This window comes from Arthrobacter sp. UYCu512 (assembly GCF_040547075.1).
Lineage (GTDB): Bacteria > Actinomycetota > Actinomycetes > Actinomycetales > Micrococcaceae > Arthrobacter.
Genome location: NZ_JBEPPA010000003.1, coordinates 1 through 111,330 on the forward strand (window position 1 = coordinate 1; position 111,330 = coordinate 111,330).

General features: G+C 66.6%; 109 protein-coding genes and 1 pseudogene (1 of these 110 only partly in view). 24 read left to right on the top strand and 86 right to left on the bottom strand.

The features are described from left to right. Positions 1-125 precede the first annotated feature (125 nt). The 3 genes and pseudogenes from ABIB49_RS03955 to ABIB49_RS03965 form a co-directional block, all read left to right on the top strand. Positions 126-545: pseudogene (locus ABIB49_RS03955) on the top strand (hypothetical protein); the annotation flags it as partial. Positions 546-558: 13 nt separating this feature from the next. Continuing rightward, positions 559-1,197, top strand: a complete 639-nt coding sequence (locus tag ABIB49_RS03960; protein ID WP_226774728.1) for an SIMPL domain-containing protein — start codon at positions 559-561, stop codon at positions 1,195-1,197. A 115-nt stretch (positions 1,198-1,312) separates the two neighbouring features. Beyond that, the gene (locus ABIB49_RS03965; protein WP_226774735.1) at positions 1,313-2,467 is read left to right on the top strand and encodes an Rv2578c family radical SAM protein; all 1,155 of its coding nucleotides are present in this window, start codon (positions 1,313-1,315) and stop codon (positions 2,465-2,467) included. Here ABIB49_RS03965 and ABIB49_RS03970 read toward each other — a convergent pair. From ABIB49_RS03970 to ABIB49_RS03985, 4 genes are all read right to left on the bottom strand, one after another. Beyond that, the gene (locus ABIB49_RS03970) at positions 2,464-3,837 is read right to left on the bottom strand and encodes an NAD(P)(+) transhydrogenase (Re/Si-specific) subunit beta (protein WP_226774729.1); all 1,374 of its coding nucleotides are present in this window, start codon (positions 3,835-3,837) and stop codon (positions 2,464-2,466) included. The genes ABIB49_RS03965 and ABIB49_RS03970 overlap by 4 nt on opposite strands. Next, complete coding sequence (locus ABIB49_RS03975) at positions 3,834-4,151, bottom strand: NAD(P) transhydrogenase subunit alpha part 2 (protein ID WP_354156793.1); 318 nt, start codon at positions 4,149-4,151, stop codon at positions 3,834-3,836. Before ABIB49_RS03975 ends, ABIB49_RS03970 begins: the two co-directional genes overlap by 4 nt. Then, the gene (locus ABIB49_RS03980; RefSeq protein WP_226774730.1) at positions 4,151-5,290 is read right to left on the bottom strand and encodes a Re/Si-specific NAD(P)(+) transhydrogenase subunit alpha; all 1,140 of its coding nucleotides are present in this window, start codon (positions 5,288-5,290) and stop codon (positions 4,151-4,153) included. The genes ABIB49_RS03975 and ABIB49_RS03980 overlap by 1 nt, the downstream gene beginning before the upstream one ends. A 170-nt stretch (positions 5,291-5,460) precedes the next feature. Then, complete coding sequence (locus ABIB49_RS03985) at positions 5,461-5,916, bottom strand: (deoxy)nucleoside triphosphate pyrophosphohydrolase (protein ID WP_226774731.1); 456 nt, start codon at positions 5,914-5,916, stop codon at positions 5,461-5,463. 170 nt (positions 5,917-6,086) lie between these two features. Between ABIB49_RS03985 and ABIB49_RS03990 the strand changes: the two genes are divergently transcribed. Next, complete coding sequence (locus ABIB49_RS03990) at positions 6,087-7,295, top strand: MFS transporter (protein ID WP_226774196.1); 1,209 nt, start codon at positions 6,087-6,089, stop codon at positions 7,293-7,295. Between the two features lie 46 nt (positions 7,296-7,341). On the opposite strand, the gene ABIB49_RS03995 is transcribed toward ABIB49_RS03990, so the two are convergent. Beyond that, positions 7,342-8,262 (bottom strand): cation diffusion facilitator family transporter, encoded by a 921-nt coding sequence (locus ABIB49_RS03995; RefSeq protein ID WP_226774195.1) that lies wholly within the window; start codon positions 8,260-8,262, stop codon positions 7,342-7,344. Between the two features lie 228 nt (positions 8,263-8,490). Here ABIB49_RS03995 and ABIB49_RS04000 point away from each other — a divergent pair, with 228 nt between their 5' ends. Next, a complete protein-coding gene (locus ABIB49_RS04000; protein ID WP_253033207.1) occupies positions 8,491-8,757 on the top strand; it encodes a GlsB/YeaQ/YmgE family stress response membrane protein in 267 nt (88 codons plus the stop codon). A gap of 203 nt (positions 8,758-8,960) precedes the next feature. On the opposite strand, the gene ABIB49_RS04005 is transcribed toward ABIB49_RS04000, so the two are convergent. From ABIB49_RS04005 to infC, 4 genes are all read right to left on the bottom strand, one after another. Next, positions 8,961-9,872: a TrmH family RNA methyltransferase gene (locus ABIB49_RS04005; protein ID WP_283481207.1), complete on the bottom strand. Its 912-nt coding sequence runs from the start codon at positions 9,870-9,872 to the stop codon at positions 8,961-8,963. A 65-nt stretch (positions 9,873-9,937) separates the two neighbouring features. Further along, positions 9,938-10,414 carry a 50S ribosomal protein L20 gene (gene rplT / locus ABIB49_RS04010; protein ID WP_226774192.1) on the bottom strand — a complete coding sequence of 159 codons (477 nt, stop codon included), beginning with the start codon at positions 10,412-10,414 and terminating at the stop codon, positions 9,938-9,940. A 118-nt stretch (positions 10,415-10,532) separates the two neighbouring features. Next, a complete protein-coding gene (rpmI, locus tag ABIB49_RS04015) occupies positions 10,533-10,727 on the bottom strand; it encodes a 50S ribosomal protein L35 (protein WP_009358635.1) in 195 nt (64 codons plus the stop codon). Positions 10,728-10,842: 115 nt separating this feature from the next. Further along, positions 10,843-11,925, bottom strand: coding sequence for a translation initiation factor IF-3 (gene infC, locus ABIB49_RS04020; RefSeq protein WP_502913753.1), 1,083 nt, complete (start codon positions 11,923-11,925; stop codon positions 10,843-10,845). 434 nt (positions 11,926-12,359) lie between these two features. On the opposite strand from infC, the gene ABIB49_RS04025 reads away from it, so the two are divergent. Then, positions 12,360-12,746 (top strand): DUF1844 domain-containing protein, encoded by a 387-nt coding sequence (locus ABIB49_RS04025; RefSeq protein WP_226774191.1) that lies wholly within the window; start codon positions 12,360-12,362, stop codon positions 12,744-12,746. A 125-nt stretch (positions 12,747-12,871) separates the two neighbouring features. Here the strand turns inward: ABIB49_RS04025 and ABIB49_RS04030 are convergent, their stop codons facing one another. The 8 genes from ABIB49_RS04030 to ABIB49_RS04065 form a co-directional block, all read right to left on the bottom strand. After that, positions 12,872-14,194 (bottom strand): MFS transporter, encoded by a 1,323-nt coding sequence (locus ABIB49_RS04030; protein WP_226774190.1) that lies wholly within the window; start codon positions 14,192-14,194, stop codon positions 12,872-12,874. 58 nt (positions 14,195-14,252) lie between these two features. Beyond that, positions 14,253-15,152 carry an SseB family protein gene (locus ABIB49_RS04035; protein ID WP_282359390.1) on the bottom strand — a complete coding sequence of 300 codons (900 nt, stop codon included), beginning with the start codon at positions 15,150-15,152 and terminating at the stop codon, positions 14,253-14,255. A 12-nt stretch (positions 15,153-15,164) separates the two neighbouring features. After that, on the bottom strand, positions 15,165-15,911 hold the full coding sequence (priA, locus tag ABIB49_RS04040) for a bifunctional 1-(5-phosphoribosyl)-5-((5-phosphoribosylamino)methylideneamino)imidazole-4-carboxamide isomerase/phosphoribosylanthranilate isomerase PriA (protein WP_226774188.1): 747 nt from the start codon (positions 15,909-15,911) through the stop codon (positions 15,165-15,167). Positions 15,912-16,058: 147 nt separating this feature from the next. Further along, positions 16,059-16,217 carry a CG2302 family histidine operon protein gene (locus tag ABIB49_RS04045; protein ID WP_253033213.1) on the bottom strand — a complete coding sequence of 53 codons (159 nt, stop codon included), beginning with the start codon at positions 16,215-16,217 and terminating at the stop codon, positions 16,059-16,061. Next, on the bottom strand, positions 16,218-17,000 hold the full coding sequence (gene hisH / locus ABIB49_RS04050; protein ID WP_226773803.1) for an imidazole glycerol phosphate synthase subunit HisH: 783 nt from the start codon (positions 16,998-17,000) through the stop codon (positions 16,218-16,220). Further along, a complete protein-coding gene (gene hisB, locus ABIB49_RS04055) occupies positions 16,997-17,623 on the bottom strand; it encodes an imidazoleglycerol-phosphate dehydratase HisB (protein WP_226773804.1) in 627 nt (208 codons plus the stop codon). Before hisB ends, hisH begins: the two co-directional genes overlap by 4 nt. A gap of 64 nt (positions 17,624-17,687) precedes the next feature. Next, positions 17,688-18,806: a histidinol-phosphate transaminase gene (locus tag ABIB49_RS04060; RefSeq protein ID WP_226773805.1), complete on the bottom strand. Its 1,119-nt coding sequence runs from the start codon at positions 18,804-18,806 to the stop codon at positions 17,688-17,690. A 67-nt stretch (positions 18,807-18,873) separates the two neighbouring features. Next, complete coding sequence (locus tag ABIB49_RS04065; RefSeq protein WP_309485673.1) at positions 18,874-19,347, bottom strand: LysM peptidoglycan-binding domain-containing protein; 474 nt, start codon at positions 19,345-19,347, stop codon at positions 18,874-18,876. Positions 19,348-19,689: 342 nt separating this feature from the next. Between ABIB49_RS04065 and lexA the strand changes: the two genes are divergently transcribed. Then, a complete protein-coding gene (lexA, locus tag ABIB49_RS04070) occupies positions 19,690-20,436 on the top strand; it encodes a transcriptional repressor LexA (protein ID WP_226773806.1) in 747 nt (248 codons plus the stop codon). 261 nt (positions 20,437-20,697) lie between these two features. On the opposite strand, the gene ABIB49_RS04075 is transcribed toward lexA, so the two are convergent. Then, on the bottom strand, positions 20,698-22,884 hold the full coding sequence (locus ABIB49_RS04075; protein ID WP_226774363.1) for an ATP-dependent DNA helicase: 2,187 nt from the start codon (positions 22,882-22,884) through the stop codon (positions 20,698-20,700). Further along, positions 22,877-24,445: a GTPase HflX gene (gene hflX, locus ABIB49_RS04080; protein WP_354156731.1), complete on the bottom strand. Its 1,569-nt coding sequence runs from the start codon at positions 24,443-24,445 to the stop codon at positions 22,877-22,879. Before hflX ends, ABIB49_RS04075 begins: the two co-directional genes overlap by 8 nt. A 544-nt stretch (positions 24,446-24,989) precedes the next feature. On the opposite strand from hflX, the gene ABIB49_RS04085 reads away from it, so the two are divergent. Next, positions 24,990-25,604, top strand: coding sequence for a class I SAM-dependent methyltransferase (locus tag ABIB49_RS04085; protein ID WP_226774365.1), 615 nt, complete (start codon positions 24,990-24,992; stop codon positions 25,602-25,604). Here the strand turns inward: ABIB49_RS04085 and dapF are convergent. The 6 genes from dapF to ABIB49_RS04115 form a co-directional block, all read right to left on the bottom strand. Beyond that, entirely contained in the window at positions 25,585-26,541 is a 957-nt protein-coding gene (gene dapF / locus ABIB49_RS04090) for a diaminopimelate epimerase (protein ID WP_226774366.1), read from the bottom strand. The genes ABIB49_RS04085 and dapF overlap by 20 nt on opposite strands. 60 nt (positions 26,542-26,601) lie before the next feature. After that, positions 26,602-27,498 carry a tRNA (adenosine(37)-N6)-dimethylallyltransferase MiaA gene (gene miaA / locus ABIB49_RS04095; protein ID WP_282359427.1) on the bottom strand — a complete coding sequence of 299 codons (897 nt, stop codon included), beginning with the start codon at positions 27,496-27,498 and terminating at the stop codon, positions 26,602-26,604. A 69-nt stretch (positions 27,499-27,567) separates the two neighbouring features. Further along, entirely contained in the window at positions 27,568-29,136 is a 1,569-nt protein-coding gene (gene miaB, locus ABIB49_RS04100) for a tRNA (N6-isopentenyl adenosine(37)-C2)-methylthiotransferase MiaB (RefSeq protein WP_282359386.1), read from the bottom strand. Then, positions 29,133-29,648 carry a regulatory protein RecX gene (locus ABIB49_RS04105; protein WP_226774386.1) on the bottom strand — a complete coding sequence of 172 codons (516 nt, stop codon included), beginning with the start codon at positions 29,646-29,648 and terminating at the stop codon, positions 29,133-29,135. Before ABIB49_RS04105 ends, miaB begins: the two co-directional genes overlap by 4 nt. Positions 29,649-29,751: 103 nt before the next feature. Then, entirely contained in the window at positions 29,752-30,804 is a 1,053-nt protein-coding gene (gene recA / locus ABIB49_RS04110; RefSeq protein ID WP_226774368.1) for a recombinase RecA, read from the bottom strand. A 276-nt stretch (positions 30,805-31,080) separates the two neighbouring features. After that, on the bottom strand, positions 31,081-31,299 hold the full coding sequence (locus ABIB49_RS04115; protein ID WP_226774369.1) for a DUF3046 domain-containing protein: 219 nt from the start codon (positions 31,297-31,299) through the stop codon (positions 31,081-31,083). A gap of 45 nt (positions 31,300-31,344) precedes the next feature. On the opposite strand from ABIB49_RS04115, the gene ABIB49_RS04120 reads away from it, so the two are divergent. Further along, the gene (locus ABIB49_RS04120; protein WP_226774370.1) at positions 31,345-31,854 is read left to right on the top strand and encodes a MarR family winged helix-turn-helix transcriptional regulator; all 510 of its coding nucleotides are present in this window, start codon (positions 31,345-31,347) and stop codon (positions 31,852-31,854) included. 80 nt (positions 31,855-31,934) lie between these two features. Here the strand turns inward: ABIB49_RS04120 and ABIB49_RS04125 are convergent, their stop codons facing one another. The 7 genes from ABIB49_RS04125 to ABIB49_RS04155 form a co-directional block, all read right to left on the bottom strand. After that, positions 31,935-32,387 carry a helix-turn-helix domain-containing protein gene (locus tag ABIB49_RS04125; protein WP_226774371.1) on the bottom strand — a complete coding sequence of 151 codons (453 nt, stop codon included), beginning with the start codon at positions 32,385-32,387 and terminating at the stop codon, positions 31,935-31,937. Positions 32,388-32,527: 140 nt separating this feature from the next. Continuing rightward, positions 32,528-33,040, bottom strand: coding sequence for a CinA family protein (locus ABIB49_RS04130; RefSeq protein WP_226774372.1), 513 nt, complete (start codon positions 33,038-33,040; stop codon positions 32,528-32,530). Continuing rightward, the gene (pgsA, locus tag ABIB49_RS04135; protein ID WP_282359384.1) at positions 33,037-33,678 is read right to left on the bottom strand and encodes a CDP-diacylglycerol--glycerol-3-phosphate 3-phosphatidyltransferase; all 642 of its coding nucleotides are present in this window, start codon (positions 33,676-33,678) and stop codon (positions 33,037-33,039) included. The genes ABIB49_RS04130 and pgsA overlap by 4 nt, the downstream gene beginning before the upstream one ends. A 9-nt stretch (positions 33,679-33,687) precedes the next feature. Continuing rightward, complete coding sequence (locus ABIB49_RS04140) at positions 33,688-36,669, bottom strand: FtsK/SpoIIIE family DNA translocase (RefSeq protein ID WP_282359383.1); 2,982 nt, start codon at positions 36,667-36,669, stop codon at positions 33,688-33,690. Between the two features lie 157 nt (positions 36,670-36,826). After that, complete coding sequence (locus tag ABIB49_RS04145) at positions 36,827-38,518, bottom strand: ribonuclease J (RefSeq protein WP_226774375.1); 1,692 nt, start codon at positions 38,516-38,518, stop codon at positions 36,827-36,829. Between the two features lie 61 nt (positions 38,519-38,579). Continuing rightward, positions 38,580-39,488: a 4-hydroxy-tetrahydrodipicolinate synthase gene (gene dapA / locus ABIB49_RS04150; RefSeq protein WP_253033224.1), complete on the bottom strand. Its 909-nt coding sequence runs from the start codon at positions 39,486-39,488 to the stop codon at positions 38,580-38,582. Between the two features lie 126 nt (positions 39,489-39,614). Beyond that, positions 39,615-39,986 (bottom strand): hypothetical protein, encoded by a 372-nt coding sequence (locus tag ABIB49_RS04155; RefSeq protein WP_354156732.1) that lies wholly within the window; start codon positions 39,984-39,986, stop codon positions 39,615-39,617. Between the two features lie 111 nt (positions 39,987-40,097). Here ABIB49_RS04155 and ABIB49_RS04160 point away from each other — a divergent pair, with 111 nt between their 5' ends. Then, positions 40,098-41,348, top strand: coding sequence for a heparan-alpha-glucosaminide N-acetyltransferase domain-containing protein (locus ABIB49_RS04160; RefSeq protein WP_354156733.1), 1,251 nt, complete (start codon positions 40,098-40,100; stop codon positions 41,346-41,348). 7 nt (positions 41,349-41,355) lie between these two features. Here the strand turns inward: ABIB49_RS04160 and ABIB49_RS04165 are convergent, their stop codons facing one another. The 7 genes from ABIB49_RS04165 to ABIB49_RS04195 form a co-directional block, all read right to left on the bottom strand. Further along, positions 41,356-41,856 carry a hypothetical protein gene (locus ABIB49_RS04165; RefSeq protein ID WP_354156734.1) on the bottom strand — a complete coding sequence of 167 codons (501 nt, stop codon included), beginning with the start codon at positions 41,854-41,856 and terminating at the stop codon, positions 41,356-41,358. A gap of 5 nt (positions 41,857-41,861) precedes the next feature. Continuing rightward, a complete protein-coding gene (gene dapB / locus ABIB49_RS04170; RefSeq protein ID WP_226774380.1) occupies positions 41,862-42,620 on the bottom strand; it encodes a 4-hydroxy-tetrahydrodipicolinate reductase in 759 nt (252 codons plus the stop codon). A gap of 29 nt (positions 42,621-42,649) precedes the next feature. Further along, positions 42,650-43,132: a molybdenum cofactor biosynthesis protein MoaE gene (locus tag ABIB49_RS04175; protein ID WP_226774381.1), complete on the bottom strand. Its 483-nt coding sequence runs from the start codon at positions 43,130-43,132 to the stop codon at positions 42,650-42,652. Then, a complete protein-coding gene (locus tag ABIB49_RS04180) occupies positions 43,122-43,628 on the bottom strand; it encodes a MogA/MoaB family molybdenum cofactor biosynthesis protein (RefSeq protein ID WP_226774382.1) in 507 nt (168 codons plus the stop codon). The genes ABIB49_RS04175 and ABIB49_RS04180 overlap by 11 nt, the downstream gene beginning before the upstream one ends. A gap of 2 nt (positions 43,629-43,630) precedes the next feature. Next, positions 43,631-44,164, bottom strand: a complete 534-nt coding sequence (moaC, locus tag ABIB49_RS04185) for a cyclic pyranopterin monophosphate synthase MoaC (protein WP_396021253.1) — start codon at positions 44,162-44,164, stop codon at positions 43,631-43,633. Continuing rightward, complete coding sequence (locus ABIB49_RS04190; RefSeq protein WP_226774383.1) at positions 44,152-45,375, bottom strand: molybdopterin molybdotransferase MoeA; 1,224 nt, start codon at positions 45,373-45,375, stop codon at positions 44,152-44,154. Before ABIB49_RS04190 ends, moaC begins: the two co-directional genes overlap by 13 nt. Positions 45,376-45,456: 81 nt before the next feature. Further along, on the bottom strand, positions 45,457-46,896 hold the full coding sequence (locus ABIB49_RS04195; protein WP_502913757.1) for a molybdopterin-dependent oxidoreductase: 1,440 nt from the start codon (positions 46,894-46,896) through the stop codon (positions 45,457-45,459). Positions 46,897-47,348: 452 nt separating this feature from the next. On the opposite strand from ABIB49_RS04195, the gene moaA reads away from it, so the two are divergent. Both moaA and ABIB49_RS04205 read left to right on the top strand, forming a co-directional pair. Next, positions 47,349-48,485, top strand: a complete 1,137-nt coding sequence (gene moaA / locus ABIB49_RS04200) for a GTP 3',8-cyclase MoaA (RefSeq protein ID WP_226774198.1) — start codon at positions 47,349-47,351, stop codon at positions 48,483-48,485. 7 nt (positions 48,486-48,492) lie between these two features. Further along, a complete protein-coding gene (locus tag ABIB49_RS04205; RefSeq protein WP_226774199.1) occupies positions 48,493-48,759 on the top strand; it encodes a MoaD/ThiS family protein in 267 nt (88 codons plus the stop codon). Here the strand turns inward: ABIB49_RS04205 and ABIB49_RS04210 are convergent. The 14 genes from ABIB49_RS04210 to ABIB49_RS04275 form a co-directional block, all read right to left on the bottom strand. After that, positions 48,756-49,661: an alpha/beta hydrolase gene (locus ABIB49_RS04210; protein ID WP_226774200.1), complete on the bottom strand. Its 906-nt coding sequence runs from the start codon at positions 49,659-49,661 to the stop codon at positions 48,756-48,758. The genes ABIB49_RS04205 and ABIB49_RS04210 overlap by 4 nt on opposite strands. Beyond that, positions 49,658-50,335 carry a TetR/AcrR family transcriptional regulator gene (locus ABIB49_RS04215; protein WP_226774201.1) on the bottom strand — a complete coding sequence of 226 codons (678 nt, stop codon included), beginning with the start codon at positions 50,333-50,335 and terminating at the stop codon, positions 49,658-49,660. The genes ABIB49_RS04210 and ABIB49_RS04215 overlap by 4 nt, the downstream gene beginning before the upstream one ends. Next, positions 50,332-51,948 (bottom strand): class I adenylate-forming enzyme family protein, encoded by a 1,617-nt coding sequence (locus ABIB49_RS04220; protein ID WP_354156735.1) that lies wholly within the window; start codon positions 51,946-51,948, stop codon positions 50,332-50,334. Before ABIB49_RS04220 ends, ABIB49_RS04215 begins: the two co-directional genes overlap by 4 nt. Further along, positions 51,945-53,195, bottom strand: coding sequence for a branched-chain amino acid ABC transporter permease (locus tag ABIB49_RS04225; protein WP_226774203.1), 1,251 nt, complete (start codon positions 53,193-53,195; stop codon positions 51,945-51,947). Before ABIB49_RS04225 ends, ABIB49_RS04220 begins: the two co-directional genes overlap by 4 nt. Continuing rightward, complete coding sequence (locus tag ABIB49_RS04230; protein ID WP_226774204.1) at positions 53,192-54,067, bottom strand: branched-chain amino acid ABC transporter permease; 876 nt, start codon at positions 54,065-54,067, stop codon at positions 53,192-53,194. Before ABIB49_RS04230 ends, ABIB49_RS04225 begins: the two co-directional genes overlap by 4 nt. Next, complete coding sequence (locus ABIB49_RS04235) at positions 54,064-54,819, bottom strand: ABC transporter ATP-binding protein (protein WP_354156736.1); 756 nt, start codon at positions 54,817-54,819, stop codon at positions 54,064-54,066. The genes ABIB49_RS04230 and ABIB49_RS04235 overlap by 4 nt, the downstream gene beginning before the upstream one ends. Then, positions 54,816-55,580 carry an ABC transporter ATP-binding protein gene (locus tag ABIB49_RS04240; protein ID WP_354156737.1) on the bottom strand — a complete coding sequence of 255 codons (765 nt, stop codon included), beginning with the start codon at positions 55,578-55,580 and terminating at the stop codon, positions 54,816-54,818. The genes ABIB49_RS04235 and ABIB49_RS04240 overlap by 4 nt, the downstream gene beginning before the upstream one ends. A 91-nt stretch (positions 55,581-55,671) precedes the next feature. Beyond that, entirely contained in the window at positions 55,672-56,868 is a 1,197-nt protein-coding gene (locus ABIB49_RS04245) for a substrate-binding domain-containing protein (protein WP_502913754.1), read from the bottom strand. Between the two features lie 486 nt (positions 56,869-57,354). Further along, positions 57,355-58,698 (bottom strand): M16 family metallopeptidase, encoded by a 1,344-nt coding sequence (locus ABIB49_RS04250; protein ID WP_226774207.1) that lies wholly within the window; start codon positions 58,696-58,698, stop codon positions 57,355-57,357. Positions 58,699-58,855: 157 nt separating this feature from the next. Next, positions 58,856-61,105: a polyribonucleotide nucleotidyltransferase gene (locus ABIB49_RS04255; RefSeq protein ID WP_253033235.1), complete on the bottom strand. Its 2,250-nt coding sequence runs from the start codon at positions 61,103-61,105 to the stop codon at positions 58,856-58,858. A gap of 243 nt (positions 61,106-61,348) precedes the next feature. Continuing rightward, the gene (rpsO, locus tag ABIB49_RS04260; RefSeq protein WP_226774209.1) at positions 61,349-61,618 is read right to left on the bottom strand and encodes a 30S ribosomal protein S15; all 270 of its coding nucleotides are present in this window, start codon (positions 61,616-61,618) and stop codon (positions 61,349-61,351) included. A gap of 159 nt (positions 61,619-61,777) precedes the next feature. Next, positions 61,778-63,079, bottom strand: a complete 1,302-nt coding sequence (kynU, locus tag ABIB49_RS04265) for a kynureninase (RefSeq protein ID WP_396021245.1) — start codon at positions 63,077-63,079, stop codon at positions 61,778-61,780. Beyond that, entirely contained in the window at positions 63,076-63,930 is an 855-nt protein-coding gene (gene kynA / locus ABIB49_RS04270) for a tryptophan 2,3-dioxygenase (RefSeq protein WP_226774210.1), read from the bottom strand. Before kynA ends, kynU begins: the two co-directional genes overlap by 4 nt. 135 nt (positions 63,931-64,065) lie before the next feature. After that, on the bottom strand, positions 64,066-65,082 hold the full coding sequence (locus tag ABIB49_RS04275) for a bifunctional riboflavin kinase/FAD synthetase (RefSeq protein ID WP_354156796.1): 1,017 nt from the start codon (positions 65,080-65,082) through the stop codon (positions 64,066-64,068). Between the two features lie 217 nt (positions 65,083-65,299). Here ABIB49_RS04275 and ABIB49_RS04280 point away from each other — a divergent pair, with 217 nt between their 5' ends. Beyond that, positions 65,300-65,734: a DUF937 domain-containing protein gene (locus ABIB49_RS04280; protein WP_354156739.1), complete on the top strand. Its 435-nt coding sequence runs from the start codon at positions 65,300-65,302 to the stop codon at positions 65,732-65,734. A gap of 178 nt (positions 65,735-65,912) precedes the next feature. Here ABIB49_RS04280 and ABIB49_RS04285 read toward each other — a convergent pair whose 3' ends face one another. Together ABIB49_RS04285 and ABIB49_RS04290 are read right to left on the bottom strand one after the other, a co-directional pair. Beyond that, positions 65,913-66,167 carry a hypothetical protein gene (locus ABIB49_RS04285; RefSeq protein ID WP_226774212.1) on the bottom strand — a complete coding sequence of 85 codons (255 nt, stop codon included), beginning with the start codon at positions 66,165-66,167 and terminating at the stop codon, positions 65,913-65,915. Between the two features lie 27 nt (positions 66,168-66,194). Continuing rightward, complete coding sequence (locus tag ABIB49_RS04290) at positions 66,195-67,262, bottom strand: GNAT family N-acetyltransferase (protein WP_354156740.1); 1,068 nt, start codon at positions 67,260-67,262, stop codon at positions 66,195-66,197. A gap of 157 nt (positions 67,263-67,419) precedes the next feature. On the opposite strand from ABIB49_RS04290, the gene ABIB49_RS04295 reads away from it, so the two are divergent. Next, complete coding sequence (locus tag ABIB49_RS04295) at positions 67,420-67,548, top strand: hypothetical protein (protein WP_354156741.1); 129 nt, start codon at positions 67,420-67,422, stop codon at positions 67,546-67,548. Between the two features lie 109 nt (positions 67,549-67,657). On the opposite strand, the gene ABIB49_RS04300 is transcribed toward ABIB49_RS04295, so the two are convergent. Further along, complete coding sequence (locus tag ABIB49_RS04300; protein ID WP_354156742.1) at positions 67,658-69,184, bottom strand: HNH endonuclease signature motif containing protein; 1,527 nt, start codon at positions 69,182-69,184, stop codon at positions 67,658-67,660. Positions 69,185-69,915: 731 nt separating this feature from the next. Between ABIB49_RS04300 and ABIB49_RS04305 the strand changes: the two genes are divergently transcribed. Next, the gene (locus ABIB49_RS04305; protein ID WP_354156743.1) at positions 69,916-70,500 is read left to right on the top strand and encodes an NUDIX domain-containing protein; all 585 of its coding nucleotides are present in this window, start codon (positions 69,916-69,918) and stop codon (positions 70,498-70,500) included. Here the strand turns inward: ABIB49_RS04305 and ABIB49_RS04310 are convergent. The 3 genes from ABIB49_RS04310 to truB are packed head-to-tail and all read right to left on the bottom strand — an operon-like array spanning position 70,497 to position 72,323. Then, complete coding sequence (locus tag ABIB49_RS04310; protein WP_226774277.1) at positions 70,497-70,946, bottom strand: hypothetical protein; 450 nt, start codon at positions 70,944-70,946, stop codon at positions 70,497-70,499. The genes ABIB49_RS04305 and ABIB49_RS04310 overlap by 4 nt on opposite strands. Before the next feature lie 46 nt (positions 70,947-70,992). Next, positions 70,993-71,346, bottom strand: coding sequence for a hypothetical protein (locus tag ABIB49_RS04315; RefSeq protein ID WP_226774216.1), 354 nt, complete (start codon positions 71,344-71,346; stop codon positions 70,993-70,995). Continuing rightward, the gene (gene truB / locus ABIB49_RS04320) at positions 71,346-72,323 is read right to left on the bottom strand and encodes a tRNA pseudouridine(55) synthase TruB (RefSeq protein ID WP_354156744.1); all 978 of its coding nucleotides are present in this window, start codon (positions 72,321-72,323) and stop codon (positions 71,346-71,348) included. The genes ABIB49_RS04315 and truB overlap by 1 nt, the downstream gene beginning before the upstream one ends. Before the next feature lie 67 nt (positions 72,324-72,390). Here truB and ABIB49_RS04325 point away from each other — a divergent pair, with 67 nt between their 5' ends. Further along, on the top strand, positions 72,391-73,548 hold the full coding sequence (locus tag ABIB49_RS04325) for a pyridoxal phosphate-dependent aminotransferase (RefSeq protein WP_354156745.1): 1,158 nt from the start codon (positions 72,391-72,393) through the stop codon (positions 73,546-73,548). A gap of 158 nt (positions 73,549-73,706) precedes the next feature. Next, positions 73,707-73,907: a hypothetical protein gene (locus tag ABIB49_RS04330; RefSeq protein WP_226774219.1), complete on the top strand. Its 201-nt coding sequence runs from the start codon at positions 73,707-73,709 to the stop codon at positions 73,905-73,907. An 83-nt stretch (positions 73,908-73,990) separates the two neighbouring features. Here ABIB49_RS04330 and trxA read toward each other — a convergent pair whose 3' ends face one another. From trxA to rimP, 6 genes are all read right to left on the bottom strand, one after another. Next, a complete protein-coding gene (trxA, locus tag ABIB49_RS04335) occupies positions 73,991-74,428 on the bottom strand; it encodes a thioredoxin (protein WP_354156746.1) in 438 nt (145 codons plus the stop codon). Between the two features lie 163 nt (positions 74,429-74,591). Beyond that, positions 74,592-75,101 (bottom strand): 30S ribosome-binding factor RbfA, encoded by a 510-nt coding sequence (gene rbfA, locus ABIB49_RS04340; RefSeq protein WP_226774221.1) that lies wholly within the window; start codon positions 75,099-75,101, stop codon positions 74,592-74,594. Between the two features lie 306 nt (positions 75,102-75,407). Continuing rightward, on the bottom strand, positions 75,408-78,323 hold the full coding sequence (gene infB / locus ABIB49_RS04345) for a translation initiation factor IF-2 (protein ID WP_282359354.1): 2,916 nt from the start codon (positions 78,321-78,323) through the stop codon (positions 75,408-75,410). Between the two features lie 152 nt (positions 78,324-78,475). After that, positions 78,476-78,817 (bottom strand): YlxR family protein, encoded by a 342-nt coding sequence (locus tag ABIB49_RS04350; RefSeq protein WP_226774223.1) that lies wholly within the window; start codon positions 78,815-78,817, stop codon positions 78,476-78,478. Between the two features lie 257 nt (positions 78,818-79,074). Further along, positions 79,075-80,055 carry a transcription termination factor NusA gene (gene nusA / locus ABIB49_RS04355; RefSeq protein ID WP_226774224.1) on the bottom strand — a complete coding sequence of 327 codons (981 nt, stop codon included), beginning with the start codon at positions 80,053-80,055 and terminating at the stop codon, positions 79,075-79,077. Then, positions 80,055-80,672, bottom strand: coding sequence for a ribosome maturation factor RimP (gene rimP / locus ABIB49_RS04360; protein ID WP_226774225.1), 618 nt, complete (start codon positions 80,670-80,672; stop codon positions 80,055-80,057). Before rimP ends, nusA begins: the two co-directional genes overlap by 1 nt. Before the next feature lie 88 nt (positions 80,673-80,760). On the opposite strand from rimP, the gene ABIB49_RS04365 reads away from it, so the two are divergent. From ABIB49_RS04365 to ABIB49_RS04375, 3 genes are all read left to right on the top strand, one after another. Next, on the top strand, positions 80,761-81,891 hold the full coding sequence (locus tag ABIB49_RS04365) for a DUF4439 domain-containing protein (protein WP_354156747.1): 1,131 nt from the start codon (positions 80,761-80,763) through the stop codon (positions 81,889-81,891). Between the two features lie 78 nt (positions 81,892-81,969). Next, entirely contained in the window at positions 81,970-82,701 is a 732-nt protein-coding gene (locus ABIB49_RS04370) for a VIT1/CCC1 transporter family protein (RefSeq protein WP_226774227.1), read from the top strand. A 22-nt stretch (positions 82,702-82,723) separates the two neighbouring features. Further along, the gene (locus ABIB49_RS04375; protein WP_226774228.1) at positions 82,724-83,788 is read left to right on the top strand and encodes an aminoglycoside phosphotransferase family protein; all 1,065 of its coding nucleotides are present in this window, start codon (positions 82,724-82,726) and stop codon (positions 83,786-83,788) included. Here the strand turns inward: ABIB49_RS04375 and ABIB49_RS04380 are convergent. The 17 genes from ABIB49_RS04380 to ABIB49_RS04460 form a co-directional block, all read right to left on the bottom strand. Beyond that, positions 83,785-85,206 carry a pyridoxal phosphate-dependent decarboxylase family protein gene (locus tag ABIB49_RS04380; protein ID WP_226774229.1) on the bottom strand — a complete coding sequence of 474 codons (1,422 nt, stop codon included), beginning with the start codon at positions 85,204-85,206 and terminating at the stop codon, positions 83,785-83,787. The genes ABIB49_RS04375 and ABIB49_RS04380 overlap by 4 nt on opposite strands. Positions 85,207-85,285: 79 nt before the next feature. After that, a complete protein-coding gene (locus ABIB49_RS04385) occupies positions 85,286-86,080 on the bottom strand; it encodes a sulfite exporter TauE/SafE family protein (RefSeq protein ID WP_226774230.1) in 795 nt (264 codons plus the stop codon). A gap of 18 nt (positions 86,081-86,098) precedes the next feature. Continuing rightward, positions 86,099-87,910, bottom strand: coding sequence for a proline--tRNA ligase (locus ABIB49_RS04390; RefSeq protein WP_226774231.1), 1,812 nt, complete (start codon positions 87,908-87,910; stop codon positions 86,099-86,101). A gap of 342 nt (positions 87,911-88,252) precedes the next feature. Next, positions 88,253-89,140: a GNAT family N-acetyltransferase gene (locus ABIB49_RS04395; RefSeq protein WP_282359423.1), complete on the bottom strand. Its 888-nt coding sequence runs from the start codon at positions 89,138-89,140 to the stop codon at positions 88,253-88,255. Beyond that, positions 89,103-90,269, bottom strand: coding sequence for a flavodoxin-dependent (E)-4-hydroxy-3-methylbut-2-enyl-diphosphate synthase (gene ispG / locus ABIB49_RS04400; RefSeq protein WP_226774232.1), 1,167 nt, complete (start codon positions 90,267-90,269; stop codon positions 89,103-89,105). The genes ABIB49_RS04395 and ispG overlap by 38 nt, the downstream gene beginning before the upstream one ends. A 35-nt stretch (positions 90,270-90,304) precedes the next feature. Then, positions 90,305-90,598 carry a YciI family protein gene (locus ABIB49_RS04405; protein WP_226774233.1) on the bottom strand — a complete coding sequence of 98 codons (294 nt, stop codon included), beginning with the start codon at positions 90,596-90,598 and terminating at the stop codon, positions 90,305-90,307. Between the two features lie 47 nt (positions 90,599-90,645). After that, the gene (locus ABIB49_RS04410) at positions 90,646-91,128 is read right to left on the bottom strand and encodes a hypothetical protein (protein WP_226774234.1); all 483 of its coding nucleotides are present in this window, start codon (positions 91,126-91,128) and stop codon (positions 90,646-90,648) included. Beyond that, on the bottom strand, positions 91,125-91,886 hold the full coding sequence (locus tag ABIB49_RS04415) for a MarR family transcriptional regulator (RefSeq protein WP_354156748.1): 762 nt from the start codon (positions 91,884-91,886) through the stop codon (positions 91,125-91,127). Before ABIB49_RS04415 ends, ABIB49_RS04410 begins: the two co-directional genes overlap by 4 nt. Before the next feature lie 413 nt (positions 91,887-92,299). Further along, positions 92,300-93,631 carry a M50 family metallopeptidase gene (locus tag ABIB49_RS04420; protein WP_226774236.1) on the bottom strand — a complete coding sequence of 444 codons (1,332 nt, stop codon included), beginning with the start codon at positions 93,629-93,631 and terminating at the stop codon, positions 92,300-92,302. Between the two features lie 19 nt (positions 93,632-93,650). Then, positions 93,651-94,835 (bottom strand): 1-deoxy-D-xylulose-5-phosphate reductoisomerase, encoded by a 1,185-nt coding sequence (gene dxr, locus ABIB49_RS04425; protein ID WP_226774237.1) that lies wholly within the window; start codon positions 94,833-94,835, stop codon positions 93,651-93,653. A gap of 207 nt (positions 94,836-95,042) precedes the next feature. Next, positions 95,043-95,876, bottom strand: a complete 834-nt coding sequence (locus ABIB49_RS04430; protein ID WP_226774238.1) for an HpcH/HpaI aldolase/citrate lyase family protein — start codon at positions 95,874-95,876, stop codon at positions 95,043-95,045. A 4-nt stretch (positions 95,877-95,880) separates the two neighbouring features. Next, positions 95,881-96,414, bottom strand: a complete 534-nt coding sequence (locus tag ABIB49_RS04435; RefSeq protein WP_354156749.1) for a MaoC family dehydratase — start codon at positions 96,412-96,414, stop codon at positions 95,881-95,883. Continuing rightward, the gene (locus tag ABIB49_RS04440) at positions 96,411-97,178 is read right to left on the bottom strand and encodes a CoA transferase subunit B (RefSeq protein WP_396021246.1); all 768 of its coding nucleotides are present in this window, start codon (positions 97,176-97,178) and stop codon (positions 96,411-96,413) included. The genes ABIB49_RS04435 and ABIB49_RS04440 overlap by 4 nt, the downstream gene beginning before the upstream one ends. Positions 97,179-97,180: 2 nt before the next feature. Continuing rightward, positions 97,181-97,975, bottom strand: a complete 795-nt coding sequence (locus ABIB49_RS04445) for a CoA transferase subunit A (protein ID WP_226774241.1) — start codon at positions 97,973-97,975, stop codon at positions 97,181-97,183. A 38-nt stretch (positions 97,976-98,013) separates the two neighbouring features. Then, entirely contained in the window at positions 98,014-99,189 is a 1,176-nt protein-coding gene (locus ABIB49_RS04450) for an acyl-CoA dehydrogenase family protein (RefSeq protein WP_282359327.1), read from the bottom strand. 66 nt (positions 99,190-99,255) lie between these two features. Further along, entirely contained in the window at positions 99,256-101,433 is a 2,178-nt protein-coding gene (locus tag ABIB49_RS04455; protein WP_354156750.1) for an acetyl/propionyl/methylcrotonyl-CoA carboxylase subunit alpha, read from the bottom strand. Positions 101,434-101,440: 7 nt separating this feature from the next. After that, positions 101,441-103,048 (bottom strand): carboxyl transferase domain-containing protein, encoded by a 1,608-nt coding sequence (locus tag ABIB49_RS04460; protein WP_226774244.1) that lies wholly within the window; start codon positions 103,046-103,048, stop codon positions 101,441-101,443. A 155-nt stretch (positions 103,049-103,203) separates the two neighbouring features. Between ABIB49_RS04460 and ABIB49_RS04465 the strand changes: the two genes are divergently transcribed. From ABIB49_RS04465 to ABIB49_RS04475, 3 genes are all read left to right on the top strand, one after another. Beyond that, entirely contained in the window at positions 103,204-103,854 is a 651-nt protein-coding gene (locus ABIB49_RS04465; protein WP_226774245.1) for an SACE_7040 family transcriptional regulator, read from the top strand. Between the two features lie 448 nt (positions 103,855-104,302). After that, positions 104,303-104,698, top strand: coding sequence for a hypothetical protein (locus ABIB49_RS04470; RefSeq protein ID WP_226774246.1), 396 nt, complete (start codon positions 104,303-104,305; stop codon positions 104,696-104,698). 76 nt (positions 104,699-104,774) lie between these two features. Continuing rightward, a complete protein-coding gene (locus ABIB49_RS04475; protein ID WP_226774247.1) occupies positions 104,775-105,350 on the top strand; it encodes a hypothetical protein in 576 nt (191 codons plus the stop codon). Here ABIB49_RS04475 and ABIB49_RS04480 read toward each other — a convergent pair. From ABIB49_RS04480 to pdhA, 3 genes are read right to left on the bottom strand one after another with little or no spacing between them, the layout of a single operon-like run. Further along, a complete protein-coding gene (locus ABIB49_RS04480) occupies positions 105,347-106,747 on the bottom strand; it encodes a dihydrolipoamide acetyltransferase family protein (RefSeq protein WP_354156751.1) in 1,401 nt (466 codons plus the stop codon). The two genes, ABIB49_RS04475 and ABIB49_RS04480, sit on opposite strands and share 4 nt — an antisense overlap. Next, on the bottom strand, positions 106,744-107,754 hold the full coding sequence (locus ABIB49_RS04485; RefSeq protein WP_226774249.1) for an alpha-ketoacid dehydrogenase subunit beta: 1,011 nt from the start codon (positions 107,752-107,754) through the stop codon (positions 106,744-106,746). The genes ABIB49_RS04480 and ABIB49_RS04485 overlap by 4 nt, the downstream gene beginning before the upstream one ends. Continuing rightward, positions 107,754-108,932 carry a pyruvate dehydrogenase (acetyl-transferring) E1 component subunit alpha gene (pdhA, locus tag ABIB49_RS04490; protein ID WP_354156752.1) on the bottom strand — a complete coding sequence of 393 codons (1,179 nt, stop codon included), beginning with the start codon at positions 108,930-108,932 and terminating at the stop codon, positions 107,754-107,756. Before pdhA ends, ABIB49_RS04485 begins: the two co-directional genes overlap by 1 nt. A gap of 195 nt (positions 108,933-109,127) precedes the next feature. Between pdhA and ABIB49_RS04495 the strand changes: the two genes are divergently transcribed. Continuing rightward, a complete protein-coding gene (locus ABIB49_RS04495; protein WP_253033265.1) occupies positions 109,128-109,601 on the top strand; it encodes an Lrp/AsnC family transcriptional regulator in 474 nt (157 codons plus the stop codon). Positions 109,602-109,730: 129 nt separating this feature from the next. Here ABIB49_RS04495 and ABIB49_RS04500 read toward each other — a convergent pair whose 3' ends face one another. After that, positions 109,731-111,330, bottom strand: the 3' portion of a protein-coding gene (locus ABIB49_RS04500; protein ID WP_282359317.1) for a monocarboxylic acid transporter. Its footprint extends 17 nt past the window's final position; only the last 1,600 of its 1,617 coding nucleotides appear in the window; the start codon falls outside the window, past its right edge — the gene reads right to left on this strand; the stop codon is at positions 109,731-109,733.

Genomic DNA, 111,330 nt, shown 5'->3' on the forward strand with positions numbered 1-111,330 from the left:
ATGAAGACCTCCGTTTGTGGAACTGGACTCTAGACAAGCCCCACTCCACCCGGAGGTCTTCTTTTTGTCACCTATCCACGCCGCCTGTCACCAACGTCCGTGGTTATTACAGCTAGCATGGCCTTATGACGCCCGGACAACGGCTGCGGCAGCTGGCCAATGTATTGAATGCAACAACCCCGTTGGGCTTGTTGCTCGCCGGCTGCGCCCGCGCCCCGGTCCGCCGTGGACCCCGCGGGCTGCTGCTTGCCACCGGCTACCACTGGCGGCTGCCAATGGCCGGAGCCTTTACGGTCGGCAATGTGGTGCTCTTCCGCGCCGGACCCGGCAACGCCCTCGCCAATCCGGAACTGCTCGGGCACGAGGAGCGCCACAGCACCCAGTACGCGTGCTGCCTGGGCCTGCCTTTCCTGCCGTTGTATTTCCTGGCAGCAGCCTGGTCCCAGCTCCGGACCGGCAACCCCGGCTCGGGTAATGTCTTCGAACGGCACGCCGGGCTGCTGGCCGGCGGCTACCCGGAGCCAACCCAGGCGGCCCCCGAACAGAACGAGGCAGAACATGACCGACAGTCCCAGGACCATCTCCGTAACCGGATCCGGCAGCGCGGAAGCCGAACCCGACATGCTTACCCTTTCGATAGGGGTCGAGTGCCGCCGGGAGGGCGTCGGCGCCGCGTACGGCGACGCCGGCCGGGTCCTGGCAGCGATCACGGAGGCACTGCGCTCGTACGGCGTGGCGGACCCGGACATCACCACGTCGGGGCTCAATGTCCGTGCCGAGGTGAACTGGCAGGAGGGCCGGGGCCAGGTCGTGGCCGGCTACCTGGCGTCCAGCGTCCTGAGTGTCCGGCTCAGGGAGCTGGGAACGTCGTCGGCGGTCATCGCCGCGGCCGTATCGGCCGGCGGCAACGATGTCCGGCTCAACGGCCTGGAGCTCGGCTTCGCCGATCCCGCCGGCGTCTACGCCCGCGCCCGTGAGGCCGCCTGGCTGGACGCCCGCACAACGGCCGGGCACTTCGCCTCGCTCGCCGGGACGTCGCTGGGACAGGTCATCTCGCTCACCCAGCAGTCCGGACATGCGGCCCCACTCCCCGGGGCGGCGATGCAGCGGGCCGCCGCGGTGGAATCGCTTACTGTCGAGGCCGGAGAATCGTCCGTCACCGCAACGGTCGGCGTTGTGTGGGAGCTGCACGGCTAAGCCTGCCACGGGCGCAGCGGTGCGGGCCGGCGGCGGTGGACTGCAACGGCGCGCTGGCGTCCGGATACAGCGGGGCTCCTTGACTTAAACTCGAACATACCTTCGAATGGAAACCATGAGATGGGACGCGCAAGCACTTAATCCGGCGTCGGAAGACTGGGCGGCCGCCGGGCAGGGCACAGTTGCCGCCGGCGGGTCCCCGGCCGCCGCCGATGCCCTGCTGCCCCTGCTCGGGCTGGTGCGTTCCGTGACCACCCCCGAATTCGCCGGCGTCACGTTCCATGAGGTCACCGCTAAATCGGTGCTCAACAAAGTGGCCGCCGGTTCCCGAATGCCGTTCGAATGGACCATCAACCCGTACCGTGGCTGCAGCCACGCGTGTGTCTACTGTTTCGCCCGGAAAAGCCACACCTACCTCGATTTCGACGCCGGACTGGACTTTGACAGCCAGGTGGTAGTGAAAATCAACGCCGCGGAGGTCCTGCGCCGGGAATTGGCCAAGCCCTCCTGGGCCCGGCAGCACGTGGCCCTCGGTACCAACACCGATCCCTACCAACGGGCCGAAGGCCGGTACCGGCTGATGCCCGGGATCATAGGTGCCCTCGCCGATTCCGGGACTCCGCTGTCAATCCTGACGAAGGGCACCTTGCTGGCCCGGGACATCCCGCTGCTGAAGCATGCGGCTGCGCAGGTCCCGGTCGGCGTGGGCATCTCACTGGCGATGACGGACGAGCGCCTCGCCGAAGCAGTCGAGCCCGGTACGCCCGGGCCCCGGGCCCGCCTGAAGCTGATTACCCGGCTCCGGGAGGCCGGACTGCCCTGCGGCGTGATGGCTATGCCCATCCTGCCGTGGCTCTCGGACAGCGACGAGGCCCTCGATTCCCTGTTCGCTTCGCTGGCCTCGGCGGGCGCCACCGGAGTCACGGCCGGGGCGCTATACCTCAAGCCCGGCACCCGGGAATGGTTTATGCAGTGGGTCGCCAAGGAACACCCCCAGCTTGCCGGCAGGTACCGCCGGCTCTACGGCACCGGTTCCTACGCCGCCAAGGAGTACCGCGACTGGCTCTCCGGCCGCATTCGGTATTTCAAGGCCAGGCATGGGTTCTCCGGCTCGCAGGGCTTCAGCCACCGGGACCTCAACGACGATCCCGGCAGCCGTGACCCCAGGGACGAGGAAGCGCAGTATCCCGAGGGGAGCCTCCCCGAACCGGCAGCCGTCGCCGCCGGCCAGCGGTCAGCAACGCCGGCTGCACAGGCTACCTTGTTCTAGAGTTCCTTCACGGCGCCCAGGATCCGGGTGAGTGAGTCCTTGGCGTCTCCAAAGAGCAGCGTCGTTTTGGCATCAAAGAGCAGCTCGTTCTCAATCCCGGCGAAACCCGGCCGCATCGAGCGTTTGAGGAACACCACCTGCCCGGCCAGCGAAACCTCCAGGATGGGCATCCCGTAGATCGGCGCCCCGGGCGTGGATTTGGCGGCAGGGTTAACAACGTCGTTAGCGCCCACAACCAGGGCGACGTCGGTGTTCGGGAACTCCGGGTTGGCTTCTGCCAGCTCTTTTAACGCCTCGTATGGAACGTTTGCTTCCGCGAGCAACACATTCATGTGGCCCGGCATCCGCCCGGCCACCGGGTGGATGGCAAAAACCACTTCAACGCCGCGGGCCGCCAGGGCCGTGGCAAGCTCGGCGATCGTGTGTTGGCCCTGGGCGACGGCGAGTCCGTAGCCGGGCACGATCACGACCCGCTGGGCGTAGCCAAGCTGGACCGCGACGTCTTCGGGCGAGGACGAGCGCACCGGGCGGTCGCTCTGCACTGTGGATCCCGCCGTCGACCCGCCCCGGAAGGCCCCGAATATAATGCCGGCGACGCCCCGGCCCATCGCGGCGGCCATCGCCTTGGTCAGCAGGGTCCCGCTGGCCCCCACCAGGGTGCCGGCCACCACCAGCAGGACGTTGCCAAGCACAATGCCGGATGCTGCAACCGCGAGGCCGGTAAAGGCGTTCAGCAACGAAATGACTATTGGCACGTCGGCCCCGCCGACGGGCAGCACCAGCAGGAGTCCCCCGGCCAGGCCCACTGCCAGCAGCGCGGCCGCCCAGCCGGTTGAACCCGAACCGACCACAAGGGTGCCGGCGGTGACGGCGCCCAGCACCACGGCGCCCATCACCACCGGCATACCCGGGAACAGCAGCGGACGGGTGCTGATCAGCTCCTGGAGCTTGCCCACAGTCACGGCTGAGCCGGCAAAAGACACAGCGCCGATCAACATGGTGAAGACCACGGCCACCCGCACCCAGTAATCGCCGCTGTGGCCCAGTTCCAGCACTGCCACCAGCGCAGCAGCTCCGCCGCCGACGCCGTTGAACAAGGCCACCAGTTGCGGCATGTGGGTCATCTGCACCCGCCGGGCCACCGGAACGGCGATGGCAGACCCGACGGCGATGGCGGCGAGGATCAGCGGGATGTTTGCCAGTTTCGCGGAAAGAAAGACCGTGGCGACGGCCACGAAGGCGCCGGCCGCTCCAATCGTGTTGCCTCGACGCGCGGTCCGCGGTGAGCTGAGGCCCTTCAGCGCAAGAATGAAACACACCGCGGCCGCCAGGTAAAACAGGGAGGTCCACATCGGGCTGAGGACGCTCATGGGCCGTCCCGCCGCGGACGGTCGCTGCGCCGGACAGGTTTCCGGCTGCCGAACATTTCGAGCATCCGGTCCGTTACCACAAATCCGCCGACCAAATTGGCCGTTGCCAGCACCACAGCGAGGAGTGCAACCATAAGCAGCCAGGGGTCGTCCGCCTGGCCGGCCACGATGATGGCGCCAACCAGGATGATGCCATGGATGGCGTTGGCGCCGGACATCAGCGGAGTATGCAGCTTGCTGGTGACCTTCGACACAACTTCGAACCCAACAAAGACGGCGAGCACCACTACCGTCAGCAGGGTGACCGGATCCATCATCTGAGTGCCTCCAGCGCGCCGGCGGTGGCGGCGTGCCGGACGGCCCCGCCGTGGGTGAGGCAGGCGCCGGCGACAACTTCGTCGTCGAAATCCGGAACAACTTTTCCCTCTGTGGTCATCAGGGCCAGCAGGTTCGCGACGTTTTGGGCGAAAAGCCGGGAAGCATCGGAGGGCATCGAGGAAGCCGCGTCCTGCAGGCCCACCAGCGTAACGGAACCGCCGTCCACCGGGATCTGGAGGTCCTGCCCGGCGATGACTCCTTCGACGTTCCCGCCGGATTCCGCCGCAAGGTCAACAACGACCGAACCGGCCCGCATGGCTCCCACCATTTCTGTAGTTACCAGCAAAGGAGCTGCGCGGCCGGGGATGGCGGCGGTAGTGATGAGGATATCCGCCGCCCCGACGTGCGGGGCCAGCAGGGCGCGCTGGCGTATGGCCCGGTCCTCGCCCAGCTCACGGGCGTAGCCGCCACCGCCGTCCGCGGCGTCAAGATCGAGCTGGATGAAGGTGCCACCCATCGAGGCGACTTCTTCCGCTGAGGCGGCCCGGATGTCGTTGGCCGAAACCCTGGCCCCAAGGCGTTTAGCCGTACCAATGGCCTGCAGCCCGGCGACTCCGGCCCCCAGAACCAGGACCCTGGCGGGCGGGATCGTCCCCGCCGCGGTCATGTACAACGGAAAGAAGCGGGGATAGCGCACCGCGGCCTCGAGCACCGCCCGGTAGCCGGAGACCAGCGCCTGGGAACTGAGCGCGTCCATCGACTGGGCCCGGGAGATGCGCGGCACCAGTTCCAGCGCAAACGAGGTCACCCCGGCGCCCGCGAGGGCGTCCACTCCGGGCAGTTCCGACCCCGGAGAGGCGAAGCCAATAGTCACCGTGCCCGGGCGGAGTTCCCGGGCTGTCTCCGGTTCAAGCGGCCGGACGTGCAGCAAGACATCCAGTGATGCTGCCGTCAGCTCCGGAACAATTGACGCTCCCGCCGCGGCGTAGGCGGCATTGCCGTACCCGGCCGCGGTACCGGCCTGGCTCTCCACCACCAGATCGAGGCCAAGATCCATTAGCTGGCGCACGGTCTCCGGCGTCGCGGCAACCCGTCGCTCCCCCGTGCGTTGTTCCCGCCTGACACCCACCAGCACTGGCAACTCCTCTCGAATGGCTTCAGAGTAGGCACACGCTTCACCCTTTGGCGAGGGGCGGGCTCCGCAGGCGGGGATCGGCGGCGCGTCACCCGCAGCTCACCTGGACGGTTTTCAGGGCCTCCATGTCACGTCCGGGGCGCCCGAAGCGAAGCACAACACCGGCGGTCTCAGGGCCCCGGCGCCGCTGCGTCTTTCCGGCCCTCCACGGCTGTCAGCAGCGCCTCCACAATGGGCAAATCGGCCGGGATCCAGTCCAGGGCCAGCACGGCGCCGCGGTCCTGCAGATCGACCCAGCGCAGCTCGTCGTGGTCTTGGAGCGGACGCGGATCGCCGCCGAGAAGCTCTGCGAACCAGACCCGCATCACGGCACGTTCGTTAAGCGGCCAGCCCTCCGCCGCGCCCGCAGCGAGTTCTGCTCCCAGCCTGACCCGGACTCCAAGTTCCTCCCGCAATTCCCGGTGCAGGGCCTGTTCGGGCGTCTCGCCGGACTCGACCTTGCCGCCGGGAAACTCCCACATGCCGGCGAACTGCGGGGGCGCCGTCCGCCGGGCCACAAGCAGCCGGCCAGGTTCGGCGAGGGAGTCCAGTACTGCGCCGCCGACAACGTTGATGAGTCCAGTCACGCGACCAAGTCTAGGGGCAGGGCACACGTGGGAGAGAATGGAACCGGCCGGTGGCTGCGGACCTGGAATACCCGGCCCGCCCGCCCCGTTCAACTCATCAGACCGCAGATCATATTTAACTTGCCGCACCCTCCTGGTTCCACCCGGGAACGTCCCCGAAAAGCAGACGAATGACAATCACCGCACGAACACCGGCGACGCCCAAGACCGGCACCCGCACTGTTTCCCTAGCCATCGTTTCCCTCGCCATGGGCGGATTCGGCATCGGCACCACGGAATTCACGATGATGGGCCTGCTGAAGGAAATCGAGCAGGGCCTGAACATCAGCACGCCGGAGGCCGGCCATTTGATCTCCGCGTATGCCCTCGGTGTGGTGGTTGGCGCCCCTGTGCTGGCCGCCGTCGGCGCCAAGCTCCCGCGGAAGTATCTGGCCCTGGGGCTTATGCTCTTTTTCAGCGTCGCCAACCTCAGCTCCTTCATCGCCCCCGATTACGGCACTATGCTGCTTTCCCGCTTCGCGGCGGGGTTGCCGCACGGCGCCTTCTTTGGTGTTGCTGCGGTGATTGCGGCGTCACTGGTCGCCCCGACCCGGCGCGGCTGGGCTATTTCGATGGTGATGGCCGGCCTGACCGTCGCCAATGTCATCGGCGTACCGTTCGGCACCTGGCTGGGCCAGACGTATGGCTGGCGGCTGCTGTTCCTGCTGGTCGGCGGGATCGGCGTGCTGACCCTGGTGATGCTTTCAAAGTTTGTGCCGTTCCAGAAGCCGCACGCCGATGCGAGCTTCCGCCGTGAGCTGGGCGCCCTTAAACGGCTCCAGGTCTGGCTGGCGATCCTGATTGGCGTCGTCGGCTTTGGCGGTTTCTTCGCCACCTATACCTACATTGCGCACACCATGACCTCCGTGGCGGGCATTCCCTCGGCCTGGCTCCCGGCCGTTGTCGCGCTGTACGGGGTGGGCATGGTGGTCGGGAACATCGTTGGCGGCCGGATCGCGGACAAGTCAGTGATGGGAACGATCTACTGGGTGCTGCCGGGCATTGCCGCGGCACTTGTGGCCTACGCGGTGGCCGTGCATTGGCCGTGGTCCGCGTACCTGATGGTCTTCGTGGTCGGCGCGGCCGGCGCCATGCTTGTCCCGGCCCTGCAGACGCGGCTGCTGGACGCTTCTCCCGACGCCCCGTCGCTGGCTTCCTCGCTCAACCATGCGGCCCTTAATGTGGCCAACGCCTTGGGCGCATTCCTGGGTGGGCTTGTCATCGCCTGGGGCTGGGGGTACGTCGCTCCCGCGCTGGTCGGAGCCGTGCTGGCGCTGCTGGGCCTTGGAATCGCCCTCATCAGCGGACGGGTGGAACGCAAGAGGCCGCTGGTCCGGTAGCCGCACTGCGGTTCCCGGATCAGCGGCCCCTCAGCATCATGACCGGTCAGGTGGCGTTGACGCGCTGGAGGTCCGGTTCAAGGTAGATAACCCGCGCGATCGGAACAGCTTGCCGGATCCGGGTCTCGGCACTGTCGATAGCCGCAGCGATTTCCCGGCCGGTGTCGGAGCTGCCGATGCTGATCTTCGCCGCGACGAGCAGTTCCTCCGGACCCAAGTGCAGGGTCTTGAGGTGGATGATCGAGGTGCCGTCGGATTCGATGGCCACCCGGATCCTGGTGACGTCGTCCTTCGTGGCCGATTCACCGAGCAGCAGTGACTTGGTTTCGATGGCAAGCACAGCGGCGATGGCAACCAGCAGGAAGCCGATCATCGCAGTACCCAGGGCATCCCAGATGCCGTTTCCGGTGAGCAGGGTCAGGCTGACGCCCAAGAGCGCGAAGAACAGGCCCACAAGCGCGCCGAAGTCCTCGAGCAGGATAACGGGCAACTCCGGCTGCTTGGCGCTGCGGATGAACTTGACCCAGCCCTGCTTGCCGCGGAGGGGATTGGATTCGATGACGGCTGTCCGGAACGAAAACGACTCCGCGATGACGGCACCGATCAGGACGGCGAGCGGGACCCACCAGAACGCACCTTCGATGGCGTGTGGGTGCTGGAGCTTTCCCCACGCTTCATACAAAGCAAAGAGGCCGCCCACGCTGAACAGCACGATTGAGACGATAAAGGCGTAGATGTAGCGCTCCCGGCCGTATCCAAACGGATGCTCCGGACTTGCCGCCCGTTTGGCACGCTTGCCGCCCACCAGCAGCAGGAGCTGGTTGCCGGAGTCCGCGAGCGAGTGGATCGCTTCGGCCAGCATTGATGAGGAAAAAGTCAGGAAGTACGCGACGAATTTCAGGACGGCGATAGTCAGGTTGGCGGCAAGCGCCGCAACAATCGCCTTGGTACCGCCATTTGCAGCCAAGAGAGCCTCTTCTAAGGGGTTTGGGAAGGTGGTGGACTCCGGCCGATGCGCGCGCCCACAAGGAATACCGTACCTGCTCTTGCCCCGCCGCCAGCACCCGGGGCGACCGGTCCGGCGGGGCAAATAACAATTGGGTGTGCGGCTACTGACAAGCAAACCGGCCTATGTTAGCTTGAAGTCATAATCGGGATTCACCCTTTGGATGCCGACGAATATGTAGGAGGAGTAATGGGCTTTCTTGGCTGGATCATTCTCGGACTCATAGTAGGTGCAATCGTCAAGGCAGTTATGCCTGGCAGTGTCGGCGGCGGCTGGGTTACCAGTCTTGTACTCGGCGTTGTCGGCGCTATTGTCGGCGGATGGATCGGCGACCTGCTCTTCGGCGGCGGCAAGATGGAATTCTGGAACCTCGGTTCCTGGGTCCTGGCCATTGTCGGCGGCCTGGTGGTTGCCGGCGTCTACGGCGCCATCACGGGGCGCAACAAGACCACATAACTACACAGGCACAACGGCGGGAGCCCACCTTGCGGTGGACCCCCGCCGTACTTTTGTGCCCTGCTCGTTGTAGCCACGGGACCCGGAGCGGCCCCGCGGTCCCTGACTCTGCGGGCCTAACTATGCGGGCCTAACTATGCGGGCCTTTAGCTCTGTGGGGCTAGCTCTGTGAGGCTAGCTCTGTGAGCCTGACTCTGCGGGGCTTAGCTCTGCGGGGCTCCGACGTCTTGCTGCGAGCGGGCACTGGCGTAGAGGCAGACGGTTGCCGCGGTCCCCAGATTGAGGCTTTCAGCCGCGCCGTAGACCGGCACGGCCACCCGGTGGTCGGCCAGGGCGAGCTCTTCATCGGAGAGCCCTTGGGCTTCGTTGCCGAAGAGCCATGCCGTCGGGCTTTCCAGCGCGTACCCGGCGTCAGGTGCCGGTGCGCCCAGCCGGCGGGCAGCGTTCTGGTCCTGGAGCCGGTCCAGATTAAGTTCCCCTCCGCCGTCTGCGGCGAGAACTCCGATGCCACGTTCCTTGCAGCGGGCCGCCAGCTCCCCGGGCTCGGCACCAAGCACCACTGGCAGATGAAAGAGTGACCCGGCCGTCGATCGGACCGCCTTGGGATTGTAGATGTCCACACTGGAAGCGGTGAGGACAACAGCATCCGCGCCGGCCGCGTCCGCTGCCCGCAGAACGGTGCCGGCGTTACCCGGGTCGCGGACCTCACACAACACCGCCACCAGCCGCGGGCCGGCGTCAAGTACCGTCTCCAGGCTCACATCGAGGAAGCCGCAGACCGCGAGCACACCCTGCGGGGTCACCGTATCCGCCATCGCGGCGAGGACTTCGTCGGTGGCTAAAAAGGCTGTGGTGCCCTCGGCGAGTGTCTCCAGGTCAGGGTGCCGATCCAGGCAGGACTCGCTCGCGTAAACCTCATAGACAATGCCCGGCTCCCCCGCGGCCAGCCTCTTCCGGTGCAGCACCAAGGCCTCCCGGACCGCCTGCGGCCCCTCGGCCAGGAACTCGCGGCGCTTTAAACGGGCCGGGCGCCCGGCAAGTTGTGCCACCTTCCTCACTCGATCAGCTCGAGGGTTGGAAAGTACATCATCTTGCGGGCGCCCGGTTTCGTTCATATAAGAACCTTAGTAGCTTTTCGAGCCGGTTCTTGAACGCGGTAGTCCGTGAACGAGCTCAGGTACTACTTGGCAGCCGTGTCGGCGGCCGGCTTGGCAGCGGCCTTCTTGGCGGGGGCCTTCTTCGCAGCCGGCTTCGAAGCGGCCGGTGCAGCTTCGGCCTGCACGGCCGGAGCTGACGTGTCGGCGGGCAGCGAGTCCTTGGCGATCTTGACAAGAGCGGCGAAGGCGTTGGCGTCGGAGACGGCAAGTTCGGCCAGCATCCGGCGGTCAACCTCGACCTCAGCGGCCTTCAGGCCCTGGATCAGACGGTTGTAGGTCAGGCCATTGGCGCGGGAGGCAGCATTGATGCGCTGGATCCAGAGGCGGCGGAAGTCGCCCTTCTTCTTTTTGCGGTCACCGTAGCTGTACACAAACGAGTGCAGCAGCTGCTCTTTGGCCTTGCGGTACAGGCGTGAACGCTGTCCACGGTAGCCCTTGGCGCGCTCAAGAATAACCCGGCGCTTCTTGTGGGCGTTGACCGCCCTCTTCACACGTGCCACGTGCGTACTCCTTAGAAAATCTGATCCCAAGCATCTACTGCCGGAGAAACCGGCTGGCCTGAGAAGCCTTTTTGGTAGTTGACTACTGCCAGGTGGCAATAGTCAGAGAACTTGGAACTTAGATGCCGAGCATCTTCCGGATGACCTTGGCGTCGCCCTTGAAGACGATCTTGTCGCCGGCGAGGCGGCGGGTCAGCCTGGAGGACTTGTGCTCGAGGTAGTGGCGGCGGTTAGCCTGCTGGCGGCGCAGCTTGCCGCTGCCGGTCAGCTTGAAGCGCTTCTTAGCACCACTGTGGGTCTTCATCTTCGGCATGGGAACCGATCTCCTTACGTATCCGCAGACAGGGTCTGCAGTCTTTCGTGCAGCCGCCCCTGCGGGCGGCGTGCTGGTTGCTTGCTGCCGGACGTTGCTGTCCGGCAGCCCTGAACTAGTTGGTCTTCTTGGCGGCCGGCTTGACGGCGGCCTTTGGAGCGGCCGGCCGGGCGGCCGGCTTCGGTGCCGAGGGCCGCGGGATCGGCTTCGGGGCAGCAACCGGCTTCGGTGCTGCCGCCGGAGCGGCCGCGGGAGCCTCCGGAGCCGTGGCTGCGGACTTGGGCGCTGCCGGGGCCTTGCTAACTGCCGGCTTGGCGGCGGCCTTGGGCGCCTCACGCTTCGGAGCGGCCTTGGCGGCCTCCTGCTTCGGCTTTTCCTGGACGGCAGCCTTAGCAGCCGGGGCCTTCTCTGCCGCGGCGGCCGGAGCCTCGGCGGTTTTGGCAGCGTCGGCCGCGACGGCGTCAGCCTTGACCGTTTCCGCCGGCTCTTCGACGACGTCGGGGACGGTTTCCGCTGCCAAGGCTTCCGTGGCCGGAGCCGCTGGCACGGCCTCCTCAGCTGCTGGCGCCTCGGTCCGGACCTGGTAGCCCTCGGGAAGAAGATCCGCGAGCGACTGGGTCAAGGGTGCATCAGGTGCCGAGGTTTCGACGCGGCCTGAAGCTTTGGCTTCGTTCTCGGCTTTGGCGTCCGCCCGCTGCGACGCCCGGCGGGCTTCTGCCTTGGCTTCTGCCTTGTTCTTGAGCGGGCCAACGACCATAACCATGTTGCGGCCGTCGATCCGGGGACTGGACTCCACGACGCCAACCTCGGCGACGTCGTCCGCGAAGCGCTGGAGCAAACGGATGCCCATCTCGGGACGCTGCTGCTCACGGCCTCGGAACTGGATCATGGCCTTGACCTTGTCTCCGGCGCCGAGGAAGCGGAGCGCGTGGCCGCGCTTCGTCTCGTAGTCGTGGGTGTCAATCTTCAGGCGAAAGCGAATTTCCTTCAGGACCGTGTTGGTCTGGTTCTTCCGGGCTTCACGTGCCTTGACCGCGGCTTCGTACTTGTACTTGCCGAAGTCCATCAGCTTGCACACCGGAGGCTTGGCCTGCGGTGCAACTTCAACGAGATCAAGATCGGACTCGGCAGCCAAACGCAGGGCATCCTCAATACGGACAACGCCTACTTGTTCGCCTGCAGGGCCGACCAGCCGCACCTCGGGGACGCGGATACGCTCATTGATTCTTGGCTCGCTAATGTTAAGGCTCCTGTGTTCGTAAGGGGGTATTCCACCGGCAAAAAGAGAAGGCCCCCAATTGCCGGAGCAATCGAAGGCCTCGAAGATCGGCGCTGCCGGCCTCGAATGAGGCGGCATACATCCTGCCGGGCTGACGCCCGGGAAGAATGCCCGACCAGGTACCCGGCAACCTTACTTCTTGCGAAGCTTCCCGAAGGAGAGCGGCTGACGCGGGTGGGAGAGAACTCCGCTTGCAAACTGAAAATCGATTCTACAGAACAAATTCCGTCCGACGCACCTCCATGACGGGCATGGCGGGTTCGGACTTGTCCCGACGCTGGGCCGCAGCGGTGAACTAACGGCGCAAACAGTGGAATAACGACAATCAGTCGGTCTGTGACAAGCTTACCAGCATGAGCACATCAGAGCGTAATTCACACGTTTACGAGCCCGCCGACGCCCAAGGCGACGTTTCACAGCAGATCCGCGACATCTCCGAGGTGCCCGCAATCGAAGTCATCACCACCGCCGCAGTGCACCTGATGAGTGCCGCAGCAGTGAAGCTTGGGCTGGCCGCCGAAGAGAACGCCGACGAACTCAAGGACCTTGACGAGGCACGCAAACTGATCACGGCGCTGGCCGGACTCGTCACCGCGGCGGCGCCTGAAATCGGTTCCCAGCACGCCGGACCGTTGCGCGACGGGCTGCGGTCCCTGCAGCTGGCCTTCCGAGAAGAGTCCGTCATCCCGGACGCCCCGGGCAAGGGTCCGGGCGAAAAATACACCGGCGCAGTCAACTAGGCACCACCGGCAAACCAGCGAGTACGCGGGGACGGCGGGCAGACCATTGTGGTCCGCCCGCCGTCCCCGTTAAAGCCGTCGTCCATGCAACTGCCGGGCCAGCGGCGGTCCGTCCGGGCCGGGGCTCAGGCTGAAGCGAGGCGCCGGCGGCGGCGTTGCTGCAGCACCAGGCCCACGAGGCACAGGAGCACCCCGCCCGCCCCGACCGCCAGGAATCCGGTGGTGGGCCCGACGCCGTCGATAAAGACCCCGGCAAGCGGTGCGCCGAACGCGACGCCGCCGGTCAGCGCCGAGCCGTACCAGCCCATCGCCTCGCCGCGGCGCCGCTCGTCGACGAGCTCGGCAACCTTCTCAGAGGCGGCCGACAGCACCGGCGCGCACAACAGTCCCGGCAGCAGCGAAAGGATGCTGAGTGTCCAGGTGTCCTGCGCCAAGGACATCGGGATGGTCAGTGCGGACATACCAAGGAGCAGCAGGATCGGCGAGATCGGCCGGTGCATGGCGCCATACAGCAAACCACCGATCACCGACGCGGCGCACCAGAAAAAGAAGACCAGTCCGATCTCACCCTGGTGGCCACCGGTTTCGAGGGCGGCCACGATCCCGACGTCGGTGCCGCTCAGGACCATCCCGGCACCGCCGGCAACTGCGAAGACCGCGGCGACCGCGGTGGTGAACCAGCTGAAATTGTGGATGACCCTGCGCCGGAGCCCGGCCGGCGCCAGCCGCCTGTCCTCCGCGGCGGCAAGCGGGACGAATTCGGCCGCGGCTTCCTGCAGGTGCGCCGGGGCGGCTGCCACGACGGCGGCTTCGGCGGCGTCCTGCTGGCTGGCGCCAAAGACGGCATCGGACTCACCGTCAGACTCGGCACTGCGGGTCGGCGGGTTGAACCACATCAGGAAGAGCCCGGAAACCGAGGTGGCAATGCCGACAATTGTCAGCCCCAACACCGACTGTCCGGCGGTCGCGACCAGGGCACCCGCTGCGGGTCCGATCATAAAGACCAACTCGGTGGAGATGGCGTCCAGGGCGAAGGCCGTCCGGCGCTGTTCGCCGGAGGCCAGCACGCCGAGGGACTGGCGCACCACACTGAAGATCGGCAGCGTCAGCAGGCCACCAACAAAGACCAGCGGCAAAAGCACTTCGTAGGACACGTGCGGCACCACTGACCAGATGACCGCCTCAGAGACGACGGAGGGAATAAGCGCGCGGCGCAGCCCGACAGTATCTACCCGCCGTCCTCGCCAGGGTGCACCGACGGCAATGCCAATTGTCATCACCGCGGCCGCTGCCCCGGCAGCCGCATAGCCTTGGCCGAGGGTCAGCACAATGTGCAGGGTCAGTAAGACGCCGGCAGCGGAGTGCGGGATGCGGGCCACCATTCCGATCAGCAGGAGCCGCCTGATCGGCTGAACGGCCAGCAACTCCCGGTATATCGCGAAGTTCACGGATCACATCCTTACTGGTCGTGCCCGGGCCGGCGGAGTCTCCCCCGCCGGCCGGGGCCTATTCCGCCGCGCGCTGCAGTTTGACTTCGATCGAGTCAACCCGCTCGGCAAAAACTTCATTCCGCGCCCAGGCGTCATTAAGACCGGACACGATGGCCTGGACGCCGGCGGCGTCGAGTCCGTCTTCAAGGTACAGCAGCACCCGGAGTTCCGGGCCGGAGCCGCCGCCGGGAAGCTGCCTTCCATCGGCCGCAAGCGAGGCGACTCCGCCGCCACAATGAATTTCCACCCGCCGAACGGCAGGAAAGCCAACGGCGGCCGCCCCAAGGCTCCGGGCCAGCTCCGGATCAGCATAGGACGGTGTCCAGCCCCGCTGCTGCGCGAGGGCCCACACTGCCGGCCGCCGAACCACAAAGGTGATCGGAGAACCCGGGTCCAGCACCAGCAGTTCCGCGCCCTCAGCGACCGCGGAGAGTGCCGCGCGGGCGGCATGGACCGCCACCGGGCGAGCATGCGGGTGCCAGGCGGCGAGCGAAGCGGCGGACGTGAACACCGGCATCGCCGTCCGGCCGTCGGGCGCCTTGAGGGTCACGAGGGCCATATCGGCCTGCTTGTCTGAATGCAGGTCCGCAACGCCAACGCCTTCTTCGGCGAGCGTGGCGAGAATCGGCACAAACACCCGCGCGGTCGACAGCGCGGCCACCACCGCCGCTTCGTCGCCGGCGCCGGCGGCCAGTGCGGTCAGCGCCGCGAGGTAACCGGCGTCGGCTGCGCCGTCGTCGTTCTCGAAGTTGTGCACGCTGGCAGCTTCGCCGGCCAAGGTGCGGCCGGACCAGGGCTGGCCTGCCGAGTCTGTCGGACCGCCGGCGCCGGCCAGGGCCGCCGCGATATGACCGGGCAGCGGCCGTGCCGGGGCCCGGTCACCAGGCGTGCGCTCTTCCCCGGAGAGGTGCTCCATGCTGCGCGCGCGCTAGCGGCGGCCGGCGGCGTCGAGGGCTTCAGGCAGGGTGAAATTGCCGTTGTAGAGGGCCTTGCCGACGATCGCGCCTTCGACGCCGAGCGGCACGAGGGAGCGCAGGACCTTGAGGTCCTCGAGGCTGGAAATCCCGCCCGAGGCTACAACGGGTTTGCCGGTCTTCTCCACCATCTGGCGCAGCAGTTCCACGTTGGGCCCCTGCAGGGTGCCGTCCTTGGTGACGTCGGTGACGACGTAGCGGGAGCAACCGGCTTCCTCGAGGCGTCCGAGGACGTCCCAGAGGTCCCCGCCTTCCTTGGTCCAGCCGCGGCCGGCCAGTGTGGTGCCGCGGACGTCCAGGCCGACGGCGATCTTGTCACCAAAGCGCTCGATCACCCGGGCGGTCCACTCCGGGTTCTCCAGGGCGGCGGTGCCCAGGTTCACGCGGGCTACGCCGAGGTCAAGAGCCTTCTCAAGCGATTCATCGTCGCGCAGGCCGCCGGAGAGTTCGACTTTGATGTCGAGCCGGCCAACCACTTCGCGGAGCAGTTCGGCATTGGAACCGCGGCCGAAGGCCGCGTCGAGGTCAACGAGGTGGACCCATTCCGCGCCCTGCTGCTGCCAGTTCAGCGCCGCATCCAACGGGGTGCCGTAGCTCGTTTCGCTGCCGGCTTCGCCCTGGACGAGACGGACTGCCTGGCCGTTGACAACGTCGACGGCGGGCAGCAACTCCAGCACGGGCAGCGGGGTTTCGGTGGTCATCGTGGATCCTCAGCTCTTCAGGGACGTCGGGTGGTCAGGGTGCGGCGTGGAGTCGGTTCAGCGGGAGTCGGTTCAGCGGGAGTCGGTCCAGCGGGGGGGCAGGGTGCGGCGGGGGGGGTCAGGCGGCGGGGGGCAGGCGGCGGGGGGTCAGGCGGCGGGAAGCGTCAGGAGGTACGCGGCGAGCAGCGCCATCCCGGCCAGGACATAAAAGACCGCCTGAACCCAGCGCGGACTCTTCTGCTGGCGGAAGGACAGCGCACCGCCGACGAGCAGCCCGGCGAGCCCCATCAGGACCAAGGACCACATCTAGGCGGTCCCGGCTTCCGGGGCTGCGTCGGCCGGGGCGGCCTTCGGGCTTGTGGCTACCGCCGTCCCGGCTCGTCCCCGCAAACCCCCGACCCAGTTCCGGAGCAGGCGGGCACCGGCGTCGCCGGACTTTTCGGGGTGGAATTGGGTGGCGCACAGCGGGCCGTTTTCCACGGCCGCAATGAACGGCGCCCCGTGCTCCGACCACGTAACGAGCGGCGCGCTCATCCGAGGCTGGACCACCTCGAAGTCCCACTCCTGAACACCGTAGGAGTGCACGAAGTAAAAGCGTTCGCTTTCGACACCTGCGAAGAGCCGGGAGCCAGCCGGAACGGAAACCGTGTTCCAGCCCATGTGCGGTACCACGTCGGCGGGGAGGAGCTCGACCTTCCCCGGCCACTCCCCCATGCCTTCGACTTCGGTGCCGTGCTCGACGCCGGCTTCGAAGAGGACCTGGAGGCCAACGCAGATGGCAAGCACCGGGCGGCCCCCGGCGACGCGCCGGCCGATCATCCGGATGGCGTCCACGGCTTTGAGTTCGCGCATCACCGTTTCAAACGCGCCCACGCCGGGGACCACGAGGCCATCGGCGTTGAGCACATCGTCCGGCTTGGAACTGAGGATAACCTCGGCGCCGGCCCGTTCGAGCGCGCGGACGGCAGAACGGATGTTTCCCGAGCCGTAGTCGAGCACCGTGACTGTTGGCTTGCCCTCGGGCGACGCTGGCTTCCTGCCGGCATCCGGGTTGGTGATGGCGCCGTCCTTCAGCACTTTGCCGGTCACAGGGCACCCTTGGTCGACGGGATGCCTTCGACGCGCGGATCAGGCTCAATGGCCGCACGCAGGGCCCGGGCAAAGGCTTTGAACTGGGCTTCAACGATGTGGTGCGGATCCCGGCCTGCGGTGACGTTCATGTGCAGGCAGATCCCTGCGTGCAGGGTGATCGCTTCGAACACATGGCGGGTCAGGGAACCGGTGAAGTGTCCACCGATCAGGTGGTACTCCTGGCCGGCAGGCTCGCCGCCGTGGACGAGGTACGGGCGGCCGGAAACATCCACCACGGCGTGCGCAAGCGCCTCGTCGAGGGGGACGGTTGCTTCGCCGAAGCGCCGGATCCCGGCTTTGTTGCCGAGGGCGGTGCGCAGGACCTCGCCGAAGGTGATGGCGACGTCCTCGACCGTGTGGTGGACGTCGATGTGTGTGTCCCCGGTGGCCTTGACTGTTATGTCGATCAGGGAGTGCTTGCTCAACGCCGTCAGCATGTGGTCATAAAACGGGACCGAGGTGCTGATGTCCGAGACGCCGGTTCCGTCCAGGTTGATCTCGACAAGGACGGAAGATTCGCTGGTGGTCCGTTCCATGCGTGCGGTCCGGCCCTCGGTAGCGGTTGATCCGGGGATGCTCATGTGGGTGTCCTTTGGATGACGACGGTGCCCGGCGTGCAGGCAGTGTGGATGTCCGGTGTTAAGTCTAGGCGGGCGGCGCTGCGCGGCCGGCCAGGAGTCGCTCGAGGGCTCCGAGGAATGCTGTGGTTTCCGTCTCAGTGCCCGCAGTGACCCGCAGATGCCCGGGGATGCCAACGTCCCGAATGAGCACACCCGCGTCCAGCAGCCCCTGCCAGACCTCGTGCGGACTGTCGAGACCGCCAAAAAAGACGTAGTTCGAATCAGAGGCAGCAGGCTTGAGGCCCATACGCTGCAGCTCGGCAACTATCCTGTCCCGTTGTCGCTTGATGTCCTCAACATCCGCCATCAGGGCGACCCGGTGCCGCAGGGCGGCCAGGGCTGTTGCCTGGGTGATCGCCGAAAGGTGGTACGGAAGCCGCACCAGCCGCAGCGCATCGGTGACCTCGGGCGCTGCCGCCATGTAGCCAACGCGGGCACCGGCAAGGGCAAAAGCCTTGCTCATGGTGCGCGAGACGATCAGGCGCTCCCGCCCGGGCAGGAGGGTGAGGGCGCTCGGCGTGCCGTCGTGGGCGAACTCGTGGTACGCCTCGTCGACGATCACTATCGTCTGGCTGGCTTCGCCGGCTTCGTACACGGCCTTCACCACGTCCAGGCCCAGACCCGTACCGGTGGGGTTGTTCGGGGAACACAGGAAGACGATATTCGGCTGCAGTTCCCGGACCTGGCGGGCGGCCGAGCCGGCGCTCAGGCCGTAGTCCTCGGCACGGATGCCCGTGATGTATCCGGTGTCCGTTCCGGCGGCCAGCAGCGGATACATAGAGTACGTGGGAGGGAAACCAAGGGCAGTGCGCCCCGGACCGCCGAAGGCCTGGAGGATCTGCTGCAGCACCTCGTTGGAACCGTTTGCCGCCCAGATGTTCTCCGCGCCCAGCCCGTGGCCCAGGTATTCCGCAAGGGCTTCGCGCAGCTCCGTAAACTCGCGGTCCGGATAGCGGTTCAGGCCGGCGGCGGCAAGGGTAACCGCCTCCGAGATCGCGGCGAGCACATCGGCCGGGACACCGTGGGTGTTTTCATTGACGTTCAGCAGGATGGGAACGTCAAGCTGCGGCGCACCGTAGGGCGTCAGTCCGCGAAGATTGGTCCGGAGGGGAAGTCGGTTCAGGCGCTCTAACTGGTCAGTCACCTCACTAGTTTAAGTGAGATCGCCGCGGGCCCGGAAACTGTGACACCTGACCCATCGCTCAATGGCCCTACGTGGACGGAATGAAAAGGGCCTGGCCCGGCACCACGCGTGCCGCCTCGAGGTTGTTCAGCTCGATGATGTCGGCAACGACGTCGCGGGGGTCACGGCTGGGCACCACGGCGGCGGCAATGGCCCAGAGCGACTCCCCCGGCTGCACCGTCACGGTGACAGTTGGTGTGGGTGACAACTCAGCGGTGGACTCTGCCGCTTTGGCGGGCGCGTTGAGGAAGCCGCTCAGGGTCAAAATCAGTGCAGCCAGCAGCATCAGCGGCACGCCGATAAAAACAAGGCGCCCCCGGCGGGTGAGCTTCAGCGGCGCCTGCCGGGCACGCGGCCCGCGGACGGCGTTGAGCTGCCGGCTGCCGGGGCTGTCCTGCACGGCAGGGGCGGACCCGCCGCCGGGTGCGCCGGCGTCGTGCCGGCCGTAGTTGCCGAATGCGTCGCGGCCGAAAGTGTCGTGAAACGCGCTTGATGCTGACATGAACTGAGCCCTTCCTGGACCATACTGTGCCGCCCGGCGCACTCCACATACGTGCCGCCAACCGGCCTAACTTTCGAACAAACAACCGAACGCCATGCCCTGCACGGGCAACTAAGTAATAGAACACATGTTCGAATCTTGTTAGTTCTGTTTTAGCACTTATTAACGAACATTGTCGAGACTCGCTAGAACAAATGTTTGAAAAAGCGGTGTGGCTGGCCTAGGTTTGACTCAAAGAACAACCACTTCTGCAGTTGATCAGCAGGGTCTGACATTTCAGGCCGGAAGTTCCCGGCGGCCGCAGCCACGGCAGCCGGGCGGAACGGAAAGGCGTTGGCGAACATGGCAGCACAAGCCACTGGCGGCAGGGCCACCCAGCGGGGCCCGCAGGCTGCCCGGCCACCGAAGAGCCTTACCGTTCGGCAAAAGAAGATTCTGGAAACTATCCAGCGCTCCGTGACGGACAACGGCTACCCGCCGTCCATGCGCGAGATCGGCGACACGGTAGGACTGGCCAGCCTCTCCAGCGTCACCCACCAGCTCGCACAACTGGAAAAGCTGGGTTACCTGCGGCGCGACCCGAAGCGCCCGCGTGCCATGGAAGTGCTGATGCCGCTGACCCTCGATGAGGGAAGCACAAAGATCCCAGCCGCCAAGGCCGGCGGGCTGCGGACCGTGGGCGGGCTGTCCGTGTCCGAGTTGAGCAGTGCCACCGACACCGCCATGGTGCCGCTGGTGGGCCGGATCGCGGCCGGCGGTCCGATCCTGGCCGATCAGGTCGTTGAGGACGTGATGCCGTTGCCCCGCCAGCTGGTGGGCCACGGCGAGCTGTTTATGCTCAAGGTCGCCGGGGATTCCATGATCGATGCAGCCATCTGCGACGGCGACTGGGTGGTGGTGCGCCAGCAGGGCGACGCCGTCAACGGAGATATCGTGGCCGCGCTGCTGGACGACGAGGCCACCGTTAAGACCTTCCGGCAGCGCGACGGCCACACCTGGCTGCTGCCGCAGAACACGCAGTACGAGCCCATACTCGGCGACCACGCCGTCATTATGGGCAAAGTCGTCTCGGTACTGCGCTCGCTGTAGCCCGCGTTGGTGCCGGCTTGATCCGGCCACGACCCGGCGCGCCGGTAGCCCGGCCGCGGCCTTATGACCCCCGGCACGTTCGGCCCGGTTCCCCGCCCCCTTATGTTCCCTGCCCCTTAGGTTCGCTGCCCCCTGAGTTTCCCTGGCCCCTGATGGAGAGCCGGCGGAGGGAATGCCGAGGGCCCGGTGCTGCAGCCCTGGCCCGGTTCAAGGAACCGGGTGGGAGCACCAAAACACTGCAAACCGTCCCGTCAGCGGCCGCTAGTTGGGCTGCCCGGATTCCTTCCCAAGCCGTTCCAGGGCAGCCATGGCGACCACGGGATCGTTGGTGGGCCAAAATGGCGGCAACGCCGCCCGGAGGAATCCGCCATAGCGTTCGGTGGACAGCCGTGAATCCAGCACAGCCACCACTCCCCTGTCCGTGGTGGTCCGGATCAGCCGGCCTGCGCCCTGGGCCAGGCGGATGGCGGCGTGGGTCGCGGAAACGCTCATAAAGCCGTTGCCTCCGGCCTGTGCCACGGCGCGGGACCGGGCAGTCATCAGCGGGTCATCGGGACGCGGAAACGGAATCCGGTCGATCACCACGAGGCGGCAGGAGGCGCCGGGCACGTCAACGCCCTGCCACAGGGACATGGTGCCAAAGAGGCAGGTGTCCGGTTCATCGGCGAACTGTTTTACAAGCGCGGTCATGGTCGAGTCGCCCTGGCATAGGATGCTGACGTCCAGCCGCGGCCGCATCGCCTCGGCTGCGTCCTCGGCGGCGCGGCGGGACGAAAACAGGCACAGCGCCCCGCCGCCGGAGGCGCGGATGAGCTTCTCGAGTTCGTCGAGGGCTTCCGGGGACGTGCCGCGGCCGGGCTTGGGCAGGTGCTTGGCGACGTAGAGAATGCCTTGTTTGGGGTATTCGAAGGGTGAACCGACGTCGACGCCGGTCCAGCTGGGGGCCCCGGGGCCGACCAGGCCCAAGCCGCCGGCGGCGGGTTCGAACGCGGAGCCGATCGCCAGGGTCGCGGAGGTCAGAATTACAGTGTGGTCCGCGAAGAGGCCCTCACGGAGCCGGCCGGCGACACTGAGCGGAGCGATGTTGACCAGGGCGGGCGCGGACTCGTCGGGCTGGGAGTAGCCCTGCTGCGGGTCAAAGGTGCTGTTGCGGGAAAACCAGACCACTTCACGGTTTTCCCGCGCCGCCAGCAGCCGTTCGCATAGCTCCAGGATCACCATCAGGCGCGAGCGCGCCAGCTGGCGGCCGCCGTCGGCCGTGTTGGCGCTGTCCCCCTTGGAATCCGAGAGGGCCGCGCGGCACGCGTCCCGCAACTGGTCGACACAGTCCAGCTGTTCACTGTTTAACCCGTTCGGCATCAGCCCGCCGGGGACGCCCTCAATGGCAAGTTCCAGGTTGGCGGCGGCGTTGTTCAGCGCGTCCACCGTAATGCCGGTGTGCTTCCGGGCCCCGGACGCGGCGGCGTGCACCATCGCGACGGAGAGCTGGCCGGAGACCGCGCCGGTCACGCGGTCCTGGAGTTCATGGGCCTCATCGACCACCACAACATCGTATTCCGGCAGCACTGCGAGGCCCTCGAAGGCGCTGACCGCCAGCATGGCGTGGTTGGTGACAACAACGTCGGCGTCCGCGGCGTTCTGGCGGGCGAGTTCGCTGAAGCACTCTGCCGCCAGCGGGCATTTTTGCGCGCCAAGGCACTCCATCGAGGTAACTGAGACCTGCCGCCACGCACGGTCGGTGACCCCTGGCAAAAGCTCATCCCGGTCTCCCGTCGAGGTGTCCTCGGCCCAGTCGCGGAGCCGGACGACCTCCTTGCCGAGCTGGGAGGACGGGCCGCCCATCGCGGCGGCAAAATGCGGCACGGAGGTATCCTCCCCGAGCGAGAAGAGCTGGCCTTCGGACGGCTCTTCCGAAGGGAAGCCGCCGTCGAGCTTATGCCGGCACACGTAGTTGGACCGTCCCTTGACGAGGGCAATTTTGACCGGCCGGTCCAGCGCCGGGGTGATGGTCTTCAGCAGCCGGGGCAGGTCCCTGCCAACGATCTGGGTCTGCAGGGCGAGGGTGGCGGTGGAGACCAGTGTGGGCTTGTCGCTGACCAGCGAGTGGGCGATCAGCGGGATCAGGTACGCGAGGGATTTGCCGGTGCCCGTGCCGGCCTGGACCAGCAGGTGGTCGCCGCTGTCAATCGCGTGCGCCACCTGCCGGGCCATCTCGTGCTGGCCGTCCCGGCTCTGGCCGCCCATTCCCGCCACGGCGCGGTCGAGCAGTTCGACGACGAATTCCGCACCGGCCCGGGCACCTGTTCGAGCCGGCGGCTTTGCGTCCGGTTCAGTCCCGGCAGGGTCCACCGCCGCCGGGACCGCCGTGGCCGCGTCCTCCGCTGCCCGGGCGGTTCCCGCCGGGTGGTCCGTGTCGGCTTCCGCCCCGGTCACCGCTGCCTCAGTCATTGCTGATGAACGAATCCAGTTCAGCGGCGAAGCCTTCACGCACCATCACCACGGCACGGGTGCCTGCTTCCTCGTGGTCCAGGCTAAGGATTTCGGCGTCGGTCTCGTGCAGCTTGCTGAGCAGGTCCCCGCGGTTGTAGGGAATCATGAGTTCCAGCTTCACGCTGGGCCGCGGGATGCCTTCGCTGATGGCTTTGAGAAGTTCCGGGATACCCTCCCCGGTGCGTGCCGACACCACAATGTGGCGAGGTTCGCGCTGCTTAAGCCGTTCGATCACAAAGGGGTCGGCGGCGTCGGCCTTGTTCAGGACGATGATTTCCGGCACCTTGCGGGCATCGACTTCGCTGAAGACGGCCCGGACGGCCGCGATCTGGCCTTCCGGATCCGGGTGCGAGACATCCACGATATGCAGGATCAGATCCGCGTCCGCGACTTCCTCCAGGGTGGAGCGGAATGCCTCCACGAGCTGGGTGGGCAGCGAACGGACGAAGCCGACGGTATCTGCCAGCGTGTAGCCCAGGCCGTCCGAGGTTTCGGCTTTGCGCACCGTCGGATCCAGCGTGGCGAACAGGGCGTTCTCCACCAGGACTCCGGCGTCGGTCAGGCGGTTCAGCAACGAGGACTTGCCGGCATTGGTGTACCCGGCGATCGCTACCGACGGCACGGAATTGCGACGGCGGTTGGCCCGTTTGGTTTCCCGCGCCGGCTTCATTGCTGCGATTTCACGGCGCAGCTTGGCCATCCGGGTGCGGATCCGGCGGCGGTCCAGTTCAATCTTGGTTTCACCGGGACCACGCGAACCCATGCCGGCGCCGGCGCCGCCTACCTGGCCACCGGCCTGGCGTGACATCGAGTCGCCCCAGCCGCGCAGCCGTGGAAGCAGGTATTCGAGCTGCGCGAGTTCCACCTGGGCTTTACCCTCGCGGCTCTTGGCATGCTGGGCAAAGATGTCCAGGATCAGGGCCGTCCGGTCGATGACCTTGACCTTGACGATGTCCTCCAGGCTGCGGCGCTGCGAGGGTGCCAGTTCGGCGTCGACGACGACGGTATCCGCGCCGGTGGACATCACAATGTCCTTGAGCTCCTGGGCCTTACCGGAGCCGAGAAAGGTACCGGGATCGGGTTTGGGGCGGCGCTGGACGATCCCGTCGAGGACCTCCGAACCCGCGGTCTCGGCCAGTGCGGCGAGTTCGCGGAGCGAATTCTCGGCATCCGCGAGGGTCCCTTCGGTCCAGAGCCCGGCCAGGACGACGCGCTCAAGTCGAAGTTGGCGGTATTCGACTTCGGTGACGTCTTCAAGCTCGGTGGAAAGCCCGGCGGTCCGGCGCAGTGCGTGCCGTTCCTCGAGGTCCTGTTGGTCGCCGTCGTAGCTGCTGTGCTCTTCGCCCCGCCGGGAAATGGCCTGCGCCTTGCCGAGCACCGAGGCGGGCGCACCGGCAGTCTGGGCTGGCTCCCGGGCAGGGTTGTCCTTGGCGAGGATCCGGTCGATGACAGCCTGGATTTCCGCAGGACTCATGTCCTGGGCTGCTGAATCGGGTCCGGTGTTGGGCTGACTGGTCATGGTCTCCTTTAGAGGTTTGGCAGTTTCAGAATAGTGCCGATCGGTGCTGCGTGGGGCGGTATTCGCGCTGGGCTGACGACTATTGGTCAAACGGGACTCCTGGGTTGCCTGAGGCAACGGCGCTTCGGGCATAAAGGGCTCCTCATCGGAGCGGCGGGAAAGGGAACAGGCACGGTTGGCGCCTTGAGAAGGACGAGAAGCTTCGCAGGCCGCGCCGCAATAAGCACTGCCAATCTCCAAGTGGGACGGGCGCCAGCGGTGGGTCCATGTCGGGAGCATCGTGGGTGGCGCGCTGAGCGGAAGGTGACTACCTGCGTCGCTGCGGGGACGGGATTTAACCCGGGCCATTTAATCCGAGCCTTTAACCCGGGCCTCTAACCCGCGCCTTTTAACCCGCGCCGGCTACTTGAAGTTCAAGAACATGCTTTTAAGCCTAGCAGACGGCGAAGTTCCCCCGGACCGGACGCACTGGCCTCCGCCCGGCGGCGCACCTGGCTCCTGCCGGTTTCCCATCCGCGCAGGCAGGCAACTAATCTGGCAGGTTATGGAGTCTGTACACTATTTCACCGCCCAGCCGGCCGGGCCGTTCACCCGCAAGCCACTCACAGTGGAACTGGCCGGGGCAACCCGGCAATTGCAGACGTCCTCGGGCATCTTCAGCCCGGACGGTGTCGACAAAGGCACTGCCGTGCTGCTGGCCGAGGCCCCGGCGCCGGCGCCGCAGGGGACATTGCTGGACATCGGTTGCGGCTGGGGCGCGATCGCGCTGACTATGGCCCTGCGGGCACCCCACTCACACGTCTACGCCGTCGACGTCAACGAACGCTGTGTGACCCTGAGCAACGAAAACGCGGCGCTGCTGGGACTGAAGAATGTCACGGCCAGCACGCCCGACGCCGTCGACCCTGAGCTTCGCTTTGACACCATCTGGTCCAACCCGCCGATCCGGATCGGCAAGGACGAGCTGCACGCACTCCTGCTCCGGTGGCTGCCGCGGTTGGTTCCGGGCGGCTCAGCTTGGCTGGTAGTGCAAAAGAACCTCGGTGCCGATTCCCTTCAGCGCTGGCTCGCAGCGGAGCTGGACAGCGGCTTCACCGTGACCCGGGAGAGCACGTCGAAGTCGTTTCGAATCCTTCGGGTCAGGAAAGCGTCCCACTAGCGACGATCACGGCGGGGCCGCTGAGTTCGACATGCTCGTGCCCCTCCGCGCCGAGGAAGAACTTCACGCCGACCACACCACCGGGGACGTGGACGTTCCAGGCGTCCGGGGCGCCCTGGCCGGCCCAGTGGCGGATCGCGACGGCCGCGGCGCAGGCGCCGGTGCCGCACGACTGGGTTTCCCCGACTCCGCGCTCATATACGCGCATCGTGATGGTACCGACGCCCTCGTGGACCAGCGGCTCGGCGGGAACCACGAATTCGACGTTGGTGCCGTGCGGCGGTGCAGGGTCAACGTGGGGTGCGGTAAAGAGCTGCGTGCCATCCAGTTCAGCGGCTTCTGCCAACGCCACAACGGTATGCGGGTTGCCCATGCTGACGGAGAGCGCCGGCCGTGCCACTTCCAACCCTGCGGCGCTGACCAGCGAATCCATGGACCGGGCGGTGGCCTCACCCGGGAAAATGAATTCCCAGGGGCCCATGTCCACCGCGTAGCCGGACGCGGTGCGAACGACTGTCTTGGCGCCGCCCCGGGTGCCGATGGTCGTTGCTTCGCCGGCCGGAAGCTCAATCAGGCCTTCACTGACCAGGAAGTGGACAAAGACGCGGACACCGTTGCCGCACATCTCCGACAGTGAGCCGTCGCCGTTGCGGTAGTCCATAAACCACTCGGCCTGGGGGTTTTGCGTCAACAGTTCGCGGCCCTCGGCGAGCAGCCGGGACGGGACGGCGCGAATCAGTCCGTCCCCGCCGATTCCCAGATGACGGTCACACAGTGCGACAACCTGCTCCGGGGTGACCGCCAGGGTGCCGTGGGGGTCTGCGAGCAGAACAAAGTCGTTGCCCGTCCCGTGGCCTTTGGAAAACTTCAGCCCGCCCAGGGCTGCACTGTCCCCGGAGGGTTTACGGTCAGCGGCCACGGCCAAGTCTTCATCCATGCACCAAGGGTACCGTCGCGGGGCGTGCCGCTGGAAAACGGCCGTGGCACCACGATCCGGTCACTCGGCTCCGCCGCAAAGCGCGGCGGCCTTGGCCAACAGTTCCGGGTCCTGCCAGTCGAGCCAGCCTATTCGGGGGTCGGCGCGGAACCAGGTGAGTTGGCGCCGGGCAAACTGCCGGGTCGCGACGATGGTTTCCGCCACTGCCTGGGCTGGGTCGGATTCGCCGTCGAGGACCTTGAGGAATTGCGCATAGCCGAGGGCCCGGGGTGCTGTTCTGCCCCGCCGGAGTCCGGCCGCATCCAGCCTGCTGACCTCGTTCAGCAGCCCGCGGTCAGCCATGGTGTGTACCCGGCGGGCGAGCCGTTCCCGGAGCCGTTCACGGTCCACCTCGAGCCCGATCTGGACGGCCGGCTGGAAGTACTCGCGGCTGGGCATAAAGGAGCTGAAAGGCCGCCCGGTCAGCTCGAACACCTCCAGGGCGCGGACAATCCGGCGCGCGTCGCCGAGCCGGCCCGCGGAAACCGGGTCCACGCCTTCGAGCCGCGCACGCAAAAGCGCCGGTCCGTCGTTTTCCAGTTCGGTCTCCAGCCTGCTCCGGATGACCGGATCGGTGCCGGGGAATTCCAGCACGTCAAGGGCTGCGCGGACGTAGAGACCGGATCCCCCTGCCAGGATGGCGCGTTTGCCGCGGGCATGGATGGCGGCAATGAGCCCTCGGGCGTGCTGCTGGAAGTCGGAGACGCTGGCTTCCTCGGTCACGTCCAGGATGTCCAGAAGGTGGTGCGGCACTCCCCTGCGTTCGGCCTCGGTGATTTTCGCGGTGCCAATGTCCATGCCTCGATAGAACTGCATCGAGTCGGCATTGATGACTTCGCCGTCGAGTTCCAGCGCCAGCGAGACGGCAAGATCGGACTTGCCGGAGCCGGTCGGCCCGACGACGGCGATCACCGGCATTCCCGGCGTGGCGCCGGTTCCCGCGACAGGTTCCAGGCCGGCCGGGGCGTCCTGCGAGGCTTTCACGGGCTAGCTGCTGCGCACGGGCAGTGCCGGCATGCCCAAGGACACACCCTTCGTTCCGGCTGACGATGCCGGGGCGGGGGCGCCGCAGGAATCCGCCTGCGACCTGTCCCAGGCGTCGCCGGCGCGGGAACGGCGAAGACTGAAGTCCGCCACGGTCGCCGGGTCGGCGACGAGGTGGAACGCCGCTGCCCCGGTGATGGTCACCGTAACGAGGTCACCGGGGCGCGGCGTCTCGGCGCCGTCAGGCACGGAGAAGTGGACCAGCCGCTGGTCCTGTGCCCGGCCGGAGAGCCGATGGGTTTCCTCGGACTTACGCCCGGCATGGGCGGTGACCATCACCTCGACGCGCCGGCCGAGCTGGCGGGCGTTCTCCTCGGCCGCAATCCTGTCCTGCAGTGCGGTAAGGCGTTCGAAACGCTCCTGCACAACGGCTTTGGGGAGCTGGTCCGGCAGCTCCGCGGCGGGCGTTCCCGGCCGCTTGGAGTACTGGAAGGTAAAGGCTGTGGCGAAGCGGGACTTCTCCACAACGTCCAGGGTGGCCTGGAAGTCCTCCTCGGTTTCGCCGGGGAATCCGACGATAATGTCAGTGGAGATGGCGGCGTGCGGAATCTTTGCTCGGACCTTGTCCAGGATGCCGAGGAACTTGGTGGACCGGTACGACCGCTTCATCTCCTTGAGGACCTTGTCCGAGCCGGACTGCAGTGGCATGTGCAGTTGCGGCATCACGTTCGGGGTCTCGGCCATGGCGTCGATGACGTCGTCTGAAAAAGCGGCGGGGTGCGGGCTCGTGAAGCGCACCCGTTCCAGGCCCGGGATATCACCGCAGGCGCGCAGCAGTTTGGAAAACGCCTGCCGGTCACCGAACTCCACGCCGTAGGAATTCACGTTTTGGCCCAATAGGGTTACTTCGATCGCCCCGTCGGCCACGAGCGCCTGAATCTCGGCCAGAATGTCTCCCGGGCGGCGGTCCTTTTCTTTGCCGCGCAGGGCCGGGACGATGCAGAAGGTGCAGGTGTTATTGCACCCAACGGAGATCGATACCCAGCCGGAATACACCGAGTCGCGTTTGGTGGGCAGTGTGGAAGGGAAAACGTCGAGCGACTCGAGGATTTCCAGCTGTGCTTCGTTGTTGTGGCGGGCCCGTTCCAGCAGCGCCGGCAGGGCGCCGACATTGTGTGTTCCGAAGACGGCGTCCACCCACGGAGCCTTTTTCAGGATGGTGTCCCGGTCCTTCTGCGCCAGGCATCCCCCGACGGCGATCTGCATTCCCGGGTTGGCGGCTTTGACCGGCGCCAGCATGCCGAGATTGCCGTAAAGCTTGTTGTCGGCGTTTTCCCGCACGGCACAGGTGTTGAAGACCACAACATCGGCGAGGTCGCCGGCGGCCGGAACATAGCCTGCCGCTTCGAGCATTCCGGACATCCGCTCGGAGTCGTGCACATTCATCTGGCAGCCGTAAGTGCGCACCTGGTAGGTGCGGGGCGGCACAGGCACCGGCCCGTCGCCGGGTGCCGACGAGGCGTCCGTGGAAGGGGTGTTGCCGGCTGCTGGGGAGGGAATGGTCAAACTCACCTGTTAAGGGTACCGGGTCGGCGCCGTGCCGGGGTTTCCCAGGATTCCGGCCCGGACCCTGCAACGGCCGCATCCAGCACTTCGCCGACGATCCGGAACGCCAGGGAAGGTTGGTAGCCCTTGCGGGCGAGCATGGACGCCAGCCTGCGGGTGGTTTTGTCGCGCTCTGCGCGGTCCGCGAAGCCGGTCAGGCCGCGGAGTTTCCGTCGTACCAGTTCGCGGCCCGCATCTTCCTCGGCCGCGTCGCTGAGCTGTTCGAGGGCAGCGGCGGCGGTGTCCGAGTCGATGCCCTTCTCGGTGAGTTCGCGCCGGAGTGCCCCTTTGGCGAGTTTGCGGCTCTGCGAACGGGACCGCACCCACATGTCTGCGAAATCCGCGTCGTCGATGAGCTTCACTTCTTCGAAACGGTCGAGCACGGCGTTGGCAACGTCGTCGGGTACGTCCCGTTCCGCGAGCTTGCGGGCAAGCTGCAGCCGGGTCTTGGGCGCGCTGGTCAGCTGCCGGAGCACAATTGCACGGGCAAGGGCCGCCGGGTCCGCGCTAACCCCGGCATCCCTCTCGTTGGCGGGGGCAGGGCTCCGGGCGGGGAACCCTGCCCCCTGGCGCGGCCGGCGGTTAGAAGCCGTCAACGGCCTTCAGCTTTGGGGATGCTTCGGTCTCGGCGGGGGCCTTCACTCCGACGCCCAGCTTCTCCTTGATAAGCCGTTCCAGCTCGGTGGCCAGCTCGGGGTTATCGCGCAGGAAACGCCGGGAGTTTTCCATTCCCTGGCCCAGCTGGTCACCGTCGTACGTGAACCAGGACCCGGACTTCTTGATCAGCCCGTGTTCAACACCCATGTCGATGATGCCGCCCTCGCGGGAGATCCCCTGGCCGTAAATGATGTCGAACTCGGCGATCTTGAAGGGCGGTGCCATTTTGTTCTTAACGATTTTGGCCTTGGTGCGGTTACCGACGGAGTCCGCGCCCTCCTTCAGGGTCTGGATCCGGCGAACGTCGATGCGGATGGACGCGTAGAACTTCAGCGCCTTGCCACCGGTGGTGGTTTCCGGGGACCCGAAGAAGACGCCGATCTTTTCGCGCAGCTGGTTGATAAAAATTGCCGTGGTCTTGGTCTGGCTTAGACGGCCGGTAATTTTTCGGAGGGCCTGGCTCATCAGTCGGGCCTGCAGACCCACGTGGCTGTCGCCCATGTCGCCTTCGATTTCCGCGCGGGGAACAAGCGCCGCGACGGAGTCGATAACGATAACGTCCAGGGAGCCGGAGCCGATCAGCATGTCCATGATTTCCAGGGCCTGCTCGCCGGTGTCCGGCTGGGAGACCAGCAGCGCATCGGTGTCGACGCCTAGCTTGGCGGCATATTCGGGATCCAGTGCGTGTTCGGCGTCGATGAATGCGGCGATGCCGCCCAGGCGCTGGGCATTGGCGACAGCGTGCAGTGCCACGGTGGTCTTACCGGAGGATTCCGGACCGTAGATTTCCACAACGCGGCCCCGCGGCAGGCCGCCAATTCCCAGCGCAACGTCCAAGGCGATGGAGCCGGTGGGAATGACCTCGATCGGCGCACGGACTTCGTCGCCCAGGCGCATTACCGAGCCCTTGCCGAACTGCTTGTCAATCTGGGCAAGCGCTGCGTCGAGCGCCTTCTGGCGATCCGGGGCTGCGGCCATGGTTCACACCTCTAATACTTTCTCGCTGTGGAGTGGCCGTTTCGGGCCCTGTGTACTGTTCCTGATCTGCGGTCACGATCAGTTTGCGGTCGATACTGAAACTACCGGCACCCACCGACAGAGTTGTCTGCCTGCCCCGCATATGTGGAAAAAGCTCTAAAAAAAGCATAGCCCTACCCGAACAGATATTCGAACAATCGGCGCGGCGTGTCAGTCGTTCGCCGCCACGGCGTGGCCGCAGGGCCGGACCCTTCGTTCGGCCGCACGGGGTCTGCGTCAGCGGGGTTTGACGTCCCGGCCCAGCCGCCGCTCGGGCGGCACATCCTGGACGTCGCACAGCGCCAGCCATACCTGCCGGGGGGCAACGCCGGCGCCCAGGGCCTGGTCGGCGGTCCGGCCGCCGACACCGGCCAAGACGAGGGAGCTGCCAAGGACACGGGAGTACCCGGCCCCGAATTCGTCGTCCATGAGGCGCCAAAAGTCACTGATTCGCACCCCTAGAGTCTCTCACGGTGCCCCGGGGACTCTAGAATGGTGGCCATGAGCATTCCCGCCGCAGGCCCTGGGTTCCCCGGCGTCACTGATAACTCCACCGACGCGGCGCTGACCGACGTCGAGCACCAGTTGAGCCTGCTCTGGCGCCGCGCGCGGTCCATCTCGCACCACCTCTCGCGCCAGGTCCACCCCGACATGGAGCCGGCGGCCTACGGACTGCTGATTGTCATCCGCCGCCAGGGTTCCATGCGGCTGACCGAACTTGCCTCCAGCCTCGGTGTCGGAAAGCCCTCTGTGAGCCGGCAGGTCGCCTTCCTCGAACGCCTCGGCCTGGTCTCCAAGGAAGCCGATCCGCTCGACGGCCGCGCCCAGATGATCCGGCTGACGCCGGTGGGTGAGGAAAGGATGCATGAGGTGCAGGACGCGCGGCGCGAAGTGTTCCGCGAACGGCTTGGCGAGTGGCCGCCGGAAGAACTGCAGACCCTTTCACGCTACATTGCAAAGCTCAACGCGACCTACGAGCGTGACGGTTTTCCCCGCGACGAACCGCAGTAGCTGCCTCGTTCCACCCCACCGGACACACAAAGGACCCCGGCACACCGCCGGGGTCCTTTGTCGAGTGGTTCCAGTCGGGGCTAGCGTGCCCCGGAGAGGAGGCCCTTGGCCAACTCATCGTTGAGCTCGGAGTTTAGCTCACGGTCCAGGTCACGGCCGTAGCGCTGGGCGAACTCCTGCGGGACGGTGTCCGGAACCGCAACGCCTTCGGCGACGGCAACACGGTCACTGACTTCGCGGAGCATACCGGAGAGCGGAACATCCAGGGCCGAGCAGATCGAGGAGAGCAGCTCCGAGGAGGCTTCCTTCTGGCCCCGTTCCACCTCACTCAGGTAGCCCAGGGACACTCGGGCACTGTGCGAGACTTCGCGGAGGGTACGGCCTTGGCGTTGGCGGACGTCGCGCAGAACATCACCGATTTCGTGACGAAGTACAACCATTTTGCGCTCCTTCTGTTCGCTCTTAGCCTGATCGGCGAGGCCCACATCCTTCCAGCGGACAACGCCGTTAACGGATACGGGCTGCTTTACCATCTGTATCGCCTTGCTCCCTCTTTATGTCGAGCCCGCCGGTCACAGCGGACACTGATGATGCTTTCATCCTAGGCGCCTCCTATCTACGGAAGCGACATAATGTAACAACTATTCGCAGTGCAGATTTGTTCCCGGCAACTTTACGCCCGGTCGCCTTCGCCTGCCAGTATCTCAAGGAGCCGTTCCAGCGCGGCGGCACAGGCCTGGCCGCGGATTTCCGGCCGGTTGCCCTCGAAGCTGTAGGCGTACGACGTCGCACCCTCCGCCGTGGCGACGCCGATAAAAACGGAACCCACGTCCTTGCCGCCGTGCGGCTCGGGGCCGGCAACCCCGGTAGTGGAGATCCCGACGTCGGCTCCGCAGATTCTGCGTGCCCCCGCCGCCATGGCTTCGGCAACCCGGCCGTCGACGGCTCCGACGGTCTCGAGCAGTTCCCGGGATACCCCCAGGACGTCGGCTTTTACGGTGTTCTGGTAGGACACCACACCGCCCTGGAGCATGCCGGAGGCACCGGGGGTGTCGGCCAGCATCGCGGCGACCATGCCGGCGGTGAGGGATTCGGCCGTGGCGACGGTCAGTCCGCGGCCGATCGCTCCGGCGACGGCCTCTTCGGCCAGCCGATGCAGGTTAATCGCGGGGTGGAGACTGCTCATGACCTTCCCTCCAGCTTCTTTTGTTGCTGCGCCCGGATGCCGCTGGCGCGCAGCTTGAGGGCCTCGATGACATATTCTCCGCCGGTCCAAACGGTTATCGCGAGGGCCGCCATCATAACCACAAAGGCCACAACGCCAAGCCACGGGGCGATCGGGGCCAGCGGAAGGATGTAGAGGAAGATCGCCGCCGTCTGGGTGACGGTCTTGAGTTTCCCGCCGCGCGAGGCCGGAATCACGCCGTAGCGGATAACAACGAAGCGCAGGGCGGTGATGCCCCATTCCCGGACCAGGATCAGGATGGTGACCCACCAGGGCAGCTCCTGCAGCAGCGAGAGCATCACAAGAGCCGAGCCGATCAGCAGTTTGTCCGCGATCGGGTCGGCGATCTTGCCAAAGTCGGTGATCAGGCCGCGGCTGCGGGCAATGTCACCGTCGAGCTTGTCAGTGTAGATCGCAACGGCGAAAGTCGCCCCGGCGATCCAGCGCCATACGCCGTTCTGGGCGACGAGCCCGGGGGCATCGAGCAGCAGGAACCAGACGAAAAACGGCACCATCACTATCCGCAGCATCGTCAGGATGTTGGGCAGATTCCAGATCCCGGAAGCGGATCCGGTGCTGTTTGCTTCGGCGCTAGTCACGTTCCTAGGCTACCGTCCGGTGAGCGACCAGGCGTCCTCGGAACCGCCGTCGTCCTCGGTGGGGCCACCACCGGAGCCACCGTCGGCGCCGTCGTAGTACTCCGTGGCCGGCGTACGACGGTCCAAGTCGGCGGCGACGAGGTCCTCCGCGTAGCCGCCCTGGGCGATGTTCGCGTTGGCGTTCTCGCTCAGCGCTGCGGTCTGCGAATCGGCCGTGGCCGGCACCTCCATGCCCTTCATGGCAGCCAGCACAGTGGCGAGGTCATCTGGCTTAACCAGGACGTCGCGGGCTTTGGAACCCTCGGAGGGGCCCACCACACCGCGGGATTCGAGCAGGTCCATCAGCCGGCCGGCCTTCGCGAAGCCGACGCGCAGCTTGCGCTGCAGCATCGAGGTGGAACCGAACTGGGTGGTGACCACCAGCTCGGTGGCCTGCAGCAGCACCTCGAGGTCGTCCCCGATGTCGTCGTCGATCTGTTTCTTCGGCGCTTCCGGGGCCACGTCATCGCGGTATACGGCCTTGAGCTGGCCCTTGACGTGCTCGACCACCTTGTGGATTTCGGACTCGGTGACCCAGGCACCCTGGACACGCATGGCCTTGGACGCACCCATCGGCAGGAACAGGGCGTCGCCCTGGCCGATCAGTTTCTCGGCGCCCGGCTGGTCCAGCACCACCCTGGAATCGGTGACCGAGGACGTGGCAAATGCCATCCGGGACGGCACATTGGCCTTGATCAAGCCGGTGACGACGTCCACGGAGGGACGCTGGGTGGCGAGCACCAAGTGGATGCCGGCAGCACGGGCCAGCTGGGTGATGCGGACAATCGAATCCTCGACGTCGCGCGGGGCGACCATCATCAGGTCGGCGAGCTCGTCCACGATGATCAACAGGTAGGGGTAGGGCCGGATGACCCGTTTGGAGCCCTCGGGCGGGTGGACTTTCCCCGCACGGACGGCCTTGTTGAAATCGTCGATGTGTTTAAAGCCGTAGTTGGCGAGGTCGTCGTAGCGGGCGTCCATTTCGCGGACCACCCACTGCAGGGCCTCGGCGGCCTTTTTGGGGTTGGTGATGATTGGAGTGATGAGGTGCGGGACACCTTCATAGGCGGTGAGCTCCACCCGTTTGGGGTCCACCATAACCATCCGGACCTCGTCGGGTGTGGCACGCATCAGGATGGAGGTGATCATCGAGTTCACAAACGAGGACTTGCCGGCACCGGTGGCCCCGGCGACCAGCAGGTGCGGCATCTTGGCAAGGTTGGCCACAACGTAGCCGCCCTCGACGTCCTTGCCGACTCCCATGACCATCGGGTGCTCCGTGCGCCGCGCGTTTTGGCTGCGGAGCACGTCACCGAGGGACACCGTCTCGCGGTCCGTGTTGGGGATCTCAATTCCGATCGCCGACTTGCCCGGGATGGGGCTCAAGATGCGCACATCGGAGCTCGCAACGGCGTAGGAGATGTTTTTGGAGAGCGCCGTGACGCGCTCCACTTTGGTGCCCGGGGAGAGTTCAATCTCGTAGCGGGTCACCGTGGGGCCGCGGCTGAAGCCGGTGACCTGGGCGTCCACGTTGAACTGGTTCAGGGTTTCCGTCAACGAAGCGACAATCGCGTCGTTGGCTTCCGTGCGCTCCTTCGGGATGGAGCCGGGGGTCAGGACGTCCGACGGCGGCAGCGTGTACGTAACGTCGCCGGCAAGCGATAGCTGCTCCGTACGCTGCGGGATGGGGGTGGGCAGCGGTGCCAGGGCCACCGGATTCGCGGGGACCTTTGATGCGGCACCTAAGGCCGCGGCGCCGGGGGCCGGCGCGGCGGGATTCAGCGATCCTGCGGCGACCATCCCCGGCGTGACCAGCGGGATCGCCTCGGTGGCGTTTTCCCCGGCCGCTCCTGCAACTGTGGCCGCGGCGCTCCCCAAACCCTGGGCTGCCTTGATCTTTTCGATGGCTAGCTCCGCCTGGGTGGGGCGTCGCACCCCGGGGGCGACGGATGTGGCGTCCTTCGCGGCGCGGGCGGCTTCGGCTTCCTCGTCCGCCACTAGTGCCCGCTCGAACGCTTCGTCGCCGACGTAGCCTTCGAGCCCGGACTCGTCCTCGTGGTCCTTGCCGAAAAGACGGCGGCGCTTCTTTTTCGGCGGCGCAGGGGTGCTGTTTTCGTCCAGGTAGCTGCGGTCGTGGCGGCCGCCGGTGCTGTCGCCGCCGGTGTTGCCGTCGTCGGTGTACTGATCTTGCAGGTCGATGCCCATAAGGTGCTCGTACGCGGCGTGCAACCGGCCCGGAATGGCGCCGAACGGCGTGGCGGTGACAATCAGCAGGGACGTAAAAGCAAGCACGCTGTAGACGGCCAGCGGAACAGCGGGGTGGATGGCGGCAAGCGGGGCCGCGGCAAGGTAGCCGAGCATTCCGCCGGCTCGGCGCAGTCCGTCGAAGCCTTCAGCAACGGTAGGCTGCCCGCCAATGACGTGGGCCAGGCCGGAACCGGCGAAGGCCATGATCAGGAAACCGATCCCGATCCGGTTGTTGCCGCGGCCGTCGACGGGCTGGCGGAACAGCCGAAAGGCACAGACCACGAGCATCAGCGGCAGCAGCAGCGACATCCAGCCGAAGGTGCCGTTGACGATTCCGTACACCATGTCCGGGAACCAGCCCTGAAAACCCCACCAGGCAAAGGTGGCGACGAAGACCCCTAGTGCGAGGTTGAACAGGGCTGCGCCGTCGCGGCGGTCCCCGGGGTCGAGGTCGCTGACGTCGTAGCCGATCCGGCGGATACCCGCTCCCACAACGTGGGCAACACCCAGCCAGGCACCGGCTGCAACCCGGACCGGCCAGGGCTGTTTGGGTTCGACGACGGCCAGCTGGCGGGTGCGCGAGGCGCCAGTTGAACCGGAGGGCTTGCTGGTTTTGGACGCAGCCGAACCGGAGCCCCGGGTCGAAGAGCTGCCTGATTTACCGCTGGGGTTTCCTCTAGGCGCGGAGGAAGTACGTGTCGCCATACCCGTTACGGTACCCGACTTCGGGCCGAAAACCGCGGATTTCCGGGCCTTCGAGAGCTCCATGTTGCCGGCCGGAAACGCACAACGGCCCTCCCGGTCCGCCGCAAGCGCTAGCCAGCGGCAGGCCGGGAAGGCCGTCGTTAGGTAATGCCGGCGCTTAGGCCTCCAGGACCACCGGGATGATCAGGGGCTTGCGGCGGAGCTTGCGGTTGACCCAGGTACCAACCACGCGGCGAACGACCTGCTGCAGCTGGTGGGTGGTGTGGTCCGAGCGGTTGAGCACGGCCTCTTCCAAGGCGGCGTTGATCTTGGGGATGATCTCGTCAAAGACCGAGTCGTCCTCGGCCACGCCGCGGGCGTGGATCTCGGGTCCGGAGACGACCTTGCCGGTGGCGCGGTGGATCACGGTGATGATGGAAATAAATCCTTCGTCGCCGAGTGTCTGACGGTCCTTGAGGTCAGATTCCGTGACTTCCCCGACGCTGGAGCCGTCGACGTAGACGAAGCCGACTTCGACCTGGCCGACGATGTCGGCCTGGTGGTCACGGAGATCGATGACCGTTCCGTTGTCCGCGAGAAGGATGCTCTCTTCCGGGACACCGGAGTCCAGGGCAATCTTGCCGTTGGCGATCAGGTGCCGGGTCTCACCGTGCACCGGCATCGCGTTGAGCGGCTCGAGGATGTTGTAGCAGTACAGCAGCTCGCCGGCCGCGGCGTGGCCGGAGACGTGCACCTTGGCGTTGCCCTTGTGGATAACGTCGGCACCGAGCTTCAGCAGGCCGTTGATGATGCGGAAGACGGCGTTCTCGTTGCCCGGGATGAGGCTGGAGGCGAGGATGACAGTATCGCCCTGGCCGACGACGACACGGTGGTCACCGTTGGCCATGCGGGACAGGGCCGCCATCGGCTCGCCCTGGGAACCGGTGGACATCAGGACCACACGGTTGTCCGGCAGGTTGTCGATGTTCTTGATGTCGACGAGGATGCCCGGCGGCACGTCGAGGTAGCCGAGCTTCTCGGCGATGGCCATGTTGCGGACCATGGAGCGGCCGACGAAGGCAACCTTGCGGTTGTGGTTGGCGGCGGCGTCCAGGACCTGCTGGACGCGGTGCACATGCGAGGAGAACGACGCGACAATCAGGCGCTTGGACGCCTGGCCGAAGAGCCGGTCCAGGGTCGGGCCGATTTCCTTTTCGGCGGTGGTGAAGCCGGGCACGTCGGCATTGGTGGAGTCCGACATAAACAGGTCCACACCTTCTTCGCCCAGTTTGGCGAAGTGGCGGAGATCGGTGATGCGGCCGTCCAGCGGCAGCTGGTCCATCTTGAAGTCGCCGGTGTGCAGCACGGTTCCGCCGGGCGTGCGCAGGAACACGGCAAGGGCGTCAGGGATCGAGTGGTTGACGGCCACGAATTCGCATTCGAACGGCCCGAATTTCTGGACCTGGCCCTCGACGACGGTCTGGGTGACCGGCTTGATCCGGTGCTCCTGCAGCTTCGCCTCGATGAGCGCCAGGGTCAGCTGGGATCCCACCAGGGGAATGTCTGCCCGCAGCCGCAGCAGGTAGGGAACAGCGCCGATGTGGTCCTCGTGGCCGTGGGTCAGGACGACGGCAACGATGTCATCGACGCGGTTCCGGATGTAGGAGAAATCGGGCAGGATCAGGTCCACGCCGGGCTGGGTTTCCTCAGGAAAGAGGACGCCGCAGTCGACAATCAGCAGCTTTCCGTCGATTTCGAAGACTGTCATGTTGCGGCCAATCTCCCCGAGGCCGCCGAGCGGAACGATCCGCAGGGTGTCCTTGAGCAGTTTCGGCGGCGTAACAAGGCCGGGAAGGGCGGTTTGGGTCATAATGCACTACTTTCCAGGCGGTTACCGGAATGGTCTTTACTTATCAGAAACAAACACCTGATCAGGAAAAGAGCATTCCGGCTTCCGCCAAGTCCTCGCGGATGGATTCGATCTCAGCTTCGTCCGGCTCCACGAGGGGCAAACGGACAACCGAGTTGGGCAGGACTCCCTGCCACTTAAGAACTTGCTTCGCAGCAACAGCACCCTGGATATGGGTCATCACTGCACGGACCACAGGGTCCAGTTCGAAATGTATGGTGCGGGCGGCGGCGAAGTCGCCCGCAAGTGCGGCATCGATCATGGCGCGGAACTGCCGCGTTGCGACGTGCGCGGTGACGCTGACGAGTCCGGCGGCTCCGGCTGCCATCCAGGGCAGCGTGAGCCCGTCATCGCCGGAGTAGACGTCAAGGTCGGTGTTCGCGAGGACCCGGGTGACGGCGGCAAAGTCGGCCTTGGCGTCCTTGAGCGCAACGATGTTGGGGTGGTCCGCGAGCCGGATCATGGTTTCCGGCAGGATCGGGACGCACGCGCGGCCCGGGATGTCATAGACCATTACCGGAAGATCGGCGGCGTTGGCGACGGCTTCGATGTGGGCCTGGATGCCGGCCTGGCTTGGCTTGTTGTAGTACGGGGTGACGATCAGCTGGCCGTGGGCTCCGGCCTTGGCGGCGCGCTTGGCCATCTCGATCGAATGCGAGGTGTGGTTGGTGCCGGTTCCGGCAATGACCTTGGCGCGGTCCCCTACGGCCTCGACGATAACCCGGAAGAGCTTTTCCTTCTCGTCGTCTTCCAGTGTCGAGGTCTCCCCCGTTGTGCCGGAGATGACCAGCGCATCGTGGCCGTCATCGACGAGCTTGTTGGCCAGTTCCGCGTTCAGCTCGTAGTCGACCTCGCCGGCGGAAGTGAAAGGCGTGACCATGGCGGTTACGAGGGATCCGAACATACGAGAACGAGCGCGAGAGTCAGCCATACGAAAAACGTTACCCTGTCCCCGGCATGATATGACAATGGCCGCGACGTGATGAAGATCAAAGCCGGCCCCAAAACCCGTGCGGGAACCGGCCGGACACGCCGCGGCTGCGGCGGCAAAGGACTCTCAGGCGGCCGTGCCAGCACCGCCCGGCGGGGTGGCGCAGTAGCGGCCGACCGCACTTTCCCGCAGGGACTCGGCCCACACCGCGAGGCGCTGGGCCGCCCGGACATAGTGGAATAGCTCCGCCGGGGTGAGGGATTCGAGGTCGGTCTCGGCCAGTCGGCGCGCTAATTCCGGCCCCGGGGCCTGCGCTGCGAGGGCGGTGCCTTCCCGGTGCCACTGGACATCCTCTGCCGATTCGCCGGCAATCAATTGCCGGAAGAGGAAATCCACGACGCCGGGACTTATCGCTTTGAGGACCCCGGACGCCGCATCCGGGCCGCACTGACCTGCTCGGGTGGATCCCGGGGCTGCGGACTCTGGAGTGTTGTTCATGACCCCATACTATTCGAACATATATTCGAATTCAAGGCTCCCCGGCCGCGCGGCTTTTCGACCGGCCCCGCACCGGCAGTATGAGACGATCAAAGCATGACGCCGCGCGGAATGGCTTCCCCACCCGCGACGGCACGGGGCAGGGGCAGGAACAGTTCCAGGGGTACCGGCGGTAAGTCCGGAACCCGCCTCCCAGGCATTGATGCCGCCCGCGGACTGGCTCTCCTGGGCATGATGGCCACCCATATTCTTCCCATCTTCGAAGCCGATGCCCAACTCACACCCACCTGGGTGGGCTTGGTGTTTTCCGGGCGCGCCTCGGCACTGTTCGCGGTCCTTGCGGGGATCGGGCTTGCCCTCTCAACCGGTAAACAGCATCCCTTCCAGGGTCCGCAACTGTGGGCGGCTCGGCGGGGAATCGCCCTGCGCGCCCTGATGGTCGCCGCAGTCGGGCTCTCCATCGGCGGACTGGAGGTTAATATAGCCATCATCCTGGTCCACTACGCCGTGCTGTTCCTGTGCGTGCTGCCGTTCCTCGGCCTGGACGTCAGACGCCTGCTGGTTCTTGCCGCCGGCTGGGTGCTCGTGACCCCGGCGCTCGCTTTCCTGTTGCGGCCGTGGCTGCTCACCGCGATGCCTCGGCTGCAGCTGGGCCACAACCCGGAGTGGGGGGACCTGTCCACCCCCGCCGTGCTGTTGGGGGACCTTTTTTTCACCGGCTATTACCCGGTGCTGCAGTGGATCACCTACCTGCTGATCGGACTCGCGATCGGCCGCCTGGCGCTGACCACGGCGTTGGTCCCGGTCCTGCTGCTGGCAGCCGGAACCCTGGTGGCGGTCGCAGCCAAGTGGCTCGGCGTGGTGCTGATGGAGGACTGGGGCGGCCGGGCGGCGCTGCAGGCGTCCCTGCTGAATCCGTCCTATCCGCTGGAGAGCCTCCTGCAGGTCAACCTGGCCGGCGTGGACCAAACCGGCTCCGCCTGGTGGCTCGCCTCCAGCGCACCCCATTCGGGCAGCACCCTGGATCTGCTGCACACCTCGGGGGTGGCGGCCGCAGTCGTTGGAGTCTGCCTGTTGCTTGGCCGGCTGGTCGTGCGCACCGGGGTGGATCTGCTGCTTGCGTTGCGGGGTGCCGGTGCCATGACACTGAGTCTCTACACGGCCCACCTGTGCGTGATGGCCGCGTTGTACGGCCAGACCCTACCGGCGGGGTGGACGGTCGAGGGCGTGTACTGGGCGCAGGCCGGGGCAGCCCTGGTTGTTGGCGGAATCGTCGCGGCCCTGGCCTGGCGGGGTCCGCTGGAGTGGGTGGCTCATGCCGCCAACCAGCTCGGCCGCTTCCAGCCGGCCCGCCTCCGCTGACCGGGTTTCAGGCCCTGCCGTTGCCGTTGCCGTTGCCGTTGCCGCCACGATACAGCCGGAGTGCGTCGCGCATCGAGGAGCGCGCCCGTTTCCGGTCTCCCGCGGCGTCATAGGCGCAACTGAGCCGGAACCAGGAGCGCCAGTCTGCCGGCGCAGCCTCCGTTTCGGCGCGGTACTTTTCGAATTCACGGTCCGCCGCATCGCGGATGATCCGCCCCGCCGGGGTGCGCGGCAGGTTGTCTTCCGGCAGGCCGCCCTCGGCCTCGAGGATTTTCGCCAACCGTTCGGTCCGGGCGCCGAAGAGCAGCTCCCGGGCAAGGGCCCAGGCTCCGATAACCGGCAGGACCAGGTAGGCGGCCCCAATCGCCTTGGCCATCGGGTTGGCGTCCGTCATCAGCAACACCGAGCGCTGGAAGGACACCACCAGGTAGAAGACCAGCAGGAGCGTCACGGCACCCACCCAGATCTTGGTGCGGTTGGCTTTGACGAGCGTGAGGACATTGGCCATAGCGCTCAGAGCCCCAGGTCCAGGTAGCCGTCGAGGCCCACGGTGAGGCCCGGATTCGCGGCCACGCTGCGCACACCCAGCAGCACACCGGGCATAAAAGAGGACCGGTCGAAGGAATCGTGCCGGAAGGTCAGCTGCTCACCCGGCCCGCCAAGCAGGACTTCCTGATGTGCCACGAGGCCCCGGAGCCGGACACTGTGGACGCGGACTCCGTCGACGTCGCAGCCGCGCGCGCCGGGCAGGCCGGTGGTGGTGGCGTCGGGGCTGGCGGGCAGGCCTGCGTCTGCACGCTCGGCGGAGATCAGCTGCGCGGTGCGCACGGCGGTTCCGGACGGGGCATCCACCTTGTCCGGGTGGTGCAGTTCGACGATTTCGACGGATTCGAAGTAGCGCGAGGCCTTGGCCGCAAACGCGGAGGCGAGGACCGAGCCGAGCGCGAAGTTCGGTGCGATCAGGACCCCGACACCGGACCGGCCGGCGAGGAGCTGCTCGAGCCGGGCCAGTCGCGCCGCGTCCCAGCCTGTTGTCCCCACCACAGCGTGGATGCCGTGTTCAACGGCGTAGGTGACGTTCGCTTCCGTGCTTGCGGGGACCGTCAGGTCCACCACGATCCGGGCTCCGGCGCCGCTGAGGGTCTCCAGGGGATCGTTCCGGCCCAGCGCGGCCACAAGCTTCAGGTCCGCGGCGGCCTCGATGGCCCGCACCGCCTCGGCGCCCATGCGCCCGTTCGCGCCCAGCACGGCGACTGCGAGTTGTTCGGTCATGCCATCAACCCTACCGCCGGGCAGCGGGCCTACTCCCCTGCGCCGACCCACTCGACCGTGCCGTCGGCAAAGAACTGTTCCTTCCAGATCGGGACCTGGGCCTTGATCCGGTCCACAAGTTCCGAGCAGACGGCGAAAGCCTGGCCGCGGTGCGCCGCAGCGACGGCACAGACCAGCGCGGGGTCGCCGATCTCCAACATCCCGATCCGGTGTGCCGCCCAGATCCGGACAGGATGGGCAGGCACGTCCGCGGAACTGCCGGGATGTCCGGCGGCTGACTGTTCGGCGACAAGTTGCGCGACGACGTCGGCCATCACCTGGTGCGCTGTCGGGTGGGCGCTGTAGCTCAGGCGCTGGACGGGTTTGCCGCCGTCGTGGTTCCTAACCACGCCGCTGAAGCTGACCACAGCACCTACGGTGTCGGACTCGACGGCGGCGATGGCCTGGTCCACCGAGATGGCGTCGGCGCTAAGCACCGCGTTGATGACTTCGAAGCGTGGCTCAGTGCCCATGGGTGCCCTCCAGCTGGTCGCAAAGGTGTCCCAGGATCGGATCGAGCACGCTGAGGCCGTCCATCACGCCTTTGGGGGAACCGGGGAGATTAATAATGAAGGTCTGGCCGGCCGCGCCTGCGTGGCCCCGGCTGAGCATCGCCGTCGGGGTCTTGGCAGATCCGGCGCTGCGGATGCCTTCCATGATGCCCGGGATCTCCCGGTCCAACAGTGGCAGGGTCTGTTCCGGGGTAGCGTCTGTGGGGCTCAGCCCGGTGCCGCCGCTGGTGATGATAACGGCCGGAGCCTGGCTCAGGAGCGCGCGCAGGGCACCGCCCACCGCGTCTCCGTCCGGGACCACGAGGGCCGGGTAGGGTTCAAAGCCGTGTTCGGTTAGCCAATCGATGATGACGGGCCCGGTCAGGTCCTTATAGACCCCGGCCGCGGCCCGGGTCGAAGCAATAACAACGCCGGCCTTACGCCCGCTCGCTTCACCGTGGCGGTGTGGTTCAGGCATGCTCACAGTCTCCAGTCCCCGCTCTTGCCGCCGCTTTTGGCCAGCACCTTGATATCGGTCAGGACCGCGTGCTTGTCTACTGCCTTGATCATGTCGTACACGCTGAGGGCGGCGACGGAGGCTGCGGTCAGCGCTTCCATTTCGACGCCGGTGACCCCGCGGGTCTTAACCGTGGCGAACACGGTGACCGAGTCGGCGCCGAGTTCAAAGTCGACGGTGACCTTGGCGATCGGCAGCGGGTGGCAAAGCGGGATTAAGTCCGGGGTTTTCTTGGCGGCCAGGATGCCGGCGACCCGGGCGACAGCCAGGGCATCGCCTTTGGGCAGGTCTCCGCTGCCGAGGAGCGCCAGGACCTCCTCCGTGCTGCGGACTGTGGCGGTGGCGGTGGCCTCGCGGGTGCTTTCGGCCTTGTTGGACACGTCCACCATCTGGGCCGTGCCATCCTGCCGCAGGTGGGTCAGGCCCGGGCCCTCCGGTGCGGGGGTCATCCCTGCGGGGGTCTTCTTTGGAGGGTTCTCTTCATTCACAGCATCCATACTTCCACCTCGGCGCCCGCAGCGAGCGCAGCGGTACCTTCGGGCACCTGGATCAGGGCGTTGGAGTGCGCCAGCGCACTGACGAGGTGCGAACCGGACCCGCCTTCAAGCCTGACGGTGCCGTCGGGAAGGACCGTGCCGCGCCGCACCTGGTGTTTGCCTGCCGGTGACGTGAGCGCCCCGGCCAGGCGGGCCTTGACTGCCGGCCGCGGGGCGGGCGAACCGAAGAGGTCCCCGAGCGCCGGCCGCAGGAACATTTCGAAGGACACGAGGCAGCTCACCGGGTTCCCCGGGAAGCCCAGCACTGGCACTCCTTCGAAGGTTCCGATTCCCTGCGGGCCGCCGGGCTGCATCGCGACGCCGAAGAAGTCGACGCGATGACCCTCCATCGCCTGCCGGACCACTTCATACGCGCCTTTGCTGACGCCGCCGGTAGTAACAATCAGGTCAATGTCCGCCAGGTGCAGGCCCAGCAGGGCGGCGAGCTCCTCCGGACGGTCGGTCGAAACCCCGGTCCGGGTGACGTCGAGGCCGGCCTGGCGCATGGATGCCTCGAGCAAGGTGGCGTTGGAGTCGTAGATCTTGCCGGCGCCCAGCGGCCGTCCCGGCTCCACAACCTCGTCCCCGGTGGTGACCAGGAGGACCCGCAGGGCTTGGTAGACGGCTACCTCGGTGTATCCCAGCGCGGCCAGCAGCCCCAGCTGACCGGGTCCGAGGCACGTTCCAGCGGTGAGAGCCAGCTCACCGGTGCGGATGTCGCTGCCGGCGTCGCGGACGAAGTTTCGTGCCGGGGCGGCGGGAAGGCGGACCGTGGCCGGCACTCCCGGGAGGGGGAAAGCCGCGGGGTCCGCCTGCTCGATCGGGACGACGGCGTCGGCGCCGGCTGGCAGCATGGCTCCGGTCATGATCGGCGCGGCAGTCCCGGCAGCCAGTTCAGGGGGCGCCGCGCCGGCCGCGACGGGGGCCACAACGGTCAGTTCGGTGCCGCCGTCGGGTACGTCAGCACTCCGGATGGCAAAGCCGTCCATCTGCGAATTCGCAAATGGCGGCAGGTCCAGCGGAGCCACGACGTCCGCAGCGAGTCCGCGGCCCAGTGCCGCCAGGAGCGGGAGCATCTCGATCCGGTCCGGGGTGCGGAGCGGGGCCAACAGCCGGCGGACCGATTCGCGGTGCGCTGCCACGGTGACGTGCCGTGCCTGGGTGCTGTGCATTCGTTCGTGACCCCTCGTCGTGGGCCATTGACCTGAGTCGCCGGCCCGGCTCCGTGGCCCTGGCGTGTTTGGCCCGGCCCGCTAGGACTTCACATCAACTCTAACCGTGTGAAAGCCGGTAGCACCGCTGGGCGCCACGGGCGCGCGCTCTTCCACCTGCGCGACGCCGTTGAGGTCCGTGGCGCGGACCTGGACCTCGTACTGGCCGGGGCTCAGCTGCAGTTCGAGTTTCCACTGGTACCACGTGTCGCGGGAGATCCCGGGGGCCAGCTGCGCCGGCTGCCAGGTGCCGCGGTTGACCCTGAGCTCGACCCGGCCAATCCCGGTGTGCTGGGCCCACGCGACGCCGCCGAAGGCCACCGTCCCGGCCTGGACCGACCGGGCCTGCCGCGGCACGTCGATCCGGGAGGAGGTTTTAACCGGCCCTCGCTCGCTCCAGCCGCGGGGCGTCCAGTATCCGGCGTCATCCGCGAAGCGCGTCACCTTAAGCTCTGTGACCCACTTGGTCGCCGAAACGTAGCCGTAAAGGCCCGGGACGATCATTCGGACCGGGAAGCCGTGCTCGAGCGGCAGCGGGTCGCCGTTCATACCAACCGCCAGGAGTGCGTCACGGTCATCCGTCAGCGCCTCCAGCGGGGTGCCGGCCGTCCAGCCGTCCGCGCTGCGGGACAGCACCATGTCCGCGCCGTCCTTCGGGCGGGCCAGTGCCAGTAGTTCCCTGACCGGCCAACCCAGCCACCGGGCATTGCCGATCAGGTCCCCGCCCACCTCATTGGAGACACAGGCGATGGTGACGTGCCGTTCGATCAAGGGTTTGGCCAGCAGGGCGGCAAAGTCCAGGGAGATCTCCTGCTCCACCAGGCCGATGACTTTGAGGGTCCACTGCTCCGGGTTCACCACCGGGACGCGCAACGCGGTGTCAATCCGGTAAAAGTCCTTGTTCGGCGTCACCAGCGGCACCGCGCCCTCCAGCCCGAGTTCGGCGCCGGCCGGGACCGGCGGGGCCGGTGCCGATGGTCCGGGAAGCACCAGCTTGCTGCGCAGTTCACTCACGGCTGCGGCTGCCCCGCGGATTGTTGAAGCCAGCACCCCCGCGATGAGGGCGGCAGCGGCCGTTCCGCCGAGCGCCTGGAAGAATCGACGCCGGGCCGGAGCAGGCGCCGGAGCGGAGGCGGAAGCGGCGGTGCCGGGGGCGGTGGTGCCCGGAGCAGGCGCCGGGGCGGGGGCGGCGGTGCCCGGAGCAGCCGCCGGGGCGGTGGTGCCCGGGGCGGAATCCGCGGGCGCCCGTAGGGCACGGCTGTGCCATTCGCCCAGCCGCCGGACCAGCCACCGCAGCGCAATCATCCCCACGATGGCGGCGAGCAACGGGACCGGGACCGCGTTCAACGTCAGTTCGGCCCGGCCAAGTACTGCCACCAGCCCCACTGCGCCGAAGACGGCAATCAGGGCAACCCCGGCGAAGCGCCGGCGCGCTTCGACGACTCCGGACAGGGCTGCCAGTCCGGCGATCAGCAGCGCCATGCCACCGAGCAGGGCTACCTTGTCCGCCGTCCCGAAGAGCGAAACAGCCCAGTCCTTGACTCCCGGCGGGACAGCATCGATCACGGCCCCGCCCACAGCTGTCACCGGGGAAAGGGAAGGACTCACGAATCCGGCAGTGAGCTCCCCCAGGGCAAGGCCCGTCCCGACGGCCGTGATTCCGGCCGCTGCAGCCCAGCCGCCCGTGTGCCGGGCCGGACTTCGCGGCCTGGGGACAGCCGGCACCTCGGTGCGCCCGCCGGGGCCCGGGGTGGGCGCAGGCGCCGCTGGTTGACGGTTAGGGGTCGTGTTCACCCCTCCATCATAGGTTTTGTGCCGCCCGACAGCGCCGGGTGGACGACGGTACGGACCACGGAACGGGCGGCGGAACGCCGGCAGCGGAATCCGGACCGGACCGGAGTGTTGCCGGCGTCGGGTTGGCGTAGCCTGATCCTATGAGTGTTCAGCTAGGCATGCCCCAGCCCCGCGCGGATGACGCATCCGGCGAGGGAATTTCTGCGACGCAGCCCACCGCACGCCCGGCCGGAATGCCCGCGGGCCTCCTCGACCGCTACGGCCGACGTGCCACCGATATGCGGCTCTCCCTGACGGACAAGTGCAATCTGCGCTGCACCTACTGCATGCCGGCCGAGGGCCTTCAGTGGCTCTCCAAGCAGGCAGTGATGTCCGCGGCGGAGATTGTCCGGATCGTCAGGATCGGCGTCGACATGCTGGGGGTGCGTGAACTGCGGCTCACCGGCGGCGAACCGCTGGTCCGGGCGGACCTGCTGGATATCATTTCAGCCCTCCGGCAGGCACACCCGGACCTTCCCATCTCGATGACCACAAACGCCGTCGGGCTGGACAAAAAAGCCGCCGGGTTGAAGGCGGCGGGGCTGTCCCGGATCAACGTCTCACTGGATTCGCTGCATGAGGAAACGTTTACCCAACTGACCCGGCGCCCCGTCCTGAACAAGGTCCTGGCCGGCGTGGACGCCGCCTGGGCCGCTGGCTTGGGTCCCGTAAAACTCAATGCAGTGCTGATGCGCGGCATCAACGACGCCGAGTCCCCCGCGCTGCTGGCATGGGCCCTGGACCGCGGCTACGAACTGCGTTTCATCGAGCAAATGCCGCTCGACGCGGACCACGGCTGGACCCGCAGGAACATGATCACGGCCGCGGAAATCCGCGATTTGCTCTCCGTTGATTACGTCCTGAGCGCCGATCCGCGGGACCGCGACGGCGCCCCCGCGGAACGCTTCGAAGTCCGGGCGCGGGTTCCCGGCACCGCCGAGGCGACCGGCCCCGTACTTGGAACCGTCGGGATCATCGCCTCCGTGACCGAGCCGTTTTGCGCGGACTGCCGCCGCACCCGCATCACAGCGGAGGGCAAGATTATGAGCTGCCTGTTTTCCCGTGAGGAAGTGGATCTGCTGGACCTGCTTCGCCAGGGCGCCAGCGACGAACAACTCGCCGAGCGCTGGCAGGATGCCATGTGGATCAAGCCCAAGGCCCACGGTATGGACCACGTCGGGCTGGACGCCCCGGACTTCGTCCAGCCGGACCGCAGCATGAGCGCCATCGGAGGCTGAACCACCTGTGAATGTACGTTACTTCGCTGCCGCGCGCGCTGCCGCCGGCGTCGACAGTGAACTCTTCGACCTGCCCGCGGACGCCACGCTCGCCGCGTTGCTGGATGCGATCCTCGCCGTCGAACGCCCGGAACCCCCGGCCGGGACCCCGCCGCTGGCGCGTTTACTGTCACGAAGCAGCTTCCTGCGCAACGAGGTGGCGGTGCGGAACCGTGCGGTGGTGCTGCAGCCGGACGACGTCGTTGATGTGTTGCCGCCCTTCGCCGGCGGCTAAGGAGCCGCCAGCGCCGAACGCACGGTGTCCGCGACGGCGGCTGCGCCGGCCCCGCCCATAATAATCGTGTAGTGGTTAACGTCGGGGACTTCGCGGACGGACAGGGAAGGCAGCTTGTCCGCCCAGGTATTCAGGTAGCCGGGCGCGTAAAGGCCGCCGGCTTCATTGAGCAACCCCCGCGGGGCCCGCAACGCAATGGTTTCGACCGCGAGCTCAGCCAGGGCCTTTAGCAGTGAAGCGCCCCGGTGCAGTTCGGCGGTGTCGTCCGCCATCGCCTGGTACCGGGTGGCCGGCCGGAGCTGCGGTGCCTCGCCGGTGAGGTCGTAATCGACGTATTCCTCCACGAGCGGGTTCCAGTCCGCACTGAAGGCCGGATGCTGCCGCCAAAAGCCGCGATAGGCCTCCTTGCTGGGGAAGGCTGCGTTCAAGCGCTCGGCCGCCGGACCCAGCACCGCAGCGACGATTTCTTCGTCGCTGAGCTGCGCCGGCACCTGGAGCGGCAGCCCGCCGTCGACCAGCACCAGGGACCGCACCAGCGCCGGAAACAGGTTCGCCATCACCACGGCGGCGAAACCTCCCATCGAATGGCCAACAACCACCACGGGCCCGGTGCTGAGTGCGGTCAGCACGGCCGCGAGGTCCCCTGCGTGGGACGGCATCCCGTAGGGAGCAGGCAGCCCGTTGCTCCGGCCCCGGCCCCGCAGGTCCGGGGCAATGATCCTGACGTCCGGCAGCGCCCGGGACAACGCCAGCCAGGCCTTGTGGGACGCCGTAACACCGTGCACCGCCAGGATGGTCGGGGCAGCAGCGTCCGCGGGTCCCCAGAGGGCGGTGTGCAGGGTTCCGCCACGGACCTCAACCTCGATGGTCCGGTAGCCGGGGTCAGCAGTGGCCTCGTTCATGGGACTGTCCTTTCCGGAGCCTGTATCGGTTTGGTGGCGGGGCCGGGAGTTGGACCCGGCGTCGGTGCGAGGGCACGTTCGATGAACTGCATCATTTGCTCAAAGACTTCCTCCGGGACATCAGGCCGGGCACCGTGCGCCGGCTCGGTGCCTTCCTCGTCCCACAGCACCCAGCGCATGCCGATAAGTTCGCCGATGCCCATGAGGGCCCACGCCGCGACCGTGGGGTCCATGTCCCGGACTTCGCCGCTGAGCTGCGCGGCTTTAAGCCCTTCGATGTAGCCATTGACGATCCGGGTGTAGTGCAGGCGCAGCGCCCCGGGCGAGACGAACTCGGCCTGCCGAATGATGCGGTACAGCGCGGGATGTTCTGCGGTGAATTTGAAGAAGGCCCGGAACCCGGCGCGTTCGGCTGCGAGACGGGTGCCGGCGGATCCGGCGGCCTCCGCCATGGCGTGCCGTACCCGCCGGTTCAGGTCCTCAACGACCTCATCGAAAATGGCTTGTTTGCCCTCGAAGTAGAGGTAGAACGTGCCGAGTCCGACGCCTGCCTCCTCGGTGATTTTTACAATAGAGGCCTCGTGGTAGCCCACCGAAGCGAAGACCGTTTCGGCAGCCTGCAGCAGTTTGGCCCGGGTGCGGGTACCCCTCGCGGTGCGCGGCGCGGCGCTCATCGTTGACTCCCGTCCGCGGGCAGGAAGGCGCCCCTGTTGTCCGGTTGTGCCGCCGGCCCGTCCCCGCCCAGCTGCTGCCGCAGCCGGCCGCGCAGCACCTTGTTCAAGGCAGTGCGGGGCAATGCGGCAACAGTGACGATCCGTGCCGGAACTTTGAAGTGGGCCAGCCGGGCAGCGCAGTGCTCAAGGAGGTCCTGATCATCGGTGGCAAGGCCGGGGCGGATCACTACAAAAGCCACACCGGTTTCGCCCCAGCGCTCGTCGTCGACGCCAACGACGGCGGCCTGCGCCACTGCCGGATGGTCCAGCAGTACCGCCTCGACCTCAGCCGGGGCCACGTTTTCGCCCCCTGAAATGTAGATGTCCTTGAGCCGGTCCACGACTTTGATGTATCCCTCGGCGTCGCGCTCCACGAGGTCACCGGTGCGAAGCCAGCCGCCGGCCAGGACGGCCGCAGTAGCGGCCGGGTCGCGGAAGTAGCCGGCAAAGACCCCGGGGCCGCCCACCAGGAGTTCGCCGGTGGCGGCGCCGTCCAGGATGTCCCCCGTCACCGGGTCGGCCACGGCGACGGCGACATGCGGGTACGGTTTGCCCGATGACCCCACCATCCGGGCGGCGTCCTCGTTGGCAAGGCAAAGGACATTCGGTGACGCTTCCGTGAGTCCGTAGCCCTGGCTCAGGGCCACTCCCCTGCGGTGCCAGATCCGCAGCAGCGGTGCCGGCATGGGTGCCCCGCCCACCACGGCGTGCCGGAGGCTGGCCAACCCGGCGGACGCGAAGTCCGGATGCTCGGCGAGCATCAGGTACTGGGTAGGGACACCCATGAGCATGGTAACGCGCCGCTCCGTGATCAGCTGCAGGACCCTGCCAGGTTCGAAGCCGCGTTCGAGAACCACGGTTGCCCCCGTCCACCAGGCCAGCAGGGGCTGGATGTTCCAGCCCCCCACGTGGAACTGCGGCAGCACGGCCAGCACGACGTCGGTGCTGCCAAGATCCAGCGTTCGGGACAGGGACAGATTGGTCCAGAAGCAGTTGGCGTGGGTCAGCACGGCGGCCTTGCTGGCGCCCTCGGTTCCGGACGTGAAGACCATCAGGAGGGGATCGTCGTCGCGCACTTCCCGGTTGATCCCGGGCCCGCCGGCGCCCGGACCGGACACAATCAGCGGCCGGGACGGTGGTGGCACCGACTTTTCAATGCCGCCGGGGCCCAGCGCGGCGGTCCGCGGCCGGTGCGCCAACAAGGTGCAGGCCCCCGCGGCGAGGGAGTCCAGTTCGTCCTCGACAAGCAGCAGCTGCGGCTCGGCGAGCTCCAGCTGCGCGGCGAGCTCCCTGGCTGAGAGCCGCCAGGACAGCGGGACGAGGACCATGCCCGCCTTGGCGCAGGCGAAAAACACCACAACGTGGTCTGAGCTATTGCCCGTCAGGGTCGCGACCCGGTCCCCGGTGACGTAGCCGGCGACCTTCAAGGCAGCGGCGAGTCCGGCAGCCCGACGCTCCAGTTCGCCGTAGCTCAGCGTGCAGCCGCGGTCGTCAACGGCGATCCGCAGGGGGGTGGAAAGGCTGCGGTCAGTGGTCCAGCGGCCCAGGGTGTGCAGCCCGTCGACGGGTATCATTCGGATTCCTCCAGGATCTCGCGGGACGCCGCTCTCTGTTGGCGGCCCGTGCCGGGGGGCCCGGCACCTTCATTTCCCTTGCCGGGCCCCCTGCTTGGGTTGCGGCGGCCGGCCAGCCGCTGTGCGGTGCCCGTCAAACCGCCTGGCAGGAACAGCACCACGAGGATAAACAAGGTGCCCAGGATGAACAGGGGTTCCGACAGCGGTACCCGAAGGATGTCCGGCAAGGCATTGATTGCATCGGAGTTTGCCAGCGTCGTGAGGCGCTGGTCCAGGATGGTGTAGAAGACTCCACCGATCACGGCACCCCAGCGTGAACCGACGCCGCCCAGGACCACCATCACCAACAACGTGATGGTCAGGTCCGCGGACATGGCCCGCGGCACGGCGCCGCTCTGGAGCAGCAGGAACACCATACCGATGATGCTGACCAGGACGGCGGAGACCACAAAGATGAGCAGCTTGACGAGGTACGGCTGCAGGCCCAGGACGCGGACGCGCAGCTCGTTCTCGCGCACTGCGGCGGCGACGTGCCCGGCGCGGGAGGACTGTACCCAGGTCACCACGACGAAGACAGCCACCAGCACCACCAGGGCCAGCCAGTAGAGGTTGCGTGTATTGACCACTCCGACAAGGAAGTCCGGCAGGTTATCGGTGCGCAGCGTCAGGCCTTCATCTCCGCCGGTGGTGCCGTCCGGGTTGCGTCCTACTATGACCGAGCCGGCCTGGGCGAACGCGAGCGTGACCATGGCGAAGGGGATGCCGTTGACCCGCAAGCTGATGCTGCCCACCACATGGGCCAACACAATGACAATCAGCAGGGTCAGTCCCATTGCAGGCACCAGCGGGATGTCCAGGTTTTGCAGGATGATCGCCAGGCCGTAGACGCCGGCCCCGAAATACAACGCATGGCCAAAGGACAACAGTCCGGCGACACCGAGCAGCAAATGGTAGGTCAGGGCTGCGGCAGCCATCAACATACACATCGCGAGCAACTGCAGGGAACCGGGCGTGTACGTCGGCCCGGGCAACACTCCCGGCAGGGACAGATTGAGCAGCGGCAGCAGGAACAGGAACACGATCCCGGCGGCCCCGGCGGCCAGGCCGGCGATCCTTCGGCGGGTTGGGAGTCCCCGGCCGCCGCCGGGGGTTGCCCGGAGGGCGCCGCCAGCGTGCTCGCGGGTGCTGTTGCCAGTGCTCTGGATGTTTCCGGCGTTGGTGCCGGCGGCGTCAGTATCAGTGGTCATGAGGTTCTCCCGAGCAGGCCGGATGGACGGAACAGCAGGACCAACGCCAGGGCGAGCACCACAACGAAGTCGCCGGTGCCGCCGAGATAAAAGTTGGCGAACTGTTGCAGTACGGCGACAGCGACGGCGGCGATGGCTGCGCCGGTCAGCGAACCCAGTCCGCCGATCACTGTGACGATGAATGCGAAGATCAGCAGCGAGCCGCCCAGCATCGGTGAGACGTAGCCAAAGTAGTGCGAGGCCAGGACCCCGCCGAGTCCCGCCGCGGCTCCGCCGATCGTAAAGACGAGGGTAAAGGCCTTCCGGACATCGATGCCAAGGGCCGTCACCATGGAACGGTTCTCGACGCCGGCGCGGATGATCATGCCGTAGCGGGTGTTTTTCAGGAAGAACACCATGGCCAGCAGCACCAGGACGGCGGCGACGATGCAGACAAAGCGATCGTTGGGTACCCGGGCGCCGAGGACCTCGGTGGTTTCCTTGAACCACGCAGGTCCCTGGATGAACACCGGATCGGTGCCCCAGATTCCGTCAAAGAGGGCGACGGCCGCGAGGGACAGGCCCACCGTAATGAGGACCTGCTCGATGTGCCGCTGGTAGAGCCTGCGGATCAGGACGAACTCGGTGAAAGCGGCGAAGGCGGCAGCGGCAGCCGCGCCGGCCAGGAGCGAAAGCAGGAATGTTCCCCAGCTATCGGAGCCGGTCCGCCGGGCGATTTCCCAGCCGGCGAAGGCTCCAAGGGTAAGGAAGGCCCCGTGCGCGAAGTTGAGCACTCCCATCAGCCCGTAAATCAGAGACAGTCCGGCGGCCACGAGGAAGTACAGGGCACCCAGGCCCAGGCCGGTGAAGAGCAAGAGGACAACGGTACTCACAGGGCGGTCCCCCTCACGGTATCGTCCCGCGCGGGGCCCTCAGCGGAGACCCCCAGGAGGCGCTGGGTTAGCTCGGCGTCGTCGAGGAATTCCAGGGCCCGGCCGGTGTGGACCACCCTGCCGCCGGAGAGGACGACGGCACCCTCGGCGAGTTGGCGGACGACGTGCAGGTTCTGCTCGACCAGCAGGATGGGCACGGTCCTGGCGGCCTCGGCGAGCGTCTCGGCAACCTCCGAGACAATTTTCGGAGCCAGGCCCTTGGTGGGTTCATCCACCAGCAGGATCTTGTTGGTATTCAGCAGCGCGCGCGCCAGTGAGACCATTTGCTGCTGGCCGCCGGAGAGGGTTCCTGCCATTTGCGCGGACCGGGCCAACAGGTCCGGGAAGAGCTCCTCGACGAGCTGGCGCCGGGGTGCGGCGTCCCGCTCGGCAAGTCTGAGGTTTTCTGCCACGGTGAGTTTGGCGAAGACTTCGCGGTCCTCGGGAACGTAGCCCACCCCGCTGCGGACAATCTTGAACGTTGGTTCCTTCTCGATCCGTACACCGTCGAGCTCAACGGCCCCGGTTCTGTCGATCAGGCCAATGATGGCCTTGATGGTGCTGGTTTTCCCCACCCCGTTGCGCCCCAGCAGGGCGGTGATGCCGGTGGCCGGGACGATGAACGAGACGTCCTCCACGACCTGCTGCCCGGCGATGTGGGCGCTGAGGCCCTGAAGGCTAAGAATCGGGCGGGGGTCCGCTGCAGTGCTCATACGGGTTCTCCAAGATAGGCACTTTGCACTGTCGCGTCGGACATCACGGCCTCCGGACTGTCCAGGGCGAGCAAGCTGCCATGGTGCATCACCGCCACCCGGTCTACCAGGCCCAGGACCACGTCCATGTGGTGCTCCACCATCATCACCGTGCATCCCCGGTCCCGGTGCAATCCCCGGATGATGGCCGTGAGCGCCGGGACGTCCCCCGATGCCACCCCGGCCATCGGTTCGTCCAGGAGGACGACGGCGGGATCCGTTGCCAGCAGCACGGCGATCTCCACCTTGCGCTTCTCGCCGTGCGAGAGATCGCCGGCCGCCGTCATGAGCTGGCTCGTGAGCCCGACTTCCCCGATGGTCCCGCGCGCAATCCGGGTCGCTTCGTCGGACGCTGCGGGAAATCGCAGCACGCTGAAACTGCCTCCCAGTTTCGCCTGCGCGGCGAGCCGGACGTTTTCCAGCACGCTGAGACGGGGGAACAGGTTGGACGTCTGGAAGGTCCGCCCCAGACCTGCCCTGGCTCTGCGGTGCACGGGCGCGGCCGTGATCTGACGGCCGTTGAGGGTGATGGTGCCCGCCGTGGGCCGCATGACACCGGAAATCAGGTTGAACAACGTGGTCTTGCCGGCACCGTTGGGGCCGATCACGCCGACCATTTCGCCGGCGCCGATGGCGAAGCCCACATCCTGGAGGATGCGCGCACCGCCGATCTGCAGACCGAGGCCGTCGACCGCCAAGGCGGGCAGGGCTGGGGAATTCATTCGGATCCTTCGTCTTGTGCTGGGGCCGGCCACGGTGGTGGCGGCGCAGTGCGGCGCTGTGCGTTACCGTGCTGCACAGCGCCGCGAAGGACTACTTCTTTTCCGGCGGGGCGACCGTGTCGCCCGGGACGACCTTGATCAGCTCAGGAGCCCAGGAACCGCCCGCCTGGACGAGCTTGACCTGGTACATGTCCTGGATCAGTGCGTGGTCTGAAGCCCGGACGGTTTCCTTGCCCTTGGGCCCGTCGAAACTGAATCCTTCGAGCGCCTTAACCATGGCGTCGGTGTCGGCGCCGCCTTCCTTGACGGCCTGGGCGATCATCTGGCCGGCAACAAAGCCGTCCGGGGTGAAGAGGTCGGCCTTTTGGCCCGCCTTTTCGACGGCGGCGATCATCTTCTTCTCCACGACGGTACCCGCGGCCCCCGGGAAGTAGTGGTTCAGGAAGCTGATTTTACTGGTCGCCTCGCCGTAGGCGCCGAAGGTCGCTGCGTCGCCGAGGCCGGTGACGATCGGTGCGGCGTCGAATGCGCCCTGCTGGCTCAGTGTCTGCCACATGGTGCCGGAGGTAGCCCCGGCCCAGGCAACAAAGACCATGTCAGGCTTCGCATCGATGAGCTGGCGGGCGAACGGCGTGAGCTCCTGGCCTTCCGGAACAAGGACCGGCTCCACTGTGGCCCCCTTGGCCCCGAGGACGGCCTTGACAGCGGCGACGTTGCCCTGTCCGAAGGCGTTGTCCTGCGCGAAAACCACAACCTTTTTGCCCTTGGTATCGATGAACGAGCCGGCTGTGGCCACATCCTGCAGACTTTGCCGGCCGGACCGGAAGGTGTATTTGTTAACGCCTTGGAGGGCATCCGTGGCGGCGGGGCCGGCGATGTAGAGGACTTTGTTCTGCTGCGCCTGCTCGGCCAGTTTCAACGCAATTCCCGAGGAGACCGTGCCGCCGATGATCTTGTAGCCCTTGCCGATCAGGTCTTTGGCCGCCGTGACGGCTTTGTCCGGATCGCCGCCGTCGTCGGCGTAGCTGAGGTTGATCTTGGCGCCGTTGACCGTTCCGGTCCCGCCAGTCGCGTAGTCGATGCCGGCTTGGAGGCCCTCATAGTAGGTGGCGCCATAGGCTGCGAGCGGTCCGGTTTTGGAGTAGATAATGCCAACGTTGACGGGTTCGGCCGACTGGCTGCTGCCCGATTCGGCCGGCGCTGCGGTGCCGGCAGTGGGCGCGCAGGCGCTGAGGGCCAGCCCGGCGGCCAAAACGGTGGCCATTAGGAACTTCTTTGTATCCTTCACGGGATGCCTTTCGTTGAGAATCCGGGGAATCTGAGCAGGAAATTCGCTGAACCTGAAAGGTGATTCAGATTACAGTTAATCTAGGGCGCAGCTCAGGGCGTGTCAACGGATTTCAAAAAAGGCTTTTGTAACGTAACGGCGTCGGCCACAGTTCGGCGTCGGCCACAGTTCGGCGTCGGCCACAGTTCGGCGTCGGCCGCAGGCCGGCGTCGGGCGCAGGCCGGCGTCGGGCGCAGGCCAGCGTCGGGCGCAGGCCAGCATCGGCCACAGTTCGGCGTCGGCCACAGGCCAGCATCGGGCGCAGTTCAGCGTCGGGCACAGGCCGGCTTAGGGCAACGGCGGCTCCACGCGGGGATATGCCGGGGCTGCGCCTCCTAACCGCGGCGCAGCCCCGAGGCTCCCGGGGCAACTCCCCCGGCGCGCGGCCCGCACGCATCCGCGGGGAACGTTTCGGGCGCCCCGGGCGCCCTGCCGGGCACGGCCCGGTTAGAGGCCGAAGGTTTCGTTTTCGTCGAAGGGGCCAACGACCGTGAGGGTCCGTGGCGCAGCCGCGAGTTCGCGGGCGAGCACCTGGACCTCGTCAGCGGTCACCGCCTTGATCTGGCGAAGGGTCTCGTCGATGTCCTGGTATTCGCCGGAGACCAGTTCGGCACGGCCGAGCCGGGACATCCGTGAGCCGGTGTCTTCCAGTGCCAGCACGATTCCGCCACAGAGCTGCCCCACGGCCTTGCGGAGTTCCTCCTCGGAGATCCCGCCTTCTGCGAGCTTGTCCAGTTCGGCGCCGAGCAGCTCAACGACCTGCCGGACCTTGGACGGGGTGCAGCCGGCGTACATTCCGAAGTACCCGGCGTCGGCGTAGGAGGAGGCGAAGGAGTAGGTCGAGTACACCAAGCCGCGTTTCTCCCGGATTTCCTGGAACAGCCTGGAGGACATCCCGCCGCCCAGGACGGCGTTGAGCACGCTCATCACAAAGCGGCGGTCGTCGGTGGCGACGATGCTGGGGCAGCCCATGATGATGTTGGCCTGTTCCACCGGACGCTTGACCACGTGCAGTCCGGCGGTGCCGGTGATCGCGGCCCGGTCGGTGGAGCGTCGCTGCACCGGCGCGGCGTCAGGCTCAAGGCTCCAGCCGGCGGAGTGCAGGGCATCCACAACGAGTCCGCAGACGACGTTGTGGTCCAGTCCCCCGGCGGCGGTGATAACAAGCTCATCCGGGCGGTAATAGCGGCGGTAGTGGTCCCAGACGGAATCCCGGGCGACGGCACGGATGGCGTCGGGGGTACCGCCGATTGGGCGGCCCAACGCGTGGGTACCCAGCACGGCCGCGACAAAGTGTTCGTGGGCGACGTCGGTCGGGTCGTCGCTGTCCATCGCGATTTCTTCGAGGATAACGTCGCGTTCCTGCTCCATCTCCTGCGGGTCCAGCACGGCACCGGTGATCATGTCCGCGATGACGTCGATCGCCATCGGCAGGTCGGTGTCCAGCACGCGGGCAAAATAGCAGGTGCTTTCCTTGGCCGTGGCTGCGTTGGACTCCCCGCCGACCTCATCGAAGGCCGAGGCGATCTCCAGGGCGGTGCGCCGCTGGGTGCCCTTGAAAAGGAGGTGTTCGAGGAAATGGGTGGAGCCGTGCTGCCCGGGCGCCTCGTCGCGGGATCCCACGCCAACCCAGAATCCGATGGTGGCAGAACGCTGTCCGGGCATCGCCTCGGTCAGCACACGGACACCGCCGGGAAGGACCGACCGCCGCACTTCGGATCCGCCGTCGGCTCCGTGGATCAGGCTGTCAGCATGCTGGTTCTGCTCAAGCGGCAGGGGTACGACAGTCATCAAAGCCTTTCAGTAAAAACATCCCAAATCTGCCTGCCATCGTACCAGCGGGAAATCGCCCGGACGGTACGGCGGCGACGGCGATGTTCTACGCCGCCGTTAACGGCAGCGGGGCCGGTGGATAATCCACCGGCCCCGCCACTTGGGTCTGGAAAGACTACTCTGCGGCCTCGAGGGAGACCTCAGCGTCGTCAGCGTTTCCGGCACCGGCCTCGTCAGCCACAACGGGCGAGAGCGAAAGCTTTCCACGGTCGTCGATCTTGGTGATTTCCACCTGGATCTTCTGGCCGACGGAGACGACGTCATCAACGTTGTCCACGCGCTTGCCGCCGGCGATCTTGCGCAGCTCGGAGATGTGCAGCAGACCGTCCTTGCCCGGGGTCAGGGAAACGAAAGCACCGAAGGTGGTGGTCTTGACGACCGTGCCCAGGTAGCGCTCGCCGATTTCCGGGATCTGCGGGTTGGCAATGGCATTGATCGCGGACCGTGCTGCGTCGGCAGACGGGCCGTTCGTGGCGCCAATGTAGACAGTTCCGTCGTCCTCGATCGAGATGTCGGCGCCGGTGTCTTCCTGGATCTGGTTGATCATCTTGCCCTTCGGGCCGATGACCTCGCCGATCTTGTCTACCGGGATCTTGACCGCGATGACGCGCGGCGCGAACTCGGAGAGCTCATCCGGGGTGTCGATTGCGGAGTTCAGCACGTCCAGGATGTGCAGGCGGGCTTCGCGGGCCTGCTTCAGGGCGGCGGCCAGCACCGAGGCCGGGATGCCGTCGAGCTTGGTGTCCAGCTGGATGGCCGTAACGAACTCGGAAGTACCGGCAACCTTGAAGTCCATGTCACCGAAGGCATCTTCGGCGCCGAGGATGTCGGTAAGGGCGGCGTAGCGGGTCTGGCCGTCAACCTGGTCGGAAACCAGGCCCATGGCGATACCGGCAACAGCAGCCTTCAGCGGCACGCCTGCGTTGAGCAGGGACAGCGTCGAGGCGCAGACGGAACCCATCGACGTCGAACCGTTGGAGCTGAGGGCTTCAGAGACCTGGCGGATGGCGTAGGGGAATTCCTCGCGGGACGGCAGCACCGGCATAATGGCGCGCTCTGCGAGGGCGCCGTGGCCGATTTCGCGGCGCTTCGGGGAACCGACCCGGCCGGTCTCGCCGGTGGAGTACGGCGGGAAGTTGTAGTTGTGCATGTAGCGCTTGCGCGTTACGGGCGAAAGCGAGTCGATCTGCTGTTCCATCTTGAGCATGTTCAGCGTGGTGACGCCCATGATCTGGGTTTCACCGCGCTCGAAGATGGCCGAGCCGTGGACGCGGGGAAGAACCTCAACCTCGGCGGTGAGCTGGCGGATGTCCGTCAGGCCACGGCCGTCGATGCGGATCTGGTCCGTGAGGATACGCTGGCGCACAACGTGCTTGGTGACGGAGCGGAAGGCTGCGGACAGCTCCTTTTCGCGGCCTTCGAACTGGCCGGCCAGGGATGAGGTGACCTCGTTCTTGAGCTCGTCGGAAGCGGTGTCGCGTTCCTGCTTGTCGGCGATCTGGAAAACAGCGGCCAGCTTCTCGGCGGCAGCTGACTCCACGGCGGCGTAGACGTCGTCCTGGTAGTCCAGGAAGACCGGGAACTCGACGGTCGGCTTGGCGGCGCGTGCTGCCAGGTCGGACTGGGCGTCGCAAAGGGCCTTGATGAACGGCTTGGCGGCCTCCAGGCCCTCCGAAACGACCTCTTCGGTCGGGGCGGCGGCGCCCTGTTCCTTGATGAGGTTCCAGGAGTTGTCCGTGGCTTCGGCTTCAACCATCATGATGGCGACGTCGTCGCCCTTGACGCGGCCGGCAACGACCATGTTGAAGACGGCGTTCTCGAGCTGGGAGTGCTTCGGGAAGGCGACCCACTGCGAACCGTGTTCGTCGGCGATCAGGGCAACGCGGACGCCGCCGATCGGGCCGGAGAACGGCAGGCCGGAGAGCTGGGTGGACATCGACGAAGCGTTGATCGCTACGACGTCGTAGAGCTCGTCCGGGTTGATGGACAGCACGGTGACCACGATCTGGACCTCGTTGCGCAGGCCCTTGACGAAGGCGGGACGCAGCGGGCGGTCCATCAGGCGGCAAGCGAGGATCGCTTCAGTGGACGGGCGGCCTTCGCGGCGGAAGAACGAGCCCGGGATGCGGCCGGCGGCGTACATACGCTCTTCGACGTCGACGGTCAGCGGGAAGAAGTCGAAACCTTCACGCGGGTGCTTGCCGGCAGTGGTGGCGGACAGCAGCGCGGTTTCTTCGTCGAGGTAGACCATCGCTGCGCCGGCTGCCTGCTTGGCAAGTCGGCCGGTTTCAAAGCGGATTACACGCTTGCCGAAGCGGCCATTGTCAATGACTGCTTCTGAGAACTGGATTTCGGGACCCTCCATAGAGAGTCACCTCCGTTTCATGGTTCACGGAGTCCAGCCGCATCAACCCAGCCCGGCATCTGCCGGCCTGCACTACACCCGGTCATCGATCGAGACCCACGGGCCGGGCTTCATATCCTGGAAGCCGTTCCCGGAGATCACTACCGAAGACCGCGAATGCGTGATGCGGTTGATCCTCCTGTTGAGTTGTGTGTGAAAAAGGCGGCCCATTCCGTCACGGAAGGGGCCGCCCCTTAAAGCTGACTAGCGGCGCAGGCCGAGACGCCCAATGAGCGCACGGTAGCGGGTGATGTCAGTGTTTTTGAGGTAGGTGAGCATACGCTTGCGACGACCAACCATGGCCAGCAGACCGCGCTGGGTGTGGTAATCGTGCTTGTGCACCTTCATGTGCTCAGTGAGATCCTTGATCCGCTGAGTCAGGACTGCAACCTGGACCTCCGGCGAACCGGTGTCGCCCTCGGACGTTGCGAAATCCTTGATGATGGACTGCTTTACAGCGGCTTCAAGTGCCACAATAACTCCTAGATATGTGCCGTGAGGCCCGAATCAGTAACTCACCGCCGGGGGGTGCCGTGCCGGTTCTTCTGCTTTGATGCCAGCTGTCCCGTACACAACAGGACCCAGCCGCCACGGACTGCAGCCGGATCCAACGCTTAGTTTACCGGCACGCCGCTAATCTTGTCGAAACGACCCCTCCAGTGGCTGCCCGGAATGGCCCGCGTCCAGCCGTTCGCGGATCGCAGCCACCCCGCGGTGCACCTCGGTAAAGGACGTACTCAGCGGGGACAGCCCGATCCGCAGGCCCTGCGGTGCCCGGAAATCCGGGATGACGTCGGCCGCCCACAGTGCGGCGGTCATCTCCCGGAACGCCGGGTGGTCCACCGTGATGTGGCTGCCGCGCAGCTCCGGCTCCCGCGGCGTCGCGAGTTCCACGCCGGCCGGGGCGAGCCAGGCATCGTGGAGCTCGACGGCGAACGCGGTCAGCAGGCGTGATTTCTCCCGAACCGCGGCCATGCCGACCTCCTCGAGCAAGTCCAGGGTGCCACGCATGGCAAGCATCCCGAAGACCGCCGGGGTGCCGCTGAGGAACCCGCGGATGCCGTCTGCCGCTTCATACCCGGGCCCCATCTCGAATGCGTCTTTCCGGCCCATCCAGCCCCAGATCGGCTGCTGCAAACCCGGCAGGTGCCGGGCATTAACATAGGCGAACGCCGGCGAGCCGGGCCCCCCGTTGAGGTATTTGTAGGTGCAGCCGGCGGCGAAGTCGACCTCGGCGGCGTCCAGGGCAATCTCAACCGAACCGGCGGAATGGCAAAGGTCCCAGACCACCAGCGCACCCGCGGCGTGAACGGCAGCGGTGATCCCGGGCAGATCGGCAAGGAACCCGGAGCGGTAGGCAATCTGGCTCAGGACCACAACGGCGGTGGCCGGCCCCGTTGCCGCCCGCACCTGCTCGACAGTTACCCCGGCGGAAGGATCGGTGTGGATCCAGCGCAGCGTCAGCCCTTCTTCGCGGGCGATGCCCTCGACAAGGTAGCGGTCAGTGGGGAAGTTCTCCGTATCCAGCACTATTTCGGTCCGGGCCGGGTCGGCGATCGCGGCCACTGCGGCCCGGATCAGCTTGTAGAGCACCACAGTGGTGGAATCGGCGATGATGGTCTGCCCGGCGGCCGCGCCGAGGACTGCCCGGCCGAGCTGGTCGCCGATGGCCTGCGGGAGCTCCAGCCAGTGCTCGTCCCAGCCGCGGATCAGACGCCCGCCCCAGCTGTCCTGGATGAAGCTGCTGATGTCCGTGACGGTGCGCTTGAGCGGCCGGCCCAGGGAGTTGCCGTCCAGGTAGGCAAGGTCCGTGTCGGCACCGATGAAGTGGTCGCGGCAGGCAGCCAGCGGATCGGCGGCGTCCAGTTCCCGGGCGCGCTGCAACAAGGCATCTCGGTTCTGCGCCGCTGCCGCCGCCGGAGTCAGTGCGCTCACTGGCCGATCTCCGTCCGGACGGCGAAGAGCTCGGGGAAGAACGTCAGTTCCAGCGCCTTCTGCAGGAAGGCAGCACCGCTGGAGCCGCCGGTGCCGGACTTCATGCCGATGGTGCGCTGGACCGTTCGCAGATGCCGGAAGCGCCACAGCTGGAAGTTGTCCTCAAGGTCCACGAGTTCCTCACAGGCCTCGTAGGCGCCCCAGTTGTCCGCGGCGTTCTCGTAGATGTACTTAAAGACGGGGACCAGCTCGGCGCAGAACTCGTGCGCCTTGGTGACGTCCCGCTCCAGCAGCGCGGCGGGGACGTCGAAGCCCTGCCGCTTGAGGTAGGCGAGGAAATCGTCATAGATGCTCGGCGATTCGAGGATCTCCAGCAGCATCGCGTGGGCTTCGGGGTCGGATTCGAACACCGGGAGCATCTTGCGGTTCTTGTTGCCCAGCAGGAATTCGACGGCGCGGTACTGGCTGGACTGAAATCCCGAGGAGTTACCCAGGAAGCCGCGGAACTGCGAATACTCCGTGGGCGTGAGGGTGGCCAGCACGGACCACTGCTCGGTCAGGGTCTTCTGGATGTGCTTGACCCGGGCAATCGCCTTCAGCGCCGAGCCGAGGTCGTCGGAGCGGAGCCAGGCGGCGGCGCTGCGGAGCTCGTGCAGGACCAGCTTGAGCCACAGTTCTGTGGTCTGGTGCTGGATGATGAACAGCAACTCATCATGGTGCTCCGGTGTGCTGACCGGGTTCTGGGCGCTCAGCAGCGTCGGGAGCTGCAAGTAGGAGGCGTAGCTCATTCGGGAGCTGAAGTCGCGGACAATATCCTTGTCCAGTTCCCTGGTATTTTTCTCAATCGTCACGTTTTGTGCCTTCCTTGCCCACGGGCTCTTCTTCGTTTTCCCGTCCGGCGGCCCGGGGAAACCTGGCACCGGCCGGGCCGGGCATCCGGCCGACGGATTCACCTCTCCGGCGGCCCGGCGCAGCGGATGGTCGGGTTAGGGCACAAATAGAATATTGTGCGCTTGGACAACGTCCAGCCGCATCTGGTCCACCAGTGCTTCAGGGCCACGGTACGTCACCATGCCCCGCAGCCGGGCGACGAATTCCACAACTACTGTCTGGCCGTACAGATCGAAGTCTTCCACGGCCTCTTTCGGCCGGTCGATCACGTGCGCCTCAACCTGACGGCTGACGCCGTCGAAGGTGGGGTTGGACCCGACGGAGATGGCGGCAGGCCAGCGCGTGCCGGCCTGGTCCACAAGCCACCCGGCGTAGATGCCATCAGCCGGGACGTAACCGCTCGCGTCAGCGGCCAGATTTGCGGTCGGGAAGCCGAGGTCACGGCCGCGAGCGGCGCCGTGGACCACCTCGCCGCGCATCCGGTGCGGTCGTCCGAGTACGGCGGCCGCAGTGGCGACGTCGCCCTCCCGCAGTGCCTCGCGCACCCAGGTGGAGGAGCAGCGGCGGTCGGTGCCGTCGTGGGCGGTGCGGTCTTGTCCCGCACCGGGTGCGTCGCCGTGGAGCGGAAAGCCTTCCGAGCCGAACTCGCTGATAACCAGCACCTCGAAGCCGAGCTTCCGGCCGAGGTCCTGCATGGTCTCCAGGTCCCCGGAGTTGTTCCGGCCGAACCGTGCATCGTGGCCGATCACCACGTGGCTCGCCCTGAGGCTGCCGACCAGGACTGTGGCGACGAATTCTTCGGGGGTGAGGCTGGCCAGCTCGAGGGAGTACTTCATGACCAGAACGGCGTCGAGGCCCAGTTCGCTGAGGGCGGCAAGCTTGTCTTCCAGACCCATGATCAGTTCCGGGGCGGATTCGGGACGGTGGACCTGCGCCGGATGCGGGTCGAAGGTGATGGCGACGGCGCGTGCGTGGTTGAGACGGGCAACCCGGATGAGCTGTGAGAGCACTTGTTGGTGGCCGCGGTGTACCCCGTCGAAATTGCCGAACGTAACGACGGAAGGACCAAAGTCCGCCGGGACTTCGGACGGATCGTTCCAGATGTGGACCATCAACCTCGCCTTTTTGCTTCCTGCCATTTGCTCCTCCGGATAAACCTGCCGGCTCCGGAACTCTCCTAGATTACCTGCAAACGTCGGCTGCTTCCGACGGCACTGCGGGTCCGCGGCGACGCTCCGCCGCGTTCGGCACGCCAGCACCACGAGGCACAGGCAACAGTCCGGCGGGTGTCTGCGCGGGTGCGGTTTCCACCGAGGCCCGCACCCAGGTGTGGCTGAAGGAGACCCCGGGTCAGAGCTCCACGGTCTCCTGAGGCAGATCCCGGTAGTCCAGATTGCCGGCATGCTCGGCACGGACCGGCAGACGGTGCAGGCCACGGTGGAGGCCGCGGTGCAGGCCACGGTGGAGGCCGCGGTGGAGGCCGCGGTGCCCATGCTGCTGGCCGGCATGCACAAGAACGCACAAGGCTACGAGGGCGCTGCCAGGCTCGAGCTTGCGATCAGCCGGGAGATCAACGACGCCGGGCAGCCCAGCAGGATTACGGATGTTCCCTACACCGTGGTTCCCGATCCGTCCTGGCCGGCGGACTCCGTGATCATCATTAACACTGCGGCCAACAAGGTGATCGAGCACTTCCCCGTCGACCTCAACGGCAACCCGCTGCGCTGGCGGCCTCGACTGCGCCGGCCACCGTGCGGGGACTGAGCCGCCCGGCTGAACTGCCCGGTTGAGCTACCCGGCTGAACTGCCCGGTTGAGCTACCGGCTGTCCGGCAGTTCCGCCAGTGCAGCAGCACGGCGGCGAGGATCAGTGGAACGTGGATGACCGGAAGGTTCCTCGCGAACCATTCCCGGCAGGTAGATGTCGGGTGACCGAGCCTGCCTCATCCCCCAGGTCCTTGGCCACTGCGGTAAGCGGGCAGTGGAAGCGGTTCGCGGAAAACCAGCGTCTCGGCAGCCAGAACTGCGGCGGCGAGGCCCGCCCGCCGGTCCGTGCGGCCGCGGACACCGGCGTACAGGACGGATACCATGCAGGCTTCGATCGTGAACCAGGCAAAGGTATGGAATGCCTTCACGGCCCTCAGGAGGGACTTACGTTCTGCCTTCCGCAACGCTTGTGGAGCCTTGAGTCCAGCCATGCCTCCAGCGTAGCCGCGGGTGTCTGTTCAGGGGCTTTCTGCCCGGTCAGAGGTCCCGGTCAGCTGCGCCAGCCAAGCGTCGAGTTCCCGGGGACGGCGGAACATGACTATAGCCGGCATCCGGGGGTCCGCTTCCAGCCCCCGCATCACCTGCCGCTTCCGAGTGAAGGACCGGAAATGCCACCGGAGGATCGAGCCCTGGGTGAAGAGCCGGGCAATAGTTTCCTCATTGCCGTTGCAGACAGGCTCCCGGGTCAACGCCCGCCGCAGCGTGCGGCGAACCAGCCGGGCCAGCGAAAGCCAGCGTGGATAGTCGAGGCAGACAATGAGCTCCGCGCGCGGCAGCACAACGTCCCGCCAGGCACCATAGGCGCTGTCCAGCACCCAGCGGTCCTGGGCTGCAAGCGAGGCTGCGATACCACGCTGCTCCTCGACGGTGCGCTGCTGCCAGCCGGGCAGCCAGCCGATGTCGTCATCTGCCGAAAACCCGGGCAACCCCCTGGACTGGGCGTAGGCGCGGGCGGCGGTCGACTTCCCGCTGCCGGTCACTCCATAGAAGAGGACGCGGGAGGGCGCCGGCGGGGTTGGTCCACGGCCGGCGGGAGGCTCGATGGCCCAAGGCGGTCCGAGCTGTTTATGGTGGAGCGCAGCAGTTTCCGTGGCAACGCTCCGGTTGCCGTCAGGGTCGGTAAATTCATAGGAGTATGTTTCCGTGGCACCGGTGGGCCGGTAGCCAAGGCCTTTGTAGAGCTTCCGTCCCGCAGTGTTGCCAGGTTCGACGCCGAGGACGATCGCACTGTGTCCGGCCAGCCTGGCTTGCTCTTCCAGCCAGCGGCACAGCGCACTGCCGATCCCTGCTCCCCTGTTGCCGGGATACACAAAGAGATGCTTGAGTTCGGGGACTGGCCCGGCACGGAAATCCAGCACCGCCCCGCCGTGCGGGGTGCCCCCGGTCCACGCCGTGGCATAGAGGAGCTCCCCCGCCGTCTGGCGCACCAGGAAGCCCTCGGCGATTTTTGCACCCGGGGGCTCGTGCAGGCACAGGGCGGGAAGATCGTCCGCCGTGCACTTTCGGATGTTCACGGATATGTTCATGGTCTATCCCCTGGACGTGGCCAACGCAAGGGCCCGGGCGCCTGTTACGCATCGGCGCTACGCTAGCACCTCCCGCCCGTGGCCGGGGGACGGCTGCGTGCGGCACTGTTCCGATGCCAGCGTCGCAGTCCTTGCCGGAAGCCCGTAACCCGACTCCGTGGTGCTGGCGCTGGCTCTGTCGCTGGTGCTGGTGGGACTGGCCAGCGCGGCCTCCGGCGCCGCGACCATCTGCTCCGTCCAGGACATCCTGGTGGATCCGGCGTTCCGGAAAGCGTGCTTTTTGTGAAGGCCTCGGCTTCACCGAGGGCCCGGATATTCGTCCCGAACCGGCACAGGTCTTTGCGCAGTTCAGATAATCCCTGATTTGCCCGCAGAGCGCGCACTGTCCCTTGGGTTTACTCAAGGCGAAAATAGCTGTTCCGTCGTGGCACCTGGCGTGGGTCCAGGTGCGCCGGGGGGATGAACCACGGGATGCCGGCGCGGACCTGAATGGTCCATTCTTCCTTGTGGATGACGTGGTGGTGGTGTGAGCAGAGCAAAGCGCCTTGCTCCGTTCCGGTCGTTCCGCCGCGGGACCAGTACTCGATGTGGTGGGCCTCGCACCACGGCGCGGGGATGGTGCACTGGGGGAACGCGCAGCCCTGGTCCCGTGCGGTGAGGGCTTTGCGGATGTGGGGCGGGAAGACCCGTGACGCCCGGCCGATGTCCAGGATGCGGCCGTTGCCGCCGAGCACGATTGGAGTGATGTCGCCATCGCAGGCGATCTTGCGCGCGGTCTCGGCCGTGACCGGGCCGGTGAACATCAGGGTTCCCGCGCCGGATCCCGGCCCGTGTGACTGCGGGTTGGCGCCGCCGAGCCGTTCGAGGAGGTCCCGGTAGTCGATGGTGACCATAACCTGCGGGCGCAGTCCACCGGAAGCGGGCAGTTCTCCGGCCGCGAGGGCCACCTTACAGGCGCCGACCAGGCCATCGAGCAGCCGTTGCGGACGGGTGCGCTGATCCAGCCGCCCGGCAGCGGCCGCCTCCCCAGCAGCCGGGTGGTCCACGGCACCGCGGGCGTCGGCATTGGCGCCGGCATTGGCGCCGGCGTCGGCCCGGGCGTCGGCCCGGGCGTCGGGACCGGCACTTTCGGCCGTGCCGGCGGTGGGGTCGGTGCGGTTGGTGGCAGAGCATGTCCGTGGGTTGGTGGCTGTGTTCATGACCGTGAGCAGGTGCTCGAATTGGTCGGCGGTGGCGAAGATTTCCAGGTGCTGCAGTCCACGGTGGGACCGGCGGATGAACGCGCCTTGGCGCTGGCGCAGTTCCTGCTCGCTGGGTTCGGCACCGTCCTGGTCCAGGGCGTCCGTCCAGCGCTTCGCGATCCGGGTCAGGAAATCCTGGTCGTTCTCCACAGCCGTGCGGGTCAGGGCATGCTCCATCCGGACAACGTCACCGGGCGCGGCCACGTGCCCGACCCGGTGGAGGGACAGGCTAACCAGGGTCGCCGCCCGCGAGGCGATGTCCCCGGCTGTGAGGACAGCCGCGAGTTCCTCCCACGCGGCGGGCAGGGGCTGCCCTGACAAGCCGGTACGCGGCAGAACATCCGATGCCAGGGCAAGCCGGCGCCGCGCCTCCGCCGCGGTGATCCGAAGCCTGGCCCGCAGGAACTCGGTGGTGTTCCGGTACCCGTCATCGACGCAGCCCTGTTCACGGCCCGCGCCAAGCTGCACGTTCCAACCGGAATCGGGCCCGGCGACCCTGGCCGCCGGCACCGTCACAGTCGTGGTCGTGGTCGTGGTCGTAGTCGCGTCGGCGTGCCAGCCGGTCAACCAGCTGGCAGGGGCACCGGAACCAAACTTCGCAGCCGCGTTGCTGGCTGCCGCCGCCTGGTTTCGGGTCCGGTCAACCGCCGCTGCGGCCACAAGTTGCAGATAGTCGACCATGCGGGATAATTCCTCGACCCGACCGGCAAAGTCCGAGGCTTCTGTCACTCCGAACATCGCTGCAACAGACAGTGCCGTCCCGTTTGAAGAACGCAGCAGTGCAAGCGCCCCATCCAGAGCACAGTCCACGTCATCGGCTGCGTGTGGTCCAGCCGGCAGCCGGGGAATTCCCAGGAGTATTCCGGAGCCAGGCCGTGTGGCCTGTAGCGGAATGAAATCTTCACTGGCTTTCATAGCCAAATTCTTCCTCGATGCTGTGACATTCTGGGCCGCGACTTTTGTGGATCTCCTAAAGAAAATTCGAGTGTGGAGAAGCTGTAGTCACCAGGTCCCAGTGAGCGATCCGCTGCTCCGGCCGCCCGGGGGCCTACCTCCAATGATTCCCGATTCCAGCTCTGGTGGCGCTCGTTGGTCCCCCTATGTGGATAACTGAAGTGTTGGGCCCGGAGTTTCCGTCGGCGAACCCTCGTGGGAGGCAACAGGCCCGGCGTCTGGTTGCTTCAGAGGGTTGGGCGGCCCGTTCACTGGTGCCGTTTGGCCGTCAACGGCAAGCTGTCGCGACGAAGATTGGAAACCGACCGCTGCTGACCGATGGATCCCGCCGTCCCCCGGCGTGCAGCCCGTCTGATCTGTCATCCCGCCGTGCCCCCCGGCGTGCAGCCTGCCTGATCTGTCTTCCCGCGGGGTCACACTTCGGCGGGTACGGGCACGGTCCGTGGGAAACTGAGGGCATGGACAGCCCTGTCGCCCCGACATCGAGCCCGGCCAGCCCCAAAACCGGGCGGCCCGGCGAAGCACACTCCACTGAGCTCCCCTTCGAACTGCGCCGGCCCCTCGGGCCACGCGATCCGGGTGACGCGTGGGTTGAAGGCGACAGCGGACGGTTCTGGGGGCTATTTGGCTCGGCCGGGCTGCTGGTCCACGACCCCGGCAAGGGCGTCCTGCTCCAGCACCGCGCTTTGTGGAGCGACAAGGGCGGCACCTGGGGCCTCCCCGGCGGGGCCTTGCACCAGGGCGAAGAAGCAGTCCAAGGCGCACTGCGGGAGGCCCAAGAGGAAGCCGCCGTTCCGCCGCAAAACGTGCGGGTGCTGTTCACTTCGGTGTTCGACGTCGGCTATTGGAGCTACACGACAGTCGCCGTCGAAGTTGTGGAAGCGTTCGAACCGGTGATTAGTGATCCCGAAAGCCTGGAGCTGCAGTGGGTGCCGCTCGAGCGCGTCGGCGAGAAGGAATTGCATCCTGGCTTCGGCGCCGCGTGGCCGGCCCTGTGCAGCCGGCTGGTGGGCCAGGACCCCGGCCCCGGAATGCCCAGCTAGGACGCTCGGGCCGGCTTCGGCGCCGGACGGCGGCGGTACAGCCAGATCAGGCCAAGGATCGGCAACAACAACGGGATAAACGCATAGCCGCGGCCAAACAGCGACCAGACGGTCTCATGCGGGAAATTGACCGAGTCGAACACGCTGAGGGCCCCGACCACAATCACACCCAACAGTTCCACGAGCACCGCCGCCACGGAAACCTTGAACCAGGTGCGGCCGGCTTTTGCGAGTGACACGGTTGCTACGAGATAAACGACTGCGGCGAATGCGGACAGCAGGTAGGCCAGCGGAGCTTCGGAAAACTTGGTGAGGATCTGGTATCCCGCCCGGGCCGTCGCCGAAATGGCAAACACCGCGTAGACAGCGATCAGCAGCCGGCCGGGCCCGGTATTGCGGGTATCCCGTGCGCTGCCGGACGCCGAGGGGTCCGGCGTCGTTCCGATGTCCTGCTGCGATCGTTTCGCCGTCACGTTATTTGCCTCTTCCACGTCAGTACCAAATCTGATTCATACGGGCCGCCATCACCAGGGCCGTGACTCCGACGGCGGCCAGCACAAAGTTGCTCCAGCGGGTCCGTTCCAGGATGGCCCAGTAGACGGCGCCGACCGGCAGCAGGAGCGCTGTCAACAAATAGCCCCAAAATTCCCAGGGCTCCCCCGCGATCTGTTCCCCGCCCGCGACCCGGATTATCGACCCGACCAGATAGACCACCAAGGACAGTTCGACGGCGGCCACCGAGAGGATCGTCGTATCGTTCGGCGCCTTTTTGAGGATGCCGGCGATCAGGCAGATGACGCTGGAGACCAGCCCAACCACCAAAATGATGTAGAAAAACGCGTCCACTATTGCCCGTCCTGCTGGACCGGCGAAGGCTGCTTCGGCGGATGCTTTTCATTGTCCGGTGCAAAGACCAGCACCGGCTTGGCGTAGCTTCCCTTGTCCGCCAGCAGGGCCACGAGAGTGCCGTCCGGGCCGAACGCCGCGGCAGGGTTCTCCGGTGTGGCCGCCTCGGACGTGCCGGCCCTCACACCTGAGGCGATGCGGCGACCGAAGGATAGCTCGGTGGTTTCCTCGTCGCTGAGCTCTCGGTTGGGCATCAGGGCCCGCGCGGCCTGGGACATTTCGAGCACGTCCAACTGCTCGGCAAGCTGTTCGAGGGTGCGTGCCTGGTCCAGCGTGTAGGGGCCCACCTGGGTCCGGCGCAGCGCCGTCAGGTGCCCGCCGACCTTAAGAGCCTCCCCAAGGTCACGGGCCAGCGCCCGGATATAAGTGCCTGATGAGCATTCCACAGTCACGTCAACGTCCAGCGCCTCGCCGTCTGACTCCACCGCTGACTCCCCCGTGCGAACCCGACGGATCCCGTGGACCTCGAAGCGGTGGATGGTGACCGGCCGGGCGGCCAGGTTGACCTCTTCGCCGGAGCGGACCCGTGCATACGCACGCTCGCCGTTGACTTTGATGGCGCTGACGCTGCTGGGAACCTGATTGATCTCACCGGTTAATGCGGCGATGCCGGCCCGTACTGCTTCCTCGGTCACCGCGGCGGCACTGCGGGTGGCCGTCACTTCGCCCTCGGCGTCATCGGTGAGGGTGGATTCACCGAGGCGGATGGTCGCCGTATAGGTCTTCGACGTGCCCACGATGTACGTGAGCAGCCGGGTCGCCTTGTTGATGCCGACCACCAGGACACCCGTGGCCATGGGATCCAGGGTCCCGGCGTGGCCCACCTTTCGGGTACCGGCGAGCCGCCGCATCCGGCCAACCACATCGTGGCTGGTCCAGCCTTGCGGTTTGTCCACTATTACCAGTCCAGAAAGCACGCTTCCCAGTATATCTGCGCTGGCGCTGCCACCGGCGCAGGAAGCTGCGGCGGCTAGGATGGCAGACATGCCCGAGCTAGCCGCCCACGTCCGCGACGTCCCCATTAACCAGATCCGCGAAATCACCGAAGCCGCCTGGGCGACTCCCGGCGCCATTGTGCTGAGCATCGGCGAACCTGGTTTTGCCGTCCCCCGCCATATCCTTGAGGCCGGGATGGCCTGCCTGGACCGCGACGAAACCAACTACACGCCCAACGCCGGCATCCCGGCCCTGCGTGAGGCGTTCGCTGCCCGGTTCCGGGAGCACAACGCGACACCGCTCGGAGCGGAGCGCGTGTACGTCGTCGACGGCGCCCAGCAAGGCCTGCACTTCGCGATGAGCCTGCTGCTCTCGCCGGGCGATGAAATCCTGATCCCCAATCCCGGCTACCCAACCTTCGCGATGACGGCCAGCCTGCTGCACGCCGTCCCGGTGCATTACCCGCTGTATCCCGGCCACGACTTCCAGCCCCGGATCGCGGACATCGAGGAGCTTATTACACCGCGGACCAAGGTGCTGATCCTCAATTCACCCTCCAACCCGCTGGGCGCCGTCCTGGGCGAAGAGCTCACCCGGGACCTGGTGGCGTTGGCCGTCCGGCATGATCTCTGGATCATCTCCGACGAATGCTACGAAGCGTTCACCTATGACGTCCCGCATGTGAGCCCTGCCCGGTTCGACAGCGACGTCCCCGGGCAAGCCCGTGTGTTCACTTCGCTCACGCTCTCCAAGACCTATGGCCTGACCGGGCTCCGGATCGGAGCGTTGATCTGCCCGCCGGGCCTGGAACAGAAAATGAACAACGTGATGGAGGCGATTGTTTCCTGCGTGGCCGCTCCCTCGCAGTACGCCGCCCTGGCGGCGCTCACCGGCCCGCAGGAGTACGTAAGCCACGCCCGTGCGCACTACCGGGCCAACCGGGATGCTGCCGGCACGGTGTTGGAGTCCAAGGGCATTCCGTTCCTCACGGCGCAAGGCGCGTTCTACCTTTGGGCCGATGTGTCCCATGTAAGTGGTGGCGATGTCCGGGGCTGGGTCCGGCGCTTCCTGGCCGATTCCGGTGTGGCCTTCGCCCCCGGCACCGCGTTCGGTTCGATCGGCGAGGGTTGGATCCGGATTGCGCTCTGCAGCAGCCAGGCCGAGCTGGTGGAAGGCCTCAACCGGCTCCCGACCCGGGCCAGCTGACATTCGGTTGCCGGCACCGTAGGTTGTAGGGTCGCTGTGCCCTACCGCGGCTGTGCCGCAGCGCCTAGCCTGAACGCAACGCGGGCATTTCGCGCCGGTCCCGGGAAGTGCGGTCCGGGACGTGCGGTCCCGGATGACGGTTCGGTCAAGGAGTAAACATGTGGTGGCAGGACCTGCTATGGGGTATTTGGAACGGGGTCACGGCATGGGTAGTGCTGATCGTCCATGTCTTTGGGCAGTGGAGCGAATTCCCCTTCTACAACACGGCTCGCGCCGGTAACTGGTACGACGTCGGCTTCCTCCTGGGCATGGGCTCGCCCCTCCTGGGTGGCCTGGGAGCCCGCGGCCGGCGCCGTTGAAGGGGCGCCACCGAGCCGGCGCCACCGAACGGGCATCACTGAACGCACATCACTGAACGGGCACTGGCAGGTACCGCCTTCGGCTAGGGGTTGCCCGCCGCCATCGCGTTGTCGAGCCATTGGCGCAGGGCTGCTGCGGGCGGCGCCCCGGTCTGGCGGGCCACTACTTTCCCGTCCCTGATCAGCAGCATGGTGGGGATCGACTGGATCTCGAAGCGCCGCGAGAGTGCCGGCGCCGAGTCGACGTCAACCTTAACGAGTTTGACCCCGCCGGCCCGTTCCTGGGCCAGCTTGTCCAGCACGGGGCTGACCATACGGCACGGTCCGCACCATGCTGCCCAGAAGTCGATGAGGGCCGGCGTCGAGGACTGCTCGGCGATGAGCGCGAAGTCCGCGTCCCCTGCGGCGACAATCCAGGGCAGGTCCTTGCGGCAATTTCCGCAGCGCGGGTGCCCGGCGGCCGATGCCGGAATCCTGTTGGTCTTCCCGCAGTGGGGACACGGGATCAGGCTGGAACCCACGGCCCACCTCTTTCTTCAGTCCCCGCAGTCATGGTTCCATCGGACTCCACCGCCGGCAGCGGGCCTAGAGTCCAAAGTCCTCCCGGCCATGGCAAAAGCTCAAAAGGATGGCCGGCCCCAACCGGGGCCGGCCATTCTTCTGCAGCGCTGCATTGTTGCTGAACTACTTACCGCTGTCCTCGTCGACGTCGCCTTCGGCGATGAGGTCAAGTTCCTCTTCGTCGAAGTCGTCCTCGTCGAGCTCGATATCCTGCGGAGTATCACTCTTGTACGGGTCGGCGTCGCCGGCGTGCTTCGCGCTGGCGGCGAGAGCCGCCACCTCGGCATCACGCTTTTTTGCCGCCCGCAGCAGTTCCTCCAGGTTGGAAGCATTGACCGGAATCTGGTCCGCCACGAATTCGAGCGTCGGGGTCAACCGGACAGTGACGTTCCGGCCGACTTCCTGCCGCAGCACGCCCTTGGCCTTCTCAAGGCCCTTGGCAGCCTCGGCCTGGACCAGCTCGTCGCCGAATACGGTGTAGTAGATCGTTGCATGCTGAAGATCGTTGGTCACCCGCGCATCGGTGACAGTGACGCCTTCCAGCCTGGGATCCTTCACCCTCCGGCCCAGTGCCTCGGCAACAACAACCTTAATCCGCTGCGCCAACTTGGCAGCCCGTGCGGGATCAGCCATTTCCACTCCTAAAAATTTGGATGTACGACGGCGCGTTAGCGGCTGAAGTACACAGGTTCGGTTTGTTGCCACGCGCCTAAGGCGAGTCTACGACGGACTCCCGTTGGATTCTTCCGGCGCCTTGGGTGGCATCCAAGGTGGCAGCCGGGGGACCCGATGCGAACTTGCGAGCATTGGGAAGGCTGACGCCGCTGCCGGAGCTGGGCGGCCGACGTCGTCAGACGTTGGCCGCCCAGCGCAGGGGCGGGGCCGCCGGAAGAATCCAACGGCCCCGCACCTTTACTGCACCTGTAACGCTAAGACATCTTAGACGCGCGGCTTTTCGCGCATCTCGAAGGTCTCGATGATGTCACCTTCGGTGATGTCGTTGAACGAGCCAAGACCGATACCACACTCGAAGTCCGTGCGGACCTCGGTGGCGTCGTCCTTGAAGCGCTTGAGCGTCTCAACGGCAAGGTTGTTGCCGATGATCTTTCCGTCGCGCGTGACCCGGGCCTTGGCGTTGCGTCGGATAACACCCGAGCGAACGATCGAGCCTGCAATGTTGCCGAACTTGGAGGAACGGAACACTTCGCGGACCTCGGCGGTACCAAGCTGAACCTCTTCGTACTCCGGCTTGAGCATGCCCTTGAGGGCTGCCTCAATGTCATCAATTGCTGCGTAGATGACGGAGTAGAAGCGCATGTCCACGCCTTCGCGGTCTGCCAGTTCGGCAACACGCTCGGCGGGCTTGACGTTGAAGCCGATGATAACGGCGCTGTCGACGGTAGCCAGGTTGACGTCGTTCTGCGTGATCGCACCGACACCGCGGTGGATAACGCGCAGCTGGACACCCTCGCCGACGTCGATCTTGAGCAGCGCGTCTTCGAGGGCTTCCACGGCACCTGACACATCACCCTTGAGGATGAGGTTGAGGGTGTCGATCTTGCCGTCGGCGACGGCCTGGTCGAAGTCTTCCAGGCTGATGCGCTTGCGGCGCTTGGCCAGGGCCGCGTTGCGGTCCGCAGCTTCACGCTTCTCGGCGATCTGGCGGGCGGTGCGCTCGTCAGCGGTCACAAAGAAGGTGTCACCGGCGCGCGGGACGTTGGACAGACCCAGCACCTGCACGGGGCGGGACGGGCCGGCCTCGGTCAGTGCACTGCCATCATCGTCGAACATCGCACGGACGCGGCCGTGGGCCGTGCCTGCCACGATGGTGTCGCCGATGTGCAGGGTACCGGACTGAACCAGGACGGTAGCAACCGCGCCGCGGCCCTTGTCCAGGTTGGCCTCAATCGCAATACCGCGGGCGTCCTTGTTCGGGTTGGCGCGCATGTCCAAGGCTGCGTCTGCGGTCAGCAGGACAGCCTCGAGCAGTTCGTCGATATTCAGGTTCTGACGCGCAGAGACCTCCACGAACATGGTGTCGCCACCGTACTCTTCCGGAACCAGCCCGTACTCGGTCAGCTGGCCGCGGACCTTTTCCGGGTTGGCGCCTTCCTTGTCGATCTTGTTCACGGCCACAACGATCGGCACGTTGGCCGCCTGGGCGTGGTTGAGGGCCTCAACGGTCTGCGGCATCACGCCGTCGTCCGCTGCTACAACCAGGATCGCGATGTCGGTCACCTTCGCACCACGGGCACGCATGGCGGTGAACGCCTCGTGGCCCGGAGTATCGATGAAGGTGATCTTGCGATCGGTACCCTCATGCTCGTGGGTGACCTGGTAGGCACCGATGTGCTGCGTGATACCGCCGTGCTCGCCCGCCATAACGTCGGACTTGCGGATGGCATCGAGCAGGCGGGTCTTACCGTGGTCAACGTGACCCATCACGGTGACAACCGGAGGACGTGCCTCGAGTTCCTCGTCGCCTTCGGCTTCCAGCTCGGCATCGAAGTCGATGTCGAAGCCGGAGAGCAGGTCGCGCTCCTCGTCCTCCGGGGACACAACCTGGAGCTTGTAGCCAAGCTCCTCGCCCAGCAGGGCGAAGGTCTCTTCATCCAGCGACTGCGTGGCCGTAGCCATTTCGCCGAGGTGGAAGAGGACGGTCACCAGCGCTGCGGGGTTCGCCTCGATCTTGTCGGCGAAGTCCGTGATGGACGAGCCACGGCGAAGCCGGACTACCGTGTTGCCGTCGCCGCGGGGCACACTAACGCCACCCAGCGACGGAGCACTCATCTGCTCGAGTTCCTGGCGCTTGGCACGCTTCGACTTGCGCTGCTTGCCACGGCCTGCACCGCCCTTACCGAAAGCACCCTGCGTACCGCCGCGACCGCGGCCACCCTTGCCGAAGCCACCGCCGGCCGGAGCGCCGCCACCGGCACCGGGAGCACCGGTGCCGGGAGCCCCGCCCGGACGGCCCGGGCCGCGGGCTCCGCCGCCCGGACGTCCGGCGCCAGCGGGTGCGGGACGTTCGGTGCGGTTAGGCATCATGCCCGGAGTGGGTCGGTTTCCGCCGGCCCCGCCCGGACGTCCGGCGCCTGCTGCGCCGGCCGGACGAGGAGCGCCCGGGCGTGCACCCGGGGCGCCGCCGGTGCGGGGAGCACCCGGACGGGGACCACCAGCGCCTGCTGCGGGACGGGGGCCGCCGGGGCGCTCGCCCTCGGTGCGGTTCCCGCCCGGACGCGGCATGCCCTGGGAAGGAGCGAACGGGTTGTTACCCGGACGCGAGGGACGTTCGTTGTCTCCGCCGCGGCCCCGGGGCATGCCCTGGGAGGTAGCAAAGGGGTTGTTGCCGGGACGGGGGCCGCCCGGGCGAGGTGCCGAGCCGCCCTGGCGTGCCGGAGCAGCCGGGGTTTCAGCCTTGGGTGCCGGACGCGCGCCGGGCTTGGCGCCCGTGCTGGGCGCAGCCGGCGCACTCGGAGCCTGAGCAGCCGGTGCCGCTGGAGCCGCCGGTGCAGCGGCCGGAGCCGCCTGGGGGGCACTGGGTGCCGGAGCAGCTGCGGCCGGAGCCGGAGCTTCAGTCTTTGTGGTGTCCGCAGCCTTCGGGGCAGCCGGGCCCGGCGCAGGCGCCGGAACGGTTGCGGCGGGGCTGGCGGGCGCCTTGGGTGTGGACGCGGGTGCTTCGGACTTGGCTGCCGATGCTGCGTCGGGGAACGCGTTGCGGAGTTTCCTCACAACGGGGGCCTCAATGGTGGAAGAGGCCGAGCGAACGAATTCGCCCAGTTCCTGCAGTTTGGTTACTGCATCTTTGGAAGTAATACCGAGCTCTTTAGCAAGCTCATGTACGCGGACCTTGGCCACATTTCTCCTGTCTCGGTCCGCACCGAGCCAGGCACGAACCGTCTACTTCTTACTGCGGACCTCCGCCGCGAGTGCAGCTGAAAGGTCCATTCCAGAGCGCAACAAAGATGTCATCGTTGCGCACTCATCGCTGGGAACTCATCGGGTTTCCATCAGTTTTCTGACCCGCTTTCAGGTTGGACGGTTGTTGCTGCGGCCACCGGGGTGTCCACGGCTTGCGTGCCTGCCATGATCCGGCGTTCAACGTCGGCTGTTCCGGCAGCACCGTTGAGGGCGCGTCCGAACGCTCGACGTTTGACCGCGAGTGCCAGGCACTTTTCGCTGGGGTGCAGCCATGCACCCCGGCCAGCCATCCGGCGGCGTTCATCGACTATGACGGCGGATGAACCGCTGCCATCGATGACGAGCCGGAGAAGCTCTGACCGGGCGCCCGTCTTCCGGCATCCGATGCAGGTACGCTGCGGCTGATGCTCGAGGTGTTGCACTTGTGCCACTTACGAGAATCTTCCTGCCAGTACATATCTGCCGTCCAGGGACCGGGCCAGCATGGCCAAGGGCCCGTAAGGACACCTTCGCCGGAACCAAGCCCGGACGCGTCAAGGACACGCGGATACCGGCCGTAAGGCGCGGTCATGTCTATTCTAGCCCCTCCAGCGCCCGGGCCCCGAACTGAAGGGGCCACGAACGCCGGCGGTGGGCCCGATCCGGGCCGAACTTCCAGCGCCGGCGGACGGTGACCGCGGGGTCAGCCCTATTTGTCGCGGTTGACCGCAGCATCGGAGACGATGTCGATCCGCCAGCCGGTGAGCTTGGCGGCGAGGCGGGCATTCTGGCCCTCCTTGCCGATGGCGAGGGAGAGCTGGTAGTCCGGCACCACTACGCGCGCCGAGCGGGTTGCCTCGTCAGTGATCGTGACGGAATTCACCCGGGACGGGGACAGTGCGCTGGCAATGAACGTGGCCGGGTCGTCACTGTAGTCAACAATGTCGATCTTTTCGTCGTTGAGTTCGTTCATGACCGCACGAACGCGCGAACCCATTTCACCGATGCAGGCACCCTTGGCATTGATCCCGGGCATGTTGGCTTTGACGGCCATTTTGGTCCGGTGCCCGGCTTCGCGGGCCAAGGCGACGATTTCCACCGAGTGGTCCGCGATTTCCGGAACTTCCATTTCGAAGAGCTTCCGAACGAGGCCCGGGTGCGAGCGGGACAGCGTGATCGACGGGCCCTTGGTACCGCGGTGCACGTCGATCACGAACGCGCGGAGCCGGTTGCCGTGGGTGTATTTCTCCCCCGGCACCTGCTCCGGCGGCGGCAGGAGTGCCTCCACAGTGCCCAGGTTGACCTGGATCATGTGCGGGTTGTTGCCCTGCTGGATGGTGCCGGCAACCAGCTCGCCCTCGCGGCCCTTGAACTGGCCCAGCACGTTGTCGTCTTCGGCGTCGCGCAGGCGCTGCAGGATGATTTGCCGTGCGGTACTGGCGGCAATGCGGCCAAAGCCCGCCGGGGTGTCCTCGAATTCACCGATCGGCGCGCCGTCGTCGTCAATCTCGGTGGCCCAGATGGTCACGTGTCCGCTTTTGCGGTCCAGCTCGGCGCGCGCCGTCTCAAAGGCACCCGCTGTTTTGTGGTATGCCACCAGCAGGGCCTGCTCGATTGTCGGAATCAGGAGATCCAGCGGGATTTCACGCTCACGCTCCAGGAGTCTCAGTGCGCTCATGTCAATATCCATTAGGCCTCCTCGGAAGGTCCATTGTGTGCGTTCTCCAGACCGGCCTCTTCGAGGTGGCTGAACTCTATCTCGACTTTTCCACTGCGGATCCTGTCGAAAGGAAGTTTCATGGGCTCGCCCTGCTTGGGCTTCATCCCTTTTTTGACCGTGATCTCCGGGACCAGCGTGACGCCTGCGTCATCGACTGACCGGACCCGGCCTGTGACGTTCTCACCCTGCAGGACATTAACCTTAACCATCCGGCCGCGGGCCCGGTGCCAGTGCCGCTCTTCGGTCAGGGGGCGTCCGACGCCGGGCGAGGAGACCTCAAGCTCGTACGGGCGTGCGTCGGTGCTGGGATCGTTGTCCAGGATGTCGGAGAGGGACTTGGAAATCTCGGCGATGACGTCCAGGCCGACGCCGCCGGTCTCGTCCTGTGGCAGGTCCACCACCACGTGGACCACCCGGTTGGCGCCGGCGACGTGAATCGAGACGTCCTCCAGGTACAGCCGGTTCGCCAGGACTTCGGGCTCCAGGAGGGCATGCAGCCGCTCGGCCTCGAAGTTGTGAGCGGGTGCGGCGTCAGCCTTACCCGTTCCGGTCCGGTCTGTCGAAGTCGTGGCTTCTGCATTTGTCATGATGCCGGCCGCCTCCCGCTAGATGATGTTGTGTGTACTAGCCTAGCGATTTTCCGGGCACCGTGGTGCACTTCAGGTCCCGGCCGGCATGCCAACCATGACAAAATGGTCTGTTGTGAAAGAGGACAGCAGGCAAAAGCGGTGGCGGGGGCTCGTTCCGCGCGTCGCACTTCTCGCCTGCCTCGCCCTCGTGGTCGCCAGCCTGGGGCTGGCCTGGCGCCCCGCACACCCCATGGACCCCGCAGAACCGCCGTTTTCCGAACAAGCGCGGTCCGCTGCGCTGGCCGAAACGCTGAGACTGCGCACCGCCGGAGCAGCACTGGAGCGGGCAGCCGCGGGCGCCCCCCAACCGGCTGTGGCGCGGACTGTGAGTTTGCTGACAAGCCAGTCCCGGGCCCTCCTGCTGCCCGGGGCGGAGGGTGCCGACACCGCTCCCCCGGCGGGCACTGCAGCCCAATCGGCTACCCCCACCGAAGCACCTCCTGCTGTTCCGCTGCCCGCGTCGGCCGCAGAATTAGCCGCCGCGCTGGTCGCCAGTGCCTCGCAACGGCTCGCCGACGCCAACGTGGCCGACGGCGGAATGGCCCGGCTGCTTGCCGCCGTCGGGACCGCCCAGCTGCTTCAGGCTTCCTCCCTTGCAGCGGCCGCCGGGGCGCCCGCCCCTGCGGTCGCCGACCCCGCAGCACCGCAGCTCTCCGGCGCGTGCCAGGGCGTTCCGGCATCGCCGTCGTCCGCTGCTGGGCCTTCGGCAGGCACTCCCGCCGCAACCTTGCCGGCGGCGCTGGCAGCAGCGGTGGCGAGCGAACGGGAAACCGTATACGGCTATCAGGTGGCCCTCACCCGGCTCGGGGGTTCAGCAGCCGGCCCGGCCTCAGCGCAGCTCGCCCGGCACGAGACCCTCGCCGCCGGCGCGGAGGCGCTGAGCCGGATGCACTGCGTTGCCGTTCCAGCGCGGGAAGCCGGCTACACAAGCGCACCTGCGTTCCTGGCCGCACCCGCCGCCGGGCTCGGCGTGCTGGAGGCATCGGCGCTTGCGGTGTACGGCGACCTGGTGGCTTTGAGCGAGGGGCAGACACGCCAATGGGCGGTGGCCGGCCTGGTCGGCGCCGCTCGCAGCGCCGCCCGCTGGGGAACCGACGCCGGAGCTCTTCCCGGCCTCACCGCAGATCACGACGCGTTCCCGGAGCTGCCGGCTCCCGCTCTGGCCCCCGCGCCCTAGCCGGCGCGGCGGGGAAGCGGCGGCTTACTTAGGCTTGTAATACTGGTGGTTCGGTGGCACCGGTGCTTTGCTGTAGGCATGGACAGTCAAGCGGCCCCCACCCAGCACAAGAACGAGCCCCACCACAGCGACATCGCGCACCGCCTGAACTGGCTTCGCGCCGGTGTGCTGGGCGCCAACGACGGTATCGTCTCCGTCGCTGCGATTGTGGTCGGCGTCGCCGGCGTCACCACGGACTCCGGTCCCATCCTCGTCGCCGGTGCCGCCGGCGTCGTCGGTGGCGCCATCTCCATGGCGCTTGGCGAATACGTCTCAGTGAGCAGCCAGAAGGACAGCCAGCAGGCGCTGATCGAAAAGGAACGCCGCGAGCTGGCCGAACAGCCCGAAGAGGAGCTCGAGGAACTCGCCGCCATCTATCAGGGCAAGGGCCTCAGCGCCGACACCGCCCGCACTGTGGCCAAGGAACTCACAGCGCACGACGCGCTTGGCGCGCACCTGTCTGCTGAACTCCACATCGACGAGACCGACATTGTCAGCCCGTGGCACGCTGCCTTCGCCTCCGCAGCTGCCTTCCTGATCGGTGCGATCCTGCCCATGCTCGCCATCCTGCTGCCGCCGGAGAACATCCGGGTCCCGCTGACCTTCGTGGCAGTGTTGGTGGCGCTGGCCTTGACCGGAGCCATCGGCGCCTGGATCGGCGGCGGTTCGAAGTCGAAGGCGGCCTTCCGTGTGGTGATCGGCGGTGCGGCGGCCCTCATCGCGACCTTCCTGATCGGCAGCTGGCTCGGCGCCAGCGGCATCACCGCCTGATACCCGCCACTACGCTGGACCGATGAGCCAGCCTGCAGACCTCCCGATTCCGACCGACCTCAGCCGCCGCTACGGCGGAAGCGCCGGCGGCCGCGACTGGCTGGCCTCGCTCCCCCGGCTGATCAGGGAATGCCTGGGCCGGTGGCAGCTCGAACTTGACCTTGCTCCCGGCGCCCTGCCCTGGAACGGCCACGGCGCCATTGTGGTCCCGGTGCGCGCTGAAGCCGGCACCGGACGGGCCGGCGCCGGGGAAGCTGCCGTCCTGAAGATCGCCTTTCCGCATGAGGATGCGCTGGCGGAACCGCATGCCCTCGCCCTCTGGAAGGGCGAGGGTGCGGTCCGGCTGCTGGCCAATGATGCCGGTGCGGGGGCGCTGCTGCTGGAGCGCCTGGACGCCGTCCGGTCCCTCCAGGACCAGCCCATGGACGTGGCGGTCCCGGTGTGGGGTGCCCTGGTTCGCCGGCTGAGCCTGGTGCCCGGCGTCGGGCCGCAATGGCGGGAGTTCAGCCATGTGGCAGCACGGGCCGAACAGTGGAGTGACGAGCTGCCGCAGAACTGGGAACGGCTGGGCCGGCCGTTCCCGCGCTGGCTGCTGGAAGCGGCGCTGGAGGTTTGCCAGACCCGCGGGGCCGTCGGCCGCCGCGCGGGGCGGGATGTGCTGGTCCACACCGATCTGCACTACCTCAACGTCCTGGCCCGGCCACACGGGGAAGCCGCCGGGGAAGCCGGCCAGGAGGAGGCCCGCAGCTGGGCCGCAATCGATCCCCAGCCCATGCTCGGCGAGGCGGAATTCGCGGTGGCACCCCTGCTGTGGAACCGGATCCGTGAGTTGCCGCGGGCGCATCCGGAAGAGGGCCTGCGGCAGCGGTGCCGGGACCTCAGCCTTGCCGCCGGCCTCGACGCCGACGTCGCCCGGCAATGGAGCGTGGCCCGCGAGGTTGACAACGCCCTCTGTTACGCCTCCAAACGCCGCCACAAAGGGGACCTCGCCCGTTCGCTCTGGGTGGCCAGCACCCTGGCGGGCAAGCCGCTGCCGGAGCTCCCCGCGGCACACGACCTGCCGGCGCCGGGCGAAGCAGGCAGCTAGCGGTTCGGCCCGCGGACCTCGGCCAGGGCGTCCCTGACGACGTCGACGGCGACTGCCACGTCGGCGTCGTCCGTGCTCCAGTTGCTGACGGAGATGCGCAGGATGTCGCGGTCGCGCCAGCGCGAACCGGACATCCAGACCCGGCCGTCGGCGATGATCCTGGCGGTCACCGCGCGGGTAGTGGCGTCGTCGCCGAAGGCCAGCGAGACCTGGGTGTAGTTGACGTCGTTGAGCACTTCGATCCCGTCGAGCGCGGCGAGCCGCTCCGCCAATTCCTTGGCGTGCAGCACCAGCCCCCGGACCTGGCCGGCGACGCCGTCCCGCCCGAGCGACTTCAGCGCCGCCCAGACCGGCACCCCGCGGGCCCGGCGGGACAGCTCCGGGACCGTTTCGAAGGGGTCGGCCGCGCCGTCGGCGTCCTGCATCAGGTAGCTGGTGTGCACGCCCATGGCCGAGCGAAGCGCCTGCGCATCCCGGACCACGGCTATCCCGCAGTCGTAGGGCACGTTGAGGGTCTTGTGCGCATCGGTGCCCCAGGAATCGGCACCCCGCAGTCCGGCGGTCAGGGCGGACAGTTCCGGCACCGCGGCGGCCCAGAGTCCGAAGGCCCCGTCCACATGGACCCAGGCGCCGTGCGCTTTTGCCACCGCGATTGCCTCCGCAAAAGGATCAAAGGCGCCGGAGTGCAGGTTTCCCGCCTGCAGGCAGACCAGCAGCGGGGCGCGGGCTGACCCGGAGGCAGCGTCGCTGGCGCGGTCCAGCGCGCGGTCCAGTTCGGCCGGGTCAATGCGGCCCTGCCGGTCCGCAGGTATGGCAGTGGGCCTGCCCAGCCCGAGATACCGGAGGCCCAGGTCGATGGTGTCGTGCCGTTCCTGGCCCACGAAGCACTGTATCCGGGGGGCGCCGGAGAGCCCGTCGACGTCGAGGTCCCAGCCGGCGTCCGCCAGCAGGCGCCATCGGGCCGCTGCCAGCCCGGTGAAGTTCGCCATCGTGGCGCCGGTGGCAAAGCCGACGTCGGACTCGCCGGGAAGGTCCAGCAATTCGAGCAGCCATTTGCCGGCGGCTTCCTCGATGGCCGCCGTCGCAGGAGTGGCTAAGCGCAGCCCGGCGTTTTGGTCCCACGCACTGACCAGCCAATCCGCGGCGAGTGCGGCCGGCAAGGTGCCGCCGATGACCCAGCCGAAGAAGCGTCCGGACGGCATCGCCATCAGCCCGGGTTCGGCTTTGGCTGCCAGGTAGTCGATTACCTCCACCGCCGGGGTTCCCCTCAGCGGCAGCGGGCCGCCGAAATCTGCGGCCAGGTCCGCCGCGGTCATCCGCGGTCCAACATGCCGGGTGTCCTGGCTTTGCAGCCATTGGCGGGTGTGCCGGGCCGCAGCTTCGAGGGCACCGCTGTAGCGTTCTTCAGGTGCTGACATAGCTGCATGCTACGCCGGCGGGCACGCCAGCGGGAGTCCCCGGCGAGGCTTGGGGCGACGCTTGGGGCGGACGCGCGGGCTACCTGACGCTGTCCTGCCAGATGTCCGTTCCGAGCTTAATGATGAGCGCTCCGACGACCGCCAGGAACACGATGCGGATGAATTTGCTCCCCTGTTTAACGGCCGTCCGGGCTCCGAGGTAGCCGCCGGCCATGTTCGCCAGGCCCAGGACCAGTCCGAGTCCCCAGAGCACCGCCCCGTGCGGGACAAAAAACAGCAGGGCGCCGGCGTTGGTGGCCATGTTCACGATTTTGGCCTTGGCACTTGCTTCGAGGAAGGCGTACCCCATCGCCGAAACAAGCGCGATGATCAGGAACGAGCCGGTGCCGGGCCCGATCAGGCCGTCGTAGAAGCCGATCACACCGCCGATCAGGCACGCCAGCACATAGTGCCGGTGACCGCTGTGCCGCAGCTGGGTCAGTTCCCCGACGTTGGGCCGCAGCGCAGTAAAAAGTGCGACGGCGACAAGCGCGGCCACGATGATGGGTTTGAAGACGCTCGCAGGGAGGTTCGCGGCGAGCACCGCCCCGCCGAAGCTGCCGGCCATCGCGATCACCGCCATCGGCACGGCGGTGCGAAGATCCGGCCGGACCCGGCGGTAATACGTGACGGCACTGGTGCCGGTGCCGAAAATCGACCCCATCTTGTTTGTCGCCAGGGCCTGCACCGGACTGATGCCCGGGACCAGCAGCATGGCCGGCAGCTGGATCAATCCCCCGCCGCCGACCACGGCATCGACCCAGCCCGCGCCGAAGCCGGCGACCACAATCAGGATCAGCGTGCTGAGCTCTACCGATTCAAGCCCGGACACCACGCCTGCCGCTGCCGCGCGTTAGCTGTTACGGACGGCGTCGACACAATAGTCGACTGCCTTCGCAACGGGGACGTTTTCGGCATGGCCGCTGCGGCGGTCCTTGATCTCGACGACTCCGTCCACCAGTCCACGCCCCACGGCGAGGATTGTCGGCACACCGACGAGCTCGGCGTCGCCGAACTTCACACCCGGGGACACCTTGGGGCGGTCATCGTAAATCACCTCGAGGCCCGCGGCTTCCAGCTCAAGGGCCAGCTTCTCCGCGGCCGCGAAGATCTCCTCGCCGCGGCCAACGGCCACCACGTGGACATCTGCCGGTGCGACGGCGCGCGGCCAGATCAGGCCCTTGTCGTCGTGGTTGGATTCGGCCAGCGCCGCGACGGCGCGGGTGACGCCGACGCCATACGAACCCATCGTAACAACCACCTGCTTGCCGTTCTGGTCAAGGACTTTCAGTTCGAGCGCTTCGGCGTACTTGCGCCCGAGCTGGAAGATGTGGCCCATTTCAATGCCCCGGGCGGTTTCCAGCGGTCCGGAGCCATCGGGGGCCTCATCGCCGGCCCGTACCTCGGTGCATTCGATGACGCCGTCCCAGCCGAAGTCGCGGCCTGCTACCAGCCCAAAGACGTGCTTGCCAGCTTGGTTGGCGCCGGTAACCCAGGCGGAGCCGCGCACAATCCGGGGATCCACGAGGTAGAGCAGCTTGGCGGAGCCCTCGGCGCCCAGCAGGGCCGCATCAAGGGTCAAGCCCGGGCCAATGTAGCCCTTGACGATAAGGGGTTGCTTCTTGAGGTCCTCTTCGTTGGCGGCCTCAAGCATGATTTCGCCGCCGATGGGCAGGAAGGAACCGATGTTCGCTTCCACCCGCTTGAGGTCGACTCCGCGGTCGCCCGGCACGCCGATCACTACGATTTGGCGTTCGCCGGTCGGCAGGGTGACGGCAAGGACAACATTCTTCAGCGTGTCAGCTGCGGTCCAGGCGCCGCCGTCGGCCGGAGCGCGGGGCACCAGGGTGTTTGCGGCGTCGACGAGCGTATCAATGGTGGGGGTGCCCGGAGTGTCCCGCACCTGCGCGGCGGGGGCGTTGCTGAAGTCGATATCCGGCGGGACGACTGTGGTGACGGCCTCGACGTTGGCCGCGTAGCCGCCGGCGGAACGGACGAAGGTGTCCTCGCCGATCTCCGTGGGGTGCAGGAATTCCTCGCTCTTGGACCCGCCCATGGCTCCCGCCGTGGCTGCGACCGGGACCACTTCGAGGCCGAGGCGCTCGAAGATCTTCAGGTACGCGCTGCGGTGTGCGGCGTAGCTGGCGTCCAGGCCGGCGTCGTCAACGTCGAAGGAGTAGGAGTCCTTCATGATGAACTCGCGGCCGCGCAGCAGGCCGGCCCGGGGCCGCGCCTCATCGCGGTACTTGTTCTGGATCTGGTAGATGCTCAGCGGAAGGTCCTTGTACGAGGAGTACAGGTCCTTGACCAGCAGGGTGAACATTTCCTCGTGTGTGGGCGCCAGCAGGTAGTCGTTACCCTTGCGGTCCTGGAGCCGGAAGATCCCCTCGCCGTACTCGGTCCAGCGGTTGGTCACTTCGTAGGGTTCCTTGGGCAGCAGTGCCGGGAAGTGCACTTCCTGAGCGCCGATCGCGGACATTTCCTCGCGGATGACGGCCTCCACCTTGCGCAGTACGCTCAACCCCAGCGGAAGCCAGGTGTAGATGCCCGGGGCGGCCCGGCGGATGTACCCGGCGCGGACCAGGAGCCGGTGGCTGGCCACTTCGGCATCGGCGGGATCTTCACGCAGGGTGCGCAGGAACAGCTTGGAGAGTCGAAGGACCACGAGGTATCTATCCGTTTCTGGGAAGGTGCAGGGCAAAGCAGCAATGCTGTGAATCAGCAGTACCGGCACAGCCGGCACAAGAGTCTACGTACTAATCTACCGTCAGCCCGGATGCAGGAGAGCCACGCCATAACTGACGGAAGCCCCTGGCCGTTTCCGGCTGGTCATCCTGTCATGGCGTGGCCCTGCGGACCCCCGATTCCGCCAAACCTTCGGCTGCGGGTTCCCGGTGTTGCCCTCTGGGCATCTGCATCCCGGCACTTGCACCCGCGGAAACGCGTGCCGATGCGGCACGGTAGTCCGAAGATATGTGACCCGGGGCACAAAAACAAGAGCCCGCACTCAGAAAAGCACTGTGGCGAACGTGCCTGCCTGCCGGAAGCCCACCCTCTCGTAGCTGGCGCGGGCCCGGGTGTTGAAGTTGTTGACGTAAAGGCTGGTCACCGGGGCAAGGGACTGGGCCAGCACCACAGCTGCCGCCATGTAGCCTGCGCTGAGGCGCTGGCCGCGAAACTCCGGGTTCATCCAGACTCCCTGGACCTGCGTCACCTCCGAAGTGACCGCGCCGAGCTCGGCTTTAAAAACCACCTCGCGCGCCTGGTTCAGGTGAACCATGGAATGACCCTCACGGATCAGGCCCTTGACCCTCCGGCCGTAATACTCGCGGCCGCCGAGATAGGGTGAATAGCCCACTTCCTCCTCGAACATGGCCGCGCAGGCGGGCAGGATCCGGTCGAAGTCGGCGAGCTGGCTAAAACCAAGCTGCGGGTTCGGGGTCACGGCGGGCGGGCCGGCAATTGTCATCAGCGGCTGGTTCGCGCGGATCTCGTGGGCCGTCTGGCCGAAGACTTCCAGCCCGGCGTACAGGGCAAGCACCGTGTCGGCAGGACCGAAAATCGAGGCGTACCGGCGCCCCGAGCTGTGGGCGGCGGCTGCCACCGCGCCCGCAAAATCGGGGTCCAGCTGCACCGGCACCAGGTTGGCCCCGGCCCAACAGGCTCCGAGCAGGGTGCCGCCGTCGAACACGCCAAAGATGCTGGCGCCTCCCGTGGTGGGAGCAGCCGAACCGGCGGTTGCCAGGTGCGAGAGGATAAAAACGTTGGCGACGACGTCCTGCCGGGCCAGGGCCAGGAGCTGGGAAGTATCCGAACCCCCCAGGCTCCGGACCGTGACGCCGGCCGCGGCGCCGTCCTTACGAGACGCTAACCACGGGGCTACCCTTGACAGCATCTTCGCCATCGGCCTCCCCCATCTCTTCGGCGATGCGCATGGCTTCCTCGATCAGTGTCTCAACGATCTGGTCCTCCGGGACAGTCTTGATAACCTCTCCGCGCACGAAAATCTGGCCCTTGCCGTTGCCGGATGCTACCCCAAGGTCCGCTTCGCGGGCTTCACCGGGGCCGTTGACCACGCAGCCCATAACGGCCACGCGCAGCGGAATTTCCATCCCCTCCAGTCCTGCCGTGACCTGCTCAGCCAGCGTGTACACGTCCACCTGGGCGCGGCCACAGGAAGGGCAGGAGACGATCTCGAGCTTGCGCGGACGCAGGTTGAGCGACTGCAGAATCTGGTTGCCCACCTTGATTTCCTCCACCGGAGGGGCCGAAAGGGAGACCCGGATGGTGTCACCGATGCCACGGGAGAGGAGGGCTCCAAAGGCCGTGGCAGATTTGATGGTGCCCTGGAATGCGGGGCCGGCCTCGGTAACGCCGAGGTGCAGCGGCCAGTCGCCCTGTTCGGCGAGCATCTCGTAGGCGGCGACCATAATCACCGGGTCATTGTGCTTGACCGAGATTTTGAAGTCGTTGAAGCCGTGCTCCTCGAACAGCGAGGCCTCCCAGACGGCGGATTCCACGAGGGCTTCCGGGGTGGCCTTGCCGTACTTCTTCAGGATTCCGGGCTCCAGCGATCCCGCGTTGATGCCGATCCGGATCGAGGTGCCGTGGTCCTTGGCGGCCCGGGCGATCTCCTTGACCTGGTCATCGAACTTGCGGATGTTCCCGGGGTTCACCCGCACCGCCGCACACCCCGCCTCGATCGCGGCAAAAACGTACTTCGGCTGGAAGTGGATGTCCGCGATTACGGGGATCTGGGACTTCCTGGCGATGATCGGCAGGGCCGCAGCGTCGTCCGCGGACGGGCAGGCGACGCGCACAATGTCACAGCCGGAGGCCGTGAGCTCGGCGATCTGCTGCAGTGTGGCGTTGATGTCCGTGGTGGGCGTTGTGGTCATAGACTGCACGCTGATGGGCGAATCGGAGCCGACGCCGACCGAACCCACCTTGATCTGGCGGGTCTTGCGCCGCGGCGCAAGGACGGGGGGCGGTGCTGACGGCATTCCCAAGCTGACCGAGGTCACATGGACTCCTTGTATCGAAGTAGGTCTGGCGGGGGCTAGGCGGCGTGGGCGGCCAGGAGTCCGGAGACGGGCGCCCAGGCCGTGGTGCGGGTGCCGGAGATGGCCCCGGCTGCGGCGAAGGGATCCTGCCTGAGGATCTCGTTGAGCGCATGCTCGTCGGCGGCCTTTAAGATCAGCAAGGCTCCGGCGCCGTCACCGTAGGGGCCGCTGGCGAGCAGGGTCCCTTCCTGGGCCAGCCCGGCGGTCCAGTCCCGGTGTGCCGGGCGGGTAGCGTCACGGACTTCGGTGGATTCGGCGTCGTATACGTACTCAACAGCAAAAACAGTCATACGGATAGACTATCGCCCCGCCGGCCAGGTACCGATCCGGGACAGCGTTAACCGAGGAGGAGAACCTTGGCCAGGGCCGCCACACCGGCCGCCCAGAGCAGGGACGTCAGGGTGCCGATGATAAACCGCTCGGCAGCAACCGGTGTCTCCTTGAGCTCGGCAAAGCGGCCCAGGCCCTTGATCGCTACCACGTACGCGATGGCGACCGGCTCACCGGCGAGGATTGCAAGGCAGACCGCCAGGCGTTCCAGCACTCCGATGATCGCACCACCGCGCAGGATCCGTACGCTGCTCACCGGGGCGGCTGCGGTGCCGGCGGGTGCCGCGATGCCGGCGGGTGCTGTTGGTACGAGCGGGACTGAGGGTGCAACGGTGACGTCCGCGGCGGGGTCGTTCGCCGGATCGCCCGCTCCGCCGCCTGTTTCCTGCCGGTCATCGATGGTCCGGGCGAGCCGGAAGACCAACGCCGTGACGGGCCAGCCGGCGAACCCTGCGATGAGCAGCGCGAGGGTGATCCAGAGGGCGTTCACCGGTCTCCTTCCAAACCGTCGGCGGTCCGGTAAGCCGCGGCACGGACCGGCTCGCTGGCGCCGGTAGTGGACTCCATGGTGGCCTCGTTGGTGCCTGCGATCACTCCTTGCGCGAAGGCCAGCAGCATTTCGGCCGCGGGCCTCGCCGCCCATTCTTCCTGCCAGCCGGAGCGCAGCAGCGCACGGCTGACCGATTGCTCGGTGATTCCCAGTTGCCGGGCAGCGATCTTTTGCGTTCCATGCGTTCCCGCATGGCCGTCCTGCACGGTGCGCAGCACATCCACGACTTTCCATTGTGCCGCCGTCCGGTCCTGGACCAGCCGCCCGATCAGGCGCAGCACCGCCTCGGCGTTGGCGCAGGAACTGGCGCCGGCGGATCCCGCCGGCGAGGGTGCTGCCTCGCCCCGGCGCAATCCTCCCGAGGCGACGGCGAGGGGCACATGGGCGGAACCGGATTTGGCCTTCTCCACGGCCACCCGAGCCGCTACGAACGCCGGACCGGAGCCTTCCCGCGGGCTTGCCGGCAGCGGCAGATCCACCGCCCCCACCCCGATTCCCACGTACCAGCGGCCGCTGCGCAGGGCGTGCAGTGCGATCTCCACTACTTCGCCCGGCCGCTCCAGGACCCCCTGGACTTCGTCGCCCACGGAACGCTCGAAGTGTCCGGCCGTGGAGAGCCCGGCCAGTTCCGCCAGCAGGGCCGGGACACGGTCGACGTCGGCAGTGCTTCCGCGCTGGTCGATTGTCATTACGTACATGGCCCTACCCTAAAGGGGTGATGTTCTAGAATCAATCAATTTCAACTGATTACCAAAAATAAGCCGAAATGAGCTGATAAAGAAAAAACAGCGTCATCCGGTTAGCCTGCCTGAGCCACGCTCCCCGAGTCCCGCGAGCAGACAGCCCGGCTGTAGGTGGGTCCGCTCCTGCTCGGCGCCTCGGCGGTCTTTGGCAGCTACCTTGGATCTCTCGCGCCGGGTGGAATGGCGCTCGCCGCCCAGGCTGGGACTGTTAATCCCCTAAGTGGCCTAGTATTTCCGGGCACAGATGATCCTGTGGTGGCCGCTTTGGGACCTCCAGCGCGTCGCCTGGTCCGTCTTCCTGGTCCTCTTTTGTGTCAACACGGCCCCTAACCTCACGGGAGATTTCCGCCGGCCGGAAGGCGGCGGGGTCAGCCGAAGAGATTGACGGGCTTAACGATGTCCGCGTAGATCAGCAAGGCGCCCATCCCCATCAGCAGCACCGCGACAACATAGGTCACCGGGAGAAGTTTGGCGATGTCGAACGCATCCGGAACCGGGCGGCCGAAGAGCTTGGCGATCCTGCGGCGCGCGCCCTCGTACAGCGCGCCGGCCACGTGGCCGCCGTCCAGCGGCAGCAGCGGAATGAGGTTGAAGACGGCCAGGGCGAAGTTGAGACCGGCCAGCAGGCCCACCAGGGCGGCCACCCTGGACTGCATCGGCACCTGCTCCATCGCGGCCACCTCGCCGGCCACCCGGCCCACCCCGACCACGCTGATGGGTCCGTTGGGGTCGCGGGGCTCATCGCTGAAGGCTGCCTTTGCGACGCCGGCCACACGCGCCGGGAGGTTCACAACAACGCCGGCGATCTGCTTGATGTTTTCTCCGGCCATGGGCAGGACCGCCGATGCCGGCTGCCGGACAAGGGCAGTCTGGGCGCCGACACCCAGGAAGCCGACGTCCTGGTACTGGAGCGTGCCGTCGGCACCCTTGGCCTGCCGGCCGTCGACCCCAACGACCGGGCGGGCAGAGAGCACGGGGGTGACAGTGGTGCTGACCGGAACGCCGTCGCGCTCCACGGTGATGGCAACCTTTTTGTCCGCGGACGCGCGGATCCAGCCGGTGAGCTCGTCCCAGCTGGAGACGGACTTGCCGTCGAAGGAGGTGATGACGTCATTGGGCAACAGGCCTGCGGCGGCTGCTGGCGTGAGCTTGCAGTCAGCGGAGTTCGGGTCCACGGTCTCGCCGGCCTTGACCTGGCACTTGGAGACATCAGCAATCGTGGTGGTCTGGGTGGCGATGCCAAAACCCATCAGCAGCACGGCCGTCAGCGCGAGCCCGATCAGCATGTTCATGGCCGGGCCGCCAAGCATAATGATGATCTTCTTCCAGGCCGGCAGCTTGTAGAAGACGCGGTTGCCGTCGTCGGGTCCGACTTCCTCATGCGCGAGCGACCGGGCGTCCGAAGCCAGGGACTGGAACATACCGGTGCTGGAGGGACGTACCGTGCCATCCTCCTTGTTCGGCGGGTACATCCCGATCATGGAGACAAACCCGCCCAGCGGGAGTGCCTTGAAGCCGTACTCGGTCTCGCCCTTCTTCCTGGACCAAACCGTGGGGCCGAAGCCGATCATGTACTTCGTGACGCGGACCTTAAACAGCTTGGCAGGCAGCAGGTGCCCCACTTCGTGCAGGGCAATGGACACGGCAATGCCGATCGCCACAAAGACGACACCGAGGATAAAAAGAAGGACGGGGCTCATGGGCGTAATTTGCTGCTTCCTAGACGCTGCTGATGGCTAAACGTTCGTGGGTGCGGGCTCGTGCCCATCGTTCAGCATCCAACACGGACTCCAAGGTCAGCTTGGAGGATCCTGTGTGTTCGCTGAGGACTGCTTCGATCGTATCGACGATATCGGTGAACCGGATCCGGCCTGCGTGGAAGGCCATCACGGCTTCCTCGTTCGCTGCGTTGAAGACAGCCGGGAAGGTGCTCCCCTGTTTTGCGGCATGCTTCGCCAGCCCGACGGCGGGGAACGCCGCGGTGTCCAGCGGTTCGAAGGTCCAGCTGGTGGCCTTGCTCCAATCACAGGCCTGCGCGGCCTTCGGCACCCGGTCCGGCCAGCCGATACCCAGGGCGATCGGAAGGCGCATGTCCGGCGGGGAAGCCTGGGCGATGGTGGAGCCATCGATGAACTGGACCATGGAGTGGACGACGGACTGCGGGTGGACCACCACGTCGATCTTCTCCAGCGGGATGTCAAAGAGCAGGTGCGCCTCGATCACTTCCAGGCCCTTATTCACCAGGCTGGCGGAGTTGGTGGTGACCATCAGGCCCATATCCCAAGTGGGGTGGGCGAGGGCGTCCTGCGGGGACACAGTGCGCAGCTCGTGCCGGCTCATACCGCGGAAGGGGCCGCCGGAAGCGGTGAGGACCAGCCGATCCACCTCGGCCGCGGTCCCGGCGCGCAGGCACTGGGCGATAGCCGAGTGCTCGGAATCAACAGGGACGATTTGGCCCTCTCGGGCGGCGGCCTTGACCAGGGCGCCGCCGACAATCAAGGACTCCTTGTTCGCCAGCGCCAGGGTCGCGCCCGATTTGAGCGCCGCCAGGGTGGGCGCCAGGCCGATGGAACCGGTAATGCCGTTAAGCACCACGTCGGCTTTGATCCCGGCAATCCGGGTGGCGGCGTCCGGCCCGGTGATGATCTCGGGACGGTAGCCGTTCACCCCTTGGGCGCGGGCGGCGTCGTCGATCAGCGTCTGGAGGGCCGTCGCGTCGCCGGACGCGGTGCCGACGGCTTGGGCCCGGGTGTGGACGGCTTGCCGGGCGAGGAGTTCGAGGTTGCCACCGCCCGCGCTCAGCGCAATGACCTCAAAAAGGTGCGGGGCGCCGTCGACGACCTCAATCGCCTGCGTGCCAATGGAACCTGTGGACCCGAGGAGGACGATCTTGCGCGGCTGCATGTCTTAAGTATCCCGCACGGGGTTGAGTGCTTGTGGTGCCTGCCGGGCTGGCATTTCGCAACTAGGGTGAGCACGAACCGCCGGGGCGCGGGACAGCGTTCACGGTCGCCCTGGGCACCTTGTTTCCCATGGGGGTCCGTTTTTCCTGGTGAAGGGCCGACGTTGGGAATCTTCGGTGGCCCGGCGCAGGAGCCGCAAGCCCGGAAACTAGTGCCCGGCGCGGCGGAGCGTTGACTCGGCGTGCTTAAGGATGGGGCCGTCGACCATCTTGCCGTTGAACTGGAACACCCCGGAGCCAGCCGAGGCAGCCGCTTCGAGGAGTTCCCTGGCCGCCGCGACCTCGGATTCGGAGGGCGCATAGGCGTCGCGGACCACCGCGACCTGGTGCGGATGGATGCAGGCCTTGGACCCAAAGCCCGAGGCGACGCCGTCACGGGATTCGGCGGCGAGCCCTTCAAGATCGGGAATGTTGACGTACACCGAGTCAACCGCTTCCTTGCCGAACGCCCGGGCGGCCAGCAGCACCGTGGAGCGGGCGTGCAGCGCCACCGCGCGGTAGGCGCCGTCGTCGGTCCGGCTGGAGGTGCCGCCGAGCGAGGCGAGCAGATCCTCTGCACCCCACATCAGGCCCACCACATTGGGTTCCGCGGCGATGGCGGCGGCGTTGACGATCCCCAGTGCCGTCTCACAGAGCGCAATGACACTGTACCCCTCGAGTTCCTTGAGCTGCCCGGCGCTTTCAGCCTTGGCGAGCATCACGTGCCGGTACGGAGTGTGCTTGAGGCAGTGTAGGTCTTTTTCGAACTCTGCGGTGCCGGCCGGGTTGATCCGGATGATCGTCCGGCTCGGATCGAGCTCGGGGACGTCCCCGGTGGCCCCGAGCTGGGCAAGGATGGCGCCGCGGGCACGCTGTTTATCCGCCGGGGCCACCGCGTCCTCCAGGTCCACGATGACGGCGTCGGAGCGCTCGGCAGCCTTCTGGTAGCGCTCGGGGCGGTCGGCAGGGCAAAACAGCAGGGCAGGACCCATCAGGAAGCTCATGTGTCTATTCTCCGCTCTTGCGCGCATTCTGCGCCTCTGCATGTGCTTCGCGCACCCACATCAGGCAGCTGCGGGTGGCGAGCGCAACAACGTCGCCGTCCTGGTTCCGGCCGGTGTGCTTCAGGGTCACAATCCCTTGCCCCTGGCGGGAGGAGGATAACCGTTTCCCGGTCACCACAGTCTCGGTGTAGAGGGTATCGCCGTGGTACATCGGGTGCGGGAAGGACACGTCAGTCATCCCCAGCTGGGCGATGATCGTGCCCTGGGTCAGCTGCGGCACTGACTGCCCCACGACGGTGGCCAGGGTGAACATCGAGTTCATCAGGCGCTGGCCAAACGGCTGGTCCGCGCTCCAGGCGGCATCGAGGTGCAGCGCCTGGGTGTTCATGGTCATGGTGGTGAAGAGGACGTTGTCCGTCTCGGTGACGGTCCGGCCGGGCCGGTGCGCGTAGACCACGTCTTCCTCGAGCTCGTCGAAATAGAGGCCGCGCTGTTCGACGATCCGGGGCTCACGCGCCCGCAATGGTTCAGTCCTCATACCGTCAGTTCCTGGTCTTCCTCGAAGAGTTCGGCGCCGGTGGCCGCGGCCACGTCTTCCACGGACACATTGGGGGCAAGTTCGCGGAGCACCAGCCGGGACTTCCCGCCCTCGGTCACGACGTCGATCACGGCGAGGTCGGTGATGATGCGGTCCACGCAGCCCTTTCCGGTCAGGGGCAGTGTGCAGTGTTCCACGATTTTGGGCCTGCCGTTGCGGTCCACGTGCTCCATCATCACGATCACCTTCTTGGCGCCGAAGACGAGGTCCATGGCGCCGCCCATGCCCTTGACCATTTTGCCGGGGATCATCCAGTTGGCCAGGTCCCCGTTCTGGGCGACCTCCATGGCGCCGAGCACGGCCACATCCACGTGCCCGCCCCGGATCATGCCGAAGGAGGCGGCTGAATCGAAGAAGGCGGCGCCCTTGTTGACCGTGACGGTTTCCTTGCCGGCGTTGATCAGGTCCGGATCGACCTGGCCCTCCCCCGGGTAGGGCCCGACGCCGAGGATTCCGTTCTCCGAGTGCAGCACCACCTCAACGCCGGCCGGAATGTAGTTGGGGATCAGCGTGGGCATCCCGATGCCGAGGTTGACGTACTGGCCGTTATGCAGCTCCTGCGCCACCCGGGCGGCGAGTTCGTGGCGGGTCCAGCCCTTCGTGTCAGGGCTCACACCGGCGGGATGTACGACGGCGGATCGCCGGTATTCGTGCCGGACCGCCTCCGGACGCGGCGGCTCCCCCTGCGCATTGTTCGTCTTCACAGTCATGCTCCTGCCTGGTCGGTGCTGCCGGACACGGGGCCGGAGGCCGGCACCGCGACGGTCCGCTTCTCGATCCGCTTCTCGACGCCGGGCGCCAGCACCACGCGCTGGACAAAGATGCCCGGGACGTGGACGTGTTCCGGATCCAGCTCCCCTGGCTCCACCAGTTCCTCGACCTCGGCGATGGTGATTTTCGCTGCCATGGCACACAGCGGGTTGAAGTTCATCGCCGTGGCGTGGAACACGAGGTTTCCGTGCCGGTCGCCCTTCCAGGCGTGCACGAGGCCGAAGTCGGGGGTCAGCGACTCCTCCAGCACGAAGTCGGCGCCGTTGAAGTTGCGCACCTCCTTTGCCGCGGAGGCGATCGCGACGTTCCCGTCGGCGTCGTACTTTTGCGGCAGGCCGCCCTCGGAGACCTGGGTGCCGACGCCGGCCGGGGTGTAGAACGCGGGAATACCGGCACCGCCGGCACGCAGCTTCTCGGCGAGTGTGCCTTGTGGGGTGAGGACCACCTCGAGTTCACCGGCAAGGTACTGCCGGGCGAATTCCTTGTTCTCCCCCACGTAGGAGCTGATGGTGCGGCGGATCCGGCCTTCCTTGAGCAGGATCCCGAGTCCCCAGTCGTCGACCCCGCAGTTGTTGCTGACGGTCTCCAGATTCGTGGCGCCGCCCCGGTGCAGGGCCTCGATCAGGGCCACCGGGATCCCGCACAGCCCGAATCCGCCGACGGCGAGCGAGGCTCCGTTAGGGATGTCCGCGACGGCCTCGGCCGCGCTGGCAACAACTTTATTGATCATCGGTGACCCTTCCCTCGACAGTTGCGGCCGGCGGCCGGTCAGAGCCCCAGTTCGCGGGCGATCAGCATCAACTGGACTTCGGTGGTGCCCTCACCGACTTCAAGGATCTTGGAGTCGCGGTAGTGGCGTGCCACGGTGAATTCGTTGATGAAGCCGTAGCCGCCGAACACCTGGGTGGCGTCCCGCGCGTTGTCCATGGCTGCCTCGCCTGCGACCATCTTAGCGATGGCCGCCTGCGTCTTGAACGGCTTGCCGGCGAGCATCCTGGCGGCCGCGTCGTAGTAGGCCAGGCGTGCGGTGTGTGCCCGGGCTTCCATCCGGGCGATCTTGAACGCGATGGCCTGGTACTTGCCGATGTTCTGCCCGAAAGCGCTGCGTTCCTTGGCGTATTTCACCGACTGGTCCACGCAGCCCTGGGCCGCGCCGACGGCCAGCGCCGCGATCGCGATCCTGCCCTCGTCCAGGATGGAGAGGAAGTTCGCGTAGCCCCGGCCCCGGGTGCCGAGCAGGTTTTCTTCCGGCACATGGACGTTGTCCAGGGTCAGCGGGTGTGTGTCCGAGGCGTTCCAGCCGACCTTGTTGTAGGCCTTCTCCGCCGTGAAGCCGGGGGTGTTGGCGGGCACCAGAATGGTGGAGATTTCCTTTTTGATACTCCCGTCCGGGCGCTCCGCCTGGCCGGTGACAGCGGTGACGGTGACAAGGCGGGTGATGTCGGTACCGGAGTTGGTGATGAACTCCTTGTTGCCGTTGATGACCCAATTTTTTGCGTCTCCGACGCCCTCGAGCCGGGCGGTGGTCTTGGTGCCGCCGGCGTCGGAGCCGGCTTCCGGTTCGGTCAGGCCGAAGCCGGCGAGGGCCTTGCCGGAGGCCAGCAGCGGCAGCCATTCCTGCTTCTGCGCCTCGTTGCCAAAGCGGTGGATTGGCATGGCGCCGAGCGAGACGCCCGCTTCCAGGGTGATGGCAACGGACTGGTCCACCCGGCCGAGCTGTTCAAGGGCCAGGGCGAGGGCGAAGTAGTCCCCGCCCATACCGCCGAACTCCTCCGGGAAGGGCAGGCCGAACAGGCCCATGTCCGCCATCTGGTCGACGACTTCGTAGGGGAAGCTGTGTTCCTCGTCGTGCTTGGCGGAGACCGGGGCAACCACCTGGTCGGCGAATTCGCGGACGGTGTCGCTGAGGTCCTGGTATTCCTCGCTGAGTTCAAAATCTGGCATGGGGGTGGCTCCTGTGTCGGGTCTGTGGGGCTGTTTGCTGGGGAATGGTGCTGGAGGTGTGCGGCGCTAGTCCGCGGCGCCCATGGAGATGGCGGCTTCCTCGACCGTGTCTTCGGCAGCGTCCTCCGGCGGAACCGGGGCGTGCGGGTGGATGGTAGCGAGAACCTGGTCTGCCTTGACGAGGTCGCCCGAGGTAGCGCTGATGTGGACGGTGCCGGCCAGCGGCGCCACGAGCTGGTGTTCCATCTTCATGGCCTCCACCGCGAGCAGCACCTGGCCGGCTGTCACGGCGTCGCCGTTTTCGACCGAGACTGACACCACTGTGCCGGGCATCGGCGAGCGCACCGCGGGGTCGGCGGCGCCTTCCTCGCGGTCGACGGCGGCGAGCACCCGGGCCAGCCGGGCCTCGCGGGTCAGCACCTCGAGGCGGCAGGACCAGCCGTCGTTGCCGAGGAATATCTCCGTGGGCGCCGGGCTGTCCGGCCCCGGGCGGTAGGGACCCGTGGACGCCTGTGCGAGTGAGAACCGCCGGGATTCGCCACCGAGGGTGGCCTCCGCCTGGTTGCGCCGGCCGAAACCCAATGACGCCGTACGCTGCGGGCCACCATTGACACTCACCGTCCCCGTCCCCTGCCCTACCGAGCCGAACACCTCCACCGTGGCGATACCGCCGTCGGGTGTGCCCAGGCTGATCCGGCGGGGGGCGCGGGCGCCGAGCCTCCACCCGCCGGCGCGATCCCACGGGCCCTTCCCCGCGTCCTGCGCATCGTGCTCCCGCATCGCCGCGGCGAAGACGGCGGCAGCGGCCAGCTCGAAGTCGCCCGCATGCCGGAAGCTGAACTCGGGCATCTTCCGTTCGATCAGGCCGGTGTCGAGCCGGCCGGCGCGGACGTCGGCGTCGTTGATCAGCAGGCGCAGGTACTCGACGTTGGTGTCGATGCCCAGGGCGGTGTACCCGGCGAGCGCCTCATCCAGGGTGTCCAGGGCCAAGGTGCGGTCCTCCCCCCACGCAATGACCTTGGAGATCATCGGGTCATAGCTCGAGGAGATCTCCAGGCCTTCCAGCAAAGCGGAGTCAACGCGGACGCGGCCCGCCGCGGCGTCCGGCAGTTCGTCCAGCAGCACGACCCGGCCGGTGGACGGCAGGAAGTTCTTCTCCGGCACCTCGGCGTACACCCGGGCCTCCACCGAGTGCCCGGTGAGGACGACGTCGTCCTGCCGGATGGTGAGTTCCTCGCCGGCGGCGATCCGGACCTGCCATTCGACCAAGTCGATTCCGGTGACCATCTCGGTGACCGGGTGCTCGACCTGCAGGCGGGTGTTCATCTCCATAAAAAAGAATTCGTCCGGGGCGCTGTCCGAGACGAGGAATTCCACGGTGCCGGCGCCGGAGTAGTTGACGCTCCGCGCGGCCTGGCAGGCGGCCTCGCCGATCCGGGCCCGGATTTCCGCGCCGTTGAGCAGGGACTCCAGCAGCGGGGACGGGGCCTCCTCAATGACTTTCTGGTGCCGGCGCTGCAGCGAGCACTCTCGCTCGCCCAGGTGGATGACGTTGCCGTGGTTGTCCGCCAGAACCTGCACCTCGATGTGCCGCGGGGTGGTGACGAGCCGTTCCAGGAAGAGGGTGTCGTCGCCGAAGGCGCTCGCCGCGACCCGGCGGGCCGTGGCCAGGGTGGCTTCCAGTTCCCCGGGCCCTTCAACGATGTGCATGCCCTTGCCGCCGCCGCCGGCGGAAGGCTTGATCAGCAGCGGGTAGCCGACGCCGTCGGCTGCCTCGATGAGCCGGGCGTCGCTCATCCCGGGTTCGGCGATGCCCGGGACCACGGGGACGCCGTAGCCGGTGACGTGGTTCTTGGAGCGGATCTTGTCACCCATGACGTTGAGGGATTCGACGCCGGGGCCTATGAACGTGATCCCGGCTGTTTCCAGGGCGCGGGCGAAGTCGACGTTCTCGCTCAGGAAACCGTAGCCGGGGTGCACGGCCTCGGCGCCGGTGTCGCGGCAGGCCTGGACGATGGCGCCGATCTTCAGGTAGCTCTCGGTGGCGGCCGCCGGGCCGATCCGGACGGCGACGTCGGCTTCCCGCACGTGCCGTGCACCGGCGTCGGCGTCGGAATAGACCGCCACCGAACGGATGCCCAGGGCGCGCAGGGTCCGGATCACACGGCAGGCGATCTCGCCGCGGTTGGCGACCAGCACGGTGCCAAAGAGCGGCTTAGCGGGTGTTGGAGGAGTCGTAGTCACTGTTGGCTCACATCCGGAACAGGCCGAAGGAGGTCTCCGGCAGCGGGGTGCGGGAGACGACGTCGAGCGCCAGTCCCAGGACGGTGCGGGTGTCCGCGGGGTCGATCACGCCGTCGTCCCAAAGGCGGGCGGTGGAATAGTACGGGCTGCCCTGGTCCTCGTACTGGGCCTTAATCGGCGCTTTGAACGCTTCCTCGTCTGCGGCCGACCACTCTTCGCCGCGGGCCTCGAACTGGTCCCGCTTGACCGTGGCGAGCACACCGGAGGCCTGGTTGCCGCCCATCACGGAGATCCGGGACGCCGGCCACATCCACAGGAAGCGCGGCGAGTAGGCCCGGCCGCACATCGAATAGTTTCCGGCGCCGAAGGACCCGCCGATCACCACGGTCAGTTTGGGCACCCGGGCGGTGGCGACGGCGGTGACCATCTTGGCACCGTTCTTGGCGATGCCGCCCTGCTCGTAGTCCTTGCCGACCATAAAACCGGAGAGATTCTGCAGGAAGACCAACGGTATGCCGCGCTGGTCGCAGAGTTCGATGAAGTGCGCGCCTTTAAGTGATGACTCACTGAACAGCACACCATTATTCGCCACGATCCCCACCGGATGGCCGTGCAGCCTCGCGAAACCGGTCACCAAGGTGGTGCCATAGTTCTTTTTGAATTCGTGGAAGCGGCTGGCGTCCACCAGCCGCGCAATGACTTCGCGGACGTCGTACTGGGCATTCACATCCGTGGGGACGGCGCCATACAACTCCGCCGGGTCCGCTACCGGCTCGACGGCGGTATCCACGTCCCAGACGGGCTCCGCCGGCTTCGGCAGGGTGGAGACGATGTCCCGGACGATCTGCAGCGCATGCTCATCGTTTTCGGCCAGGTGGTCCGTCACACCGGAGATCTTCGAATGCACCTCCCCGCCGCCGAGTTCCTCGGCCGTGACGATCTCGCCGATCGCGGCCTTCACCAAGGGCGGGCCGCCCAGGAAAATGGTGCCCTGGTTACGGACAATCACTGTCTCATCACTCATCGCGGGAACATACGCCCCGCCCGCGGTGCACGAGCCCATCACCGAGGCGATCTGCGGGATCCTGGCCGCAGACATCCTGGCCTGGTTGAAAAAGATGCGGCCAAAGTGCTCCTTGTCCGGGAAAACCTCGTCCTGCTTGGGCAGGAACGCCCCGCCCGAATCCACAAGGTATATACACGGCAGCCGGTTCTCCATGGCGATTTCCTGCGCCCGGAGGTGCTTTTTCACCGTCAACGGGTAGTACGTCCCACCCTTGACCGTGGCGTCGTTGGAAATCACCAGGACCTGGCGGCCATGGACCAGCCCGATCCCGGCAATCACGCCGGCGCCGGGAGAATCGCCGTTGTACATGCCCTCGGCAGCCAGCGGTGCGATCTCCAGGAACGGGCTCCCATCATCGAGCAGCCGATCGATCCGTTCGCGCGGGAGCAGCTTGCCGCGCGCCACGTGCCGTTCCCGCGACTTTTCCGGCCCGCCCAGCGCGGCGGCAGCGAGGCGTTCCTTCAGCTCCCGGGCCAGCACCAGCTGGGCCTCGCGGTTCGCGGCGAAGGCAGCACCCGCGGCGTCCACCTGACTGGCGATTGTCTCCATTGACTGCTTCCGTTCCTGGCCCGCGTGCTGGGGGCGGCCGATGATCGCCGGCGAATTCCGGCCATTCGGTTAGTGACGTGTAACTGAGATTTAGGTTAGTCTCTATTAACTGTGATGTCCAACACAGGCATCAGTGAAAATGAGGGGATGTGCCGGTGACCGGCCCCAGCCAGACCAGCCAGCGCAGCCAGACCAGCCAGCGCAGCCAGGCGAAGCAATTCCGGCGCCAGGCCCTACTGACCGCAGCCGCTGCGCTGTTCGCTGCAGAGGGCTACCACCGTGTGTCGCTCGAGGATCTCGGGGCTGCGGCGGGCGTCAGTGGTCCGGCAGTCTACCGGCACTTCGCCGGCAAGCAGGCCGTCCTCGGCGCGCTTTTGTTGAGCGTCAGCCAGGACCTGCTGTCCGGCGGCCGCAGCGTCGTGGCATCATCCGCGGACGCCGCGACCGCGCTGGAGCGACTGGTGGCTTTCCACGTTGACTTCGCCCTGAGCCGCCCCGACGTCATCCGGGTCCAGGACCAGGATTTCAGCAACCTGGCCACCGCGGACCAGTCGGAGGTCCGTATGCTCCAGCGCAGCTACGTGGAATTGTGGGTGGAAGTTCTCGCCGCGCTGCATGCCGGCACGGAATCGGCAGAATTGCGCCTGCGCGCCCACGCCACCTTCGGACTGATCAACTCCACCCCCCACTCGGTCCGGGGCCACGGACGCCCGATGGCCGCAAAACGGGCCCGTCCGTTGCTGGAAAGCATGGCGCTCGCGGCGCTCCTGGCGCCGGCGGCCGGGTCGGTTACGGATCAGGGTTAGCGCGGCACCGTCGCCCGCGCCCAGGTACGTGCGGATCCGGCGCCCAGGGTGGGCCTTCCGCACAGCGATTGCATGTGATTCACAATGCGTTTTAACGGTTCAGAGTGCAGTGATTTCAGGTTCATTCCGAAAGTGATTTGTGGTGCCTAACCCTTTGACTTAGCAAGTGATTATTGCTGTTTAACAAGTAGTGGTTCTCCGATTTATACGTACCGGATGCGCACCATCCGTGCACTCGACGGCAGGAATCGGGTAGCGGCCACTCGGGCCGGAGCGGCTCCCCGGGCGTAAATTTCCAAGCATCGGAAGCTCAGCCCACCAACAGGAGTCGCTGAATAATGGGTGCAGTCCAGAATTCGAAGCCGCTGGAAAGCCTGGTAATTCACCTGTGCAGCCAGCCACGAACGCGCCGCAGCCCGGCGGACAACAGCGTCCGTGGCGGGCGGCGATGACCACGCCGGGGACACCCGACGGCGCGCAGAAAGCCTACCGGGAAGCGGTAAGCATGGAGGTTCCTGCGCTGGTGCAGGCGCTCTCTGACTTGATTGGGTTGCGCCTTGTGGCCCAGATCGGCGCAGTCAAGGAAACCCGCGCCGTGCGTCAGTGGATAGCCCACGAGCGGTCCCCCTCGGCACCCACTGTGAAACGGCTGCGGGACACGTACCAGATTGCCCGTTCCCTGACTGAGTCGTGCAGCCCGGAGGTAATTCAGGCCTGGTTCGACGCGATGAACCCGCTACTGGGCGATTCGTCGCCCGCACGGCTGCTGCGCGACAGCGAACGCGACGACACCGCCGTGCGGGTGCTCACCGCCGCCCGCAGTTTCGCTTCCGGTTCCGGGTAGTGACCGGATCCGGGGCTGCTCCCCGCCAACACTGCCTGCCCGGCCCGCCCCCCGACTACCTGAAAGGCTGATCCTTATGGAACCTGGTGAGCGCTTCACGGCCGGGCACCTGCACCGGATGTCCCCCGGGGACGCGGAACAGTCGGCAGCCGGCGTGCCCGGGCGGATACCGCCGGCTGCTCCGCTGCGGCATGCCGACGGTGCTGCCAACGAATTGTCGGCCGCACTGTGGGAAGAACGCCGGCATCTGGCTGCTGTGCTCGCTGCCCTGCACCAGGCGGATTCCCTGCCGCCGGGTGGAACACCGGAGCGCAGCGCGCTGTTGCTGGAACTCAGAACGGCCGGGCTGGCCCGGGACATTGCCGCCCGGGTATTGGCCAGCGCGTGGGGCATGCCGGACGACACCCCGCTCCCCGAACTGATCCTGGGCGCTCCGGACGGTCCATGGCCATTTATCTTCGGCTCCCATCTGGACGCTATCCGGGACCTGGTCAGCCGGATCGACGGCGTTCAGCAGCACCTGTCAACCGATCCGCAAGGCCCCGACGGCGCGCGGCCGCTTTCCCGCGAAAATTCGGCCCCGGTTCCGCGCCAGCTGCTGCGTTTCCTGGGCGGCCCCTGCGACCCGGCTCCGTCCCCGGACCAGCGCTAGACCATCGCCAGTACCATCGCCGGATCCGTGAGTATAATCCCGAGATCCTGCAGGAAACGCGAACCCTGCTCGCCGTCGACCAACCGGTGGTCGAAAGAGAGACTCAGTGTCATCACTTGGCGCAGCGCGACGTCGTCCCGGTACTCCCAGGGCATCTTCCGCACCGCACCCAGCGCGAGAATTGCTGCCTCTCCCGGGTTCAGGATGGGAGTACCGGAGTCGATGCCAAAGACACCAATATTCGTGATGGACATCGTCCCCCCGGACAGGTTGGCCGGACTCGTTTTGCCGGACCGCGCCGTGTCCGTCAGCTCCGTCAACGCGGCGGAAAGCTCCAGCAGGGACATTCGGTCGGCATCCTTGATGTTGGGCACTGTCAGTCCGCGCGGGGTAGCTGCCGCGATGCCCAGGTTCACGTAGTTGTACTGGACGATCTCCTGGTTCGCTTCGTCCCAGCGGGTGTTGAGCGTCGGGTGGTTCTTCAGTGCGATGAGCACGGCCTTGGACACCAGGGTCAGCGGAGTGAGTTTGTAGCCGGCAAACGCCCGGCTGGCCTTGAGCTTCGCCAGCAGTTCCATGGTCGGGGTGACGTCGATGGTCAGGAACTCCGTGACGTGCGGCGCGGTGAACGCGCTGGAGACCATCGCGGCGGCAGTGAACTTGCGCACGCCCTTGATCGGCGTCCGGGTTTCCCGCTCACCCCGGCCCGGGACCACGTCCTGCTCGGACATCCCGGCCAGGCCACGGCCCGCCACCGGCAAGTCCCCGCCGCCGGCGAAGTTGCGGACGTCATCGCGGGTGATCAGCCCAAACTCCCCGGTGCCGGTGACCGCAGCGAGATCAACGCCGAGATCCCTGGCCAGCTTGCGCACCGGCGGTGTGGACCGTGGGCGTTCGGCGGAGTCCGAAGCGGCAGGCCGCGTCTCGACGGGTTGGTCCACCGGCAGCACCGGCGCGGCCGGGACCGGTTCGAGGACCGGGGCGGACCGGGCGTGCTGGACGGCGGCTGAGGCAGCCGGGGCGGCGAAGTTGCGGGCGCGGCGCGCCGGCCGGCCCGAGGCTTCCAGGACGGCGCCGTAACCGACGAGATTCGGTTCGCGCGCGGCAGGTGCGGCTGCCCCGTCGGCGGCTGCCTCGCCGGCGTCGGCCTCCACTTCGAAGGAAACGATCGCTTTGCCCACCTCGACGACGGTGCCGGGCTGTTCGTGCAGCACGGTGATAACGCCGGCGAACGGCGAGGGGAGCTCGACGACGGCCTTGGCAGTTTCCACTTCCGCGATGATCTGGTTGAGCGCGACGGTGTCCCCCACCGCGACTCTCCACGCGACGATTTCCGATTCGGTCAGACCTTCACCGAGGTCCGGGAGCCTGAATTCCTTGATCATGGTGGCGCTCATCCTTCCAGTCCGCTCAGGGAGTTGTGGCGGCCCAGGGCACGGTCGACGCCGTCCAGGATGCGGTCCAGTCCCGGGAGATGGTGCATTTCAAGCTTTGAGGACGGGTAGGGGACGTCGAAGCCTGTTACCCGGACCGGGGCGGCCTCGAGATGGTAGAAACAGCGTTCGGTGATGCCCGCGGCGACTTCGGCGCCGATTCCGCCGGTCTGGGACGCTTCGTGGGTGATAACGAGCCGGCCGGTCTTCCGGACCGAGGCCTCCAGGGTTGCGAAGTCCAGCGGGGCCAGTGAGCGCAGGTCGATGACCTCGATCGAAATACCCTCGTCCGCCGCGGCGAGGGCGGCGTCTTTGGCAGTCTTGACCAGCGGGCCGTAGGCCACGAGGGTAACGTCCGTGCCCACGGTGACCACCCGGGCCTTCTCCATCGGCAACGCGGCGGCGGGCTCCAGGTTTTCGTCCACCTCGCCCTTGTCGTGGTAACGCCGCTTGGGCTCGAAGTACAACACCGGATCATCCGAGGCGATGGCCTGCTGGATCATCGTGTAGGCATCCTGCGGGTTGGAAACGGAGATCACACGCAGGCCCGAGGTGTGCGTGAAATAGGCCTCGGGTGATTCGGAATGGTGTTCCGGGGACCCGATGCCGCCGCCGAAGGGCACCCGGATGGTAATGGGCATCTTCACCGCCCCCTGGGTGCGGTAGTGCATCTTGGCGACCTGGCTGACGATCTGGTCGAACGCCGGGTAGATAAAACCGTCGAACTGGATTTCCACCACCGGGCGGTACCCGCGGTAGGCCAGGCCTACGGCTGTGCCCATAATGCCGGATTCGGCCAGCGGGGTGTCCACAACGCGGTGCGTGCCGAAATCCTTCTGCAGCCCGTCGGTGACGCGGAAGACACCGCCTAGGGCGCCGATGTCCTCGCCCATGAGGATCACCTTCGGATCATTCTCGAGGGACTTGCGCAGGCCCGAATTGATGGCTCGGGCAAAGGTCATCTGCGTCATCAGCGTGCACCTTCTTCAGAAGCGGCCTCTGCGGGATCGCCGAAGGAAGCCAGGTAACGGGAATAGTGGTCCTGCTGGCGGTCCAGCGGGGAATGCGGGGTGCTGTAGACGTGTTTGAAAATATCCATCGGCGCCGGCTCCGGCATGTTGATGGTGCCGGACCGCAGCGCTTTGGCCACCGCATCCGCCTTGGCGGCGACGGCGGTTTCACGTTCCGCGGTGAGCAGTCCCTTGCGGTCAAGCAGTGACTTCAACCGGGCGATCGGGTCCTTCGCGGCCCAGTCCTCGAGTTCGTTGGCGTCCCGGTACTTGGTGGGGTCATCGGCCGTGGTGTGCGGACCCATCCGGTAGGTGACGGCCTCGATGAAGGTGGGACCGCCGCCGCGGCGCGCCCGGTCGGTGGCGATCCGGGTTGCCGCCATCACGGCCAGGACGTCGTTGCCGTCCACCCGCATGCTGGGGATGCCGAACCCTGCAGCACGGTCCGCGATCTGGATGTGGGACTGCAGCCGGACGGGCTCGGAAATGGCCCAGTGGTTGTTCTGGCAGAAGAAGACCACCGGGGACTGGAAGCTGGCGGCAAACACCAGGGCCTCGTTGACGTCACCCTCGCTCGTGGCACCGTCACCGAAGTACGCCACGGCGACTGAATCGGCGCCGTCGTTCTGGATTCCCATCGCGTAGCCGGTGGCGTGCAGGGTCTGGGCGCCGATGATGATCTGCTGGGTTGCGACGTTGACTGTGTAGGGGTCCCAGCCCGCTAGCGCGTTGCCCCGCCAGGCCTTGACAAGGTCCTCCGGGTTGACGCCCCGGCAATAGGCGACGCCGTTGTCGCGATAGCTGGGGAAGACGAAGTCGTCGTCGCGGAGGGCACGGGCAGAGCCGATCTGGGACGCTTCCTGGCCCAGTAGCGGGGGCCACAGGGCCAGCTCGCCCTGGCGCTGCAGGGCGGTTGCCTCGGTGTCGATCCGGCGGATAACCACCATGTCCTCGTAGAGCGACCCGAGCTGGTCGTCACTGACGTCCTGGACCCAGGGGTCGAACTCGGGATGGCTGACGCGTTCACCCCCGGGGGTAATGAGCTGGAGGAGGTCCCCGCCCGAGCGCCTGTTTGATTCTGCACTGTTTCCGGGGCCACCGGCGGAAATGCCGCCCTTGCCCGCGTCGTCGGTAAACACAGTTTTCCGCACCTTCTGACGTCGTCTGACCGGGACTTTCGGGACTCGTGATCCCGGTCTGTGCCAGCCGCCCGGGCGCCGTTGCCCCGGATAGTTGTGACCCTACTCACAACTCTCATTGGGTACAACCGGCTGCACGATAATTGAGCATTCTGCACTGCCGGACCGCAGCGGACCGTGCTAATCTTGCGCACTATGCAACCCCTGGATGGCACCGACACCCGCCTGCTTTCTGCCCTGGCGCGGGACCCCCGCAGGACCGTGGTTGCGCTGGCACAGAAGCTGGGTCTCTCACGGAATACCGTGCAGGCCCGGATGGCCCAGCTGGAGAAGAAACACGTATTCCTCTCCTTTGAGCGCCGCATCAATCCGGCCTCGCTGGGCTACCCCCTGATGGCTTTCATTTCGGTGCACGTACAGCAGCAGAAGCTCGGCCAACTGGCGGTGGAATTGGCTGACATCCCGGAGATCCTGGAGGGCTTCGGCCTCACCGGATCGGCCGACCTGCTGCTGCGCGTCGTGGCCCTCGATGCCGAGGATCTGTTCCGGATCAACGGAAAGATCCTGGCTTGCGGCGGTGTGGACCGGACGGACACCGCGCTGGCCATGAGCGAGATGATCCCGTTCCGGATCCAGCCGCTGCTGGAACGCGGCTCAGCCGACGGCTGACGTTTCCGAGGCCGGGTTCCCGCCCGGAACGCCGCCGGCTTGGCACGATCACACAGGAAGAGCCCCCGTGCTGATGGCACGGGGGCTCTTGGCCTTGCCGGCCGGCGACGTTCCGCCGGCTGTTGATGACTAGTGGTCGGTGGCCTTTTCGGCGCCCACCCCGGTGAGGGAGCGGACTTCCATTTCGGCCTGCTTGGTGCTGTCTTCCAGATTCTTGTCCAGCACCGAACCGAGCCAGCCCAGGATAAACGCGAGCGGGATGGAGATGATGCCTGGGTTGCTGAGCGGGAAGATCGCGAAGTTGGCGCCCGGGATCATGGACGTCTTGGCACCCGAGACCACCGGGGACAGCGCGATCAGGATGATCGCCGAGCCCAGGCCGCCGTACATGCTCCAGATGGCGCCTTGGGTGGTGAACTTGCGCCAGAACAGCGAGTACACGATGGTGGGCAAGTTGGCCGAGGCAGCCACCGCGAAGGCGAGGGCCACAAGGAATGCGACATTCTGGCCGTTGGCGAAAATGCCGCCGGCGATGGCCAGCAGGCCGATGACCACCACGGTGCGGCGGGCGACCTTGACTTCGGTGTCGGCGTCGGCTTTGCCCTTGGCAATGACGCTGGCGTAGATATCGTGCGCGAACGATGCCGCCGCGGTGATTGTCAGCCCGGCGACGACGGCCAGGATGGTGGCGAAGGCCACCGCGGAGATAAAGCCGAGCAGCAGCGGTCCACCCAGGTGGAATGCCAGCAGCGGTGCTGCCGAGTTGACGCCGCCGGGGGCGGACTTGATCGTTTCGGCGCCCACGAGCGCAGCGGCGCCGTAGCCCAGGACGAGGGTGAACAGGTAGAACACGCCGATCAGCCCGATGGACCAGACCACTGACTTGCGGGCTTCCTTGGCGGTGGGAACCGTGTAGAAGCGCATCAGCACGTGGGGCAGGGCCGCGGTACCAAGTACCAGGGCCAGGCCCAGGGACATAAAGTCGAGTTTGGAGGTCTCGGACTTGCCGTACTGCAGGCCCGGGTTGAGCATGTTCGGGTTGCCCGAGGTTTCCACTGCTCCACCGAGCAGGTCGGAGAGGTTGAAACCGTAGATGGCGAGGACCCAGAAGGTCATCACGGCGGCTCCCGCGATCAGGAGCATGGCCTTGATGATCTGGACCCAGGTGGTGCCCTTCATACCGCCGATCAGTACGTACATGATCATCAGGGCGCCGACGACGATGATCACCAGGGCCTGTCCGCCCCAGTCGCTGATGCCCAGCAGCAGGGAAATCAGGCTGCCCGCTCCGGCCATTTGTGCGAGCAGGTAGAAGAAGCAGACGGCGAGTGTGGAGATGGCTGCCGCAATCCGCACCGGGCGCTGCTTGAGCCGGAAGGAGAGCACATCGGCCATGGTGAACTTGCCGGTGTTGCGCAGCAGCTCAGCGACGAGCAGCAGTGCGACGAGCCACGCGACGAGGAAACCGATGGAGTACATAAAACCGTCATAGCCGTTGATGGCAATGGCCCCGGTGATGCCCAGGAAGGAAGCCGCCGAGAGGTAGTCGCCGGCGATGGCGGTGCCGTTCTGCGGGCCGGTGAAGGACCGGCCGGCCGCGTAGTAGTCTGCGGCCGTTTTGTTGTTGCGGCTGGCCTTGATCACGATCACCATGGTGATCGCCACAAACACCGCGAAGATGCCCATGTTGAGCAGGGTGGTGTCCTTGAGATCCGCAACGTTGACTGCG

What these genes read in the sequence shown, in the direction of transcription:
- ABIB49_RS04395 (WP_282359423.1), bottom strand. Translation starts at nt 89,140, where the DNA reads ATGCTGTCAAGGGTAGCCCCGTGGTTAGCGTCTCGTAAGGACGGCGCC.
- ABIB49_RS04460 (WP_226774244.1), bottom strand. Translation starts at nt 103,048, where the DNA reads ATGGAGACAATCGCCAGTCAGGTGGACGCCGCGGGTGCTGCCTTCGCC.
- ABIB49_RS04480 (WP_354156751.1), bottom strand. Translation starts at nt 106,747, where the DNA reads ATGAGCGCCACCATGATCAAGGAATTCAGGCTCCCGGACCTCGGTGAA.
- ABIB49_RS03960 (WP_226774728.1), top strand. Translation starts at nt 559, where the DNA reads ATGACCGACAGTCCCAGGACCATCTCCGTAACCGGATCCGGCAGCGCG.
- ABIB49_RS04065 (WP_309485673.1), bottom strand. Translation starts at nt 19,347, where the DNA reads ATGTCAGCATCAAGCGCGTTTCACGACACTTTCGGCCGCGACGCATTC.
- ABIB49_RS04045 (WP_253033213.1), bottom strand. Translation starts at nt 16,217, where the DNA reads ATGTGGTCCTTGGTCCTGATGGGGCTCGCCGGGCTGCTCGTCGGCGGT.
- ABIB49_RS04430 (WP_226774238.1), bottom strand. Translation starts at nt 95,876, where the DNA reads ATGAGCTTCCTGATGGGTCCTGCCCTGCTGTTTTGCCCTGCCGACCGC.
- ABIB49_RS04365 (WP_354156747.1), top strand. Translation starts at nt 80,761, where the DNA reads ATGCCAACCATGACAAAATGGTCTGTTGTGAAAGAGGACAGCAGGCAA.
- moaC (WP_396021253.1), bottom strand. Translation starts at nt 44,164, where the DNA reads ATGGATGCTGTGAATGAAGAGAACCCTCCAAAGAAGACCCCCGCAGGG.
- ABIB49_RS03975 (WP_354156793.1), bottom strand. Translation starts at nt 4,151, where the DNA reads ATGGATCCGGTCACCCTGCTGACGGTAGTGGTGCTCGCCGTCTTTGTT.
- ABIB49_RS04225 (WP_226774203.1), bottom strand. Translation starts at nt 53,195, where the DNA reads ATGACCACTGATACTGACGCCGCCGGCACCAACGCCGGAAACATCCAG.
- dapA (WP_253033224.1), bottom strand. Translation starts at nt 39,488, where the DNA reads ATGGCTGACTCTCGCGCTCGTTCTCGTATGTTCGGATCCCTCGTAACC.
- ABIB49_RS04250 (WP_226774207.1), bottom strand. Translation starts at nt 58,698, where the DNA reads ATGACTGTCGTACCCCTGCCGCTTGAGCAGAACCAGCATGCTGACAGC.
- ABIB49_RS04285 (WP_226774212.1), bottom strand. Translation starts at nt 66,167, where the DNA reads ATGGCTGGACTCAAGGCTCCACAAGCGTTGCGGAAGGCAGAACGTAAG.
- ABIB49_RS04235 (WP_354156736.1), bottom strand. Translation starts at nt 54,819, where the DNA reads ATGAGCACTGCAGCGGACCCCCGCCCGATTCTTAGCCTTCAGGGCCTC.
- moaA (WP_226774198.1), top strand. Translation starts at nt 47,349, where the DNA reads ATGAGTGTTCAGCTAGGCATGCCCCAGCCCCGCGCGGATGACGCATCC.
- ABIB49_RS04085 (WP_226774365.1), top strand. Translation starts at nt 24,990, where the DNA reads ATGGAGTCTGTACACTATTTCACCGCCCAGCCGGCCGGGCCGTTCACC.
- miaA (WP_282359427.1), bottom strand. Translation starts at nt 27,498, where the DNA reads ATGCCGGTGATCGCCGTCGTCGGGCCGACCGGCTCCGGCAAGTCCGAT.
- ABIB49_RS04145 (WP_226774375.1), bottom strand. Translation starts at nt 38,518, where the DNA reads ATGACCCAAACCGCCCTTCCCGGCCTTGTTACGCCGCCGAAACTGCTC.
- ABIB49_RS04470 (WP_226774246.1), top strand. Translation starts at nt 104,303, where the DNA reads ATGACCACGCCGGGGACACCCGACGGCGCGCAGAAAGCCTACCGGGAA.
- ABIB49_RS04175 (WP_226774381.1), bottom strand. Translation starts at nt 43,132, where the DNA reads ATGGGCACTGAGCCACGCTTCGAAGTCATCAACGCGGTGCTTAGCGCC.
- ABIB49_RS04075 (WP_226774363.1), bottom strand. Translation starts at nt 22,884, where the DNA reads ATGACTGAGGCAGCGGTGACCGGGGCGGAAGCCGACACGGACCACCCG.
- ABIB49_RS04220 (WP_354156735.1), bottom strand. Translation starts at nt 51,948, where the DNA reads ATGATACCCGTCGACGGGCTGCACACCCTGGGCCGCTGGACCACTGAC.
- ABIB49_RS04275 (WP_354156796.1), bottom strand. Translation starts at nt 65,082, where the DNA reads ATGGTCCACATCTGGAACGATCCGTCCGAAGTCCCGGCGGACTTTGGT.
- ABIB49_RS04240 (WP_354156737.1), bottom strand. Translation starts at nt 55,580, where the DNA reads ATGAATTCCCCAGCCCTGCCCGCCTTGGCGGTCGACGGCCTCGGTCTG.
- ABIB49_RS04195 (WP_502913757.1), bottom strand. Translation starts at nt 46,896, where the DNA reads ATGGCGCTGCTGATCGCCGGACTGGCAGCCCTGTCCGGAGTCGTCGAA.
- ABIB49_RS03990 (WP_226774196.1), top strand. Translation starts at nt 6,087, where the DNA reads ATGACAATCACCGCACGAACACCGGCGACGCCCAAGACCGGCACCCGC.
- ABIB49_RS04215 (WP_226774201.1), bottom strand. Translation starts at nt 50,335, where the DNA reads ATGAGCGCCGCGCCGCGCACCGCGAGGGGTACCCGCACCCGGGCCAAA.
- ABIB49_RS04000 (WP_253033207.1), top strand. Translation starts at nt 8,491, where the DNA reads ATGGGCTTTCTTGGCTGGATCATTCTCGGACTCATAGTAGGTGCAATC.
- ABIB49_RS04415 (WP_354156748.1), bottom strand. Translation starts at nt 91,886, where the DNA reads ATGTACGTAATGACAATCGACCAGCGCGGAAGCACTGCCGACGTCGAC.
- rimP (WP_226774225.1), bottom strand. Translation starts at nt 80,672, where the DNA reads ATGACAAATGCAGAAGCCACGACTTCGACAGACCGGACCGGAACGGGT.
- ABIB49_RS04160 (WP_354156733.1), top strand. Translation starts at nt 40,098, where the DNA reads ATGGCTTCCCCACCCGCGACGGCACGGGGCAGGGGCAGGAACAGTTCC.
- ABIB49_RS04125 (WP_226774371.1), bottom strand. Translation starts at nt 32,387, where the DNA reads ATGGTAAAGCAGCCCGTATCCGTTAACGGCGTTGTCCGCTGGAAGGAT.
- ABIB49_RS04475 (WP_226774247.1), top strand. Translation starts at nt 104,775, where the DNA reads ATGGAACCTGGTGAGCGCTTCACGGCCGGGCACCTGCACCGGATGTCC.
- ABIB49_RS03970 (WP_226774729.1), bottom strand. Translation starts at nt 3,837, where the DNA reads ATGAGCGTCCTCAGCCCGATGTGGACCTCCCTGTTTTACCTGGCGGCC.
- ABIB49_RS04180 (WP_226774382.1), bottom strand. Translation starts at nt 43,628, where the DNA reads ATGCCTGAACCACACCGCCACGGTGAAGCGAGCGGGCGTAAGGCCGGC.
- ABIB49_RS04485 (WP_226774249.1), bottom strand. Translation starts at nt 107,754, where the DNA reads ATGACGCAGATGACCTTTGCCCGAGCCATCAATTCGGGCCTGCGCAAG.
- nusA (WP_226774224.1), bottom strand. Translation starts at nt 80,055, where the DNA reads ATGGATATTGACATGAGCGCACTGAGACTCCTGGAGCGTGAGCGTGAA.
- ABIB49_RS04405 (WP_226774233.1), bottom strand. Translation starts at nt 90,598, where the DNA reads ATGACTGTTTTTGCTGTTGAGTACGTATACGACGCCGAATCCACCGAA.
- rbfA (WP_226774221.1), bottom strand. Translation starts at nt 75,101, where the DNA reads ATGGCTGATCCCGCACGGGCTGCCAAGTTGGCGCAGCGGATTAAGGTT.
- ABIB49_RS04165 (WP_354156734.1), bottom strand. Translation starts at nt 41,856, where the DNA reads ATGGCCAATGTCCTCACGCTCGTCAAAGCCAACCGCACCAAGATCTGG.
- ABIB49_RS04420 (WP_226774236.1), bottom strand. Translation starts at nt 93,631, where the DNA reads ATGAGCCCCGTCCTTCTTTTTATCCTCGGTGTCGTCTTTGTGGCGATC.
- ABIB49_RS04005 (WP_283481207.1), bottom strand. Translation starts at nt 9,872, where the DNA reads ATGAACGAAACCGGGCGCCCGCAAGATGATGTACTTTCCAACCCTCGA.
- priA (WP_226774188.1), bottom strand. Translation starts at nt 15,911, where the DNA reads ATGACCACCGAAACCCCGCTGCCCGTGCTGGAGTTGCTGCCCGCCGTC.
- ABIB49_RS04035 (WP_282359390.1), bottom strand. Translation starts at nt 15,152, where the DNA reads ATGGAGCACCTCTCCGGGGAAGAGCGCACGCCTGGTGACCGGGCCCCG.
- ABIB49_RS04435 (WP_354156749.1), bottom strand. Translation starts at nt 96,414, where the DNA reads ATGAGGACTGAACCATTGCGGGCGCGTGAGCCCCGGATCGTCGAACAG.
- ABIB49_RS04290 (WP_354156740.1), bottom strand. Translation starts at nt 67,262, where the DNA reads ATGAACATATCCGTGAACATCCGAAAGTGCACGGCGGACGATCTTCCC.
- ABIB49_RS04140 (WP_282359383.1), bottom strand. Translation starts at nt 36,669, where the DNA reads ATGGCGACACGTACTTCCTCCGCGCCTAGAGGAAACCCCAGCGGTAAA.
- recA (WP_226774368.1), bottom strand. Translation starts at nt 30,804, where the DNA reads ATGGCCGCAGCCCCGGATCGCCAGAAGGCGCTCGACGCAGCGCTTGCC.
- lexA (WP_226773806.1), top strand. Translation starts at nt 19,690, where the DNA reads ATGGCAGCACAAGCCACTGGCGGCAGGGCCACCCAGCGGGGCCCGCAG.
- ABIB49_RS04190 (WP_226774383.1), bottom strand. Translation starts at nt 45,375, where the DNA reads ATGCACAGCACCCAGGCACGGCACGTCACCGTGGCAGCGCACCGCGAA.
- ABIB49_RS04305 (WP_354156743.1), top strand. Translation starts at nt 69,916, where the DNA reads ATGGACAGCCCTGTCGCCCCGACATCGAGCCCGGCCAGCCCCAAAACC.
- ABIB49_RS04445 (WP_226774241.1), bottom strand. Translation starts at nt 97,975, where the DNA reads ATGATCAATAAAGTTGTTGCCAGCGCGGCCGAGGCCGTCGCGGACATC.
- ABIB49_RS04120 (WP_226774370.1), top strand. Translation starts at nt 31,345, where the DNA reads ATGAGCATTCCCGCCGCAGGCCCTGGGTTCCCCGGCGTCACTGATAAC.
- ABIB49_RS03965 (WP_226774735.1), top strand. Translation starts at nt 1,313, where the DNA reads ATGAGATGGGACGCGCAAGCACTTAATCCGGCGTCGGAAGACTGGGCG.
- ABIB49_RS04370 (WP_226774227.1), top strand. Translation starts at nt 81,970, where the DNA reads ATGGACAGTCAAGCGGCCCCCACCCAGCACAAGAACGAGCCCCACCAC.
- ABIB49_RS04210 (WP_226774200.1), bottom strand. Translation starts at nt 49,661, where the DNA reads ATGAACGAGGCCACTGCTGACCCCGGCTACCGGACCATCGAGGTTGAG.
- ABIB49_RS04255 (WP_253033235.1), bottom strand. Translation starts at nt 61,105, where the DNA reads ATGGAGGGTCCCGAAATCCAGTTCTCAGAAGCAGTCATTGACAATGGC.
- ABIB49_RS04155 (WP_354156732.1), bottom strand. Translation starts at nt 39,986, where the DNA reads ATGAACAACACTCCAGAGTCCGCAGCCCCGGGATCCACCCGAGCAGGT.
- hflX (WP_354156731.1), bottom strand. Translation starts at nt 24,445, where the DNA reads ATGACCAGTCAGCCCAACACCGGACCCGATTCAGCAGCCCAGGACATG.
- ABIB49_RS04450 (WP_282359327.1), bottom strand. Translation starts at nt 99,189, where the DNA reads ATGCCAGATTTTGAACTCAGCGAGGAATACCAGGACCTCAGCGACACC.
- dapB (WP_226774380.1), bottom strand. Translation starts at nt 42,620, where the DNA reads ATGACCGAACAACTCGCAGTCGCCGTGCTGGGCGCGAACGGGCGCATG.
- ABIB49_RS04330 (WP_226774219.1), top strand. Translation starts at nt 73,707, where the DNA reads ATGTGGTGGCAGGACCTGCTATGGGGTATTTGGAACGGGGTCACGGCA.
- ABIB49_RS04325 (WP_354156745.1), top strand. Translation starts at nt 72,391, where the DNA reads ATGCCCGAGCTAGCCGCCCACGTCCGCGACGTCCCCATTAACCAGATC.
- dapF (WP_226774366.1), bottom strand. Translation starts at nt 26,541, where the DNA reads ATGGATGAAGACTTGGCCGTGGCCGCTGACCGTAAACCCTCCGGGGAC.
- dxr (WP_226774237.1), bottom strand. Translation starts at nt 94,835, where the DNA reads ATGCAGCCGCGCAAGATCGTCCTCCTCGGGTCCACAGGTTCCATTGGC.
- ABIB49_RS04130 (WP_226774372.1), bottom strand. Translation starts at nt 33,040, where the DNA reads ATGAGCAGTCTCCACCCCGCGATTAACCTGCATCGGCTGGCCGAAGAG.
- ABIB49_RS04300 (WP_354156742.1), bottom strand. Translation starts at nt 69,184, where the DNA reads ATGGTCGACTATCTGCAACTTGTGGCCGCAGCGGCGGTTGACCGGACC.
- rpmI (WP_009358635.1), bottom strand. Translation starts at nt 10,727, where the DNA reads ATGCCGAAGATGAAGACCCACAGTGGTGCTAAGAAGCGCTTCAAGCTG.
- ABIB49_RS04025 (WP_226774191.1), top strand. Translation starts at nt 12,360, where the DNA reads ATGAGCACATCAGAGCGTAATTCACACGTTTACGAGCCCGCCGACGCC.
- ABIB49_RS04375 (WP_226774228.1), top strand. Translation starts at nt 82,724, where the DNA reads ATGAGCCAGCCTGCAGACCTCCCGATTCCGACCGACCTCAGCCGCCGC.
- ABIB49_RS04380 (WP_226774229.1), bottom strand. Translation starts at nt 85,206, where the DNA reads ATGTCAGCACCTGAAGAACGCTACAGCGGTGCCCTCGAAGCTGCGGCC.
- ABIB49_RS04495 (WP_253033265.1), top strand. Translation starts at nt 109,128, where the DNA reads ATGCAACCCCTGGATGGCACCGACACCCGCCTGCTTTCTGCCCTGGCG.
- hisB (WP_226773804.1), bottom strand. Translation starts at nt 17,623, where the DNA reads ATGAGCATCCCCGGATCAACCGCTACCGAGGGCCGGACCGCACGCATG.